This is a genomic window from Aequorivita antarctica, assembly GCF_007997155.1.
Lineage (GTDB): Bacteria > Bacteroidota > Bacteroidia > Flavobacteriales > Flavobacteriaceae > Aequorivita > Aequorivita antarctica.
The window spans coordinates 57,672-173,014 of record NZ_VORT01000007.1 but is presented as its reverse complement, the minus strand read 5'-3'; the positions used below and the strand labels follow the sequence as shown (position 1 = coordinate 173,014).

At 36.0% G+C, this 115,343-nt stretch carries 99 protein-coding genes, 1 other RNA gene and 1 pseudogene (2 of these 101 cut by a window edge); 49 read left to right on the top strand and 52 right to left on the bottom strand.

Going from position 1 to position 115,343, the window contains the following annotated elements:
* From ESU54_RS11225 to ESU54_RS11180, 10 genes are all read right to left on the bottom strand, one after another.
* Window positions 1-1,025, bottom strand: partial view of a glycoside hydrolase family 76 protein gene (locus ESU54_RS11225; protein ID WP_111845796.1) — the 5' portion only. 67 nt of this gene lie to the left of the window's left edge; only the first 1,025 of its 1,092 coding nucleotides appear in the window; the start codon lies at window positions 1,023-1,025; its stop codon lies beyond the left edge, outside the window.
* A gap of 51 nt (window positions 1,026-1,076) precedes the next feature.
* Window positions 1,077-1,958, bottom strand: coding sequence for a glycosyltransferase family 2 protein (locus ESU54_RS11220; RefSeq protein WP_111845797.1), 882 nt, complete (start codon window positions 1,956-1,958; stop codon window positions 1,077-1,079).
* A complete protein-coding gene (locus tag ESU54_RS11215; RefSeq protein WP_111845798.1) occupies window positions 1,930-3,837 on the bottom strand; it encodes a glycosyltransferase in 1,908 nt (635 codons plus the stop codon). The genes ESU54_RS11220 and ESU54_RS11215 overlap by 29 nt, the downstream gene beginning before the upstream one ends.
* A gap of 2 nt (window positions 3,838-3,839) precedes the next feature.
* Window positions 3,840-5,576: a glycosyltransferase gene (locus ESU54_RS11210; RefSeq protein ID WP_160113308.1), complete on the bottom strand. Its 1,737-nt coding sequence runs from the start codon at window positions 5,574-5,576 to the stop codon at window positions 3,840-3,842.
* Window positions 5,577-5,635: 59 nt separating this feature from the next.
* Complete coding sequence (locus tag ESU54_RS11205) at window positions 5,636-6,460, bottom strand: glycosyltransferase family 2 protein (RefSeq protein ID WP_160113309.1); 825 nt, start codon at window positions 6,458-6,460, stop codon at window positions 5,636-5,638.
* Window positions 6,453-7,208, bottom strand: coding sequence for a hypothetical protein (locus ESU54_RS11200; RefSeq protein ID WP_111845801.1), 756 nt, complete (start codon window positions 7,206-7,208; stop codon window positions 6,453-6,455). The genes ESU54_RS11205 and ESU54_RS11200 overlap by 8 nt, the downstream gene beginning before the upstream one ends.
* The gene (locus ESU54_RS11195; protein WP_146744048.1) at window positions 7,205-8,023 is read right to left on the bottom strand and encodes a collagen-like domain-containing protein; all 819 of its coding nucleotides are present in this window, start codon (window positions 8,021-8,023) and stop codon (window positions 7,205-7,207) included. The genes ESU54_RS11200 and ESU54_RS11195 overlap by 4 nt, the downstream gene beginning before the upstream one ends.
* 53 nt (window positions 8,024-8,076) lie before the next feature.
* Window positions 8,077-20,772, bottom strand: coding sequence for a LysM peptidoglycan-binding domain-containing protein (locus ESU54_RS11190; RefSeq protein ID WP_111845802.1), 12,696 nt, complete (start codon window positions 20,770-20,772; stop codon window positions 8,077-8,079).
* A gap of 73 nt (window positions 20,773-20,845) precedes the next feature.
* Window positions 20,846-22,000 (bottom strand): ComEC/Rec2 family competence protein, encoded by a 1,155-nt coding sequence (locus tag ESU54_RS11185; protein ID WP_111845803.1) that lies wholly within the window; start codon window positions 21,998-22,000, stop codon window positions 20,846-20,848.
* Complete coding sequence (locus tag ESU54_RS11180; protein WP_111845804.1) at window positions 21,997-25,539, bottom strand: hypothetical protein; 3,543 nt, start codon at window positions 25,537-25,539, stop codon at window positions 21,997-21,999. Before ESU54_RS11180 ends, ESU54_RS11185 begins: the two co-directional genes overlap by 4 nt.
* 1,125 nt (window positions 25,540-26,664) lie before the next feature.
* Here ESU54_RS11180 and ESU54_RS11175 point away from each other — a divergent pair.
* Complete coding sequence (locus ESU54_RS11175; RefSeq protein WP_111845805.1) at window positions 26,665-27,654, top strand: IS110 family RNA-guided transposase; 990 nt, start codon at window positions 26,665-26,667, stop codon at window positions 27,652-27,654.
* Window positions 27,655-27,779: 125 nt separating this feature from the next.
* Here ESU54_RS11175 and ESU54_RS11170 read toward each other — a convergent pair whose 3' ends face one another.
* Complete coding sequence (locus tag ESU54_RS11170) at window positions 27,780-27,986, bottom strand: hypothetical protein (RefSeq protein WP_111845806.1); 207 nt, start codon at window positions 27,984-27,986, stop codon at window positions 27,780-27,782.
* Between the two features lie 241 nt (window positions 27,987-28,227).
* Here ESU54_RS11170 and ESU54_RS11165 point away from each other — a divergent pair, with 241 nt between their 5' ends.
* The 14 genes and pseudogenes from ESU54_RS11165 (at window position 28,228) to ESU54_RS11100 (ending at window position 37,783) form a co-directional block, all read left to right on the top strand.
* On the top strand, window positions 28,228-28,380 hold the full coding sequence (locus ESU54_RS11165; protein ID WP_249041327.1) for a hypothetical protein: 153 nt from the start codon (window positions 28,228-28,230) through the stop codon (window positions 28,378-28,380).
* An 11-nt stretch (window positions 28,381-28,391) separates the two neighbouring features.
* Complete coding sequence (locus ESU54_RS11160) at window positions 28,392-28,745, top strand: single-stranded DNA-binding protein (protein ID WP_111846089.1); 354 nt, start codon at window positions 28,392-28,394, stop codon at window positions 28,743-28,745.
* An 80-nt stretch (window positions 28,746-28,825) separates the two neighbouring features.
* On the top strand, window positions 28,826-29,206 hold the full coding sequence (locus ESU54_RS11155) for a DUF6876 family protein (protein ID WP_111846090.1): 381 nt from the start codon (window positions 28,826-28,828) through the stop codon (window positions 29,204-29,206).
* 20 nt (window positions 29,207-29,226) lie between these two features.
* Complete coding sequence (locus ESU54_RS11150) at window positions 29,227-29,424, top strand: hypothetical protein (protein ID WP_111846091.1); 198 nt, start codon at window positions 29,227-29,229, stop codon at window positions 29,422-29,424.
* 321 nt (window positions 29,425-29,745) lie between these two features.
* Window positions 29,746-30,204 (top strand): BfmA/BtgA family mobilization protein, encoded by a 459-nt coding sequence (locus ESU54_RS11145; protein ID WP_317046632.1) that lies wholly within the window; start codon window positions 29,746-29,748, stop codon window positions 30,202-30,204.
* Window positions 30,205-30,215: 11 nt separating this feature from the next.
* Window positions 30,216-31,243, top strand: a pseudogene (gene mobB / locus ESU54_RS11140) (MobB family relaxase).
* 10 nt (window positions 31,244-31,253) lie between these two features.
* Window positions 31,254-32,840, top strand: coding sequence for a type IV secretory system conjugative DNA transfer family protein (locus ESU54_RS11135; RefSeq protein ID WP_111845966.1), 1,587 nt, complete (start codon window positions 31,254-31,256; stop codon window positions 32,838-32,840).
* 95 nt (window positions 32,841-32,935) lie between these two features.
* Window positions 32,936-33,127, top strand: a complete 192-nt coding sequence (locus ESU54_RS11130) for a helix-turn-helix transcriptional regulator (RefSeq protein ID WP_111845965.1) — start codon at window positions 32,936-32,938, stop codon at window positions 33,125-33,127.
* 28 nt (window positions 33,128-33,155) lie between these two features.
* The gene (locus ESU54_RS11125) at window positions 33,156-33,950 is read left to right on the top strand and encodes an 8-oxoguanine DNA glycosylase (protein ID WP_111845964.1); all 795 of its coding nucleotides are present in this window, start codon (window positions 33,156-33,158) and stop codon (window positions 33,948-33,950) included.
* Between the two features lie 5 nt (window positions 33,951-33,955).
* Complete coding sequence (locus tag ESU54_RS11120) at window positions 33,956-34,285, top strand: hypothetical protein (RefSeq protein ID WP_111845963.1); 330 nt, start codon at window positions 33,956-33,958, stop codon at window positions 34,283-34,285.
* Between the two features lie 83 nt (window positions 34,286-34,368).
* Window positions 34,369-35,493 (top strand): PfkB family carbohydrate kinase, encoded by a 1,125-nt coding sequence (locus tag ESU54_RS11115; protein WP_160113317.1) that lies wholly within the window; start codon window positions 34,369-34,371, stop codon window positions 35,491-35,493.
* A complete protein-coding gene (locus ESU54_RS11110; RefSeq protein WP_200830123.1) occupies window positions 35,480-36,079 on the top strand; it encodes a 7-cyano-7-deazaguanine synthase in 600 nt (199 codons plus the stop codon). Before ESU54_RS11115 ends, ESU54_RS11110 begins: the two co-directional genes overlap by 14 nt.
* Complete coding sequence (locus ESU54_RS11105; RefSeq protein WP_111845961.1) at window positions 36,079-36,738, top strand: nitroreductase family protein; 660 nt, start codon at window positions 36,079-36,081, stop codon at window positions 36,736-36,738. Before ESU54_RS11110 ends, ESU54_RS11105 begins: the two co-directional genes overlap by 1 nt.
* Before the next feature lie 10 nt (window positions 36,739-36,748).
* Window positions 36,749-37,783: a restriction endonuclease gene (locus tag ESU54_RS11100; protein ID WP_160113316.1), complete on the top strand. Its 1,035-nt coding sequence runs from the start codon at window positions 36,749-36,751 to the stop codon at window positions 37,781-37,783.
* Window positions 37,784-37,856: 73 nt separating this feature from the next.
* Here ESU54_RS11100 and ESU54_RS11095 read toward each other — a convergent pair whose 3' ends face one another.
* The 8 genes from ESU54_RS11095 to ESU54_RS11060 are packed head-to-tail and all read right to left on the bottom strand — an operon-like array spanning window position 37,857 to window position 44,609.
* Window positions 37,857-38,690, bottom strand: a complete 834-nt coding sequence (locus tag ESU54_RS11095) for a DUF4138 domain-containing protein (RefSeq protein WP_111845959.1) — start codon at window positions 38,688-38,690, stop codon at window positions 37,857-37,859.
* A complete protein-coding gene (traM, locus tag ESU54_RS11090; RefSeq protein WP_111845958.1) occupies window positions 38,687-39,610 on the bottom strand; it encodes a conjugative transposon protein TraM in 924 nt (307 codons plus the stop codon). The genes ESU54_RS11095 and traM overlap by 4 nt, the downstream gene beginning before the upstream one ends.
* Window positions 39,600-40,214, bottom strand: a complete 615-nt coding sequence (locus tag ESU54_RS11085) for a conjugal transfer protein TraK (protein ID WP_111845957.1) — start codon at window positions 40,212-40,214, stop codon at window positions 39,600-39,602. Before ESU54_RS11085 ends, traM begins: the two co-directional genes overlap by 11 nt.
* Before the next feature lie 15 nt (window positions 40,215-40,229).
* On the bottom strand, window positions 40,230-41,072 hold the full coding sequence (locus ESU54_RS11080) for a hypothetical protein (protein ID WP_111845956.1): 843 nt from the start codon (window positions 41,070-41,072) through the stop codon (window positions 40,230-40,232).
* Window position 41,073: 1 nt separating this feature from the next.
* Window positions 41,074-41,643 (bottom strand): conjugal transfer protein, encoded by a 570-nt coding sequence (locus ESU54_RS11075; protein ID WP_111845955.1) that lies wholly within the window; start codon window positions 41,641-41,643, stop codon window positions 41,074-41,076.
* An 11-nt stretch (window positions 41,644-41,654) separates the two neighbouring features.
* Window positions 41,655-44,051 carry a TraG family conjugative transposon ATPase gene (locus ESU54_RS11070; protein ID WP_111845954.1) on the bottom strand — a complete coding sequence of 799 codons (2,397 nt, stop codon included), beginning with the start codon at window positions 44,049-44,051 and terminating at the stop codon, window positions 41,655-41,657.
* The gene (locus ESU54_RS11065) at window positions 44,038-44,322 is read right to left on the bottom strand and encodes a hypothetical protein (RefSeq protein ID WP_111845953.1); all 285 of its coding nucleotides are present in this window, start codon (window positions 44,320-44,322) and stop codon (window positions 44,038-44,040) included. Before ESU54_RS11065 ends, ESU54_RS11070 begins: the two co-directional genes overlap by 14 nt.
* Window positions 44,322-44,609 (bottom strand): hypothetical protein, encoded by a 288-nt coding sequence (locus tag ESU54_RS11060; protein WP_111845952.1) that lies wholly within the window; start codon window positions 44,607-44,609, stop codon window positions 44,322-44,324. Before ESU54_RS11060 ends, ESU54_RS11065 begins: the two co-directional genes overlap by 1 nt.
* Before the next feature lie 177 nt (window positions 44,610-44,786).
* Here ESU54_RS11060 and ESU54_RS11055 point away from each other — a divergent pair, with 177 nt between their 5' ends.
* Window positions 44,787-45,434, top strand: coding sequence for an N-acetylmuramoyl-L-alanine amidase family protein (locus ESU54_RS11055; protein ID WP_111845951.1), 648 nt, complete (start codon window positions 44,787-44,789; stop codon window positions 45,432-45,434).
* 110 nt (window positions 45,435-45,544) lie between these two features.
* Here ESU54_RS11055 and ESU54_RS11050 read toward each other — a convergent pair whose 3' ends face one another.
* From ESU54_RS11050 to ESU54_RS11040, 3 genes are read right to left on the bottom strand one after another with little or no spacing between them, the layout of a single operon-like run.
* The gene (locus tag ESU54_RS11050; protein ID WP_111845950.1) at window positions 45,545-46,345 is read right to left on the bottom strand and encodes an ImmA/IrrE family metallo-endopeptidase; all 801 of its coding nucleotides are present in this window, start codon (window positions 46,343-46,345) and stop codon (window positions 45,545-45,547) included.
* Window positions 46,320-46,727 (bottom strand): hypothetical protein, encoded by a 408-nt coding sequence (locus ESU54_RS11045; protein WP_111845949.1) that lies wholly within the window; start codon window positions 46,725-46,727, stop codon window positions 46,320-46,322. The genes ESU54_RS11050 and ESU54_RS11045 overlap by 26 nt, the downstream gene beginning before the upstream one ends.
* On the bottom strand, window positions 46,703-47,329 hold the full coding sequence (locus ESU54_RS11040) for a hypothetical protein (protein WP_111845948.1): 627 nt from the start codon (window positions 47,327-47,329) through the stop codon (window positions 46,703-46,705). Before ESU54_RS11040 ends, ESU54_RS11045 begins: the two co-directional genes overlap by 25 nt.
* Window positions 47,330-47,429: 100 nt before the next feature.
* Between ESU54_RS11040 and ESU54_RS17840 the strand changes: the two genes are divergently transcribed.
* From ESU54_RS17840 to ESU54_RS11020, 5 genes are read left to right on the top strand one after another with little or no spacing between them, the layout of a single operon-like run.
* Complete coding sequence (locus ESU54_RS17840) at window positions 47,430-47,603, top strand: hypothetical protein (RefSeq protein ID WP_170253275.1); 174 nt, start codon at window positions 47,430-47,432, stop codon at window positions 47,601-47,603.
* A gap of 4 nt (window positions 47,604-47,607) precedes the next feature.
* Window positions 47,608-48,024 carry a lecithin retinol acyltransferase family protein gene (locus ESU54_RS17980; RefSeq protein ID WP_200830122.1) on the top strand — a complete coding sequence of 139 codons (417 nt, stop codon included), beginning with the start codon at window positions 47,608-47,610 and terminating at the stop codon, window positions 48,022-48,024.
* A complete protein-coding gene (locus ESU54_RS11030; protein WP_111845947.1) occupies window positions 48,017-48,523 on the top strand; it encodes a hypothetical protein in 507 nt (168 codons plus the stop codon). The genes ESU54_RS17980 and ESU54_RS11030 overlap by 8 nt, the downstream gene beginning before the upstream one ends.
* Window positions 48,523-49,509 (top strand): hypothetical protein, encoded by a 987-nt coding sequence (locus ESU54_RS11025; protein WP_111845946.1) that lies wholly within the window; start codon window positions 48,523-48,525, stop codon window positions 49,507-49,509. The genes ESU54_RS11030 and ESU54_RS11025 overlap by 1 nt, the downstream gene beginning before the upstream one ends.
* 11 nt (window positions 49,510-49,520) lie before the next feature.
* Entirely contained in the window at window positions 49,521-50,159 is a 639-nt protein-coding gene (locus ESU54_RS11020; protein WP_170253274.1) for a hypothetical protein, read from the top strand.
* A 1-nt stretch (window position 50,160) separates the two neighbouring features.
* On the opposite strand, the gene ESU54_RS11015 is transcribed toward ESU54_RS11020, so the two are convergent.
* The 6 genes from ESU54_RS11015 to ESU54_RS10990 all read right to left on the bottom strand — a co-directional run bounded on the left by ESU54_RS11015 (window position 50,161) and on the right by ESU54_RS10990 (window position 56,418).
* The gene (locus ESU54_RS11015) at window positions 50,161-51,273 is read right to left on the bottom strand and encodes an exonuclease/endonuclease/phosphatase family protein (RefSeq protein WP_146848120.1); all 1,113 of its coding nucleotides are present in this window, start codon (window positions 51,271-51,273) and stop codon (window positions 50,161-50,163) included.
* 11 nt (window positions 51,274-51,284) lie between these two features.
* Window positions 51,285-51,941, bottom strand: a complete 657-nt coding sequence (locus ESU54_RS11010) for a P-loop NTPase family protein (RefSeq protein WP_111845943.1) — start codon at window positions 51,939-51,941, stop codon at window positions 51,285-51,287.
* Window positions 51,925-52,587 (bottom strand): hypothetical protein, encoded by a 663-nt coding sequence (locus ESU54_RS11005; protein WP_111845942.1) that lies wholly within the window; start codon window positions 52,585-52,587, stop codon window positions 51,925-51,927. Before ESU54_RS11005 ends, ESU54_RS11010 begins: the two co-directional genes overlap by 17 nt.
* 6 nt (window positions 52,588-52,593) lie before the next feature.
* Window positions 52,594-52,875: a helix-turn-helix domain-containing protein gene (locus ESU54_RS11000; protein ID WP_111845941.1), complete on the bottom strand. Its 282-nt coding sequence runs from the start codon at window positions 52,873-52,875 to the stop codon at window positions 52,594-52,596.
* A gap of 265 nt (window positions 52,876-53,140) precedes the next feature.
* Entirely contained in the window at window positions 53,141-53,980 is an 840-nt protein-coding gene (locus ESU54_RS10995; protein ID WP_111845940.1) for an RteC domain-containing protein, read from the bottom strand.
* A gap of 26 nt (window positions 53,981-54,006) precedes the next feature.
* Window positions 54,007-56,418 (bottom strand): aminotransferase class I/II-fold pyridoxal phosphate-dependent enzyme, encoded by a 2,412-nt coding sequence (locus ESU54_RS10990; protein ID WP_111845939.1) that lies wholly within the window; start codon window positions 56,416-56,418, stop codon window positions 54,007-54,009.
* Between the two features lie 194 nt (window positions 56,419-56,612).
* Between ESU54_RS10990 and ESU54_RS10985 the strand changes: the two genes are divergently transcribed.
* The 4 genes from ESU54_RS10985 (at window position 56,613) to ESU54_RS10970 (ending at window position 59,946) form a co-directional block, all read left to right on the top strand.
* A complete protein-coding gene (locus ESU54_RS10985) occupies window positions 56,613-56,987 on the top strand; it encodes a DUF7793 family protein (RefSeq protein ID WP_111845938.1) in 375 nt (124 codons plus the stop codon).
* A 67-nt stretch (window positions 56,988-57,054) separates the two neighbouring features.
* The gene (locus ESU54_RS10980) at window positions 57,055-58,029 is read left to right on the top strand and encodes a helix-turn-helix domain-containing protein (protein ID WP_111845937.1); all 975 of its coding nucleotides are present in this window, start codon (window positions 57,055-57,057) and stop codon (window positions 58,027-58,029) included.
* Between the two features lie 95 nt (window positions 58,030-58,124).
* Entirely contained in the window at window positions 58,125-59,618 is a 1,494-nt protein-coding gene (locus ESU54_RS10975; protein ID WP_111844354.1) for a DoxX family protein, read from the top strand.
* A 70-nt stretch (window positions 59,619-59,688) separates the two neighbouring features.
* On the top strand, window positions 59,689-59,946 hold the full coding sequence (locus ESU54_RS10970; RefSeq protein ID WP_111844355.1) for a DUF6520 family protein: 258 nt from the start codon (window positions 59,689-59,691) through the stop codon (window positions 59,944-59,946).
* A 293-nt stretch (window positions 59,947-60,239) separates the two neighbouring features.
* Here the strand turns inward: ESU54_RS10970 and ESU54_RS10965 are convergent, their stop codons facing one another.
* Entirely contained in the window at window positions 60,240-63,197 is a 2,958-nt protein-coding gene (locus ESU54_RS10965) for a S8 family serine peptidase (RefSeq protein WP_111844356.1), read from the bottom strand.
* A 327-nt stretch (window positions 63,198-63,524) separates the two neighbouring features.
* Between ESU54_RS10965 and ESU54_RS10960 the strand changes: the two genes are divergently transcribed.
* From ESU54_RS10960 to ESU54_RS10950, 4 genes are all read left to right on the top strand, one after another.
* Complete coding sequence (locus ESU54_RS10960; RefSeq protein ID WP_111844357.1) at window positions 63,525-64,265, top strand: LytR/AlgR family response regulator transcription factor; 741 nt, start codon at window positions 63,525-63,527, stop codon at window positions 64,263-64,265.
* Window positions 64,266-64,468: 203 nt separating this feature from the next.
* The gene (locus ESU54_RS17835; RefSeq protein ID WP_160113272.1) at window positions 64,469-64,642 is read left to right on the top strand and encodes a hypothetical protein; all 174 of its coding nucleotides are present in this window, start codon (window positions 64,469-64,471) and stop codon (window positions 64,640-64,642) included.
* Between the two features lie 396 nt (window positions 64,643-65,038).
* Entirely contained in the window at window positions 65,039-66,760 is a 1,722-nt protein-coding gene (locus ESU54_RS10955; RefSeq protein ID WP_160113274.1) for a tetratricopeptide repeat-containing sensor histidine kinase, read from the top strand.
* A gap of 2 nt (window positions 66,761-66,762) precedes the next feature.
* Window positions 66,763-67,446 (top strand): response regulator, encoded by a 684-nt coding sequence (locus tag ESU54_RS10950; RefSeq protein ID WP_111844359.1) that lies wholly within the window; start codon window positions 66,763-66,765, stop codon window positions 67,444-67,446.
* A gap of 6 nt (window positions 67,447-67,452) precedes the next feature.
* On the opposite strand, the gene ESU54_RS10945 is transcribed toward ESU54_RS10950, so the two are convergent.
* The 3 genes from ESU54_RS10945 to ESU54_RS10935 are packed head-to-tail and all read right to left on the bottom strand — an operon-like array spanning window position 67,453 to window position 74,463.
* Complete coding sequence (locus ESU54_RS10945; RefSeq protein ID WP_111844360.1) at window positions 67,453-70,032, bottom strand: S9 family peptidase; 2,580 nt, start codon at window positions 70,030-70,032, stop codon at window positions 67,453-67,455.
* A gap of 1 nt (window position 70,033) precedes the next feature.
* On the bottom strand, window positions 70,034-71,449 hold the full coding sequence (locus ESU54_RS10940) for a RagB/SusD family nutrient uptake outer membrane protein (protein ID WP_111844361.1): 1,416 nt from the start codon (window positions 71,447-71,449) through the stop codon (window positions 70,034-70,036).
* 17 nt (window positions 71,450-71,466) lie between these two features.
* Window positions 71,467-74,463 (bottom strand): SusC/RagA family TonB-linked outer membrane protein, encoded by a 2,997-nt coding sequence (locus tag ESU54_RS10935; protein ID WP_111844362.1) that lies wholly within the window; start codon window positions 74,461-74,463, stop codon window positions 71,467-71,469.
* A 569-nt stretch (window positions 74,464-75,032) separates the two neighbouring features.
* Between ESU54_RS10935 and ESU54_RS10930 the strand changes: the two genes are divergently transcribed.
* Entirely contained in the window at window positions 75,033-75,311 is a 279-nt protein-coding gene (locus ESU54_RS10930) for a helix-turn-helix transcriptional regulator (RefSeq protein ID WP_111844363.1), read from the top strand.
* A 4-nt stretch (window positions 75,312-75,315) separates the two neighbouring features.
* Here ESU54_RS10930 and ESU54_RS10925 read toward each other — a convergent pair whose 3' ends face one another.
* Window positions 75,316-75,564, bottom strand: a complete 249-nt coding sequence (locus tag ESU54_RS10925) for a hypothetical protein (RefSeq protein WP_111844364.1) — start codon at window positions 75,562-75,564, stop codon at window positions 75,316-75,318.
* 638 nt (window positions 75,565-76,202) lie between these two features.
* Here ESU54_RS10925 and ESU54_RS10915 point away from each other — a divergent pair.
* From ESU54_RS10915 to ESU54_RS10895, 5 genes are all read left to right on the top strand, one after another.
* Window positions 76,203-77,417, top strand: a complete 1,215-nt coding sequence (locus ESU54_RS10915) for a hypothetical protein (RefSeq protein ID WP_111844366.1) — start codon at window positions 76,203-76,205, stop codon at window positions 77,415-77,417.
* Between the two features lie 371 nt (window positions 77,418-77,788).
* Complete coding sequence (locus tag ESU54_RS10910) at window positions 77,789-78,415, top strand: hypothetical protein (protein ID WP_111844367.1); 627 nt, start codon at window positions 77,789-77,791, stop codon at window positions 78,413-78,415.
* 793 nt (window positions 78,416-79,208) lie between these two features.
* Window positions 79,209-79,838 carry a V-type ATP synthase subunit I domain-containing protein gene (locus ESU54_RS10905; protein WP_111844368.1) on the top strand — a complete coding sequence of 210 codons (630 nt, stop codon included), beginning with the start codon at window positions 79,209-79,211 and terminating at the stop codon, window positions 79,836-79,838.
* Window positions 79,835-80,224: a hypothetical protein gene (locus tag ESU54_RS10900; protein WP_111844369.1), complete on the top strand. Its 390-nt coding sequence runs from the start codon at window positions 79,835-79,837 to the stop codon at window positions 80,222-80,224. Before ESU54_RS10905 ends, ESU54_RS10900 begins: the two co-directional genes overlap by 4 nt.
* Window positions 80,221-80,862: a hypothetical protein gene (locus ESU54_RS10895; RefSeq protein WP_111844370.1), complete on the top strand. Its 642-nt coding sequence runs from the start codon at window positions 80,221-80,223 to the stop codon at window positions 80,860-80,862. The genes ESU54_RS10900 and ESU54_RS10895 overlap by 4 nt, the downstream gene beginning before the upstream one ends.
* A gap of 368 nt (window positions 80,863-81,230) precedes the next feature.
* Here the strand turns inward: ESU54_RS10895 and ESU54_RS10890 are convergent, their stop codons facing one another.
* On the bottom strand, window positions 81,231-81,416 hold the full coding sequence (locus tag ESU54_RS10890; RefSeq protein ID WP_111844371.1) for a hypothetical protein: 186 nt from the start codon (window positions 81,414-81,416) through the stop codon (window positions 81,231-81,233).
* Between the two features lie 141 nt (window positions 81,417-81,557).
* On the opposite strand from ESU54_RS10890, the gene ESU54_RS10885 reads away from it, so the two are divergent.
* Complete coding sequence (locus ESU54_RS10885; RefSeq protein ID WP_111844372.1) at window positions 81,558-83,264, top strand: hypothetical protein; 1,707 nt, start codon at window positions 81,558-81,560, stop codon at window positions 83,262-83,264.
* Here the strand turns inward: ESU54_RS10885 and ESU54_RS10880 are convergent.
* A complete protein-coding gene (locus ESU54_RS10880) occupies window positions 83,261-83,596 on the bottom strand; it encodes a hypothetical protein (RefSeq protein WP_111844373.1) in 336 nt (111 codons plus the stop codon). The genes ESU54_RS10885 and ESU54_RS10880 overlap by 4 nt on opposite strands.
* A gap of 367 nt (window positions 83,597-83,963) precedes the next feature.
* Between ESU54_RS10880 and ESU54_RS10875 the strand changes: the two genes are divergently transcribed.
* The 6 genes from ESU54_RS10875 (at window position 83,964) to ESU54_RS10850 (ending at window position 90,031) form a co-directional block, all read left to right on the top strand.
* Window positions 83,964-84,680: a hypothetical protein gene (locus ESU54_RS10875; protein ID WP_111844374.1), complete on the top strand. Its 717-nt coding sequence runs from the start codon at window positions 83,964-83,966 to the stop codon at window positions 84,678-84,680.
* Between the two features lie 323 nt (window positions 84,681-85,003).
* Window positions 85,004-85,636 (top strand): polymorphic toxin type 44 domain-containing protein, encoded by a 633-nt coding sequence (locus ESU54_RS10870; protein ID WP_111844375.1) that lies wholly within the window; start codon window positions 85,004-85,006, stop codon window positions 85,634-85,636.
* Window positions 85,637-85,983: 347 nt separating this feature from the next.
* Window positions 85,984-86,640, top strand: coding sequence for a hypothetical protein (locus ESU54_RS10865; RefSeq protein ID WP_111844376.1), 657 nt, complete (start codon window positions 85,984-85,986; stop codon window positions 86,638-86,640).
* A 15-nt stretch (window positions 86,641-86,655) separates the two neighbouring features.
* Window positions 86,656-87,021 (top strand): hypothetical protein, encoded by a 366-nt coding sequence (locus ESU54_RS10860; RefSeq protein WP_111844377.1) that lies wholly within the window; start codon window positions 86,656-86,658, stop codon window positions 87,019-87,021.
* A 536-nt stretch (window positions 87,022-87,557) separates the two neighbouring features.
* Window positions 87,558-88,787, top strand: coding sequence for a toll/interleukin-1 receptor domain-containing protein (locus ESU54_RS10855; RefSeq protein ID WP_111844378.1), 1,230 nt, complete (start codon window positions 87,558-87,560; stop codon window positions 88,785-88,787).
* A gap of 359 nt (window positions 88,788-89,146) precedes the next feature.
* Window positions 89,147-90,031 carry a hypothetical protein gene (locus ESU54_RS10850; protein ID WP_111844379.1) on the top strand — a complete coding sequence of 295 codons (885 nt, stop codon included), beginning with the start codon at window positions 89,147-89,149 and terminating at the stop codon, window positions 90,029-90,031.
* 269 nt (window positions 90,032-90,300) lie between these two features.
* On the opposite strand, the gene ESU54_RS10845 is transcribed toward ESU54_RS10850, so the two are convergent.
* The 8 genes from ESU54_RS10845 to ssrA form a co-directional block, all read right to left on the bottom strand.
* A complete protein-coding gene (locus ESU54_RS10845; RefSeq protein ID WP_394348870.1) occupies window positions 90,301-90,729 on the bottom strand; it encodes a DUF6527 family protein in 429 nt (142 codons plus the stop codon).
* Window positions 90,719-91,906 carry a ThiF family adenylyltransferase gene (locus ESU54_RS10840; protein WP_111844381.1) on the bottom strand — a complete coding sequence of 396 codons (1,188 nt, stop codon included), beginning with the start codon at window positions 91,904-91,906 and terminating at the stop codon, window positions 90,719-90,721. The genes ESU54_RS10845 and ESU54_RS10840 overlap by 11 nt, the downstream gene beginning before the upstream one ends.
* The gene (locus tag ESU54_RS10835) at window positions 91,881-92,171 is read right to left on the bottom strand and encodes a multiubiquitin domain-containing protein (RefSeq protein ID WP_111844382.1); all 291 of its coding nucleotides are present in this window, start codon (window positions 92,169-92,171) and stop codon (window positions 91,881-91,883) included. Before ESU54_RS10835 ends, ESU54_RS10840 begins: the two co-directional genes overlap by 26 nt.
* 11 nt (window positions 92,172-92,182) lie before the next feature.
* Complete coding sequence (locus tag ESU54_RS10830; RefSeq protein WP_111844383.1) at window positions 92,183-93,208, bottom strand: type II toxin-antitoxin system antitoxin SocA domain-containing protein; 1,026 nt, start codon at window positions 93,206-93,208, stop codon at window positions 92,183-92,185.
* The gene (locus ESU54_RS10825; RefSeq protein ID WP_111844384.1) at window positions 93,205-93,564 is read right to left on the bottom strand and encodes a type II toxin-antitoxin system MqsR family toxin; all 360 of its coding nucleotides are present in this window, start codon (window positions 93,562-93,564) and stop codon (window positions 93,205-93,207) included. Before ESU54_RS10825 ends, ESU54_RS10830 begins: the two co-directional genes overlap by 4 nt.
* 816 nt (window positions 93,565-94,380) lie before the next feature.
* Window positions 94,381-94,980: a hypothetical protein gene (locus ESU54_RS10820; RefSeq protein ID WP_111844385.1), complete on the bottom strand. Its 600-nt coding sequence runs from the start codon at window positions 94,978-94,980 to the stop codon at window positions 94,381-94,383.
* Window positions 94,981-95,139: 159 nt separating this feature from the next.
* Window positions 95,140-96,411, bottom strand: coding sequence for a site-specific integrase (locus ESU54_RS10815; RefSeq protein WP_111844386.1), 1,272 nt, complete (start codon window positions 96,409-96,411; stop codon window positions 95,140-95,142).
* 234 nt (window positions 96,412-96,645) lie between these two features.
* Window positions 96,646-97,044: a transfer-messenger RNA gene (gene ssrA, locus ESU54_RS10810) on the bottom strand.
* A gap of 201 nt (window positions 97,045-97,245) precedes the next feature.
* Here ssrA and ESU54_RS10805 point away from each other — a divergent pair.
* Window positions 97,246-98,454, top strand: coding sequence for an NAD(P)-dependent oxidoreductase (locus ESU54_RS10805; RefSeq protein WP_111844457.1), 1,209 nt, complete (start codon window positions 97,246-97,248; stop codon window positions 98,452-98,454).
* Between the two features lie 30 nt (window positions 98,455-98,484).
* Window positions 98,485-99,291: an SDR family NAD(P)-dependent oxidoreductase gene (locus ESU54_RS10800; protein ID WP_235004574.1), complete on the top strand. Its 807-nt coding sequence runs from the start codon at window positions 98,485-98,487 to the stop codon at window positions 99,289-99,291.
* Between the two features lie 34 nt (window positions 99,292-99,325).
* On the opposite strand, the gene ESU54_RS10795 is transcribed toward ESU54_RS10800, so the two are convergent.
* The 9 genes from ESU54_RS10795 to ESU54_RS10755 all read right to left on the bottom strand — a co-directional run bounded on the left by ESU54_RS10795 (window position 99,326) and on the right by ESU54_RS10755 (window position 109,878).
* On the bottom strand, window positions 99,326-101,293 hold the full coding sequence (locus ESU54_RS10795) for a DUF3857 domain-containing protein (RefSeq protein ID WP_111844388.1): 1,968 nt from the start codon (window positions 101,291-101,293) through the stop codon (window positions 99,326-99,328).
* 1 nt (window position 101,294) lies between these two features.
* Window positions 101,295-103,268, bottom strand: a complete 1,974-nt coding sequence (locus ESU54_RS10790; RefSeq protein WP_111844389.1) for a DUF3857 domain-containing protein — start codon at window positions 103,266-103,268, stop codon at window positions 101,295-101,297.
* A 43-nt stretch (window positions 103,269-103,311) separates the two neighbouring features.
* Entirely contained in the window at window positions 103,312-103,707 is a 396-nt protein-coding gene (locus ESU54_RS10785; protein ID WP_111844390.1) for a ribosomal maturation YjgA family protein, read from the bottom strand.
* The gene (locus tag ESU54_RS10780) at window positions 103,704-104,363 is read right to left on the bottom strand and encodes a SanA/YdcF family protein (protein WP_200830104.1); all 660 of its coding nucleotides are present in this window, start codon (window positions 104,361-104,363) and stop codon (window positions 103,704-103,706) included. Before ESU54_RS10780 ends, ESU54_RS10785 begins: the two co-directional genes overlap by 4 nt.
* Window positions 104,364-104,534: 171 nt before the next feature.
* Window positions 104,535-105,881 carry a cell envelope integrity protein CreD gene (creD, locus tag ESU54_RS10775; RefSeq protein ID WP_111844391.1) on the bottom strand — a complete coding sequence of 449 codons (1,347 nt, stop codon included), beginning with the start codon at window positions 105,879-105,881 and terminating at the stop codon, window positions 104,535-104,537.
* A gap of 99 nt (window positions 105,882-105,980) precedes the next feature.
* Window positions 105,981-106,280: a winged helix-turn-helix domain-containing protein gene (locus ESU54_RS10770; RefSeq protein WP_111844392.1), complete on the bottom strand. Its 300-nt coding sequence runs from the start codon at window positions 106,278-106,280 to the stop codon at window positions 105,981-105,983.
* Between the two features lie 2 nt (window positions 106,281-106,282).
* Window positions 106,283-106,891 (bottom strand): hypothetical protein, encoded by a 609-nt coding sequence (locus ESU54_RS10765; RefSeq protein WP_111844393.1) that lies wholly within the window; start codon window positions 106,889-106,891, stop codon window positions 106,283-106,285.
* Between the two features lie 692 nt (window positions 106,892-107,583).
* Window positions 107,584-108,402, bottom strand: coding sequence for a 3-deoxy-8-phosphooctulonate synthase (kdsA, locus tag ESU54_RS10760; protein WP_111844394.1), 819 nt, complete (start codon window positions 108,400-108,402; stop codon window positions 107,584-107,586).
* An 81-nt stretch (window positions 108,403-108,483) separates the two neighbouring features.
* Window positions 108,484-109,878, bottom strand: coding sequence for a T9SS type A sorting domain-containing protein (locus ESU54_RS10755; protein WP_111844395.1), 1,395 nt, complete (start codon window positions 109,876-109,878; stop codon window positions 108,484-108,486).
* Window positions 109,879-110,016: 138 nt separating this feature from the next.
* On the opposite strand from ESU54_RS10755, the gene typA reads away from it, so the two are divergent.
* From typA to ESU54_RS10730, 5 genes are all read left to right on the top strand, one after another.
* The gene (typA, locus tag ESU54_RS10750) at window positions 110,017-111,810 is read left to right on the top strand and encodes a translational GTPase TypA (protein WP_111844396.1); all 1,794 of its coding nucleotides are present in this window, start codon (window positions 110,017-110,019) and stop codon (window positions 111,808-111,810) included.
* 116 nt (window positions 111,811-111,926) lie between these two features.
* Window positions 111,927-112,130: a hypothetical protein gene (locus tag ESU54_RS10745; RefSeq protein ID WP_111844397.1), complete on the top strand. Its 204-nt coding sequence runs from the start codon at window positions 111,927-111,929 to the stop codon at window positions 112,128-112,130.
* Window positions 112,114-113,508, top strand: coding sequence for a class I SAM-dependent methyltransferase (locus ESU54_RS10740; RefSeq protein WP_111844398.1), 1,395 nt, complete (start codon window positions 112,114-112,116; stop codon window positions 113,506-113,508). The genes ESU54_RS10745 and ESU54_RS10740 overlap by 17 nt, the downstream gene beginning before the upstream one ends.
* Window positions 113,498-114,985, top strand: a complete 1,488-nt coding sequence (locus ESU54_RS10735; RefSeq protein WP_146743988.1) for a sulfatase-like hydrolase/transferase — start codon at window positions 113,498-113,500, stop codon at window positions 114,983-114,985. Before ESU54_RS10740 ends, ESU54_RS10735 begins: the two co-directional genes overlap by 11 nt.
* On the top strand, window positions 114,982-115,343 hold the 5' end (the start) of the coding sequence (locus tag ESU54_RS10730) for a hypothetical protein (protein ID WP_111844400.1). It continues 1,129 nt past the right edge of the window; only the first 362 of its 1,491 coding nucleotides appear in the window; its start codon is at window positions 114,982-114,984; its stop codon lies off the right edge, out of view. Before ESU54_RS10735 ends, ESU54_RS10730 begins: the two co-directional genes overlap by 4 nt.

Sequence of the window (115,343 nt, the reverse complement as noted above, 5' to 3'; positions counted from 1 at the left end):
ATTTGTACAACTGGACCAAAAACAGTACTACCCCCGTTCCAATCCAATCCAAATGTGGCATTTTTATAGTTTGTTAAAAGACTTGTAGCATTTTTTATGATAAATATCTTATACCTTTCTGTTGTATCTTTATAATTAGTACCTAAAGTTATTAGCTCCAAATACAGAAATTGCAAGTACCTCATAAAAATCCCCTTGAACAACTTTGCATTATTATCACACGATTCCGGATTTGAGAGTTCGCATTTTTCCCTCAAAATACCTGAAGGCCAAATTAATTGTTCACATACCGCATCAGCTACCTTTATTGCTTGTTCTAAATATGACCGATCTCCTGTTGCCTTAAATAATTCTATTGCTCCTCCTAATAAAACGCCTTGGGTGTATGTCCAAGGTTTTTCAGGAATTGGAAGGCAATCTGGACCAAGCTGATCAATAACAAATTGGGATCCTATCAAACCCAATTTGTTCATCCAAGTCCAAGTTTTTTCCGCCCATTGGAGGTATTCTTTGTTATTTTCTATTGAGGAATCATTATATAAGCGGCCTGCAAGGACCATCATCAGTTCGTTTGCGATATCTCCTTTAAAATTATCAGGATAACTCTTGGGGTTGCGCTTAAACCAAATACCTCCCCCGCATTTAGTATCCCACCCCCCCTGAAGATCAACATATATTTTTTGAGCTAATGAGAGCCATTTTTTATTATTTGAAATCTGATAGGCTTTTAGACAGCTAATTCCCCACCAACTTTCGTCGTCATAATAACCAAACCAACCAGGCCAAAAGGCTTGGTCAAATGCGTTATATACCCCATCAACTGTATTGGAAAATGTTAGAGTATCACCTGTTACTTTTTGATAGTCAAGTATTGTTTCTAATGCATTGGCTGACTGCCATAAATAGCTTCCCATTATCCAATAGGCACTACCATATTCACTTGGTGGATTTGCATTATACCATTTCGTAGTTAATACCGTAAGAGCTTCTTTTGCCTCTTTTTGGAAATCAATTGTAGTTGCCATAATATATTATTTTAAAGTTCGAAAATGATTCATTGAAATCGCGCAAAATTCTTATAGTGTAAAAGCGTTTCCTTCTCCAGTTATAATTTTACAAGGTCTTAGTAAATTGTAAGACACTATATGTTTTAACAAATGATGATAATATTCACGCACAAAAGCCAAAGGAAAGCTTGTGCCTTTCTGGCCTTCATGGTGTTCATTGGAAAATGTATTTCGTCCATGGCAGGTATATAGGTATAAGACTCCTGCTCCACTTAATCGAGCAATATCCTTATCATTATATAAGGATCGCAAAAACAAGGAATCTTCTCCCTTCAGTGCATTCTCTCCAACTTCTGGGTATGAATATTTTTGGTCTTTGTACATCATTAATGTCCCGGGAATGAGCTGCCATTCACCTTGGGTATGACCACCATAAGTCCAGTCCTCCCATACAATTACACGATTGTAAGTAAAATAATGTAATTGATCTGTCAAATAGCAGACATCTGCTTTTTGCTGCATCATATAAATAGACTGACAGAGTAATCGATCTGGATGATATTGATCATCATCATCCCATTGGCATATAATATCCCCTGTAGCCCGGTCAATCGCAATATTCCTTACTTCTCCTAGCGTATAATTACGGTCGGTTAGAAATTCTATAAAGATATCAGTTCGCCCCAATTCATTTATATAACGTGCTACAGAAGCTTTATAGATGGGGGTTCCTTCAGCTATGATAATAAGCTCTTTGTTGGGGTACGATTGTTTGCAAAAACACAGAATGGCTTGCTTCAATTGCGTAAGTCGGTTATAAGTTGCTGTAAGGCAACTAATTTTTGGTGCCCCACCTGTTTGTAATAAATAAGATGATTCAATCAGTAGTTCCTGAGTGGCCTTAATATCTGGTAGTTTCCAATTATCCATAAGTATATATGTGTTCACCATTCAAGTCCTTTAATTTAATTGGCTTGGGCAATGGATAATGTGTTAGTATATCTTTCAATAATTTATTTTTATTATGAAGAAATTGCGCAGAACTATCACCCCAGGAAGTTACATTGCGATGATGCTCATTGGACCAAGCATTACCACCGTGAAATCGATATACATATAAAAACCCGTGACCATTGAGAGCAGCAACCCTATGTTCTGCACTTGAAACTACTAGATCTCTATAGGAAATATCTTCACCCAAATGTTGGCTTTCTGGGTACATAAATTTTGAACTAATTTCTGCCATCATGGATCCCGGAAGCCATTGTTCCTCTGAGCGCTTATAATGCATCCTTGTCCAATCTACCCAATGTATGTCCCTTTCATATTGAAAGAAATGCAGGTGATCTGTCATGAAACAAACATTTGCTTGTTCATCTTTCAGACAGCGATATTGCATTTCGATACGAAGCGGATGATATAGGTCATCATCATCCCAAAGGCAAAATAATTCCCCTTTTGCTTGCTGAAGACTAAAATTACGCAGAGCGCCAAGGAGATTTGGAATGTTGGCTGGTGTATCAAAAATAAAAATATCAGAACGTTTTAAGCTTTGAACATATCTATTAATAGCGTCATAATATCGCCTTGTGCCTGTATTAACTATAATCAATTCAAGATTTGGATATGTTTGTTTGCAAAAACAATCGATTGATTGTTTTAAGAATCCCAACCTATTTTTCGTGAGAGTCAAACAACTGATTAAAGGTAACTCGCCTTTCATTTTATGATTTGTGTCAGCAATAATTGTAATATCCTCAATTAAATTAGTTGGTTCTAAATGCTTCAACGCTTCCGCTACAAAATGAGCTGCTACACGATCCCAAGTATATGTTTGAACAAACAAAAGTCCTTGTCTTTCGGGCTCAACTCGATTCGATTTATTATAAATAAGTTTTTTGGTTTCAGAATAAAATTTTTCGTAGTCATCCTGTGGAATTTTTTTATTGCTCAGAGTCTCTTTAAGTGCGAAAGCATCTGTGGCTAACATAATAGTTCCGCACGCTTGCGCTTCGATTGCTGATATGCAAAAAATTTCCGGAAAATCTGTTGGATATAAAACCAGTTTTGACGAAGCAATTTTTTGGTAAAGGACCTCTTTAGTAAAACAGCCTCTTGTTATAAGAAACCCTCTATTTTGTAGCGATTTAATTTTAATATTGCAATTATATTCTATTCTGTCAACATGAGGATCTTCCAAAGAATTATAACTGCAAATAAGTAATTCTAGAGATGTATCATTAAGTCGTTCGTATATTTCAAGTGTACGCATTAAACCGCGTTCTGGTCTTGAAGTAAACATAATTCTATGCTCCTTATTTTTTACAGATGCTCTAGCCTCATTTGCAAGCTCTAGGTCAATTCCATTAATCGATTTTTGTAAAAATGGTGCAATTTTAGGAAGAACACGCTTTGTAAGAGCACAGTGAAAATCAGATAAACAAAAAACGGCATCAAGTGATGACGAAACTTTAGTTAGTTCCAAAGCCATTTCTGGCATTAGGATATCGTGCATCCATAAAAGCCGAACTTTTGCCTGTATTGGTTGAGAAAAGATAAAGAAGTACCTAGAACAAATAAAAATATCACAACTATGTGTATGCCAAAATTTAATTTCTTTAAGATTATTATATATTACACCGTTATATGTGCCAGGTTCTGAACAATGACAATATGCATAGACTTTATGTCCTAAGTTAGCTAGCTCTCTTGCCACATAAATAAATGCAGTCTCGGAACCACCTAGGGCCTGTTTTTCTATTGTATTCCCTGTAAAATCTAATCCTTCGGTATACAAAACAATAATCAATGAATTAGAACTTTTCATCATCTTTAGGCTATTTGGTCTAAAGTGTCCTTTGCTATTGAATGCTCCATTTTATTTATATTGAAATATAATTGTACATCTGTATTTATAACAACCAAAGGCTCGTCATTAAAATGTAAATCTTCGAATGGACAATGCGTTAAAACTTGGTGCATCAGAGATGTATATGAATTAAAAGCTTCGAACATCGTTGTTGTGGGTTTTTTAAATGCCATAGGGAAAATCTGTTCATACTCCAATTCAGTGGAGTCATTATACTGTGAGGAAAACGGAATTGCCATCCCAAGATGCCCAGAAGACTCTCTATATTGTCCATAAACAATTTCAGAAGTATAATCACAAAACATTTGGGCTAGCTTAGTCAGAGATTCTGGAGAGGCAAGCCACATATGATCACAAAGGGGAAGTACAACGGCCTCATCATAGGTGTTCAAGAAATCATACATGCACATTCCCCAACCTTGCGTCCTTTTTCTCCTTGTTATACGAAATCGTTCATCTTCAAGTGCTATTCGCGACGTAGGATCGTCAATACTACCATCATCGATAAAATAAAAAGTACAATTCTGGTATTTTTGATATAAAAGGGTTTCGACCAAATTATCTAAGTCAGGAGTTGGGTTTTTAAATGGAATAACAACACAGATATGAGGGAGTGTTTTACACGGAATATTTTTTTTCGGTTGTAAAACCTCAAGACTATACCTTCTATTTGATATTACTCTTTCAATAAGTTCTGGAGGTAATGATTTTGATTTCAAAAGGTCATTATTGGTTTGGATAGCTTCTTGTTGTCGACCCACATAATAGGCGCATACTGCAAACTCTACAGGAATAAGATAGTCGTATAACATTTTCTCAATAAATAACCTATCATTTTTAGGGTATTTAATTTCCATTGCTTGACGAAGAAAAAGAAAAGCGTTGTGAAAATCTCTTCTCGCCTGATAGTAAATACCTATTTGGTACAAAGGGCCAGCACGATCTGGTTTGAATTGATGGGCCTTTAAGTAGGCATCTAGCACTTCAGGCCATGGTCTTGCCAATTGCTTTTTTAATTGGGCTATTTGATACATCGAATACCAAACCTCTTCATTCCAACCTCCGGCATCTACTCTTTGTTGGTAATTTACTATTGCAAGTTCAAATTCTTTAGCGTCTCTATAACTTTGCGCTAGATAAAAACGATATCTACTATTTTCTGGTTCATCCTTAAGAGCTTCCTCTAAAATAGCGGCATCTTTTTTATAAGTTTCTGGATCTCTAGCCCGTGCACCATCTGGAAATCGCAATGTTTTTACATTTTCCAGTACGGATTCTGAAACCTGTCCTTCACATTGGATATATTCATGGATTACATTCTTAAAGGACCATTTTAAACTATTATCAACAAGTTGGGTTTTAAAATAGGAACATCCTCCAGATTCAATCACAAAATGATATGAGCCATAGGTCAATTTTGGGATGGTAAAGTTTTTATCAAATTCTAAGACTTCATCTGCATCTATAATTAATACGAAATCTCCTTTTCCTTTGGCAAATTCAATTGCTTCAGACCGATTATGTGCAAAGTTTACCCAAGGTTTTTCTATTAATTCCCCTGGCAACTCCTTTAAATGCTCTTTTATTATTTTTTGCGTGCCATCGGTACTTCCTGTATCTACAATTACCCAAGTATCAATAAAACCTTTCAATGAATCTAAGCAACGTCTAATTACATGGGCCTCATTTTTAACTATCATATTAAGGCAAATTGTTTGCTTGCTTCCTGTCTTTTTTTTAGTAAACGTCATAAGCCTTTTTAATTGAATGTATATACAGTAATTTCATTTGGCCCTTTCATTAATAATGGCATTGGCAGTTTTAAGTAAGTGAGGACCTCTTTTAATTGCTCCCATTTATTTTCTATGAAGGATAACTCCACACAACCTTTTTTAACTATCAATTTGTGATGGTTATTGGGGCATTGATTTGCCCCATGTACACGATAGATATATAGATACCCGTAATCGCTAAGTCCATAGACGGTATAATTTTTAAATACTAAACTTCGAAAGATGTTATCTTCTCCTGCATGATCATATTCAGGGTATCTTATTTTTAACGGTCGCTTCATAAATAGCGTACCTGGAACCATACAATCCATACTCTGTTGTGTTGAAAAACGCTTCCAATTAACCCAATATAGCGAACGATCCTTATCAAACCAATGTAGATGGTCTGTTAGATAACATGCGTCTACTTGATGGTTAACAGTAGTTGAATATTGAATATTAATACGATCTTTATGATACAAATCATCATCATCCCAAATACAAATGTATTTCCCTTTAGCTTGATCTAGGCTAATATTTCGCATGGTACCTATGGGTATATGTTCCTTCGGAAGTAATACCAAATTGATATCAACTCTTTCTAATGTGTCAATGTGATTTTTAAGGGCTGTTTGATACCGTTTTGTGCCTGCGGAAATAATAACCAATTCCTTGTTCTGATAGGATTGTAAACAAAAACATTCGATAGCTTGTTTAACTAATAACAATCTATTTTTAGTTAAGGTTAAACAACTTACTAACGGGAGCCTTTTGCTTTTATCCTCTGGTTTTCGTTTTATTCGTTCATCCATAAGGTTGAAGGGTATAACCATTATTTGCATCTTGGGTCAGTACAAATCTATTTCCAGTAAATGTTAGCCCATTGCGTTTTGAATCGAATGGTCTTAGTGGATCCGATTTTCCTTCAAATAAATCTTTAACCGCATTATTTAAATTATTTGATTCCTGCTGTCTATTTATTAAAGCTTTAAAAATAAAAGCCCCAGAAAGTTGGCCTGACATAGGAACCATCAAAGCCATACAAGATGGCGACATTGAGGCAGGTTGTCCTCCTTTTACGGGGATATTTGGGTAGGTGAAATTAAATTCAGTTATAGCTCCATCACCATTTACTTTAGTTAATACAGGACTTTCGGCAGCAAATAATATTGCCGCAGTTCCATTGACAGGTTGAAAAATGACATCATGCTTTATTGTAGGGGGATTCCGTTCATTGTCTTCCAAAATAACAATTTTTGCATTATCAATTTTGATTGATTCACCAATATCAAGTAGTATCCATGCAAAACTAGTATGAGAAGGGTGGGGGACAGGAAGTATCTTTTTTAGAGCTAATTCTAATGTGCTAAAATCAGAATCAGGTATTTTATTAAAAAAAAGATAATACCCTTTCGGATTATTCGCCCAAGAATTATCTAGCGTTATCAATTCTTGGATTGATGTTTCAAAAGGGAAAAATAACAATGCCTCAGATGTTGAAGGTATTTGAGGTTTGTATAATTGCGTTCCCGTAATTTGTTTAAATGTGATTTGGTTCATAGTGTTTCGAGCATATTAGAAAGGCCCCAAGGTCCAGTTAATCCAGTCATTCCGGTAGGACCAGAACCTGTTGCGCCAGTTAATCCAGTCATCCCAGACCAAGGTCCAGTAGGACCTTGTGGTGGATGTCCTGTAATATAATGGCTAAGTACTTCCACTAATGAATAGGCGGGTCCGTTGCTTCCTTTTTTTATGGCTATTACTAAATCCTTTATTATCTGCTCCAAAAGGGTTTCTTCCTCAGAAGGTAAAACGAGATTAGACATAAACAATTCAAACTTTTCAGGGATATAGGGAGAGTACCCTCTAGGACCTGTAGCTCCTTGTGGACCAGTAGCACCAGTAATCCCTTGAATGCCTTGTACACCAGTTACACCTTGAATTCCTTGAGCTCCGGTCACCCCTTGTGTACCAATACCATCAATTCCTCGTCCACCAGTTACCCCCGGAATTCCTTGGGCTCCAGTAACTCCTTGTATACCTTGTGCCCCTGTCACGCCTTGAATACCTACACCGTCAATTCCTCGTTCACCGGTAACCCCTTGAATACCTTGTGCCCCTGTCACGCCTTGAATACCTACACCGTCAATTCCTCGCTCACCTGTCACACCTTGAATACCTTGCGGCCCTGTAACGCCTTGAATGCCTTGTTCCCCAGTCACACCTTGAATACCTTGCGGCCCCGTAACCCCTTGAATTCCTTGTTCTCCAGTTACCCCTATTGGACCTTGCGGCCCCGTGAGGCTATTTAGAACAATATAATTCCAATCAACTGGGTCATTCTCGAAAAGTCTAGATTTAGATTTTTTTGCCATGGTATTTAATTTACTTTAATTATTTTTTTGCTGAGACTGAAGAGATATTTTATCTAGGGTTCGTCCCAATTTTTCTCCCCTATCATTACTCCTGTTGCTCCAATTGGAAGCTGTAAATTATTCAGTTGGAGAATTGGTAACTGCTCTACTGGACCAGTAAGCCCCATACTTTGTGCCTGTTCAAATACGGTAACATCAAAAATATAATTACCACCTTCAATACTTATCGAATGGGTTTCTTTCCATTTCTTTATATACACTTCAATCTCATTTGAAAACTCTTGCCCAGTATTCCCTTGGTATGTATAATTTGGGATCAGGAAAATTGGTGTCTTCGATATTAATGGCTCTTGATCTGGTTTATCAACAAGGAAATAACCATAACTGCAAGCAATCTTCAACTTAAATGCTCTTGTACCTGATGCTGTTGTCTCCAATAATTCATTTAGTGTTTTAAATAGCACTGTTGCAATGTCACCAGGGCCAATGGCAAATACATTCTGATTATTGATAAATGGTGTTGTGCGATTAATAAAATGGACAATTGGTGTTTTGTATACAAATGCATTATTTGTAGAATTTGGTCCCATTGTACCTGTTACCCCTAATGGATTACCATCATATAAACCAAGATTACGTGTAAGATACACACCACTTAATGCATTCTGATTTTCTATTACATCTCGCTTGTCAAACCCATAACGCTGCACTATGGGTTTTCCCGCAAGAATATCCGCCTCAGCAGGTATTATATAAACTCCTCGTTTTGTGTCATGTGATTTTAAAGAAAGTGGATACCACACAGCCGATCCTTTGGAGTCAATCGATTTTTGTTGCAGTGCAATATTTGGCCACCCACCGTTCTCACCGTCCCCAGATGGGGCCCCACCAGTAGGGCCTGTGTATTTTTCAAGGTATAATGTTAGATTCTCTAAATAAGTACCCGCAGCTCCTGTTGACTTCTCTACACGAAATTCGTATTTCATTTCTGGGGCTATATCTGCTCCAGAAAAATCAGGAACAAGACTTAAACTCGAGGCGATAGATTTGGCAATATCTGCAAACACACTAACAGCAACTTGAGCTCTAGTATTTTGTTGACCATTACTAAGGGTAGGCAAAAGAGCAAGATCATTTCGCAACTGACCTTGTATAGATGCGAACTGAGCAAGATTGTTAAACAAGTTTGGATGCACTACAGCATCAACGTTAATTTTCCCGGTTGGGTTGTTAAAGCTTATTTCCAGAAAATCCGTATCCTGTGCTGCATTCTGACTTTGATAAATCATATTATAATCCCAAAGTTTTGCTTCGGAAATATTTTTTGCTTCAGGAACGCTTGCAACACCACTTTGGGATAAAAGTGAAGGAGGAGTAGGGTACGCCCTTAAAGGTAAAGGAATTTCAACCTGTCCTAAGTCCGTATTGATCCCTACATCTGTACCTGCAGATTGTCCAATTGGTAAAATAAATGTAAGCCATGATGAAGCTTGGTAATCGGAAGCTTTACTAATATTAGCAATGTTATATTCCATTTCATTAATGACATAGTCTAAGTTAAGAAAGACTTTCTTATAACGAGCCTCATTTTTAATATTCAAAATAAAGGTCATTACCGAATCTGGGGTTTCCCCAGAAAGTGGACCCAGTGATACCTTGGACGTTGAGAGGGTATTCTCAGGGAATCTCTGTAAACCAAAGACAAGGGCGTCGGGCGTTAGCAAGGGATTTTTAGTGCTAATACTAATTGCCAAATCATCTAAGGTATAAGTACTCTTGGTAACTTTAATCCTTTCAAGAAGTTCATTGAGTGATTCATCATCTTTAGTTACAATCTTTTTTCCTACTGACCATTCTATCTCTAGACCATTTATAAAGATGCCTTTTAAAGAAGCGTTCGATCGCGCAAAAAACTGAACTGCTATGTTAAAATACCGAGCTAGGTTTTCCATTGTATCAGCAGATGATACTTGACGTCGAATTGTTACGTCCATAAAACTTGCATTAGGTGCGATAAGATCAATCGTCTCGATCGTTCTTATAAAAGGTACCCATTGCTCCCAATAATTCTTTAATTGTGGGTTTGGATTAACGTCAACCTCTGTTGCTACATCAGCTAGCGTATCGTTTTCATTAATTTCATGTGTTTTTCCTTTGTAGGTTACAGACACTCCGGTCTTGAGGACAAGGTTCTGTTCCGAAATTATCTGGGCCAGATATGCTGTGTCAATCAAATAGCCCGTGCCTCCAATTTTACCGGCAAGATTAACAAGAGAAGTTAGCTGCGTTACACGATAAACTTTTGGGTTAATTGGACCCGAAAAACGAGGACAAATGGGTTGACCATTAAATGTTGACTTCACCTTAACTGCATACTGAATAAGAGCATCAATAGAATATGCATTTGTAAGTCTTACCAGCATCTGTTCTTTTAGTGTTTGTTGAGCCTCTAAAACAAAATCACTAGACACCGGAATGGATGGGTTAATAATTAGGTCGGTTCTATTCATCAACTGATTGGCAACATTATCTTTTGCTTCAACAATTTCTTCGTAAGCTTGGAATCCAAGAAGTATGGATCCTGTAGCACCAATTAAATTTGTAAAGTAATCATCCAAACCAGTCTGGTCTTCCGAATAAATTGATGGCATAACAAGCCCAATTGGTCCCTCTGCTATTTTCTTGGACTCTGCAATTGGTTTTCTACGTTGTACCATTGATGCTGAGCCTCCTAATCTAAAGGCTGGAATGCTGTATTCTGGTGATAACATTAAATCCACTATGGACAAAAAGTCATTCATCCAAAGATCAATATCAACAGATTGGAATGTCTTGGTTTGACCTTCCAGTGATAATCCTTCACCTGGTGCGTACTTTTTAATATCTGGAACCTGTTGTGAAATTAACGAGGTGGATAATGGGCTTAATGCATAGAAATTCGACTTATCGGTTTGTACGTCGAATGTATTTATTCCTCCCTCTCCAAAATGAACCGCCCAAAGGGATTTTCCGCTTGTTGTTGTTAATACACCCTGCTTTTTACCCGTTGCCAGTTTTAATTTTTGATCGACAAATGCAAATTCAAAATCAATAGCAAATTGGCGGTAGGACACACCAATTCCTTGGTCCTTAGAAGTAGTTTCTGGCAAAGCACTTATGTCTGACGACGCTTTCTCTACAATCGCTTCCCCCTTGAATTCTGGATGAACATAGGATGTCTTTCTCAAAATATCTATTTCAACCGTTACGGCAAATACAGTATCTGGAATCTGTGGATTTATTTGGGTTGTAGACTTAGCTTGATTTAATGGGAGTATGAACTGTGTTTCTTCAGTTATCAAATTCGCATTGTCAAGATTATATTCAACTATTTGGTCTATTGTTAGATCGAGTTTATGGGTCGCCATAAATCGATATGGCAATGTATTAAAGGTGTCATACGGTCCCACTGTAACAGTTAGCGGCTCACCATCTTCTGCTAAGGGACCTAGAACCTCTGCTCCATTATTCAGGAATCCAAGGAGAGCCCTATTAGCAGTGACCAGCATATTGGCGTCATATCCATTAACTTTGAGTGCATCTTGAATATTAAAGTCATCAATAATTGTAGATAATGAATGAGCTATTCCTGAATTCAGTTTTGGCAATACTGCCATGCATAAACTATCTTTTCTATAAATAGACCCAATACTCAAAATGGCTTGAACGAACTCTTCGAAAGTCTTCTCAGGTACCAATTCAATATAGGCAGCAAATACAGATGCGTAGGAACTCTCAATATTAACTTCTATAGGTGCTGCGCCCTCTATTGCGATTTGCCCATCCTTGAAAATTCCTTGAAATTCAATATTCAATTGAGCTAATTCAAGTGGAGTCATACTAAACAAGGTTGCGAGACTTTCCAATGTTTCGCTTCCCTTAAAGGTATACGGTGCAAAACTAGAGGTAGATGCCTCTGGAAGCATGACCAGATTAGGAATCAAAATATCCTGTTCAACGGCTATAGAAGTATTTCCATTTACCGTAAGGAGTTGCTCAACTGTAAGACTATTGTGCCCAGCGATTGAAGCTAAAGTATCACCGGCTATAGGCTCATAAGGTTTTGAATATAGGAATATAGCAGTGCCGGTAGTATAAATATTTGCTACTTCCCTATTTAACATTGCTAACTCAGCAATAGTCCCCAATGAAGGAGTGCATTTTTCAAGGGAGGCGAATGTATTTGTTTCCTGAATAATATAATCCTGAAGATTAAACATCCCAGTGGTTGCAAATATTCCTTGAACATTCTTGATAGCATCCGCAAAATCTGACTGTGTAAGATCTTTTAATGATTTCACAAACTCATTATAAAGTGCCTCAAAAGTTTTGAAATCTGTAGTGTTTAGAATAGTGCCTTCTATCGCTATATCCAAGCCAGGCTCAAGTAAGTTTTCAATCTTCCAATTTACTTGAATGAATCCAATACCTTCTATTGATTTTGAAGGTGTTATAAAATCATAGAAAACATTAGAGGCATTTGCTGCTGCTACCAACGCAAGTGTATTTTTTTCTTTGCTAATGTTAACAAAAGGAATATTTTCTCGAAGGTTTGTTAAAAGCGTAGTACCGGTATAGAGAAGAGCTCCCTTATTATTATTTGCAATTTTTTCTACATTTGTTGGTGGGGCGTCTAAACCTGTAATAGTAGTTGTACAACTGCTTGTACCCGTGGATGCAAGAATATCGCAAAGTGAATCCATTTGCCTAACGGTATATAAGTTAGGTACTTGTACCTCACCTTCAAACAATAAATTAGCAGGTTTATCTTGATTGGTAGTTCCTAGGTCTAACATGGCTATACCAAACATGTTTGAGAGCAAATCAAGACCTGTTTTACTAACCGTCTTGAACTGGTATTGATCCAGATATTGAATTTGGTTCAAGAAAACATAAGCTCCAGCTACATAATTCCGAAAGGAAAGTCTTGAAAGTGGATATGGAGTTTGAATGTTCCCTACTTGGTCTAGTGATGTATGTAATACTAAACTAATGTCCTCTTGAAATAGTTGATAGAATATCTCTTTGTATCGTTGAACATCTGTTGTTGCGCTATAAGCCGACTTATCAAACCCATAACTTGGGCTTGGTAAATACTTGCTAGTTTGTAAGCTTATCCCAATGCTGATCACAGGAGAAGTATTCTTGCCAATTCGATATGTTGCTGCAGTACTTGGCCATGCTGAAACACCAATTACTGGATCAGTATATCCAACAAAGAGGTCAAGATCTGGTAAGGGTGTTGTAGATATAGTTCGGTTTCCGTAAAGGTCTTGAAATTGTAGTGAAACCTTTGCTTGACTTAATCCAGTTGGTCCTCCTTCTGCTGGGCCAGTAATACCTTGGTAAGGGTTCTTACTTGCTTTGGGAAGCGCCAATCCTTTAGGAATGTCATTGTATAAGCCAAATTTGGAAATTGGAATTACGCAATGATAATCCCATAAAGATTCATCAGTATTAGCAAAGTTAGGCAATGCTTCCATATTCTTATCTGGAACATCATATTCAATTGGACCAACCGGCATTCCTTCCTTACTCGCTTTGAAAAAGCTATTACCTTGTACCTGATAACCCAATAAATTATAAAGACTTTTAGTCAAAAATTCTGGACCCGTTGCTCCGCTAAAATCTGGATTCCTACGAGTAACTTGTAGCGCAATATCGCCTGGGCCTACATTTGCAGTTTTAATTTTATCGGCTGGGGTAGGATCTGTGACTTGCATGAATAAATGAGCAGCACTGCCATCAACATTGTCGGCAATTATAGCACAATTATTAAAAGGATAAAGTAATTTTTCTTCAGACATAGCAGCCTGAAGTTGAGATTTTAATAAAACTACAAGCCAAATTTTAGCCTCAGTATCATTTGCAAAAAGTTCTGGAGGCAATCCTTTCCCCGCCTTATCACTATAGTTCAAGTAGAATCCACCAGTACCAATAATACTGGCCTCCCACAAATATTGTAAAAATGGACGTCCAGATGAAATTCGGGCATAATAATCGCCTGAGTTAGGTTCCTCTATAGTTCCAGTAGTCAATCCTTGAGGGCCGTTATGTGTTACACTTGAGAGGTTTGTCTTTAAAATAAACGTTCCATCGTTATTCAATACGTTCGAAACAAAACCGGAAGGATTACCAGATACAAACCCTGGAGAATAAAGCAGATGTAGCTCTACTTCTTCACCAGAACTCTGCAAATGCATCCAAGATTCTTGTAAATATTTACGACTAGACTCTGGTGTGCCTAACACCAGATACGAATTTGGCAAAGTGCCCTCACCTTGGGTATTTGCGACTTGTCTTATAGAAAGTTCAATAGCCGTACCCCATGAGAAGTAATCTAAATTGCGTTTTGATGTTCCGTTAGTGCCTTGACTTCTACTTTCTATTAATTCATATGGACGACCTACAGCGGTTGCTCCAATAAGACCAGTAGGTCTTCCTATTTGGGCAAGTTTCTCAAGAAGGGTATCTGGGAATGGCCAAATTGAAGGCTCACCTGGTCCTTTTACAACTTGTCCGGTTACTCCAGCTAAGCCAGTAAGCCCTGCGAAAATTTCGGAAGCACTTTGCCAATGCATGCTTTTCTCTAATCCGAATTGCTGTGCCGAGTTTTGAGCGAGAGGAAGTCCAGTAGGGCCAAGTGTAACTTCTGGATTGAAAATAGTACTAGGAGAATTTTCACGAATAAGTTGATCAGTAAGAGAAACTTTAAGTTTGTCTTCCTCAACTGAATCCGGAAAAGTGATCCAACTGGCAGTTGGACCTTTTTCGAAAGTAATATCATACATAGCCGTTGCTCCCACAGGCCCTGTTGCCGATGGTGCCTGAAACTGTTGACCTGCTATTTCATAAAGTCCCCATGTTTTAATAGAATTTCCATCTAAAGCTTCCAATTTGGATGGTGTAAGTCCTGCTAGTATATCATCTGCAGGATCAGGAACACGTAATCCATGTAACATAAAACGGGTTAGCATTGCCGAGATATTATTGAAAGATCCATTGGATACCAAATCAGTCAATAGCTTATCGAACATCTGTTTTGGCACATCGGGAATAATAATCTCCTGTTGAAGTATAAATATATTTGGCTCTGTACTAATTTTCCAAGCCAAATCTTTAACACTCAAATTGAACAAATTGCTCAATGAAGCCAATGTATCTCCATCTTTAATTCCATAATGGAGGGTTGGTAAAATCATCAATGCCAGAGGAGTGAAAATCGTATTGCTTCTACGGTTAGCATTTAGTGCCGCCTGGAGTGTAACCCCAAACAATTCTAATATTTCTGCTAATGTCTCATCTGCCTGAATTGTATACTCAAATGTTGGAATAACCAATTCCTGATTTGTAGTAATTGGCGGAACGCCAGGGTTAAGGCCTTTGATAAGGCTTTCAAACTCTGTTAACAACTCGAATTGTAATTGAGATAGTGTATAATAACCCGCGATTAATTCTAAAGTATCTGCTTCCCGTACCGTATAAACTTTCCAATCGCATGGTTTTGTGCCGACAAATTCAAGTGTTTTATCCTTATTGAGAATAATCTCAGGAATTTTTATTGACTCACCAACAGTCAAATTATTTAAATCTTTATAAGCGTTCTCATCGCCATTATTACATTTTATAATTGCCTGTGAATACGCGCTTAGCAATGCTTCATCAATGCCAGTTCCCATTAATTTCCCACGCATCACCCAATAAGCCGTAACTTCTAGCAGTGTTTGACCCTCGGATACTTTATAGGAAGTCTGAGGAATCAAAATTTTACCATTAGTTAAAAGTAAATCTGGATTGATACTATTTTTTGCTGCCTCTCCAATAAATAAATCCTCGGGACTCGTTATCCCAAATTGAATCATGATATTATCTAAAGTACTTTGATCTTTAAGTTGGAATACCAGTCCAGGAACACTTATAATAGTTGGATTTTCAACAGATGCATTTAATTGTATACCGCCATTTGCATTTGCAATTGTGGCGGGGGTAACCCCTTTTTCTATTGTTACCATCTCTAAATGAAGAATCAACTTATCGAAGGATTCTAAACTTGTGAGAAGATCATTACTTAATTTAATACTTTCTATTTGTACCCCATATTGGGTGCTAATGGTTCCAAGGGTATCATGGGGACGCACTTGATGTACGAAAGAAACAGTAGGAAATGTGCTTGCAATTGACTCTAAACTATCGCTTTCCTTAACGGAATAGGGATAACGGCTAAATAAACTAATCGCACTAGCAACCGCTTGCTTTGTCAACATAGCGAAATAATCGCGAAATATAAAAGTTGACATCGATTCTTCAGGAGCATCAACTCGCGAATTGCTTCTAGACTGTGGTGCATTGGGTTGTTCTGGATTACGGGCCACATTTTGTTCAAACTCAACCAGTAAATCTTGGAAATAACTACTCAACATTTCCTCGTATTCATGATCAATCATTTGATGTTTACTGAAATCAATAACAGGTCGATCCTCAGGAGACATTATAAGGTCAGGTATCATTGGGAAGTATGCGGCACTAATCTCTCCTACAGGTCCTGTAAGTCCAGTAATACCAAGTGATCCAATTTCTTGACCTGAGGTCTCTGAGCACGAGTCGTGTACAAGTCCAAGTGGTCCATCTTCAAGTCCTGTAGTGTTTAATTCTTCGGAAATCTTTTCCGAAGAAACAGAAGAAATTTTCAGTAGATAATTTAATTCAATAAAACTTCTTATAAGGTCATATGAAAAAATATCTCCCGCAGACTGTTCTTTATTTATTTGTTTTTGAACATCCTCCAAATCGACAATTGTCACAGGATTTGCTAAATCTAATCCAAATGACACTAGTGCCCATTTAAGAAAACCTCCTACAAGTTGATTAAATGGTTTTTCTGTAGCGTTTGCGTGAAAGATTTGTTTAACCTCTTCATGGGTTTTGGCATTTGCAGTAATACTATTTGGAACAAAAAGTGCCATCACGGTTTGAACTTGTGGATCGTCGTTTTCTATTACCAAATTCACATTAGCATTGAGTGTTGTTGGCACCGCTACCGTAAAGTTAGGCATCATTAAAAGTTGGATATCTTTTATATCGCCTTCGAAAACATTAATTGGGTTCCAACTAAAAGGATGTTGCAAGTCTAGAGCTATATCCTGAATTCGTTGTGCCCGAAGAATATCGCGTGCGCTAATTTCCCGATATGCATATCTTGATCTTTGTTGGCGTAACAGGAACGTATCTGGATTAGACGACGAGCCATCTAAAATCCAAGGTGTTGGACTTGCATTTCCAACCGTAAATGATAGCTCCAGAATCATTTTGAAAGAAAAATGAATTCGGATAAACAAAATTTTCACAGATGCAGAAACCGATACCCCAAGTTCAAGCTCAACTAAGATAGGCTGGAAAGCTTCAATAGTAAGGGTAAGTGATGCATAGGCGATCACCTCAACCTTGGCAGATATAATAAAGAAATTTACCTCACCGTAGAGTTTACCAGTCAATGCGACAGTTCCTTTTATTAAATAGAACATATCACTTGGCAACGATTTATCATCTGGATGGAACCAGCCTAACACGCCTTCAACAATGCCCACAATCGTTACAGACAAGCCAGCTTTCAGTATACCTTTGTCTATTGTTTTTCCCAATCCTATAGAAAGAGCCAGTCCAAACTCAATTACCGGCGCGAAATTTCCATTTGTGATTTTTGGTACTTTGGAAGAGGTTTGCCCATTTAATATTGCAAAGTAAAACCCGCCATACCCAATAAACGGCCAAAATTGTATACAAAATGATCTTGTAAAATTAAGGCCAACAGGGAATCCCATATCAATTCTAAAATTCCCATTTGTATAAATATCCAGATTAATAATAGGCACGGTTACAGAACCTGCCCCAAACTGGAATTGTCGCATTGAATCAGGAAGTTTTAATTCAAGCTGATAAACACCTATGGTTTCTGTTACTTTTTTATAAAGGATATCAAAAGAAAGCCCTTTAAGTTGTTTTGCTTTTTCGCCAGCTAGTGCTAAATGCACTCCATACAATTCTGGGTCATTAAAAACCGCGGCAATAGTAATGGTATCTATAAGTGTAAAATCTGTTCCTATTAACCAGCGTCCATCTCCCGCAAATTTAAGATTGGGAAGTTGCTCTAGTGGGTTGCTGTCTGAATCTGTATCTATTGGTGCAAAGTCTTTTTTGAGCGCATTGATAACATCCTCAACTTTTTTGAAGTCTTTTGTTTCTCTAAAGGTGATATTCTGTCCAAATCCAAGATATTTTAAATCAAGTGTCTTGTTCCCTTTTCCAGGAACCGCTGGTGGAGATTCGTTCAAAGCATCCCATGTTAAAGGTTTGGCATCGGTATAGGGCTTTTCAAGCATTCTACCGGTAATAATGACATTTACCGAATTTTTACCTGGTTGTTTTATATACTGAAGACCAATTTCATCTAAATAGAAGAAACCGAAATCCTTTTTAACGGCGTAAGTAATACCTACAGTTTTCTTTGTAAGATTTATAACAAGGCTCAGATTCTTCAGATTAATTTCGTTAAGAACGTTCCAAGGAGGGCCGAGTTTAAAATTGATATTTGGATCAATAAGATGTACAAGAAATTCTAAAATATCTCCAAAGCTAGTATTTCCAAAGCCAACCTTTAAAATCCAATCTCCTTTTACAGTAGGAGTGGCCTTATCTGCCACTTGCATTAAGATAGCAATTAACTCAAAAGATTTGTACCCAATTTCGAAGGTAAATACCTTGCTGTTTTTAGCAAATGCATAGGTAACCGCTGCCTTGAGGTCAACAAATTCTAGGCTTCCCTTTACATATCCAGAGTAGCTATTTTCGGTGTCTGATGCTTTTTCGCTTTTTAGGAAAAACTCAGCAGCAATTTTGAAATCTTTATCTGCAATTTTTGGGATCCATTCTACACCAATTTCCAATGAGAAAGCCTTGCTTTTTGTATCAAAGCTGGTCATTAGGCCGGTAAGTTGAATAATCTTAATCGACTCAGGTACCCCGCCAAACCAGTTGCTATCGAGGTTGTCAAGAAATTCACCAAGATTAGGGATTTTATCACCGTTTGGGGGAATACCACCTTTAAGCAACCATCCTGCGTCTTTACCGCGATAACTGGCATAGCCGACTAGTGGAATTTTTGCCACACTAATATTTGCGGACACATTTCCCGAAAATTGATTTGGAGAATACCGTACTCCAAATGCGGCTTCTTTGAATTCTACTCCCGGAATTTTAAACGGTAAATCCCCAACCAACGAAGTATAGAAGAAAAAAGTTCGATCTCCGGTATTTGCTTCAAAACTCAATTTTGCAACTTCCAAACCAATATTTGGGTTGAATCCAGTAAAATGTTCAACAATAGCATCTATTGAAGCTGTTTGCCCCTCTTCTTCAGTGAATAAATCTCCGGTAATATTAACAGAAGGTGTACCTCCTTTTTCAAGGCCAGTAATATCACAGATAATGGATATTGCTACTATATTCTTATTAGATAATGTCTTGTCGTTATCACCTAGGGCTATAACACCTGAAATAGAGCCAATGAGCATAGGAGAGCCACTAAAGGGATTTGCAATTTCCCAATGGATCTTTATATCTCCAATGGTAACACCTGTCATTGGAATTACCCAGTCCTTTGCATATTTCACAGATGCACCTATCATAGATATGGTTCGAAGACCAGTAGATTTTGGCTGAAATCCAAGGGATAGTGAGTCTAGATACATAGAAGTAAATGCCTCAATACCCGATGGGAGAGTCACTTCGCCACCACCAAAACTCAATAAAGAGTTAATTCCGTTTGACAAGGTATACTTTGTTGGGTCTTCAATCCCAATGTCCAGAACCCAAATTGTATTCCCCTGTAATATGGAACCTTCTATTGTAAATTTTAAATCTATTACCTCGGCAGAAGCACTTAAATCTGCATTAGATGAGTTTTTTGAACTTTCATCACCTGCGTCTTTATCGGCTGTAGAAAGTTCCAATTTAAAAGAAGTTATATCTTTTATCTCAGGAAAATCAAAGTCAGCTAGATCAGCAGCTAAATTAAGCAAAGGAAAAGTGTCTTTGCGTAACTCGATAGTACCTCCTAGATCAACAGTTTCGGGGATGAACTTCGATATAAACCTTCCAAGTGTTCCCACAGTGGTGTTAAGTACTGCTTCTAGATTAATTCCTGAAGGCATCCCATTTGAATGAGTGTTCACATAAAAAGCTACATTGCTCAGGGGGAAATGATTGTAAAATGAGGCCTGCCATTCAAGCTCTGCTGTCTTTTCCTTTTTTCCAAGAAATTCAGGTAAAGGTGGAAAACAGTCTGAGAATTCCCAACTACTTTCGCTAGGTTCTGCTTTCATGCGTAACTCAACATCTTCAGACGGAGGCGCTGTTCCAGTAATATTAATATGACAGGCGACACTTGTTAAGTTACCTCCAGTATCAACATCAAATAAATTTCCTTTCCCTACGATATTAACCTTATACTTGGGTTTATCAGGTTGAATTAAATCGGTGCCAGAGATTTGATCAATACGTAATTGATCATTGGTCAATTGTAGATAATCTACCAATGCTCCAGCTGCAGGAAAAAGAGCATCATCAAGAATAATATACTGTGAGCCTTGAGGTCCCTTTACGGCATCCTCAAGAATCTTAACAAGCTCATCGATACCTATAACAGGTTGACTCATAAAACAAGATGAATTAATAATGTTAAAGTTAAAAACCTTCCTAAATAACCTATTTGATATCTTAAGCTAAAACTCATAAGATTGTAATTGGTTTGTTTTGTCCAGGCCATACATTATCAAAAGGAGAAAAAGCAAAGGAGTCGTCATTGGGATCGTCAAACCATTGCATTAAATACGTAACTCCTACAAACATGCCGTATGATTTTTTTTTAATTTTTCCCGCATTATTTTCGGCAGACACCTCTCTATCAGTAACCACGTACCAGAGGTTGGAAAAAATATTCTCCTGTGTATTCTGTTGGCCATAAGGATGATTTAACCCATCACTACATGTTAACCAATGATAAAAAGCATTCTTAATAGTACCCGCACTCCTAATTGCCCGTATCGCCACACAATATGGATGACTATATCCATAGCCGGAACTTACAAATGCGGCTTCCGGCTTAGTCGCAGTAGCCCATGCATCTGTAGTCCCACTTCTACTTCCATGATGTCCAAGCTTTACTGCCGTACAGTTTAGAAAATTTGAATCCTCAGGATACCAACCTTCTAAATAATTTTCATAGAATTTTCCTGCTTCACCATCCCCCAGTAAAATTAATTTACGTCCTTTAAATTCAATGAGCAACATCACACTTTTCAGATTGGGATCCCTCGATGCTCTGGTTGGAATGTTAGCTCCAATTAAATAAATTTTTAATTCACCATTTAAATATGGCCACGATGGAGTTACAGTTTCATCTATTAACATTTCGTCATGAGCCGCAGGCCCGAGAGGCAAAACAGGAGTTCTACAGGCATTTTTAATTGTATCCCAGCCATATCCTTTATTGCGGTATTCACTTTCTTCCCCGCCATAAGTAATTTTTCCAATTTCAAGGGTTGTATCATCAGGCCATTTTGCTTCCCAAAGGTTATCGCCATTTTCGTCCGTACCTGTTACTAAATTGGCAAGCATATTCCAATGGTCTCCATCTGAATGCGTAATAAATAGATGATCTAGATAAGGTTTATTTTTTCCTCTTTCTATAGAGATTTCAGTTATTCGATCCACAAGTACTATCAATGTGGATTGAGAAGGTGATTCGCCAGGGTAATCACCAGGTTTAAAACCAAAATCTATTAAAAATATTTGCCAATTATCAGTACTAGGCTCTCCTGCTTCAATGTGAGTGCAATCCCCTTGCCCTACATCATGAAAAAATGTGTCCATTTGTGTACTCATGAGTCTTTACTTTGATTAATTAATCGACTTAATTCTTCTTGTTTATCATCGCCTGATTCTTTCTTCTTTTCTTCATCTTTTTTATAGGCCGCATACCAACCAAGCATGGTGTTAGTTTGTGCTGCAGGATCACCAAATAGCAGTACATTCGTACGTCCGCCAGGAGGAAATTTCACTCCCAAAAAGCTGAGTGCGATATTGAAAAATTTCATCATATAGGCCTCATCTTGTGTAGGCATTAAGGTGATTCGATCCATTTTTAGCTTCAAAGGGCCCATAATGGTAATTTCTGTATTTCCTCCTGAAGACCCAGGTAATTTTAATCCTGAAAAAATTTGATAATTATCTTTAGACGGTGACCATGCAGCAATTAGAGAAGCCTTAAAATTAAGTTTGGCCGCAAGTCCTCCAGGGCTACCAAAATTAACATCGAACACAAGTCCAAACCACGGCGATGATATCTTGGATTGCTTTAGTGGAGTGAGCATACTCATATACCCCAAATCTGTAGGCGATTCTGAAGTATTTTCTGGACTAGCTTCTATATTCCCCAGCGTGTATCCTGAATACAAAAAGTGCTGAAGCTCTTCATGAGAACGGACCAATCGTACATCAAAATCATTATTAGACGCATCATCAGTAGGCGATCCCTGAACAAGCCCGCTAATGCTTAGTGGAAATTTATTAAACAAGCTTTTCGGACGCGCACTACTTTGCGAAATATCAAAGGCCATTTGGCCGGCATTGAAAATAAACTGGGGGTCTTCCGTGGAAATCTTATTAAAGGACATATCAATAGCCAGGTTTGAGAATGCAAGCTGACCTATAAATTCCGATGCCGATTCTGGTCCGAATGAAAACATATCAAACCCCTCTAGTTCTTTAAATTGCATCGACCCCCACAACATAAATTTGGTTTCAACTCTTTCAGAAGAACCATTAGACTGAGAGTCAAGAACAGTAATAAATTGTGCCTTGGTGATCTCTACTACCTCTAAAACTTGGCTTTCAACAATAAAGGCATTATCACTTTCCTCAATAAAGAGATAGGACTCTTCTGAGCCGTGTTTTTGATAAGAACCATTAAGAATAATATTATTTCCGTGTAAGCCATTTGGCAATGTCACCAACTCATCAAAGAGCTCCCCTACCAACAATTCAATCTGGCTAGAAAAATTAGTGACTTGTGAATTAAAAAATAACACTTTCAACGATAGTACTTTATATGCGTATGGATCGCCTTGGTAAATCAAGTCTCCTGGATCTTCATAGAAAATTAATCCAAATAAAGACGAATCGGCTGTTTTTATTTGATCGTTAATAATTGCATCAATAGAAGATACCGTGGCGCCCATATGATGAGCAAAGAACTTATCTTTCTTTATCCCAGCTGCCAATCCTTGGAGTTGTGGGGGAAGTTGGTTTAAAGGAACAGTTACATTGAAAAATAAAGAGCCGTTCCATAATTGGGTCCCCCCATCGGGACCCGATTGATCATTGACGATAGTATAGCTAAAATGCTTAAAATCAGGCTCGGTGTTAACCTTCTCTTCCGCCTCTTTAATAATTTTTTGTAGTTGTGCTTGAGTATTTTTCACACTATCATTAAAAACGCTACCTAAAGTCCACAATCCAGTGTCTGCTACAAGTTCTTTTAATGAAAGGTTAGAAAACTTGATAACCATAACAGCATCGTGATCAGACCAATAGTAAGGGGCCAATTCAAAAACCCAATCGCCAAGAATAAGTATGGCTGCCGCCCCATATTTAAATATGCTATCACCATATTCCTCTAGTGGGTCTCGACCAAGTACTGCAAGCAGTGCATCTTTAAAGTATTTTTTGCTGAAATAGCGAATGTTCTGGATATTACGCAAAGGCTGTAATACACAACTAGGAACATCATTTGCAGCTAATTCCTCAAAACTATTTTGGGTAAGCCTGAATTCTACCGAAAACCATTCGTGTTGCTCAAATTTCTCATAGCTACTTATTACCAAAAATAGTTGGTTGGTTAATAATGCCACCCGCATTTCTTCCCGAACATCGGTTAAGACTAAAGTTTGTTCAATATCACTAGAATGAGCTAATGTCAAAGTTTCCAAAGATTCTAAATCTTCATCGAATTTGGCGAGCAGTCCCTGCGGTGTAACAGCCGAAATAAATGGTCCCGTTGGACCTGGCATTCCCGTCATACCGTTAAATGGACCTGTTGGGCAAACTGGAATACTACCTGTCATTCCTCCCGTAGCCGATAAAGAAACCGGAATTTGCATGCTCAAACTCTCTGGCCCCTTTAATGCATCTAAATCAAGACCATTCTTTAATATTATATCTCTTCGGCAGGGCGTAAGGACTACCTGCTCTATACGTTCGCACTGAGCGAGTTCCCCTTGTTGAACACCGTGATATGGCATTAATGGAAATATGGGAGTTTCACCTTCCGAAGAAAGGGCTATTGTGCGGATTTCTAAAAACTTAAGAAATCTACCTTGTTCGTTGTCAATGCCATACAAAGGTGAAGGCTCTGGTTGGGCATAATAATTAGCTGACATATTCGGAAAAGAGACCCAAGCCGTTGTCACAGGATAGGGGGCATCTGGCATAGTAGCTGTTAAAAATTCTCCATCTGTTAGTTGATATGGCCCATATGCTCCACGATCTGAATGAAAGCTAATGTGATCGTCTGTAGGTTGCTGAATGAACTCAATCCCAGAAATTCCACATATAATTCGAACAGGTTCCCTTGTTTCCTCCTCGGTCTCAACTAAACCCCAAGTTCCTTGAAGTGTAAAATAACTTTCTTTTTTTTTTGGATCATAAACAGGACTATATCCAGACGAACCACCAATCATTTTTAGATACAATGGTGAGCCCAAAGGGGTTAGAAAATTAGTTTTTATAGCGGTTTTTGTAACCCCTGATAAAATTGATACTGTGCCTCGTTCTAGACTAGGTAAAAATATTACAAAAGGATTTTCTAATGGGGGAGGCATATCAACAAATACCTCAGCCTCCATAGCTATAACATTCTTATCTTTATTTTCTGTAAAAAAACGGATGTATGGAATAATTCCAGAACTAGATTGTATTTCATATTGCAAATGACCATTTGAATGAAGTACTATATCCCCAGATATTTTTAATGGTGCTTTGGATGAATATGTTGAAAAAGAATTGGAGGTTGCTTTTGCGCTTTTCAGAATTATTTTTGATCCATCTTGAACTACTATTGTATTTTTAGAGATGTTTAACGAATTTGACCCCGCAGTTAATGTTATGTCTTCTTCAATTTGATTTTTGGTATTATACCAAATAGCATTGTAATTATCTAAAGAGTCAAGGTGCCATATTGCGCCCCCTTTTATTGTCTTTTGTGATTTCCATTCATTATAAAAAACATCAATTTCGTGTTGTAATATTTGTTTGGTTGCTATGTGGAATATTGTTAAGCTAGCTAATAAATCGTTAGGTTGGGATTCTGAAGCGAAGCCAAATGTTGATTCTTTTGAAAGAATATATAAGGATTTTATTTGCATCTATTTATCGCTAGTGGAGCATTAATAACTATTCGAATATTTAATATGGTTTTTAAATAAATTGGCGCTTCCCAGTTATATAAAAATGAATGGAAAATATATTCAAGGGGAAGGTTATTATTGGCCAAATTCACGAATCAATCCATAATAATTTGAATACTAGCAGTATGCAAGTTACAATATTTTACAAAACAAACATTACGGTAAACACGTAAACTTTATAAGGGAAAACAGTAAAGTTGATATGGGGATTCACTAGAGGCTTTTTTTTATAAAAATCTTTAAAGAATTTTTTTGGGTAAAGGGTTTAAATTTTCGTAAGAATGTTTTACAATTTCAATAACTCATTCAGCACTTTCCCCTACATTCCGTGAAAAACTCTATTTCGGGAAAAGAGCTTCACTACAATAATCTTGGACACCATCCCCAATTTCATCTTTCCATTCCGTTTGCCCTTCCCGTCCCGAAACCTTGGGACTGGGAAGCGCACTTCATTCCAATCCTAAATTGTGAACGGAGTCCGCCCGTTCTGAATTGACATTTCTGCATTTGTTTCCACTTCCCTTGATTTAGTATTTCACAAAGACATTTAAACCTACTCCCGCATCGTCGCTGTCCCAATCATTTTTTTGTAAGCAAAATACCAACATTTGGAAGTTAAACGGACTGCATAACCGGTCGCACACTCCCTTTTATAAGTCCTTATTAATTCCAAATATTGAAAATGTATCAGCAACAAAAAAAAGGTAACAGCGACGGCCTTTAGATTTGTTCTATAGATGAAATCTATTATGATGATGGTGTTGAAAAGAGGGGGTCCGGGGGAGACTCATAACTCACGGAATTGTTGATAAATCGAATATCGGGTAGGTGAACTTTTGCGACGGCCAGGGAAGAGACCTATATAGTGTAACGGTACCTACCCTTTTTTTAGAAGGATCGTAATATTAAATTTATAGTTGAACAGGAAAAGGACGGGGTGAACTTCCGCGACGGCCAGGTTTATGACCTATATAGCGTAACAGTCCCCGTCCTTTATAACCAGATTGCCAGAACCATATAGGATATTAGCCCTTGTTTTTAAAGGTCTTAGTTTAAGCAATCTATTAAAAGCAAAGTAAAAATATGGAAATTATTGATGTTATCGGTATTGATGTCAGCAAACTGACATTGGATTGTTGCGTCCATAGCAATGGATTGCAAAGAAGGTTCGCAAACCATTCGAAAGGGATAGCGAAGATGATCAAGTGGGGCTTGACCAAAAGTAACGGGGACAGGGAAAACCTGCTGTTCATACTTGAACACACAGGACTCTATTCAGACAGGCTTGTCCAAATGCTCGCAGCAGATGATTGCGTGATGAAAGTAGTATCCGGTCTAGAGATCAAGCGTTCGCTGGGAATAACCCGTGGCAAGGATGACAGGGCGGATGCCCGGCGTATTGCGTTGTACGGGTATCGTACCAGGGAAGAGGGCAGGCCGAGCACGTTACCAAGTGCGACATTGGTAAGGTTGAAACGGTTGATGTCCCTGCGGCGAAAGCTCGTCGCTCAAAGGGCTGGCCACATGGCGACGCTACGGGAGCAGAAAAAGGTGCTGGACCAGGATGCACTATTGTTTTGGGTACAGGAGGACATCATCAACCTTTTGACCTGGAGGATAAATGACCTCGAACGTGAGATGGACAATCTCATGCAGGAAGACCCAGAGTTACGGGAAATGCTAAGATTGTTGATGGGGATCAAGGGAATAGGCAAGGTCACCGCCCGTTTTTTAATTGTATATACCTCAGGGTTCACATCGTTCGGTTCTTGGAGAAAATTTGCCTCCTATTGCGGTATAGCCCCTTTTCCACACACTTCGGGAACCAGTGTGAGAGGAAGGACAAGGATAAGCCGTCTTGCAAACCTGGAAGGGAAATCGCTGCTGCACCAATGTGCCCTGAGCGCGGTGAAATCGAGTCCAGAGATGAAGGCCTACTATGAAAGAAGGCTCGAGATGGGCAAGAGCAAGATGAGCACGCTCAATATCATTAGAAATAAATTGGTCGCAAGGGCATTTGCAGTAGTCAACAGGGGCACACCTTATGTAAATACGATGAAATATGCCTCTTGATATAGATAGTTCCGCTTAGTCTCTGGGCTAACAACCCAGAATATTGCCAACTTTTATCCATTGGTCAGTATCATTGGTCCCATGGACAGGGACAGTATTGTCCCTTGTTGAACATTAGATCACGTCTATATGGATTGTCTTTCCATTTTGTCCCCTTGCCCAGTATTCTGGGTCTCTCCATAATGGGCTTTGGCCTCCCGGTCATAGTCCCCCATACCTTTTTGGGAATGCGAAAAAACAACATCCGTTCTTGGACGGCGGCATAAAGCCGTTGCGCGGGCTCCACTTTTTATACGCCTTACCAAGCCCGTATGTTGTGTGGTAATTGGCATCAAAAAAGGTAATGTGAGGGCACTATGGGAAGTAAGTCAAAATCAAATATCATGAAATCGAACAACATACAAAAAGGGCAAGGGGACAAAAAAATCAAAAAAAGGAAAATGCTCAGGATATAATAAGTAAGTCGGTTGGACTGCGTGGCAGAAAAAAAGCAGAGCAATAAAGAAAATTTATGATAGAAAATTAGGAATTACCATAGGATACACTATGGGAAGTAAATCTAAAACGAAAATTATGAAATCTTACGAAATCAATAAAAGGGAAGTGGAAACAAAGTTAAAAAAACAAAAAAAGGAAAACGCTTTGGATATAATAAGTAAATCACTTCAAAAAAATATGAACGTAAACTATCCGAAGGGTTCGGGTGGTATTTTAATTAATCTTTAAATTTTTCAATCATGAGTACACTAAAAAACAAAGTACAGTTGATCGGTAACGTGGGCAATGCCCCCGAAACCAAGACCCTAGAGAGCGGCAAGAAAGTCGCAAACTTTTCACTTGCAACAAACGAATTTTATAAAAATTCAGATGGCGAAAAAGTGCAAAACACCCAATGGCACAATATTGTTGCCTGGGGCAAGATTGCCGAAATCGTAGAGAAATACGTGGGCAAGGGCAAGGAAGTTGCCATAGAGGGCAAATTGACCTCCCGTTCCTATGAAACCGAAGCAGGGGAGAAACGATACGTTACCGAAGTGGTAGCCGATGAAATCCTGTTACTTGGAACCAAGGACAACGGAAACGCTGAATAACAGCGGTAAAATTTAAGAGGGCGTTTCAGTCGAAAGTAGCGCCCTCTTATTAACTATTAACACTTTAAATAAATGTAATAATGAAAGCACAAGTTAACGAAATAAAACAGGGATTGCAACATTTTAGTGGAACTGATATGTTTTATCAAATCCCATTATTAAGAACACGTTTTACGGATGGACTAAAATATCTAGCCAATGTGGCGGATTGCTTTTGGCTAATTACAGATACTTCAGTAATTGCTAAAAGTCTGATGAACCGAAGTGAATTTATAACCATAGACTTTAAAAGATTGTCCGAGGAAAAACAGGATTATACAGGTTATGAAGCCGAAATTACGTATGCAGATGGAAACGATAACATTTTGGAAAAGCACGGCTATCGGGCAACCGATTTTCCATTGGATGAACTGAGGTTATTTTTTGTAAATGACACGCTGATGTTACCGAGCGAATATTAAGAAATCTAAATCCAAATGTTATGATTTATCTTAATTATTCAAACTTGAACGAGGAAACCCAAACACAACTTTTGAATAATTCCAAAAAAGAAATTCAAGAGCGGTTTGGGGATGATATCCGAAACTATGCAGATGAGCATCATATTGATTTTGAAACGATGCTCGAAGAGGAAGCACAGCGAAATCTTTACAGTTATGATTTTGTATTTGTTATTTAAATTTTAAAACAGCAACCAAAAGACCTTTGAAAATATCAAGGGTCTTTTCTTTTTGTAAATAATCTATTGAACAATCCGTAACGGAATGAATGTTTTGTTGAAGAAAATTTTGATTGTTAAAATTGAATTTCATAAAAATTGACAATCAATTCTAAATTTCAAACAAGAGACTTAATTTTCTATAAAAGGTTCTAAAATTTTGTCCGCGCGCGGACAAATTGGAGAAGCAAGAGGGTAACACGCTGCGCGATGTTAGAACTCCTAGTTATTTCGCAAATATTTGAATTTTAGCGTATTATGTTTATATGAGGATTTGATAAAATGGGATTTGCAATTGTTTATCACGAAAAAACTTTTCCGCGCCAACAAAACCAACAAATTTTTCACGAAAAAATGGATAGAGGATATGAAAGGGAACGGTTCGAGAGCATAAGTATCAAACGATCGGTGGCCAAAAAATTTAAGAAGTACTGTAGGACATTATCCAGATCACAGTCCATGACGCTTCTGATAATGTTGGACTTTTTTCGGGACAATGGCATTTCGCCCGTGGAATCCCTGGGCCCAAATCTGATGGCATCGGAAGTTAGGATATTGAAAAGGATCAATGCCGTGATAGCTATTATGAGGGATATGGAAAAAACACAGACCAAACCGACGGCCGCCATGATACTTTCCCTTTTCGAGGAATCCGCGCCAAATGAAAAGCCCCTCATTTTGGAAAAGAAATTGACTGAAGAAAAACCATTGAAATATAGGGAACGACAGGATGAAAATTAAAAATAATAGTAATGTATATAACAATCACACCCCAGAAGTTGGGAGATAACTATTCACAAAGTGCAGCTGATTTTGTGGAATATCTGGAAAAGGAAAATCTAGGTCTGGAAAATGAAAATGAGGAATTTTTTTCAATCAGTACGAGGATAAAATAGGAGCGAAGGAAGTGGTGGAGGAAATTGATGGCAACACCGCGAAACTTAAAAAGATTGAACCAAAATTTTATTCCATTACTGTCAGCCCGTCAAAATATGAATTGAAAAATTTGCAAAATAGCAGCGAGGATTTAAGAAAATATACACGGGAAATTATGAAGGATTATGTGGCCTCCTTCAACCGGGAAATAAACGGCAGGGCCATAACCATAGATGATATAAAATACTTTGCAAAAATTGAACACCAACGCACTTTCAAGGGATCGGATATCCAAATTCGGGAGAATCAACCATTTGCAACCAAAATATTAAGACTTGAAAAGGAAATACGAACAATCCAAAGCGGGGAAAAGGAGGAAATTATCAAAGCTCTGGAAAATGAAATTAGGAAATTGGAAAGGGAAGCTCCCCATCAGCAAAATGGAAAACGTATAGTCCGGGGAATGCAAAAGGAAGGTAACCAAGGCCATATCCACATTATCGTTAGCCGGAAGGATGCCTCAAACTCCGTGAGCCTTTCCCCTGGGAGCAAATATAAATCATCTGAGGTGATGATGAACGGCAAGTTGATAAAACGCGGCTTTGATCGGGATCAGTTTTTCTCCAAAGCGGAGAAAAATTTTGATGGCAACTTTGGCTACAAACGAAATTATGTGGAGACCTATCAAGCGAGAAAGGAATTTATAAAAAATCCAAATTTCTACTTTTCCGTATTGTTGCAATTACCGACAAATGAAAAAGCGATTGCTTTTAAATTGATACGGGAATCTGGAATGCCCGTTCAAAGCATTCCAACAAATTCTGCGCAATTAGCACTGAAAGTTTTCAATAGACTGAGACGGGGAGTGGATATCGCGATCAAATCCAGTTCAATAGGGATTTAATTTTTAAGGTATGGAATTCAATGAGCCAATAACTATAATTGCTATCATCGTTCTGGCGGGTTTTATTTTCTATGGAATATTTCGATTGACAAAATATGGATTTTGGTTCAACCTTATTTTGCTATTATCGTTTCCGTACTTTATGGTGGATTCAATTGGTTGGCCGGGTTTACTTCTATACTTTGTGTGTCCCATATTGCTTATGAACAGCATACTGTATGTGTTCTTTCAAAAAGATGACCATTCACTTAAAGACAATTCGAAATACAAAGTACACTTTAGTTTGAACAGTGGTAGTTTAAAGATCCAAAATATAAGAAGGGGTGTCTCTATAATTGGAGCGGCGGGTAGTGGAAAAACGGAAAGCGTAGTCTATGGATTTCTGAAACATTTCAAAAAATATTCTTTCTGTGGGGTAATCCATGACTATAAGGATTTTGAGATCACCGAAATGGCATATCCGCTGTTCAAGGATTCAGATATTCCTTTTTATATAATATCGTTTGATAAAATAATACATCGTGTAAATCCAATTGCTCCAAGATACCTTGAAAATGAAGAAAGCGTCAACGAGCTCTCTAGGGTTCTTATTGAAAACCTTTTGGAACATAGGGAATCCGGAACAACGGGAAGTACAAAATTCTTTAATGATGCTGCGGAGGGATTGATCGGGGGCCTAATTTGGAAACTCCGCACTTCCTATCCGCAATTCTGTACGTTGCCACATCTTATCACAATCTATCAATTTCTGGACACCGCTAGTCTTGTAGCTTTTTTATGTTCAAATACAACTTCCCGGGCAATGGCCGATGCCTTTATAAGTGGTAAGGATTCTGAGAGGCAAACTGCAGCGGTAAAAAGTACGTTGGCCAATGCCCTGAAACGGATCAGCACCCAACATATCTTTATGGCGCTTTCTGCAGATGAGGTTCCTCTGAATATAAACAATAGGGATAATCCGGCGGTAATATCTGTAGTGAACAATCCAAAATTCGAAACTGCCTATTCACCGGTAATCGCTACAATAATCCATACCATTACCAAACAGATGAGCGTGCGGAATTCCCTCCCGTCATTTTTAATGATGGAAGAAGCACCCACCATTCGCTTATTGAATATGCACCGTATTCCCGCTACATTGCGCAGTTATGATATTGCAACAATTTATGTGATGCAGGACAAGATACAGAACGATATGATGTATGGTGAGAAGGCTAGCAAGGCAATATTGAGCAATCTGTCCTATCAGTTCTTTGGCAAGGTCAATGATCCAGATACTGCGAAATATTATGAGCGTTTCTTCGAGATCATCAAAATGCCGACACATAGTATCAGTAAAAGCAGCGGACTGAGCTTTGAAAGCCGCATTACAAAAGGAGAAAAGGAGGTGTCTAAGCGAAGGGCTGATGTTTTCTTTCGTCTCAAACAGGGGCAATTTGTGGCTTTTGCGGATGGGAAGGATAGGAAGGTGCAGTTTCAATTACAGAAGATTCAGAGAAGCCTACCAATTAGGACAATGGATTATTCTAAGGCAGATTTGGAAGCTAATTTTGAGAGGATTTATAATCAAGCAAGATCAATATTCAATGATCAATAAAATCATTAATCAAATAATTATAACTATAGTTGTCTTTATGACTACTTTAGTTTACATTTGAAAAATAAATTGAATTTCTCAACCATTTTTTAGCAATGGATAACACAATTAGAGTTGAGAGGGCAAAACTTGATATTTCTCAGCAAGATTTAGCGGAAAAGGTAAATGTATCTAGGCAAACAATACATTCAATAGAGCGTGGAAAAAAAATACCTTCTGTAGAACTAGCTATAAAAATGGCTCAATTTTTTAAAGTTTCTGTTGAGGAAATTTTTTTAGTAAAATAATTTGAATTTAATCTAAAAAACACTTGGAATGAATTATCAGTTAAGATTTGAACAGCTTGAAATAATAGAAGAAACTCCGCTTCTCGAAAGGATAAATAAACAAATCTCTAATATTCCAACACCTACTATGGATTTTATGCCAGGAATAAAATGGGGTAATTATGGAAAACTTTTCACTCCAGCTTATTGGAAGGTGCAGTATTTAATGTATAGTGAAAATGAAAAATTTGATATTAATTATCGTTTGGGAGATAATATTCTTGAAGAAGTGGTAGCCTGTCTTCTTGGAGGTTTTGGGCTTAAATCTGAAATAGGGTTAGCAGCTTTTCAAAGATTGAAATTGAAAAATCAAATTAAAGAAGCTATAACTTATGAAGAGATTCTTACAAGTTTGAAAGCACCTTTTATAAATAATGGAAAGAGTATTCATTACAGATTTCCAAACCAAAAAGCTAAATACATTACTGCATTTCTAAATAGAATTGATTTGAAAGAAATTCCCTTGGATAATGATATTGAATTGAGGGATTGGCTATTGTCTATCAATGGCATCGGTCCAAAAACTGCAGCTTGGGTTACACGAAATTATCTTAACAGTGAGAATGTAGCAATTATTGACATCCATATTTATAGAGCTTGTTTAATTATGGGTCTTTATAGTGAATATTATGATATTCAAAAAGATTACGTTAAATTAGAGAAAATATTTTTACAATTTTGCGATGAGTTGGATGTGCAACCTTCTAAGATGGATGCACTTATTTGGCTGCAAATGAAAGAAGCTAATCGAAATGTTTTAAAACTAATTAATGATAAAAATTAACTCTTATGTCGGGAAGTTCAGGTGATGGGAATATACCATCAGTTAATAGACCAAATCAGAATGAAAATTGTGAAGGTTTAGTTATTAATACAAATTTGGCTTCTCCACAAGCAGAAGTTATAAATGCTTTAAATCCGGGGGATCTCTTAGAGATTACAATTGCCTCAGATCAGGGACCTATACAGGCTATAAATCAAGCTGGGAATTTGGCAGGAAATATAATTTCCAGAGAACAAGTCAAGCTGCTTAATTGTATAATATCAGGTACATTGTATGAAGCCGAAGTTCTTTCTATTAATGATGGTCAGTGTAATATCCAGATTCGCTCCATATGATTGTTGTCGGCGGATCTTACACGGAAATCTGTTTTGAGCCCATTTGGGAAAATATATATGGATCTGGTTTTCGTGCTGTTAATTTGTTAATAGAAAATGGATATTTTGAAGTAATTGACTTCTATACCTGTGCCGATGTAGAAATAAAAGCTCATTTAGATTATTACACAAAATTAAATACAAATCTTAATGTTCATATAACAGAAATTAAGAAAAGCCCAGAATTTCATTATGATCATCCGCTAAAAACTCCAAGAATTATACCAAGGCCAGATGTATATAATGCCACTACAAAAACGATATCTGCAGAAGGGAATAATATTTTGGCATATGGATTATTAGAAGCTTCAATTATAGTAAGAGGCAAAAAAGTTGTGTATGACCCTCAATCCCCTGTTAATCCTATTCCATTTTCTGCTACCGGGTCTACTGCAGAAAAACTTATTATTATTGTAAATCTTGGGGAAGCTGAAAAGTTAACTGGAAAAACTGAAATTGAAGATATAAAAACATACTTTTTTGATTCAGAAATGTGTTTTGGTTTGATCCTAAAAATGGGAGCTAAAGGAGCTCTTCTCTTTGAATCGCACAATAATGACCCAGTTAAAATCCCGGTATTTGAAACTAATAAAGTTTGGCCCATTGGCTCCGGAGATGTGTTTTCTGCCTACTTTTCGCAAAATTGGTTTAATGGAACTAGTTTAGAATCCAGTGCGCTTCTGGCAAGTAAGGCAACGGCTATCTATTGTAGCACTAAAGACTTGTCATTACAAAAAGGTCTTGACTCTTTCGACTTCAAAAGTTTGTTAATCGATAAAATTCCTTCTGGGCAAATTTATTTGGCTGGACCTTTTTTCACTTTCAGTGAGCGATGGTTAGTAAATGAGGTATGGAATACCTTTAAATCCATTGGATTAAAAGTGTTTTCACCCTTTCACGATGTAGGCCACGGACAAGCCAAAGATGTAGTTTGTAAAGATTTAGAAGGATTGGATGAATCGAAAATTGTATTTGCTATAATCGATGGATTAGATTCTGGAACCCTATTTGAAGTAGGTTATGCAATATGTCAGAAAAAGAAAGTAGTTGTATTTGTTCAAAAAGAAGGAGAAGAATCACTGAAAATGTTAGAAGGAACCAATTGTATTATTGAAAGAGATTTTACAACGGCTATATATAAATTATACTGGGAACTTGCAAAAGAATAATCTAGCAATATTATTATCAGGAGGTATGGATTCCATTGCTTTGGCATACTGGAAAAAGCCCGCCCATTCAATAACGATTGACTATGGGCAGAAAGCTGCTAATGCTGAAATAAAAGCGGCTGAACAAATTTCAAAGTATTTGAATATAAAACACCACATAATAAAAGTAGATTGTTCAAAGCTAGGTTCAGGAGATATGAATGGGAGCAAATCCTTGAGTATATCACCTATTACCGAATGGTGGCCATATAGAAACCAATTGTTGGTTACTCTAGCTTGTATGAAAGGTGTTAGTTTAGGAATTAAAGAATTGATAGTTGGTTCTGTTTCAACAGATGGTGCGCATAAAGATGGGACTAGAATATTTTATGATTATTTATCTACATTAATCGAATATCAAGAAGGACAAATAAAAATCACGTGTCCTGGTATTGAAATGAGTACTGTGGAACTAATCAAAAGGGCAAAATTACCAATATCACTTTTATATTGGGCTCACTCCTGTCATACCGCAAATGAGCCTTGTATGAATTGTAATGGATGTAAAAAATATCTTTATACACTTCAAATGTTGGGCTTAGATTAATGAAAAATCCAAAACCTAAAAACAGTAATGATGAGTTTCATCCTTTTAAATATCCATTTAGCACAAAAACTAAACTAAATCGAGATTTTAAAGCAAGAGAAGGTGATTTTTTAGATGTTTTATTGACAAGGAGATCTTCACAGAAATTGGGCTATATTGCGCTAGAAGGTATTGCTGAACTGTTATATTTCACTAATAAAATTCATTCCATAAGTATTGATGATTCGAGATTTTTAATTTCTAAGAGAACTGTTCCTTCTGCTGGCGGTCGCCATCCTGTAGATATTTTAGTTTCAATGCCATCAGAAAGCGCACGTTTTTTACAATATTATAACCCAATAGATCATTCTTTGAGTGAACTTTCAATTTCTAAAGATAAGCAAAAGTCATTTTTTATGGAAGTAAATGAGAACCTTCCTATTGCGGATTGTTGTCTAATATGGTTTTCAATTCAAACTAAAAAGACCCAATCAAAGTATGAAAATGCTGAAAGTTTGTACTGGAGGGATGCAGGAGCGTTAATCTATTGTATTCAAATAGTATCAACGTATTTAGGCTTTAAGAGTTGTCCGTTAGGAGGTCTTGCAATTGAAACTTTTAATAGTCTTTTTAAAACAAACAATCTGATTTCAGGTGGCGGCATATTAATCGGGACTTAAACGATCTATTTTGAGTGAAAAAACAATTAGTAACTGGAAAGAATACCAAGAAAAAATTGCAGAAATTTTCCGCTCTATTGGGGCTGTAGCAATAACAGATTATAAAGTAAATGGTGCGAGAGGAAAACATGCAATAGATGTCTGGGTTAGTATTAAAAAATTTGGTGTTTCAGTAAGTTGGGTTTGTGAATGTAAATTATGGAATAGCCCCATACCTAAGGAAAAAGTTTTAACCCTATATGAAATAGCGAAAGACGTAGGAGCCGATAGAGGATTTCTTTTTTCCGAAAGTGGATTTCAATCAGGGGCAATACGTTCAACTAAGAATACTAATATAACATTGATAAGTATAGATGAGTTAGAAGAGCGGATTGCAGAAGAATTTCAAGAATTAACTTTAATAAAATTTTTAAAACTAGTTAATTCTATAAGGACAGATGTTAAAAAGGGGTGGATAGACGACTTGAAAAACCCAAGGTTTATTGAAGATATAGAGTTTGATACCTGCATATTGATTGACGGACAACTTATGTATATGTCTCTCGAAATACAAAAGGCTTTAAATAGTAATTGGCCAATTTATATAAGTAGATTATCAAAACCCACTGTAAAGTGTACGGGAATTACGCAGTTAAATATGATTTTGGAAGAAGAAATTATAGAAATTCAAAATACCATAGTTCCTATTAAAAAGAAAATTAGCGAAAATAACTCCCGTATTTCCAATTTAAGAAATTCATTTATTAAATCAATTGATGACTTAATTGTTGTTGGTGAATTTCAATTGTTTGACAAGCTAGAACCATTAGAAGAAAAAGCTCAAATCACTTTAAAAAAAATGAAAAAAGTTGACAAAACTGCTTCTGAATTAAAGAAGGCATCAGCTGGAAGCTTGAAAACTGGGGTTTACAAAATTATGAACTTTCTAATAGATACTGTTTATTTACATCTTTCATACAATACAATTGACAGGAAAGAATGGGATGAGGCTATTGAAAATGTTAAAAACCAAATAAGAATAATAGAAAATATTAAAAACTTATAGCTTATAATATTTTAGATTCCCTTATATTTTATGAACGAAAAGGGGAAAGTACAATATTATTATTAATAGTTAATCAATTGGGATTATTAATATATTTATTTGATACTTTCAATTTTAAATTTCGCTCTCCATTTGTTTCATTGAGTTTCAAAACGACCATTTTGTCGTTGCCCAAGGAAAACTTAGGGAGAACATAAACCATTCTTTTTATCTCATTCTCAGCAACTTTGACCGGTATATCATATTTAAAATTTGGGAGCAGTGAAATTTGCTGTAATGATTTCTTTTTTCCTTGTTTTCTTGTCTGTGTCGAAATATCCAAGAAATTTAGATCATAGTCCAACGAAGATTTGTTTTCAATTTTGATTACGAAATAAAGTTCCTCCTTATCAAAAACGATGTTTTCCAAACTCAGAACAATACCATTCTTACGCTTCTGAATGTTCCCAATATGTTGTTTCCTTGTCAACAGATAAGAACAAAACCTTTCGTAGTAAAATGTTTTGTCCGTGAACAGATTGGCAACATTAGTAGAATCGTAACTCTCTGTAAATTTTGGTTGTTCAAATCCAATGCTCTCTGATTGTGGAACAAAATAATTCAGCTTTTCCAGATTCTCTTTATAACATATGATGTAGCTAAAAATTGAGCCATTGGAATTGATGATTAGTAGATTGCTTGGCTTTCCTGGCTTTGCCTGTAGCAGCCCAAAGTATTGTTCTTTCTCGCGATTGTAGGTAAATACGAAATTATCGGAACCTACTATTCCCTGCCGAACTGGGTTGGGAAAAAACAAGGAAACGTTCTTTTGATCGTTTGCAAAAATAGTATCCATCGGGGTTATATTTTGAGCTTCTAGCAAAAGGCTGGCAAGAAATAAACTTGCAATTAAAATTGAATTTTTCATAATGTTGGTTTTAGTATTAGTTTGTAATTATTGGTCACTGTGACCTTTACGGTTCTATAGTTTTTCCGAAATATTTTCTGCACTCCGCTTATTTCCGGCACCCCATTAATATTGATATCCCCAACTATATCATCTACCACCTCCCGTGTAGCATCAGCCCGAAAACTGTTTTCCACATATATCCCTTCACTTCCGTCCTGAAGGTCGAATGCCTTTAATTTGATGGGATGGTGATTGATGTTCTCAATCTCAATCATTGCACGGTTGGGTTTGAAGTTTATAAATCCAAAGATGGGCGTGTTTTTGGGGACTTTTACCCCTTTAATTACTGCTGCCTTTAGCAAGCGCATTCGCAAGCGATAATTTATTTTCACCACTTGGTTTCCATCAACTTCCACATAAATTTCAGGATCGGTATTTGCAATGCCCAACTTAGGGTTGGTCATTGGGTCGGAAGCGAAAAACAATTGATGTTCCACTCCAAGTTCTTTTAGGGCAATAGCCTCATCTTTTTCATTCGTTAGGGAATCCTCGTCCACCTTTGGTTTCCTTCGATACCGCTCCGGTACAACATATGTATCTTTTGAATAATTGATCTTGTTATGTTTATAAATGCTATCCACAATTCTTACCTTTTCTTTGTCCATAAAATCGGGGTCATAAAAGCCTAGGGAATCAATATTCTTTTCATCGTAAATACTGGGGGCATTCGTTTCCCTAACTTCCTTCAGGGCATCAATTGCTTCCAGTTTACTTTTGTACTCTTTCTGGTTTTCGTCCAGTTCCGGCACAGTGGTCTGTGTCAGGTTTTCGCTATCGGTTTCGTCATTGGACATAACCGTAATCGAGTATGTAATTATAAAAATCAATACTACCGCAAGGACGGAGCCGAATACTATTTTATTTTTTTCAATTTTCATCGTTCAATTTTTTAAGGGATTTTTCAAAATAATTGGTAATCAAAAGGCCGTGTGTGTTCTTGGGGAAATTCCTGTCAACAACAATCAAATTACCGGTGGAAATCAATTCATATCTGTCCACTACACTTCCACGGTTGATTTCAAATATTGTTGTGGATTGAAATGCGTATGGATTGCTTTGAAGATCCAGTTGCGATTGAATGTTTATTACTTTTTGGACAAGGGAATATTGGAGTAATCTGTTATAGACACCATCGGCCTTCTTTTGTCTGTATAGGTTATCAACAGAACTGTTTCCCAACCATAGCGCCTTTTCCAAGTTCTTCTCATAATTGCTGGCATCTATATTGTAGAAATAGGTGTGAAAAAGGTCAAGGTGCGCCAAGGCCTCTACTTTAAGATTTTCCTTTTGTGCCACCCACTTTAAAGGGATAACTGAGCCATCAGTATTAACGGCAAAGGTGTTGTTCAAGGCTTTGTTATTAATTCTAAAAACCGACCACACGGCGATGCCACTTGAAATAAAGGAGAAGGCCAACACCGCAATTACAATGAAGCGATTGGTTTTAAGGACAGTGTATATATTTTTATAGGGTGTTTTCATAATTTTGAATCCGTATTAAGCGGTAAAAAGTCTTAATGTGAATGATGTGGCCCGCCTATAGAGTTTAAACTTCAGAAATACTATAAAGCCTATGGAGCCCAGTTCCACAACCGGTGCAAAAAATCGATTTCCAACGTCGGTTCCGAAAAGATTTACCCAGAAGTTGGTATTGATTTCCGTGTAGATCGCGTTGATAAAAACATTGACCAGAAAAAAAGCGGGCACCAACATGTAAACCCCGGCATAGAGCTTAAAAAAGTTATAGGCGAGGGTGCGGAATTTTTCAAAGACCGCCAAGCTGATAACAAGTGGAAAGAACGCACGCATTATTCCCAAGAGAAAGAACCGTTCTGCCAAGAACAAGGGATAGATAAACAGATCCAATATCCAAAGAAATAGGCTTATGATAAAGGCAAAAATCTTAAATCCATATAATGGTGTTACCAGAGCATCATACAATAGCGCCATTGCTTTCTGGAACATATCCAGTGCGCCAACCTCCTCTTCCAGTGGCATATCCTGCATTTGGAGCGGGAGCAGGGCTGGAGCTGTGCTTCGATACTGGGATTCAATGGCGACCAATATGCCATCAAAGAATCCCAAGACCTGAGTGGAAAAAATGACTAGGATCACTACAACAAAATTTTTGATCAGCTCCCCAGGACTGAGCCCCCATGTATAACCGTCCTTATCTACCGCGCCCTCATTGTACTTTTTGAGAATATTGATCAAAAAGAATAGCACCGCGAGCGTTTTCATGCCACCAATGGTGTATTGTGAAAACTCGCTGTTCTGTATGGTCTGGTAGATAGTATCGATATATTCCAAACCAATTCCCAATGGGATTGAGGCGATCATTTTAGTATCCTGTTTCTCGGTTATTTACCTTGTCCTGCATTTTTCTGAAGGAAATTATATCCCGATAACGCTCGGTCTTCTTTGTGATTTCGGCCACCATTTCCTTTGTTTGAAGTTCCTTGTCCTTTAAAATAGTGGCTCTTTCAGCATCGGTCATTTTCATATAATCGCTGGAAAGTATTTGGTCTATATAGTCAAGATTGTTGAGAGAGGTATCGATTATGGAATTGAAGGAATTCGAAATACGCGTGATCTCATCCGGTTTAATATATGGGGAATTAAGAATATCCCTTAAATCCTCATTTACAATGTCAATCAAGCGTTGATTGTCTCGATTGATCTCCTGGACGGCCTTTAATTGCTTGATTACATCGTTTACCTTCTCAAAATTTTCCTTCTGGGTCTTTAAAAATTTGACCGTTTTCATAAGATTTGAAGTCTGTTTGCCGGATTCAATGAGTTGTTTTACAAAACTTAGAAAGCTTGTGTTGTCATAAACTGGAATTCCTTGGGCTTTAATATTCAAGCTGAATAGTAATGCCATTGTGAGTAATAAAATTTTTGTCTTCATAATATTTGTTTTTAGGATGTATATTCAATAATTGCTTTTTCCATATTTTGATGCTTTTCGTAAAGATTCATTATTTCTTCATTTTCCGCCCCGTCCGTGAGGTAGGCAGCATAAACTTCTTTAGGTACTTCAAGTCTGAAAATGTTGCTTTCTTTTCCTATTTTGATAAACATCTCGGTGTACTTTCTTGGCCCGGATAGGTTATTCTTGATTGATTTCAGCTGATTTAAATCGTGACTAGAGAGGTTCAACCGTTTTTGAAGCTCCTCATATCCCTTTTCATTGTGTAGGCTGTAAACAACCTGTGTGTTCTCCAAAATGCTTGCGGATGTAGAATTGTTGGGAAGTTGGTTGATGGATTGGAGAATGATCCCAATGGCACCATTTTGTTTTCTTATCGCTTGGTAATAGAATTCCACGCTTTCCAATACATTCTCAAACTTGAGCTGTTTTGCAAATTCATCGAACAAAATGATCCCTTTTTCGGCACGGTTCTTCCAAATGGTTCGTTGGATGGCTGATTTAATAAGCTTCAACATAACGGAAAGGATTTCTTTATTGTCCTTCACTTCATCCAGCTCAAAAACAATCAGTCTTTTGTCCTCAATTTTATAGGTCTGGTCCTCGCTTACCTCAAAAAGGAAACTGTATATGCCGTCCCCGACATATTCGGACATTATATGGAGGAAATTGGTGATGTTGAAATAATCAGTATGGATTTTTAATTTATCGAGAAGTGAATCCTGATTGCTTTCAATGAAGTCATAGAAACTGCTAAGCGAATGATCGGACTTGGTTTGCTTATAATAGTATCTAAGTATTTTCTTGACCGAAACGGATTGAGCCTTCGTCACTTTTAAATCGGACGCGAACAGTTCAAAAAGAAATACGGAAAGATCTTCCAGACGTTCGGGAGTCAAATCTTTAACATCACTTATATAAAAAGGATTTATGCCGAGGTTCTTTCCACTCTCATAACGCAGCACTGTATACTGCTCTGGATAAAGTTTCGCGAATTTGGTATAGGAACCTCCCAAATCAATAATTACAAGTCTAACTCCACTCTCGAAATATTGCCGAAGAATATTGTTTGCTAAAAAGGATTTTCCTTCCCCAGTAGGAGCGAAGATTGCAAAGTTTCTGGCCTTAATACGTTTCTTTTTATCGTCCCAGACATCTTTCAAAACTGGGATATTATGTTCCCTGTCATTGAAAATAACACCCGTGGCATCCGATTTATAATTGGTGTTGTTGACCAATAGACACAAAGCGTGTTTTAAGTCCGTTACGTACAGATCATCATTTGAAAAATTGGAAGAAAAACAGCAATAGCTGTTGAGAATATAATTTTTGCGTTCCTCGCCACGTGGATAATAGGGAATGATATCCAGATCCTTGAATTCAGTCTTTATTTTGGAGCTGATTTTCTCAAGGTTTTTCACTTCCTTATCCCAATAAATAATATTAAGATGACCTCGAATTACACGGGCGTTGTCATCGGAATTTATTTGATCCTGGATATATAGGATTTTCTTTAGGACTACTTTATTCTGCGATCCGAAATTTGAGCTCTTGTTAAGCTCCTCTATTTTCTTGTCGAGGATCTTGCGCCACTTCTGTTTGTCATCCAAATAGATTATTTGATTGACGATATGATTTTCATTGAGCGTTAGGCCAAGTCCATCGATAAAACCTTGGTGGAAAACAAAATCGTCCGATGTAAAATGTTCGTTGGTCTTACTACTCTGAACATTTTCGCCGAAACAGAGTTCACTATTTATTGATAGGACATCAAAATAATTTTCTCCAATATTCAATTCCTTTTTTTCGAGAATAATATCCGTATCAAACCCCTCATTGAAACCGTTAAAATAACCATTTGTCAAACTTTGGATTTCCTTTGAATCCAAGGGTGTGAATTCCATTTTCCGACTATTATTTATAAAGGAAATAGAATCGCTGACGGCCCCAAGAAAACTGTGAATGGTATCGTCCATTTCTGGAACAATTGATTTTGTTACTTTTTTGAAGGGATTTATATATTTTGCATTATTGAGCGCCTTGCTTTTGGTTAGGATGAAAAATAGAAAGCACTTATGCTCCATATATTCCCGACCCTTGAAATGATTATGGGTTGCTTTTTCAAGGAAGGTTTTGTTTGGTAGATTTTCAGAGGTAAAACTTCTTTTTAAATAGACATCCTGTTTGTGGATTATGCAGCCAGTCGGTAAGGATTTAAGGGCTTGGAACCAGGCTCCATGAATATCCTCGAAATCCTTTTCCGATAAGGAATATATCTCAGGAAGATTACCGGAATAACACAGAACCACATTGCCGTTATTTGCAAAGATGACATTCTCTTGAATATCCACGATTGGGTGATATGCCGCTACGTTAATCTTCTTCATAATTGAAAAGTGTTGGTTTCTTGTTGCTGATTATCTGTGGAAATGGTTTTGAGAAATGAAACAATTGCGGATTGTTTGTAATTCTAATGAGTGCTATAAATAGACCTACATTCAAAATGATAACCCCTATGATAATCCCAAAGCTGAATGAGAAAATGATAATTAAAAGTGATGCGATTATTGAAATCATCATTACAGCGAATAGGGAGAGAGGCAGCCCAAAAATGACCGCCCTTTTCCTGATGTTTTTATAGGGTTCGTACTGCTTCATTACACCACAATTCCAATGAGATAGGTAAAGATTCCGACTACTGCTCCCGCTATGAGAACAAATACCAAAACCCGTGTAATTCCTTTTTTTAGGTCTGCATTCTCACCGAAGAAATGCCCGGCGTTGAAAAGAAATCCGACAAGAAAAATGACCCCTAGAATAATAGGAAAGACGGTCCGGATAGTATCGGAAACATCCTGCACGGAATCTTCGATACCGCCAATCTGTGCGAAGCTTTGTGAGACTGGAAAAATTAGGGCTGTTAAAATGAAAATAGACCTTTTCATAGCTGTTCGTTTTTATAAACCTAGAATAGGTTGGTTATTGAAATTTTACGAAATCTATTATGAAAAGAAGTAAGGGGAAGAAATTCCTTAAACTTTAACGTGAACCCGTGTTAAACTTTGGAGGATTGTTAGAAATGGAAATGAATCTTTGAATTTTGTTCAAAATAAGAAGTTATTATGGTTCAGTTCAAAGTTTTATTTGCAATCGTTTTGGCCTTAAAAATAGTTGGTTTTCAAAATCATATACTGGCGCAAACAAACCAGAACAGAAAACAGATAATTGTAATAGATCCTGGCCACGGCGGAACGGATTCTGGCGCAGTGGGCATAAATGGTATTCAGGAAAAGGATGTAGTTCTGAAAATTGCGAAGCAAATTGTAGTATTAAATAATTCTGTCTTTATGAATCAACACGAAATATACCTAACTAGAAATAAGGATACGCTTATTTCGTTGGGTGACCGAACCAAGTTAGCCAAGGCGTTGCAAGCAGATATTTTTATTTCTTTGCATTGCAATCATTCGGACAACCCAAATGTGCGAGGTCTAGAGGTTTATGCTTCTAAGAAACAAGGTAAATACTCACGAAAGTCAATATTGCTCGCTTACGAGCTTCAAAAGGAGTTAAAGGAGAATCTTGGTTTTGAGAGTAGGGGAGTGAAGTTTGGTGATTTTCAGGTTTTGAGGGAGACAACCAATTTATGTCCTACTGTACTTTTGGAAATGGGGTTTTTATCGCAAATGGCAGAAGTTATATATCTATCTAATGAGAAGTCGCAATATTCTGTTTCGTTAGTGATATTGCAATCTACCCTAATATATTAATAGCTATGAGGGAATTGTTTTTAGAAATAGTAAAGAATATTAAAGAAATTTTCTCGGAATTATTAAAAACTATAAAAAAACCGTAATCACTAATATTTAAGATCGCAACTTTATTTTTCCCAGATAAGACTGATAATAGTTTTATATTGTTTTGTAGGTATGCAATATTCGTAAAAATCAACATCATCTTCTCTTTCATTCAGTTTGAACCAAGTAGATTTGTCAATTACTTGTGCCTTTTCAGCGCCAGAATAAATATATTCATAATTTGCATCCAGATATTCTTTAGCAACGGAATTATCTGGAGGTGGTAATTTAGTGATGTCTGGCACCCAGACCTTTAAATCTTCTGATTTACGCCAATAATGAACAACACCATTCGATATAAAAACTACAAAAACGGGGGCTATATCTAGTGTTAATAATCTGAATATAACTGAAGTCAAGCTAGTTTTGAATCGGACACTAATATCCTTGATTAGTTGTGGTCCAAAAGGTTTAGTTTTAATAAAAGACCTAAAAGCTGTTTCGGGCATTAATATCTCACTCGCAAAATCATTGGCTTCATATTCTTGTTGACTTCTTTGGGCTATTTTTTCTAAGTTGAACCAGTTTAATGTGTTTGAATTGTCATAATGTAATTCTAATTTTTTATGTAAAAAGTGATGTCCTAGCTCGTGAGCAGCAACAAACCGCTTTCGCTCATTACTCATAATCGCGCTATTAACTTTTATAAGTGTTCTTGATTTACCTCTTACAATTTTACCATCAGAATTGTTCAATTCCTCTTCCTTGTAGATAATGTCAAAACCAGACATTAGATCTTCCATAGATATATCGCTAATGTCATCAAAACCGATTATATCTAAAATTTGCTTGGCTTTATTACTTCCCTTTTGATTCGTTTTCAATCATTTCAATTATTTCGATCAAATTTTGATCCTTTATTATATCCTTTATTTCCTCTTCATTTAGTTCTTGCAACTTATTAAATTGAAAATCAACCCTATCTTCTCTAATTAAATTATTTAAGTAGGCCACAGGTCTATCCAAACCTTTTATTAACGCTTCCTTAAATCGCTTACTTACGGTTAATAGTAATAATTCCTGCTTTTCTCGGTTGGCTTTGACATTTAGCTTAAATTTTAGCTGCTTAATAAATTTGTCCTGACCAGAATTTCTAGTTTTAAAATCAACTCCAGCTTCAGCGAGAGACTCCCTCACAGTCTTAATCGGATAAGACTGCTCAAAATTTTCAATACTATCTTTTACTGTTTTTTTAAGCTTATCCACTGCGTGTTTAGTTTTATTTTTTTTCTTCTTAATCTTTTGTAAATATTATTGGTTTCCTCCACTGATTTACCACAATAATCCGCAACATCTTTAGGTGTTATTATACCAGCAGTCCAACATTCAAAAATTTCTATTTCTGCTTCATCAGCTCCTTGTTCTTGCAATGATGTTATCCATTGGTTAATAATAGTGGAGTCATCGATGCGATCATAATTCATATCGTTAACACCTAATTCAATATTTTCATTGTAAAAGATATCAGTGATGTAGCTTTCTTGTTGATTTTTATCTTCAAAATCAACATCTTCATCTTCATCATCTGGTCGAACTCCACCTTTCTTAAAAAAATAAGATAGATCACTTCGTAATGTTCCGAACACGAAATTTTCAAACGAGCTTTTGTTCATTTTCCATTTTCTCGTGCCATCACAAGCCTTCCTTAATACCTCTTGACAAAAATCTTCAAATTGTAAGCCATTTTTATTTTGATCTGTCTTATCATAAAATCTGTTCCGCACGTATTCTTCCATTCTATCTAGAAGGGCTTTTAGGTCTATAGATTCTAATTCTTCAAGAATTTGCGCTGTTGTTGCTATTGCCATTCATATTAAATATGCTTAAAGAAAGCGAAATTTTGCCAAATGATGGCAAAAAAAATAAAAAACTGAGCATATAATATTAGAAATATTAAAATTTAAACAGATGGCAACAAATGGTAAGAGCGGTGATAATCGCAGACACGGAGCAGTAAAAGGAAGAACTCAGGTTAAAAACACAAAAACCGGTATATGGATAAAAAGAAATAATGAAAATGGGCAGTTTATGGATGGAAAGACAGCTGGAGGTAAGTTTAAAGGAGTTCGAAAAGAAAAATAGTATTATGATAGACACAATAACAAGTATACCAACATTATCTCCTGGAGATGTAATAATTGCTAAGAAGCGTGAAGGCTTAGGCAGAATTCTTAATCACTACATAGTGAGTGTTGGAGGTAATAGATTTATTGGTAATCTAAAAGGTGGTGTGAAAGAACTCCATTATAATGAATTGATGAATTTACTTACGGAGTATGATCCCATTGGAGTTAGAAGATTAAATGGAACTTTTTTTCAACAACAGCAAGCTATAAATAGAGCGTACTCAAAATTAGGACATCGATATAGCTTACTAAATTTTAATTGTGAGCATTTTGCGAATTGGGTTCAGTTTGGCAAAGTAGAAAGTAGCCAAGTAAATACTGGTTTTGCTATTCTCGTAGGAGTGATTTTTTTAAAATTGGTAACGACAGATGAGTAAGAAAAAAGAAAGAGAGAGAAATCGACTGGAATTAACAATGTCCCGAATTGATCACTATTACGATAGCGTCAATAACAAATCAGCTGTGTATTTGGTGATTAACACCTTCTTGACTGGAGGATTAATTATTTTGATGACACAGACAGACTCTTTAAAACGCATAGGGCTATTAGAGCATTTAAGTTTGGGACTTTGTATGTTGTTAGGATTGATAAGTTTGGTAATTATCGCTATCACAAGCATACCGTTTTTTTCAACTGAGCCAAACTCTTTATATTACTTCGGGACTATCGGTTCCAAAACTAATAATCAGTTTTTGGAAGAATCTAAAAACTATACACGAAAAGAAGATATAAAGGATTTAAGAGATCAAGTACATCTTTTATCAAAAGGCTTAACGAGTAAGTTTAAAAAACTAAAATTCGTTGGGTATTTCTTAGTCGCACAATTTATAGTGCTAATCCCAATAATGTTTTACTTAATAAAAAATATAAGCTAATGAGTGTTTTTAATCCCTACTTAAATGTTATAAAAAAAGCTGTTCAGCAAGACCCAAAACTTAGACAAAGATTGTTTAGTGCTGAGCAGGAAGACAGTGCTTTTGATACTAGTTATATCAAAGCTCTTAGAAATGAATTACCCAATTCAAAAAGTCTTAATGAGTCCGTAAGTTTAATCAAAGGTATGGGAGCTCCAGTCTTTGGTGATTTACCTGAACTTGGTAATCACCCTGATTTTAAACACTTACGATATACAGATGAAACTGAGGATCATTGGATTATTTCGGGTTTTATAGACGTAAAAGATAGTACCAAGTTATTTAATCGTTTCACAAAAGCAACTGTTGCATTAATAACTGAGGGTATTGTGCAGGCTTCGATATTTGCAGTTAACTTATGTGATGGTTATGTTCATAGGATACAAGGAGATGGGTTGATGGTTTATTTTGGAGGTAAGAATAAAGACAAGACTGAGTCAGTGAAAAATGCATTAAAAGCATTTGCAATGATCTCTTACTTTGTTAAAAATGACTTAAAAGATTTCTTTGCGGCAAATTCCGTAACAGAGATATTTACTAGGGCAGGTTTAGATTTAGGGCATAACAGTCAAGTGAGATGGCTTTACTCAGGTAGTGGTAAAGCAGGGGAAGTAACCACTTGTAGTTTACATACTAGCCTTGCGCCTAAGATGCAAAGTAATGCAGTAAGTAATGGAATAGTTGTAGGTCAAAATATGGTAAACCTGATGGCCATTAGAAAATATTTTACAGAAAAAAGAAATCCTATTTGGGAGTATGGAGATGGAAGAACCTACAGCCAATATGATTTTAATTGGGATATGTATATAATGGATAATGGGCTAGGTGTTCAAGATAGATATGGGAATATTGTTTTAACAATGGGTAACAGTGAACCGAAACAATCGCTGGACAAAACCTATTTGGCACCTATTGCAAAACTTAACAAACCATATTTTTGTTTATAGTAGTGACGTTATTGGATAAGCATATCAAGGAGTTTTTAGAACTGTACCATAACTTTCGTTTAGTTGATTCTAACAGGAAGCATATTGCTACTCTCCAGGGTACGATTACTATAGTTGATGAAAATAACCAAATTTGGTCTGATTATGATATTCGTATTGAAATTAGTCATGCCTATCCTTATACTATTCCTTCTATTTATGAAGAGAGTAAATTGATTGAGAGAGATTGGGAATTCCATATTTCAAAGGAGGGAAAATGTTGTTTAGATATCCATCATTCTATGTTGTTAAAAAGGAGAAAAGGTATAAGTTTAATTAATTTCTACCAGAATGTTATATATCCCTTTTTCGCAAATCATCAATACAAAGTAAATGAAGGTAGTTATGCTAATGGGGAATATAAACATTTCGAAAAAGGGATAATACAGTACTATGAAGAAGAATTAGACCTAACCGATCGGGATTACATATTGAAACTAATAGATTCGGCGATTTTGGGTACTAAATATGCAAGAAATAATACTTGTACTATTTGTGGTAGTCCAAAATTCAAAAAGTGTTGTTTGCCTAAAATAAATAAGTTGACACTTTTTGGAAAGGATCAGCTTAAAACAGATTATGGGATATTTGCTTCTCTGAGCATTAATTAGTTCACAATTTCATCGTCCCCCAAACCCCAGGATGCCCACTAGCAGCCTGATTCTTATTATGTATAGTTGAATATATCCCCCAATTAGGCCGCTTCTCCGGCCAAACACCTTTCCTGTTTAGTCCACTGTTTTTTACATTTAAAAAAAGCTCTGGAGATAGCAACAAATAATCTTTCTGCTTAATATTTACACCCATTCGGTAAGCCCCCAATCGAAAGTAGGTGGCATCCTTACCTTTATCAAAATCAACATTAAAAGTTTTGCTCTTGCCAATGTCTTTCAAATCTGTATCCTGTAATAATGGAACTAGGGAGCTGCAGTATGAAGGTGCATTAAAAGTTCCAGCGATGACAATATTCGTTTTACCTTGCATCTGTAACATTTTATATATTACTGAAACCTGATAAGCCTGGTTCTTTCTTATTTCAAAAGCTATATCCTTATCGAATCTATTTTCATAAAGATATGCAGATATCAAATGAATACTTTTTCCTTTTGGAGTTTGAATTTCGTATTCCAATAATTCTTGAGTGACAACTTCAGAATCATCAATTTTATGAATTTTAATTAATTCCAATTGATATCCATTCTTCAATAATAATGCTTGATTACGACCTCTCCCTTCAGAGTTGGGGATCAAAAAACTATCTGGAAAAGATTCGCAATTAAACTTTGGCAAAATAAAATTATTAAACTCGTCCAAAGACATTTTATCCTCAACCTCTTGTAGTACCAAGATATCAGGGTCAATCTCTGAAATTACCATTGCTTTATGGTTTGTGGCTTCTGGATCAATAGGAATAGTTTGAACTTTAATCCAACCGTTCCAATCCGTCAGCTCTCCTGATTTGAGTTCTTTTGAACAGTTCATTCCCTTCAAATAAAGTTCTCCAGCTTTTTTCCGCATTGCAACGTATGGGTTTTGATAGGTTTTATCAAAATCAAGTAAAAATGATAATTCCATTAACCGCTCCGTATTAGAGGCGCATTTTTCTTTTTTTAACAATGTGTCGAATTCGATGATCCAATCAGAGATACATTTCCCGAGGGTTTTTTGAATCAAACGTCTATCTCTATGAAATAGGTTCTGAACATTAAAGGTTGCTATTTTCATAATTTCAGTTTTTATTTTCTTTTGTCCTTCGCATTTTTATCAAAGGCAATCAGGTTAAACATTTCGCGCATTCTACTACGAACCCGGTTCCCATAGCGTTCTTCCAGTTCTTCTGCATTTAGGTTTGTGGTAGCGTGTGTTTTCAGTTTGCTTTTCAGAAAAAGCTCATAACGCGAAAGCAGAATTTCGCCCATTACATTACAATCTTGTCCGTAGTGTCTTCCAATAGGTTCAACTCCCAAATCATCGAAGCAAAAGAAACTGCCATTTCCATAGTCTTCAATGACTTTAAACCCAATATGGTTGAACCCAAAAACAATGTTCCGACAGGGAATTACGGAATATGGACGCTGAAGGGGAACAATGAATTGTAATAATTTCATCAATGAGGTTTTGCCACAGCCCACGGGTCCGGATATTAAAAGACCCTTTTCGGGATCTATTTCCGCTTTTTCACATTTTTCAAAATCCTTTATAAAATAATTACTGAGCTTGTAGATGATATCCCTGTCATCCTCATAGATTTTAAAATCTTTTCCAAACAACAATTTTCCTTTGGCATCCAGATAGATCAAGATCTTTGCAAAATCATAGAACATCTCGAAACCATTGAACCTTCCTATCGAATATTCAATGCCGCCTTCGGTTATTTTAGAGGGGTTGACCATAGTTCTTGATTTTACTGGTTTTAAGGTTGTCCCGTTTTTGGGACACTGCTTTGCCCGTTTCAATTTCTTTGAATTTTAGCATCCAATTTTCGGCTGTGGAATGCCAATCAGTGATTTTAATTTTCCCGCCAATCTTCCAACCGATACCGTTGTAATGATTGAAGAATTTTTCTGCTTCCAGCTCTGGCCATTTTCTTTTTTCAAAAAAAATCAAAACTTCATTTTTATTTTTTGGTAGCTTAACTTTATTAGTGTTTGTTATATGTTTATTAATGTTTTTATAAGATACCAATGCTTGTCCCACTAATTGTTCAGTTGTTGGCTCCGTAGTTGTCCCATCACTCGGTTCAATACTTGTATCTAATTTGGGCAACCTAATTTTGCTTCCTTTGTACGGATTGTGCGAAGGGAGATATCTAATATATTTCCAGCTATGTAGATTTTTTAGACACCTATGGTAAGTAGCCTTTGAGCCTATTTTGGACATCTTCATAATTTCCTCACGATTTATATAAAACTCCTCCGGAAATCGATTGATATTCCAATACTGGAACAAGGCCATATACAAACTTATATGGGTTGGGTTCAATCGGGAATCGAGGGAAAACTGCTGAAACACAGCATTGAGATGTTTTATATAGTTCATACATAATTATTCTGTGATATGGTGAACACGGTTTTTACGCATTACTTTTTGAATATCCTCAATATCATAGTAAATGATCCCACCCATCTTACTGAAAGGCAAGGTGCCATTAATTCGAAGATTTTGAAGTGTTCCCGGACTTATCTGGAGCATTTCCATTACCTCCGATGATTTCAGATATTTTTTTAAGGAACCCGTGGCTTGTTTTGCTAAAATCTTTTTGATATCATCGAGCAATTCCATCTTGAAATCCCGAAGATCGTCTGTGGTTATAATACTTGTTGGCATAATAAAACGGTTTTAAAAGAAAGGGACCATCATATTGCTGTCATCTAATTTGATAGTCCCTAACTTGATTTGACTTTCGTTCTACAAATTTGGAGGTCTCTGATGGATATTTTTCAATAGTCAATCCAGAGGTGGGAAAGATTTTTTTGAAATAAAATTTGGTTGATTTTGATATGGAAGGAGAGAATTCAATTTGAAAAAAAAACATCAAATCAATTAAATTTTTCCGAGTAAGGGATTTTCCCAACTTTGGGATAGGTTGGGATTAGGCATCGGATTCCTCAAAACGGTTTAATAGGGTTTCCTGAAGTCTATCCAAAAACTTGGTCCTACTGCCTTTGCGCGCCCTGATCTCAATAAACGTATGATAGTAATTACCTAAATCTACATTAAATACCTGTTCAAAGAGTAATGCCATTTCCTTAATATCGGCTGTTCCACTGTTTATGGCCCCACTGCTCTGTAGGGCGTAGATTAATTCTATTAGTTCAGTTTTGCTTCCTGTCCAGAAAAGTTTTGATGAATGCTTCATTAAGTCTATTTTTTGGTTATCGGTATGGTTTTCAAGTTTTTCAATTTCCTGTTGCAAATAAACAATCAGCATGTCATAGGCCATAATAGTGGCCACCGTGCCATCCTGACTGGAGGAGAAGTTTTCATCAATGGAAAGATGAAAGGTTTCGGTAGTTGCCCGAAGATCAGATTTTCCGCGAACAAAGTATTGCTCGTCAAGCGTGGTTGCGCCTCTTCGATAGTAATGGTAGAACTCCAGGTTGTCATTGAAAAAAACCTGTAGTCTGTTGATCTGCCTATTGAGGTATTTAACTTGGAATTTGGAACTGCTCCTTGGCCGTTTGCTTTCAATATTGAACAGTTTAGCGTAGTAGATTAGCTTACTCAGGATTTGGGGCTTGATATGTTTGAAGAAGGATATTTCTTCCTCAATTGAATCGAATCCATTTTTTATCACTTCCTTTCGAAGTGAATTGATACATTTTTTGGTATAGGCAATACCAGTTTCTGCCTTGTATAAAATATCATCAGTACAAGTTTCCAAAGCTTCCAACTGTGCTTCGAATTCCGATATTAAATCCTGATATTTCATACATATGGGGCAGGTATTTAAAGGGATTAACTGGATTCCAGGATCCCCATGAGTTCTAGGGTGTAATTATCAGCCGTCTGTATATAAGCGTAGGTAGTATGTACAGTAGCTCCCAATTTGCGTTTTTCAAATGGTGCCGTCAGACCAAGGGCAATATGATTATATTTTAATCCAATGGCGCGCTTTATGGTTTGAAATAAAAGTTGGCGATAAATATGATATTTTTCAAGATAGCGATAATCCATACCTACAAAAGCGGGGATATAGGTTTTATGGATATTTTTATAACAGAGCATAACCCCGATCATTTTTTCAGGATCTGCCTTTGGGCTGATGGTAATAAATTCCCAATTGGGATGTGCTGCCATATTCCCAAACAGCTTTGAAGGAAAAGAAAAGGTATTCAAACCCAAATTGTTGTGGTGTACATTGGTATAAAGTTCCTCGATTTTCTCCAATTGCTCGCTTGTGGGATTAGCCAGAATCTCTATTTCCAATAAATCCTCAGTTTTCAAGACTTCCTTTCTTAAATGTTTTCTGTTTCGGGCTGAAAGCCGGGAAATGTACGTTTCCAGGTCTTCATTTTGATTGAGGTCAATTGTACAGGAATCCGGCATTTGGACCCGTACAAATCCCTGGCCCTGAAAATAGGTATGGATGTCTTGCTCTTCTGCAAAATCGCGTAGGACGATCATTTTTGCCTTTAGGGAGTATTCAATTTTTTCTAAGGTTTGAACCAAAAGATTCAGAGCTTGCTGTTTTTGGAGATGGTCGTTATTTATATATAAATGCTCGCCTTCCGTAAATAGGGAGCCGAGACTCAGTACTTTTGAGGTTAAATAGTACGGATCGGTCTTACGTTCTTCCTCAATGGTTTGTGAGGCTCCAACAGCGGCCAACATATCGTCTTTCCAAAGTCCTACCGTCATAAATGTAGCCAATATCGGTTGTTGCTCTTTATCGAATATTATTAAATACCGGAACTCCCAATTGTGCTCCTTTAGGGTATTGCCGGTAAAGGATTCTTCCAGAAACTTTAGACCCTCCCAATCAAATACACCTTTTTTTCCAAGCAGGTTATTCCAAAGCTGCTTGTCAATTTTTAAAATTGAATCCTCTAATTGTACTTTTAAATCCGCGTTTATTTTTGATTTAGAAAAGTCTTCTTTTTGTTTCTGCTCCAATTTAAATGCCTGAAAAACCCGTTGGCTGTTGGTATGGGTATCTTCCAGAGCCTTCGGGAAGTGATATTCCATCGCTTCCACAAGACCTTTGATTTCCTCTTTTTGGTTGTGCCTTGATATTGTAATCCGTACACCAGTATTCTTTACCGGAACCGCAGGGAAAATTCCAAGGTTTACATAAAAGCCCTCCTTCATCAACCGGTTCACAAAATTGTAGCCTGTTTTTGGCATACCCGTCCCTATATAAAAAACTGGGGATATATTCTGGTCAATAAGGGGCAGGTCGGTTTGATGCAGTAGTTCATTAAAGTAGGCCACTCTTTCCCGTAACTCCTGTTGCAGGGTATATATTTCCGGGGATAGATGTATATCCGCAGAGGCAGTCGCAGCGGCAACGGATGCAGGTTCCAGTTGGGCAGAGAAGGTGAGGGGGCCGCCAAAGGTCTTTATGCGATTGTACATTTTATTATTTGAGCAGACCAAAACTGCGCCACTGGCCCCAAAGGTTTTGCTGAGGGTGCCAAAGAGCAGCACGTTTTCCGATAGTTCTCCGAGTTCGCTCAAGACATAGCCCGTGCCGTTCTTGCCTATCCAACTCATGCCATGCACATCGTCAAAATAGAAGTTGAGTTGCGAATACTTTTGGCTCAATGACATCAGATCGGAAATAGGGGCAAAGTCGCCGTACATAGAATAAATACCATCGGCCATATACCAGATTTTCTTTCGGGTGTCTGAGTAGCGCTTGATCTTATCCTCCAGCATATTCAGATCGTTATGGCGTACCATATCTATAGGAACGCTACGGTTCTTTAAAATTTTGGCCGCGCTCTGGACGCTCCAATGTACTTGATGGTCAAGAATAATGGCATCCTGATCCTGGACCGCACTTGGGATTACCCCGATGTGGCCTAAGGTGCTGTTTTTGGTTATAATTATGGGATGGCCGTACATTTCGGTAACCTTTTCTTCCAGTCTCCTATAGAGAGGATTGGATATATACGACTTCGACAAAGGGAATTGGGTCCCGTATTTTCGTATCGCATCGATAGCTGCTTCCTTCAGTCTTACATCCTGTTCGAGTCCTAAATATCCGGTAGTGCCAAAGTGAAAAAGGCTCCTGTTTTTAACTCCAATAGTACGTCCGTTAAATGTTTCTCCTTCAGCATAAAGGTGAAGCACGCCTTCCTCTTTTGCATCAGTAAATACTTCATTTACGGTATCCAAAAAATTATTGTGTTTAATTTTTGCCATAATTCTTGATTTTAGAAATAGAATTTACTGGCATTTGGTGGAAAATAAAAGCCCGTCTAAAAAATAATGCTTCTGGGATAAGTTTTTTTTCATTTTGGATAAGAAAAAAGTCCAAAATCTCGCTCTGGAGAAAAGAGTAAAGTTTAATACGTCTATATTTTCGTAAATTTATATTGAATTACCAGTTTTCTTGTATGTTAAATTATATCGAAAATAATTATGCCACCTACCAAATTGTCGAGGGTATCTTAAATATTAGATATCATATTGGTATATCGATTAACCTCCCCGCGGCAGTAAAGATTGTTGAGGATCGTTTAGCCCTGCAGCAGGGTCAATCTTATCCTGCCCTTTGTGATATGCGCGGCGTTAGGGAAGTAAATAAGGAAGCACGGGATTATTTGGCGATGGAAGGTTCGGTGCTTTTAAAAGCAGTTGCCTTTGTGGTCGAACAACCTATATCGGAGGCAATATCCAGATTCTATCAATTTGCAAACAAACCTCCTATACCTACAGAGGCCTTTTATACAACAGAGAACGCCAAAAAATTCTTGACGGATTATTGTTGATTCTTATTTTGAAACCTATCTTATAACTTCCCAATTATCGATAGAACTAATAATAAATGATTTCGTTATGTCAAAAAAGAAACGTCTTAAAAAAGTAAGGAACTTATTAATTGAAATGGGTTCGGGTAAGTTTTTCTACCGTATTGAAAGATCAAATAAAAATGATAATGTCGAGGCTCTTGTATCGCTAATCAATATGATGGCGGAGGAAATTGAAGAGGCTTTGATACACCAGGGATATGCTAATGCGAATGAGACCATTAAGCATATTGTGATAATGAACTTTATACTTGATTCAATGGGAAGAATTGTAGCAGTTAATCCCCAAACCTGTACCATTCTCTATTATTTATGCGAGGATATGGTAGGCAAATCATTAACCCATTTCCTGAATGAAAAAACTGCTAAAACCTGGGAAGAGTATTGGAAAAGTATACAGGTGAAAAACACGGCAGATAAGGCAGTTGAACTCACCTTTCAAACCAAGGGAGGACTGTTAATTCCGAGCGCCTGCTATTTAAGTTTTCTTAAAGGTTATAAAGGCGAAGAGGATGGAACCATACTTACAATAGTTAAGCATTCGAAAAAACCGGTGGAATTGGAAGAGGAGATCAAGCAAAATATAATGCGCTTGAACGGGAACCGCACGGAAAAAGGAACTGTTACAGTTCAACATAAATGGGAAAAGGTTCGATTAACTTATGAGGATATCCGAAAAATAAGAGAGGCAAGGGACTTTTTAAGCAACAACTTGGAAAGGGAGTTGCCTCCACTAAAGGAATTTGCCCGTGAAATAGGTACTAATACCTTCAAGCTGAAATATGGGTTTAAGGAATTGTATGGTACAAGCGTATTTCGTTTTTTAAGAAACGAACGTCTTAGAAAAGCAAAAATGCTGGTACAATATGGAGATAGACCCTTTAAAACAATTGCCCATGTATGCGGTTTTAAAAGTGTTCCTTCCTTTTCCGCCACTTTTAAGAGTGAATTTGGCCATACGCCCACTGAGCTTCGAAAGAAATATTCATCAGAAAATTCGTGATTTTCTCTATTATTGAAAATAATACCTCTGGGATAAGTATATTTTCATAATCCATAAATTTTAATGCGGAATTTTATCATATCAAATTAAAGGATATGGTATTCGTTACTAAACATAGAAAACTTGTAATAAATATAGTTAGCCTATTATTTATAACTCTGTTTGTGTACGCCGCCATTAGTAAGCTAATCGATTTTGAAACTTTTGCCGTCCAGTTGGCGCAATCACCACTTTTGAGCGCCTATGCTGGATTTATTGCTTGGCTTGTGCCCGGTATAGAGATCATCATTGCATTCTTCTTAATGTTCGGAAAATATAGAACCCTTGCCCTCTATGCCTCCTTTACCTTAATGGTTATGTTCACGAACTATATCTGGATCATCCTTAATTACTCCGACTTCATTCCTTGCTCATGTGGTGGCGTGCTGGAAAAGATGAGTTGGATGCAGCATCTAATATTTAATTTGGTGTTTATTCTGTTAGCTGCTTTGGGAATATTTATAGGGCAAAAAAAAATACGACAACGAAAACTTTTATTGCTTTCACTTCTAGCTGTTTTTGGAATTGGTATTGTCGTATTGTTCTTTGTCTTTTCAGAGAAAAAAATGCATCAGAACAATGCTTTCATTCGCAGACATCTTCCGCACTTCGCAAATAAGATTAAAAGTCATGATTTAGGCTACAGCTCATACTATTTTGCAGGGATCGAGAGTGATATTGTCTATCTCGGAAATAGTACAGCACCACTATTACTGACTGCCATGGACACGGCCTTAACAGGAACATCAGTGATGAAAGTTCAGATTGACAATATGGGTTTACCTTTTAGAAGGGTAAGAATTGAGGTGTCAAGAAATCAATTTTTTGTATTTGATGGAATTGTGCCAATTATTTTTAAGGGAAGTATTCACAATTGGAAGGCGAATACTTTTATTTATAAACCCTACTACTTCTCCCAAGCAATCATACTTGACGGAAATTCTCTTGCCGTCTGCTCTCAAAGCAGTGAAGATAAAAAGAATATGTTGGGGATTCTTTCCAGAGATTCAGTATTTCGGCCTATTTATAATCCATTATTGTTGAGGTCTGAAAACGATGGTGTGTTTGATACCGATGGTCAATTATTATGGAACAATAGTCTGAAGAAACTAATTTATATGTACTACTACAGAAATAAGTTTTTGGTGGTGGATGAGAATTTGGAACTAATCTATCAAGGAAAGACAATCGATACGGTAAATCAAGTTTCTTTGGATATTACCAATCTTAAAAGATCAGGAAAAAAGAAACTTAATCCCAATACAATAACTATCAACAATAATGCAGCTACCGATAAAAACCTTCTATTCATTCAGACTGATAGGTTGGGAAAGTTTGAGTCAAATAGAATACTTGAGGAGGCGGAGATAATCGATGTTTATGATATAGACAAAAAGACCTATGTGTTTAGTTTTTATCTATATAGACCTTCCAACTTACATATGAGGTCTTTTATGGTTAGAGATTTAAAATTATATGCCTTAATGGGATCGAAATTGATTTCCTATAAGTTAGATACCAAAATGCTGGAATATAATTCTAACGAATGATACTATATAGTGACAGGGGTAACCGAAAACCTGATAGAATAGAGTAGGTGTCAATTTAAATATAAATATTATGAAAAAGCTTAAAACTAAGTTTTTGTTACCGGTGATGGCATTTCTTCTTGCCATTACCGCAGCCTTTGCTTCGCAAGCAAAACCGGATGTAGTTGATACTTTGGTACCTGGCTACATCTTTGTGAATGGTGTTTGCGAGCCAGCACGTAGCTGTAATTTGGAAGATGGGCCAACCTGCACTTATAGCAGTAGGCCTGTTTTTGCAAAGACAAGCCCTACAATGTGCCCAATACCCTTGCATTTTCCTTCTAAATAGGTAAATGTCAATGCCCGGAATAGAAAGGATAAACTATTCCGGGTTTTTTTTGGATCTTAACTAATACATTAATCCTTATCTATGGCTTTCGAAAAATAAAGCGCCTTTCTTTGAAGAGTAGCACTATAACAGAGTTCCAAAAATAATTTCAGCCAAATGCTATTCCATCAGATTCATAGTAAATAATGATTTAAAAATTACTTTTAATACTCTTAGTTTGCATTTTCCTTCAGAATAGATAAATAAAAAAAGCCATCTAAAATTTAGACGGCTTTTTAATAGAATTAGGGTTATTATTTTTTAAGTAATGTCTTGATGCTGTTGAATTCATTGGAAACCACCTTGACATAATATAGTCCTGTAGGTGCTGTACCCATGTTAATAGATATTTGCTCCGCATCCTTAATATCTCCCGAATGTAAAATATTTCCGTAAATATCAATAACACTATAGGTACCATTGATTTTTTTATCAAGAACAATATTAAACATTCCCTGGGTTGGGTTTGGTACAATATTAAACGTTGGGGATGGTATGACCGAAACTTTCGCGTCCTTACTTGCCTGTTTTTTATCATTTATAATGACAAAGCGTTCACCTCCTTCATAATGGCCTTTATTAGCATTTTCCTGAACCACATCAAGAAGCAATTGCTTGCCAGGTTCAATCGCCTCGTTGACTCTAAATTGGTTATGTAAGGTAAATGTTTCTTCATATCTTAATGGAACATTTTTAAAGACTGCCTCAGAGGAAGTAATCATAACTTTGTTTTCTCCAATTATTTCAATGCCGCGTCCATCAAGACACCCATTATCCATCATGCGTCTAAACAATTCTTCATCCATTTCAATCTCCATCACGCCAAGTTCAAAGAAGTCTTTCTCAACTCTGTCAAAATCATCCATTCCATTTCCAATAAAACGGATATTAACCATTTCATTTTCCATGTCAATACCCCGAATATATACATTGTGAATAGGTAAGTCAGTTAATATAGCATTATAGACATTTACATTCTTCCAAATAATATTATTGTTATTATATGCATTTTGTCCAATATTGACGTAGTTAACCTCATTATACATTGGATCGTTTGCAGAAACTATCCGGGAAGTCAAACAAAAGTGATGATCTCCACTGCTTCCGTAGTCAGCTGGGTTTGGAGGATACCAGGGTATTTCAATTATGGCAGTTCCATTTGGAGGAATGGATGGTATTGCAGCCGTACCAATAATATCACCATTTAATAATGGTCCTGCATAATTATTGATGAAATGGGTTGGCCAAGTAAGTCCGGTTGAGGCTCTTGCAAAATATACTTTTAGAGTAGCACAATCCGAAGTGGTAGTTCCTTTGTTTCTAACTTTTACATAAATTCCATTAGGTGAATACATTTTAAATTCAGGGTTTTGATGTGCTAGACCGCCATCAAGGTTTTGTCTAACCCACATGTCTTCACTGCCCCAAAACCATGTGGAAATAGTATTTGGCTCTAATCCAGTGTCATCAGGTCTATCCTGTGAATATAAATCAAAGGCAGTGCTTCCTGGAGGAGCCGTTATTTGCGCCAAATTAACTGCGGCTTCAGCGTCAACAAGACCATAACCCATCTGGTTGTTCCATGTTCCATTAGGTCTTCCTCCCGTTGTACTGTATGTATATAAATCAGTACGTACCTTTTGGCTTGTTTGCTCTATTATATCTTGAACTTGAGTATGACTTAAGCAAGGATTTTCCGCCAAGATAAGTGCTGCTACACCAGAAACCATTGGGCAGGCTGAGGAGGTGCCATTAAAATTTTGGACATAATCCGTTGTGGAATATCCAGCAGTACCTTGCCTGTCAGTAGTTGCTATTTTGACTCCAGGGGCAACTACGTCTAAAATATTTCCATAATTACTGCCCCACCAATTTTCCCCATCACAAGAGCTTGGATTTTTTCGTTCACCACACATGCTCATGGCTCCGACTGAAATTATATTTGAATTACTATTAATGGGGTAAGGTATGGAAGAACTGTTGCTATTTCCAGAAGAAAAAACTATGACAGTTCCAAGTCCATCTCTTCCATTAGTAAATGCATTAGTTATGGCGTTATCAAATAATGCGGAAGGACTTCCTCCGCCCCATGAGTTACTAATAATATCTGCCCCATTTTGCCATGACCAATTTATACCATTTGCCAATTTCATATAATTAGTAGTGCTAAACCTTATACTGACAGACATTAAATTTGTGCGGGGGGCAACACCAGTAACTCCAAGATTGTTGTCCTGTTGCGCCCCAATAATTCCAGCACAAGCAGTTGCATGGGAACCCCATACCACAGAGGGTGTAGTTCCAGAATCTGAATCATATCCTGTTCCATAATTATTGTGTAGTAAGTCTGGATGGTTTTGTTCATACCCTTCGTCAAAAACAGCAACTTTTATGGCCGGGGAACCTTTTGTATCCAACCAAGCACTTTCAGCATTTATATCAATGCCTGATGTACCACCATATTGCCCCGTATTTTTTAGCCCCCATTGATTGTTAAAAAAAGTATCCATTGAAGGCAGGGCTAAATCCTCAATAAGTGATTCTGCTGAACCAAATTGGGTCAGTTCTATCATAAAATTAGGTTCGGCATTCTCAAATAAGTTAGACTCGTAAAATCTATTTGCCATAGACATGGCATTTACTTTACTCGACGGAGTTATGCCCACAGTATACCACAAAGGCATAAATGAATTTTGCCCTATAATTTCAGTGTTAGTTTTAGACGTATAATCCATTAACACATCAATATCCCCTTCATTTTTAAGTTTTACATTAAAATATTGGGTTAGAGCCATTTTCTTGCCAGCAGTATCATAATAATAGGGGGCTGTAAATACCACACTTCTATTGTTTTTTATACTTTCAACGGTGGTTTGATATAGGCTTTTGTCAAGCGGTTGATTTCCCAATTCAACTTCTGCTGAATAATTTTCAGGATTTGCGCTAATTCCAAAAGAAACCTTGTTTAAGGATTGAAGTACATCATCCCTTTTGAACTTAGAGACCTTATTTATAAGATCGAGGTTTTTTTCTAATGCAGCTTGAGTTTTTAGAGAACTGTTGGTCACCACATATAGATATTGGGTGTTTTTTTCCAGGAAAATTTTATTTCCATTATAGTAGTAAAAATCACTCTCTTTTTCCTGGGAAATCCCAGATAAACTAAAAAAGAGAATGCATAGAACCGAAAAAAGTAGTTTTAATTTCTTCATGATCAAAAATTTAGGGTTAAACTTATTTTTTGTTAGTTGAATAAATTTATGGATTAACAGAGAGACATCGGTAAGGTAAATTATCCGAATTTATAAGGTTTTTCCATCTAATTTTTACGAGTCTAATTTCCGCCTGTAGTTTGGTTGCCTATATGGAATTTTATAAAACAGTATATTTTATTAAATCGAAGAACAGAGAATTTCCCCTGAATATTTGTGGTTCTATTTTAATGTAAAAAGTAAGAGATAACCTTATTTATTATAACACAAAACCCTACCATAGTCTTTTCATTTTCTTATAAATTTATTCAGAATTATGAACATATTTTGATAGGTTATATAATCATAGAAAAGGAAAGCGAAACACTTGAGAGAATCCAAGATCTTCTTGAAGGTTTTGATCAATTCCATTTTTTAGGAAACTATCAGGAATATGATAGGGCACTCAACGCAATTTTAAAAGAATCTCCCCAACTGGTCTTTTTGAATATTGATTATATGTTTGATGATATATTCACGTTTGTAGCTGAAATTTATAAGTATTGTGAAATCCCACCCGCGTTGATTGGCCTGTCGTACACAAAAGAAAGAGCCTACGATCTAATCAAGAATAATTTTTTTGATTTATTACTGAAACCTATAGCTGAACTCGATTTAAGGAAATGTGTTTTGAGCTATAACAAAAGATACTCCCAGCAACATCTTGAGAAGCTTTGTTTAAAATCATATGGCGACTTCCAATACCTCGATATCAAAAATATCCTTTATTTAAAAGCCGATAATAATACTACCGATTTTCATATGGTCGATGGTTCTATTGTCGGTGCTTTCAAAACGCTTAAAAATTACGAGGATGTGCTGCCAAAAAACTTTATTAGAATCCACAGGAGTTATATAGTAAATAGTAAATACGTTTCTAGAATCCACTATGGCAAGTGTATTTGTTCCATATCAAGAAAGGATGTCAAACTACCTTTCACAAAAGCATTCCTTAAAAATATTGATTTAATAAATGATAGGCTGTCAATGACATCCTATTCGCTTTTGGACGAGGCTTCCCTCTCATGATTACCAATCTCACTAACAGACTGCTATAACTCACTAAATACCGTCAGAATCATTGGGGGAAATTCAGTAGTGATAGTAAATTAGTTCAAATGCCCAGTCGGGAAAGGCCTTTCCAGATTTATAAATATTGTGATTATGTTCAAAATTTTGATTTTGAAATATGTGACAATGAACTTTTTTTAATAACCCTAAAACTCTAAACTATGAAAACTTCGCTAACATTTGTAATTTTTCTAATCTTAGGAAGCTCGTTTTTATCTTGTACTCCTCAAGAAATTTCTTACACCAATCAAAACAACAATTCTTCACAGATTGTCAGTACTGGTGATGATGATGATATTGGTCCAGACAATGATAAGGACGAAGATGAGAACTAATTCTTAAGGGTCGATCGATTTCCAAAGCCTTTGATTATTAATCAAAGGCTTTTATTTAGATTTGTTATTATGGGATTTCAAATAAAAGCTAAAGCTGTCTCCAAATCAATCGTTGTGATTGCCCTAACTTTTTTTATTTGTTTTTGCCAACAAAAAGAAATAGGGGATAAAACTTCCAAGATTTCAAATACAAAAACCTTAAGTATAGAAAACGGGGACTCCGTTCAAATTAACAGAGACCATCAAGCCAAAGCTTTGGCAATACTGGATACTCTTGAAAAGTTAAAAAGTAGCACAATTCAAGATTCTTTAAAAATCCGTAAGTTAAGTTCTCTTGCCTGCAGGGCAAATCGTATTAAGGATTCAGCCTTGTTTAAAAGCTTAAACAAACAAGTTATGAGTCTTTCCACTAAGGCAGCAGATACATTCGGACTTGCAGACGCTAGCTGGAACTATGGAACTTACTATATTGAAAAGGAAGTGTATGACAGTGCTTATTATTACTATAGAAATGCGCAATTGTATTTCAAAAGTATTGATAAAAGATATTATACGGCAAAAATGCTTTATAATATGGCATTTATAAGGGGGAGATTAAAGGATTATACAGGGAGCGAAATATTGAATATTGAGGCAATCTCAATATTGAAGCCACTCAATAAGCCGGATCTTCTATTTGAATGTTATAAGCATTTGGCGGTTATCTATAAAGAACTGGAGGAGTTTGACAGAGCGTTATTTTATAATGAAAAAGCCTTGGAACAACTTGAGTTTGTAAATGATAAAGGGACAAACTATGAGGGCTGTTTAAATAATATTGGCTTGGTCTACGTCAAGCAAAAGGAATATGCCAAGGCAAACGAATATTTTAATAAGGCGCTTGCAAATAAAGATTTGTTAGCTGGGAACATTCAGTTATATGCCCGTATAATAGACAATAGGGCGTATTGTAACCTCAAGATGAACCATCTAAACGGAGTACTCCAGGAACTTCAGGGGTCGTTGCGGATACGCGACAGCTTGAATAATTCTTCAGGTATTACAATAAATAAAATCCATTTGGCAGAATATTATTCAGCTATTGCCGATACAGCACAAGCTATACATTATGCAGAAGGCGCAGCAGATATAGCATTGGACCTCAATAATCATAGGGATTATATGTCCTCACTACAATTGCTATCAAAATTGGATCAAGAAAATGCTCCGGAATATTTAAAAAAACTATTATATCTTAATGATAGCCTTCAGACAGAAGAAAGAAAAATAAGAAATAAATTCACGAGAATTGATTTTGAAACGGATGAATATATCTATGACACGTTACGGCTAAAACAACAGAAAATCTGGATATTGGCCATTAGCATTGGAATTATCTCTATCCTTACCCTACTATATTTTTTATTGCGCCAATATTCAAAGAATAAAGTCTTACATTATGAAACCCAGCAACAAATTAGCAATGAAGAAATTTATTTTTTAAATTTAAGTCAGCAGGCAAAATTGGAAGAGGGAAAGATGGAAGAAAGGACCAGAATTTCAGAAGAGCTTCATGATGGTATCCTGAATAGATTGCTGGGAACTCGCCTCAATCTTGGTTTTTTTAAGTTTTCCAACAGCAACGATGAAGAGGGTGATTATAAGACGCATTTAAGTGAATTGAAAGCAATTGAAAAAGAAATTAGAACAATTTCACACGACCTAAAAAATCATTTGTTGAACAGTTCAAGCGGTTATGAGAGCCTATTGGAAAAGCTTCTAAAAGAAAACGCAAAGGTGGGTAAATTTGATTATGAATTTAAATATTGTGAAATTTTAGATAAAAAAGAGATAGCGGGTAGCTTAAAAATAAACCTTTACAGAATTGTGCAGGAATCTTTACAAAACATATTGAAATATGCAAATGCATCTTTTGTAAAATTGGAATTAACGAATGAGAATGGGCTCATTCATTTATATATCGAGGATAATGGAAAAGGCTTTAATTTAAACAAAATAAAGAAGGGGATTGGATTAAAAAATATCCAGTCAAGAACTAAAAGGCTAAATGGGGCTTTAAAAATAAAAAGTGTTTTAAACAAAGGAACAATCATCCAAATAGCAATCCCAATACACTAAATATGGAAACAAAAATGTTTAATATCCTCATAATAGATGACCACCCACTTATTGCACAGGCATACATGTTGGCGCTCAATGAACTGAAAAAAAGTAAAGAAGACATTGATTTTATAATTGACATCTGCCATAACTGTACAGATGGGTATGAAACCATAAAGGAGACAGTTTCCAATAAAAAATCGATCGATTTGGTTTTTTTAGATATCAGTTTGCCGCCTACCAAAGATGGTAAAATTTTGTCTGGAGAGGACCTGGGTATAAAATTTCGGGAATTGCTCCCGGAAACAAAAATTATTGTTTCCACAACTTATAGTGATAATTATAGAATCCATAACATCATAAAGAGTGTCAATCCAGAAGGCTTTTTAATAAAAAATGATTTGGATCCCGACGAATTGATAAAAGCTATTGAGGCAGTGCTGGATGGTAAGTTGTATTTTACCGAATCCGTGCTGGAGGTACTAAGGAACAATGTGTCGAGCGATCATATGTTGGACAGTATGGATAGAAGAATTCTATACGAATTAAGCATCGGTACTAAAATGAAGGACATTCCAAATGTACTCCCATTATCTATTGCAGGAATAGAAAAGAGAAAACGTAACCTTAAGGTGATTTTTAATATTAAAAAAAACAGTGACAAAGATTTAATTCAACTAGCCAAAAAAAAGGGTTTTATTTAAATTGCCCTATAAATACTCATCAAACCATTTTTTGATTCTTTCCGTTAGGTCCCTTTGATTGCTCTTGGTCCAAAGTGCATGTCCCTCTTCGGGATATACCAATAGTTCCACATTTTTCCCAAGCCCCTTCAGGGCCAGGTACATTTCTACACTTTGACCGTAATCTATCCTCACATCCCGTTGGCCAGTCCATAATAACAAGGGTGTATTGACAGAGGCCGCATTGTGGAGAGGACAGTTTTTTAAATAGGAATCCCTGATCTCAAAATATGGTTTTCCAAAGCGTAACTGATAGGTTTCATACATCCATTTATTCTGTATAAAAGTGAGTGGGTCTATAGAAAAGTAATCCCTTCGCAAATCGTGGATGCCAGCTCCAGAAACTGCAGCAGCAAACATCTGGGACTGGGTAACGATAAAAGAGGTCTCATAACCGCCAAAAGAATGCCCTATAAGCCCCAATCTATTCCTATCGATGCTCTTATTCAAAAGGACCTTTTCTACACCGTTCGTTACACATTCCAAGGCAGAATAACCAGGATTGCCAATTTCATAATCAATATCTGGCAAGAGTACAAAATAACCAGCATTTGTATAAACTTTTGGATTAAAGCCCTGTCCAGAATAAAGGGAAGGATTTATATATTCATTTGAATGTCCTGATTGTCTTTCATAAATATGGACAATCATGGGGTGTTTTTTGCCATCCACATAATTCTGGGGGTAGAACAGTAACCCCTTAAGGGAATCATTGATGCCTTTATACTTTATAACCTCCATTTTTTCGATCCCATAGTAGGCTGCCTGTGGATTCGTTTGGTTTATCGTCTTTAGTTTTTTTCCCTCCACAACCTCTAGACGGGGCGGAGTAGCAAAGGTCTCCGTGGTAAAGCTGAACAAATCTTTATCCCGTGCTTTGCGTACTTCTGAAATATGCCTTGTATCCTCATACATTGTCCTTAATGGAAACTTCTCTTTCCAAAAATAAAGTCCTTCGGTATTGTTTTTACCCCGGCCAATAAAAATAAGACCTTCCGTTCCATCTATTGCCATACTCTCAAACTGGGGAGTCCTCATTTTGGGATAGCTTCCATACATATCCTCCACGACCTCAAACCGCATTCCTTTTTCTATGCCGAAGGTTATTCTTTCCGATTTTCCAGTATCGGGACGCAATAACCAATAGTCGTAAAAGGAATCGCGCACTATAAAGCTGCTGTCATCGTTAAGCCATCCACCAAACCCAAAATGGCTGCTTTCCCCATCAAAATGCTCATCCTGTTTGTCAAAAGGAACTTTTAGACTTTCGGTAAGATTTACTTTTGTGTCGGTTCCAATAGTGTAACTCCACCAATTTCCATCCCTGAAATAGGCTGTATAATTACCAGAAGGAGAAACCACAAAACTTCTATAATAGCTCTCCTGTGCTTTCAGGAGTGGTTTTCTTTCTCCCTTTTCCAAATTGACCAGATATAGATCAATATTCCCCGACCGCTTTTCTTGGGGTTCATAGGCCCACGGATTGTAAACTATCGCATTTTTATGGTCACCTGTTAGAACGACCTCTGGAAAATCTCCCGTGCCTATCTCCAAAATTTTATCCTTCGCTGGATCCCATTGATTTAAAAGAAAAGGGTTAGCAAGCCAATCGGCATTTTTACGGGGATAGATTACCGCATCGGTAGCCGACCATACTTCCACATCGGTTTTCGATGCAATGGGTGGGCTGTTACTATAAAAAAACACCTTTGTCCCATCCCTAGAAAAAAAAGGCTCTATAGGGGCAAATTTCTGATCTTTGGGAAAGTTGGCATGTTTTGTATTCAGCGAGGTGGAAACCTGAGAGCAATTAAAGTTAAAATAATGTAATAATGCGTTTGCACTGTTCTCATTGTTAGGGTCTTCCATAAAAAGGATGCCGTTGCCTTGCGGGTTCCAGACCAAATCCTTAAAATTACTTTGGCTGGAAAAGAGGGTGTGGATTTTGAAATCCTTGGTATTCATGATATTGACAGAGCCCTTTTCAACGGTATTGGTTATAAAGGCCAGTGAATCTCCGTTTTTATTGAATGCATATTCCGCAACCGCTGCCATTTCAACCTCCCGATTGTTTTCCAAATTTTTGACAATGAGCGATTTTTCCTCCCCGCTCACTTTATAGAGTGCAATAAATTTTCCATTTTCTGTAAAATGAAAACTGTGAATATTGATGTACCGAAATATGCTACCTTTTTGCAGATCCAAAAGTATGGCGGTATTTTCTGCCCCCATTGCAGCGAACCATTTACCTGCATTGCCAAATGTTCCATTCTCTCCATTTGGGAACGCAAATTCCTTTTTGGTATTTGTTGACAGCAACTTCAGAGTATCCGCATCAATCTCATAATCCTCAATCCAACTAATCCAATCGCCCTTTGGGGAAAGGCTATAGCTATGCTGCGAGCTCCACTGATCAAAATCCTCTGGCATTAATGATTTTTTGGATACTGTCTGCCCAAAAATAGGGCAGACAGTTAGGATACACATTGCTATAATTAAGTGCACCTTGCCAATCCAAGAGATTGCTTTCATTTCATTGTTTTTCATCTTAATATCCCGGGTTTTGGGGCTGCAGATTGGGATTTAGGCTTAATTCATTTTCAGGGATGGGTAGTAGAATGTCCGTAGCTTTCCAACCTGGTTTTATTGGTCCCAAAACGGTTGTGGCACTATTTGTTCGCTTAAGGTCAAACCATCGCTGGCCTTGTTCGGTAAAAAGTTCATGCTTTCGTTCCTCAAGTACGGCATCCAAAAGCGCCTCCTTGGAATCTGCAGTGGTTCCCGAAAGTCCGGCACGGCTCCTTATTTTATTTAGGTCTTGCACAGCTCCCAAAATAGAACTCTGCTGTGCTCTTGCCTCTGCACGGATCAGGTATAGCTCGGCAAGACGAAACACTACTGCATATTCTAGGGTCTCTCCCGTAAAGTCCACTTCTTTGTACTTATTGGGAAAATATACGGTCTCAATTCCATCACTTAATTCCCCGATCCATTTTTCCCTCCGTAGATCATTTGGTTCAAAACTACCCACAAAACCATTACTCAGTGCAACATTTGAAGGTGGGAGTGAGAGCACTACAAAACTCTGTGCCTCCAAGGTATTGCTTCCTGCGGTGGAAGGTTTCAATTGCCAAATTGCAGTGCTGCTCTCCTTTTGGAACACGAGATCAAGATTTTCTTCCCATACATAAATACCAGAACCATCAAGGATGGTTGAACTTTCTGTCTCGGCTTTTCCCCACTCCTCGGCATATAGATATACTTTTGAAAGAAGGGTAGCTGCCACGTATCGATTGGGGCGGATGCGTTCTCCATACGGATAACTGTCTGGCAAGAAATTCTTTGCATTACTTAGATCATCCAGAAGTAGGGAATAAACCCTATCCCAATCCATTCGGTGCACCGCACTGTTCACTTTATAATCTGTAGTGGTTATATAGGGTATATCCCCAAATAGCGTATAGAGATGAAAGTGCACCATCGCTCTAAGGAAAAGAGCCTCTCCCAAAAGAGGTTCTTTTTGCTCTTGCGTCAACTCCTTGCTCTTTTCAAGACCTTCTATTATGGCATTGGCACTGTATATTACATTATAACTATCATTCCAAAGTGATGCCACGGCGCTATTGGAGGGAATGACCGTATGGTTATAAAAATTGTAGGCCGCATTCCCAGGAGAGCCATAATAATCCAGTTCATCGGAATAAAGCCCCATAAGCACACTTAGACCCTGATTGGTTCCCGTTAAAAGTGTATTGTCCCGCAGCTTGTTATAGATATCTGCTAGGGCAGCATTAGCCGTGGCTTCATTGTTGAATACCACGGTACCTGTCAATCGGTCTTCTGGAAATTCTACTTCCAAAAAATCCTCACATCCGCCGAGTAAAACTAGGAGGATAACGAATCCCACAAATTGAATCTTGGGGGTGTTTAGTAACCTGTTTCTTATTAGTTGTAATCTTTTCATCTTTTTTATTTTTAGGTTTATAGGGAAAGCTCCACGCCCATGGCCACTTGGCGCAATGGGGGCAGGAAACCGCTTACCCGTTCAGGGTCACCGCCATTAAATTTAGTTATGGTAAATACATTCTGTCCCTGCATGTAAACACGGCAGTCCATGCCTTTTAATACCGATTCTGGAAGGGTATAGGTCAGGGCCACATTCTTCAGCCGAACAAAGGGGGCATCGCTGATACTTCCATCACTTTCTCCATAGTGTGAAAATGCCAGTACGGCTTCGGGATTGTCCCCAGAGGTGAACATTTGCATTGTGGCCTCGTCCCCGGGTTGTTGCCATCGGTCCAGTACTTCGGTGGTCTGGTTGGCCATAGTCCCTGGCGTATTACCATAAAAAAAGTTGTTTGATGCCTTTTGTTTGTTGAACTGAAAGAAAATATCCAGCCTAAGGTTCTTGTAGCTAAGTACATTTTCAAGTCCACCATAATATTTTGGAGCCATATCTACTACCATCTGTTTGTCATCGGGCGCAGAAATAACCCCATCGTTATTATAGTCCTCAAACTCAAAGATTCCCGTTTCAGGGTTTACGCCAAGTACATGGTACACCTTCCTGATAGTGATGGGCTCTCCAATAACATAACTGTTTCGGTATGTGGATTGTTCCAAATTAGGAAACTCCAAAAGTTTGTTTTTCGGAAGACTTATATTAAACGAAGTTGTCCATTTGAATACCTCTGAATTTAAATTGTTGGAAACCAGGGAGAATTCCCATCCGTAATTTTGGACCGTAGCGTTGAGATTTGCCTGTATATTCCCAAAGCCTGTTGTGCCGGGAAGTGGGATTCCCGTTAGTTGGTTCGAGGAGCGGTTGTCATAATAATTTGCATTGAGCTGTAGTCTGTTTTTAAAAAAGGCAGTTTCAAGCCCTATCTCGAATTTCTCGTTTATCTCCCAGCCATAATTGGGGTTGTAGAGTTGGGTGGGCGATATCCCAATATTTCCATTATAGGGAACACCGGTAGTGCTATAGGTATCCAAATAACCATAATCACCAATTTGGTCGTTGCCGCTGCTTCCATAGCTTCCGCGTAGCTTTCCAAAGCTTAAAAAAGGCAAGTTGTTTTTTACAAAAGGTTCATCTGAATACAACCACGCTACACCTACGGCTGCAAAATTCGCAAAGCGATTGTCGGGTCCAAAGCGGCTGGAACCATCATGCCTTCCAGTTAAGTTCAGGATATATTTTTCTTTCCAATTATAATTTACTCTACCATATATAGCTTCATATCGATAATCGGTATGCCTATCCGCGAACGCAAGAATATAGGAGGCTGCTCCAAGATTATGGATGAGGTTATTGCTGGGAAAGCCCGACCCAAATTTGGTAAGTATATCCGCAGTTTGTTGCTGAAAGGTAGCCCCAGCAAGGATTTTCAAAAGACCCTGCCCAAGTGGTTGCTCCCAATTTATCTGAGGTTCCACTATCCAAGAACTACGGTGTGCACTGTTGAGGTATATACTGGAGAAACCACTGTCCAATCCCCAATCGGGATTATAGATGGTATTGGGGCTAGTCCTGTCTTCCTCTAAGCGGTTGTCGGTATAGCCCAAACTGGTCTGTAATTGTAGCCTTTCAAAGAGTTTGTAGGATAGTACCGTATTTGCGATCAAGCTGTTCGTGCTATTGGTGTACTCCCCATTAAGTATAGCCAGGGGATTCTCCCAAGTTCCATTTTCCCAATTTAAATTACCCTCACTATCGTATAATGCGGGAGCATTGGGCGGAAGGTTTTTTGCTTGTAAAGAAAGGTCCGCACCGGGCAGCTCGTTCTTGTCAGCTGCATAGTTTGCAGAAAAGGATACCTTGAGTTTTTCGTTAGGGGAGCTATGGTCCATCTTAGCGTGTACGGTCCCCTTCCCATATTTAAAGTCTCCTGGAAAAACAGTTGTTTCTTTGTAGTACCCACCCGATAACAAAAAAGAGGTCTGCGCATTTCCTCCAGTTAGGGTCGCCTGAACATTATTGGTATAGGCAGTGCCCCCAATAAGTTCTTCCTGCCAATCCGTATATCGGTTTGTTTGCCAAGTACCGTTTAGATCGTATGCGGTCACGGGGTATTCCGTATAGCCGTCATTGGCAAAGGCTTCCCTGCGCATCGCCAAGTATTGTTCGGTATTCAGTAAATCCAGTTTTCGGGTAATGCTTGCAAGTCCGCTAAGCGCTCTTACCGTAAGCTTGGTGTCCCCATTCTTGCCACTTTTGGTAGTGATAAGTACCACTCCATTGGCACCACGGGAACCATAGATGGCCGTAGCATCTGCATCTTTTAATACCTCAATGCTCTCAATATTGTTTGGGTCAAGGCTGTTCAAGGGGTTAATGTCAGAAAGCGCAATAATAGAACTCGCCACGGTGGTTGCCCCTAGGGTATTAATAGTATATGGTACGCCATCCACCACATACAGTGGGTTATTCCCAGCGGCAATACTGTTTTTTCCACGGATGCGTACCTCAAAGCCGCTCCCTGGCACACCACTGTTTTGGGTAATGTGTATACCGGGCATGCGTCCCTGCATGGCTGCAAGCGGATTTTGTACGGGTTGGTTCTCAATTTCCTTGGCGGTTATCCGCGAAATACTCCCCGTCTTTTCCTTATCGGAAACTTTATAGTAGCCCGCATTAATAACCACCGCGTCCAATGCAGTAGCGTCAGGCTGCATAGTAATGTTCAGTATACTGCCACGACCAACTGCAATTTCTTGCGTCTTATAACCGAGATAGCTAAACACAACAGTATCCGACCTTTGGGCAGCTATTTCATAATGCCCATCTAGATCGCTTTGGGTGCCACGGGCGCTGTTTTTTACAATAATATTTACGCCCCCAAGCGGTCCTTTGGCATCGCTAACAATGCCCGACAGAGGAGGGGAGCCATTTTGTGAGGTTAGGGGAGTACTTAGTGCCCAGAATAGAGCAAAAGATAAGGGTAGGACATAGTAGCCCCTGTACTTATTTTTCATAATTTCGCATCAGTTAAGTTTATACTATTTTAACTACTGGCCTGCTCCAACGGTCGTCGAAAACTAGGAGCGGGTCATTTTTTGTTTAAAGCTGTAGGCATTAGGCCGTAAGCTTTAAGCACTAAGTAATGAATGTCAGGTCAAGCTAGCCTGTCCTGAGCGCAGTCGAGACCTCATTATGAATGATAGACTCTCAATACTAACTACTCAATACTCAATACTACATACAATTGCAAAATTTCATAAACAAAACTAAAACTGATGCTTTAAAAGAAAGTTGAGAAGAAAAAACCGACCAAGCCCCATACAAAAGGGCGCGGAACTCAACTTACCGAACAGAGGTACTGGTATACCCACACACGAATAAGAGAGCCCACGCCCGGGTCGTGAGCAATCTGCTTATCCTCTCGTGTGTAAAAAATTACCAGTTTTCTGTCCGAGATTCAAAGCGAAAGCTTCTAATATTTTGCTCTTAGAAGAATCGCAAATTTAATAATCTAAAACAAATATATAAAAATTATTACAAATATGTCATTGTGCTCAATAAATTTTCTATGTCATTTTGAAAAATGAAACATTTTAAAAATATCATTTTACTTGAAGCTATTGCTTTAACTTTAAAACAATTAAGAAGCGCAACGGGCAAGACTCAGGAAGAAGTTAATGATGAAGTATCTATATTTATAAAGCAACAATCATTTCATATTGGCAGATTAGAAACCGCTCAAATAAACAGTAGTGTAAGTATTATCTATGAACTTTGTAAATATTATAAAATATCATCTGAGGATTTTTTTAAAGAAGTAGAAAAAAACAAAGCAATCTTATCCAAAAAAGCAAGTAAATAATATTTTAGTTTAAGTCTGTAGTAATCCAATATTTATCTAATAAAAGACCTTCTTCGAAAGCTCTTAAATTTAAAATTCTATTCCTAGAAACATTAAATTCTACTTCAACAAAAGACTTGCATAGTGAGTAAAGAGCATAACGTACTTCACCTTTTAAATAATAATTCACAAAATCACCTTTTGAGAAAACAAGATCATACTGTTCGTGTTGATTAAGTTTATTAAAATCAATTATTGAAAAATTACTATTCATAATTAAAACTCAATTACTCTGAAAAACCACGAAAAGAAAACAATAATTCCAACTATTACAGAAAGCAATAATGAAAATTTAAATTGTCTAGATAGTATTTATTGTAGTTATTCATTCTACTAATAATTTAATACACCTTCTTAAGTTAATCTTCCCACCCACAGAGCGAACGCCCTAAATTTTTAGCATCACTCAACGGAACTGAATAAATATCAGTTGAACAATTTTTTAGACCTCTACAATCCTTTTTATAATGATATTTCTTGCTTTGGGGTCCTTTGCAGATGTAGACCTCGGAAACATCTAGAGAAAATGACGTAAGAAATAAAAATAGCAATCCACCGAGAAATAAAATTTTACTTTTTTTCATTGTTTAAATTTTAAAAATTGGGGAGAATATTCAAATATAATAAATTGTTTATTAGCATACTACAAATTAGATATCAAAAGAATTGTATAAAATAAAATTGTATATTTGGACTTCTCCCCGATTAAAAATGCTTGTCTTTACGGTTTCCCGTAATTGAGTATTACTGCATTGACTTATATTTGATATTATAAAAAAGTTGCGCATATGGGCTGTACATACTAAATTCACAGATTGTACATACACAAGTTGGCAATAATTTAAATAAACTATGGCAGAACAAGAAAACGATGGACTTATTACATCTGCAAACGAAGAATTAATAGAAGCTTCAGGTGCAAATGCATTATTACTACAAATAAGACCACATTGGCAAGCCAAAAACTTAATACAACGCGTTCAAAATTTGTTACGAGTTGACCCAAGTAGTGCGTGTCAAAGAATATTTAATGCATCAATCTATGACCTTCGGGAAAAAATAATAATTGCCGGACTTGATATTGCTGGCGAAGCTGCTAAACTACATAAGTTACCTTCTATATCAAAACAAGAAGATGTTGAATCACTTTCTGCATCGCGAGTTCTTGACTTATCCTATCGAATGGGACTTTTAACAAGACCAGAATATCGAAAATTATTAAGAGTTTATGATATACGAAAAGATTTAGAGCACGAAGATGATGAATATGAAGCTGGAATTGAGGACTGTGTTTATGTCTTTAAAACTACAATTGATGTTGTCTTATCAAAAGACCCTATTCATTTAATAAAAATTACTGATTTTAAAGACATTGTTGAACAACCAGAACCTGCTCAAATAAGTGATGCTGTATTAGCTGATTATAAATCAGCACCTAAACAACGACAACTAGAGATTTATAAATTTCTATTTTACTCAATATTAAATGAAGACCATCCTGAAATTATTAGACAAAATTGTTACAATTCTATCAGCGCAATTAAAAATGACACAAATAATCAAGTCATACTGGATTTAGCCAACGAATTTAATGACAAACTAGGAAGAAACACCCCAAAGCTAAAAGAAGCAAGAGCTGCACACGCAGCTGGAATTCTTCCATATTTTAAAATAACTCTTTTAGCTGATTTGTATAAAAGTTATTACCATAAAATGAAAGCCACTGGGTATTCTTTTCAATCAAACAATCAACACGGAGAGTTATTGAGAAATTTAAAAGAAATTGGTGGATTGGATTATGTAAAAGAACCTACTTTAACAAATATTGTCAGATGGTTAGTAGAGTGTTACATTGGAGAAAAAAGTTTCGGAAGATATAGTCATACAAGAAAAGTTTTTTATAGTAATAGCGGAGCAAATTTAAGTTTGGAGATTTTGGAAAATACTTCTCAAGATATATTACCTATTGTCCACAAATTAGGAAAAAGAGATAGGGATATAATGACTTCTAATTTGAATAAAAATATAGAAAATCGCTTTCAAAATATAATTGACCAAATACAATAAAAACTATTGGCATCACCGATAACCGTTGCAGAACCCCATAATTTTATAAAAACTGAACCGATATAAGCCGCTTTAATGGGTTTTTTGCGGTAACTTTTAAAAACTAAATAGATAGCGGTTCTATTTAGCAAAAAACTTTATATTTGGTATTCTCCCCCTTTGGCCACCGAAGCTTTATGCGTAGGTGGGCCATTTAAAATGCTCACGTTACGGTTTTCCGTAATGGGTGGGTTTGAGTTTGTTTTATATTTAAACTAGATATTGACCATAAGCAGGATAAAAGACAGTTTAAAGAACTGGATCTTTGCAAGCCCATAAGTATATAAAAAAATCAAGTAACGCATATAAACAAGTTAGCACCAATTAAAAAAATGAACGATAAAGAAAAAATACCGTTTCAAGATACAGAATTGGACGAAGATTTGAGTTTTGAATTGCCTGAATCTACAAGGTTAATAATTACAATACCTGCAATATTAGTGTCATTACTCATAATTGGAATTTATGTATACTTAATATTTTGTGACCCAGAATATATTGACCCTGAAAAGTTTGGATTTCCAGCAATACTTATTGCTCTGGTTTTAACTATAATAATTATCAACTTGCCTTGGAATAAGTTGGGATTTAGGATTAAAAAAATTGGAATGATAGAACTTGAAAATGTTGTTAAAGGACAAGCCCAAAACAATTCGAAAGAATTAGCTGATTTACAAAAACAAATAGATGGACTAAGATCAAAATTATCTGCAAATCCAATTGGATTAATTGAAGATAATAGCCCTGATGAATTAGTAATAAAATTTCTTGAGCAATATAACCAATGGGCGTTTTCTGCTTTACGAATTAGAAAATGGGGAGCAAGACAAAGCGGATTTGAAAATTTATCAAATTACCAAACTGAAGAAATTAGAGAAAGCTTGAGAAGATTGCTTTCAAAAAAGAAAGTTGAAACAAGAGTAAGTAAAAAAGGTAACACATTGTATATCGCAAAGTAACTGGTGCTGACAAAGAACTGAGGAAAAAAACAATACTTTTCTTTATTATCCCGATAACTATCGGGATTTGACAATACTATTTTAGCATTAAAGATTAAGAAAATAGCTTTGTAAGCTAATTTTTTGGATCTCAATTATCTTACCGCAATACCCTCTGGCGCGCTGGCGCCTGTAAAGAGCGAAGTCGAAGTGGAAAGCGTGTCTATTCTATTCGCATACAGGGTCTTTATAACTAGGAATATTAAGTATCATTACATTTTCTCTTCCATGTCCTAATCCAAAAAATAGTTTGCCTACAGACTCCTGTTCGTTTACTTTTATGATTCCCTATAAAGGGTCTTCTAAAACTTGACATAATGATAAATTTTAAGATTAATAATGGTGTAAATGTATTAAAAAAATCTTGTTAAAATAATAATCAATTGATTATCAGTTGAATTAAGTGGTTAAACTAAAAAGAATAATTAACAAACTATTAGTAATATGAACAGAACAAACGGATAAAATGCACTATTCACAACAAAGTTAACCGTTGCACAACCCCATAATTTTTAAATAAACCGAATCCATATAAGTCGCTTAAAGCGGTTTTGTTTTTTTGGGCATAGGTGAATTAAAATAGATAGCTTAAACCTTCAGTAAAAATCTTTATATTTGGTATTCTCCCCGGTTAAAATGCACGCTGTTATGGTTTTCCGTAATGGGTTGGTTTGAGTTTGTTTTATGTTTAAAAATAATTAATTGCAATTAATTTATGAATGCGAATTTTTTGAAATAAATTAAAGTAGTTTATTTGATAAAATTGGCGGTTAGCTTTCCAATATTAGAATATAAAGGAAGTAATGTAGCCGATATAAACAAGTTAGCAACAAGCTTAACGACATTGATGAGAAAAAAAATAAATAGATTCAAAATGAAAAAAAGACTTGATTCTTTGATTAGTTTAATTTCAAAAGAAACTAAAACTGACAAGTCTATAATTTATCATTTTATTATAACTGATTTAAAAGGTATTTATCAAGATAAGATTGATATACACAAAACAAAATTAAAAACTCTTAAAAATGAATTTGAGCAATTAAATTCTTTGGAAAAGAAATACGCAAATGAAATTACTCAATTAGTAAACGATAATGAAAAAATTAGAAATGAGAGCAACAGGAAACTAAATGAAATTGAGAGCAAAAAGAATGAATTAACTAACATAAACGAAAAGCTAAAAGAAATAAGCCAAAAGTTATCAGAAGTAAAAAAAGAAAATGAATTGGCAGAAAAAGATTATAAAAAAAAGGAGTATGACTTTATGATGAGCAAACATAAAAGTCAGAAAAAGACTTCAAAGTATAAATTCAATTCATTGTTTCTTATTGCTTGCACAATTATAGGTATAATTATAGTTCTAATCATAATATTAAACAAATGAACAGGTCATTACTAATTATTTTACTCGGAGTAGTTACAATTTGGGATACAGTAACTACAGTATATGGGACATACACGATTTTTGGCGAAGGAACAATCCAGTTGGTTGTCTCAATAGGATTTGCATTGCTTCTTGCTGGATTTCTTATAAGAACTATTCCAATCATAAAAAATCCCTCTGAAGAGTTGATTCCAGTCGGCACAAAAGTCCTATGGTTTTTAGCTATTTTATATGACTTATTTACCTCATTTACTGGAAATATGGATTTAATTTTAGGAAATGCCACAGGAACTCAAAAAGTCGTTTTAGCCATTGGATTAACGCTATTCGTTTGTAGCGCGCCTATAGGTTTATCAAAGCTATTTTTTGACCCAGACAGCGAATGACAAAAAATAAAGGAATATTAGAACAACCATTTTTTTGGTACATTTTTATTGCCTTGGTTGTGTCAGGTCTCTTTTTTTATGGAATAAAAATAGATGAAGATAGAACTCTATTGAATGCTTTAAAAATTGACCTAAAAAATTCCAGCGACGAACTTAAAAGATATAAAACTTTAGAAAAGCAATTAAACGGAAGTAATGATAGTTTAGAATTAATCGTATCTGCGAAAGAAGAAAACATTACCGAATTGAGAAAAGACATTAAAATTCTATCGGACTCTATCGAATATTTACATTCTTTACCACCAAAAATAAAAAAGGAGTACGTTGATAGAGTTCATTACAGGGATAATTATGTTGAGAAAACCAACATTTATGGGAAAAACAAAGGCAAAATATCAATTTACAATTCTTGCTCGAGCAGCGGTAGACTAAATGTGTACATAAACGACAGTTATCAAGGTTCATTAAATAGATATTATCCTAATTCGGTTAATTGTCCTACTAATTCGGCAATAACTAAAATATTGCCAGTAGGATGGCATAAAATTTACATAACCAATGGTCGAAATACATCAATGAGCTACAATGTTTATATAAATGAAAATAATTGTCAAACAGAAAAAATAAGATGTTTTTGAAAGAAAGCCATTTGCCAACAAAGATGGCTATAAGTAATTTCTTGTTCTCGCTTACTTCTGAAAATCTTCACGGATTTTCAGTTTGGTGTGTACTTGCAAAGTTGTGCTAACCCACACAACTATGAGCCGAGACCCACTGGCGCGCTTTTGGAAAGCGTGCCTATTTGGTGTTGCATTTGTAATGCCCTTCACTTTATTTCTACAATACCCAAATCAGTATCTTTGATATTCTCCCCAATTTAAAAGCCCACTCTTATGGTTTTCCGTAATGGGTGGGTTTATGTTTGTTTTATATTTGGAAACTACCTAACAAAGGGAAAACTACCACAATTGGATTGGTTTATGACTTAGTCATTATAGGAAAGATATTACACAGAAAATTTACGCTTCAAAACAGATTCCTCAACGATAGAAAAAGAAATAGACCTCTTCTTAGCTTCAGAAACAGAACGTTTGTAGATAGGATTTACAGTATTTTGCTTTTTCAAACCTGCATACTCAAGACTAACAACATGCCCTTTCGAATCTCGAGTTAAATTTAATTTCGCTTTCATAAATAAAAAATTATACCTTGATTTGCTATAATTAACTAACTATTTAGATATAACATGTTTTTAAAACTTGACAAATATACTATATTAATTGTAAATACAAAATCAACTAAGTATCTCTAAATATATTATAATCTTAATCTTATGAACAATTTAACTGATAATTGTTATATATGTCAATTTAATAAAGAAAATTTAAAGCGAGTTCTTAAAAACGACTTTATCACTTTAGATGATATTGAAAAAAAGAAACGTCATTTTCTATACTTATTAGAGTATTTAGGTTCTGGAGATAAATCATCTAGTCCAGGACTGAATGCTGGAATGATCCTGGTAGAGGAAAAGTATACTAGCCGCTCATATCTAGAAGATTATAGAGACCATTATTTTATGTCATATAGTTCATATAAGAGACATTGCCAACGGATACATTTTTTTCAACATAAGGTATCAGCAAATATTCAAAATAATAAAGAAGAACAAATAAAATTCTTTGAATTACTATTATCAAAAAATAAAGATTCAGAAGCGATTTGGAAAGGTTATTTAGGTCATATCGTAAAAAGGCCCATTCCAAATGGAATAATTGGAGCGACATTACTCAAAACTTATCAAACAAAAAAACCTGTTAATGGTTATTTTAGAAAATACACTGTTCGTAAAAATTACAAGGTTAATCTTTTTGGACACGAAGAAATTATAAAAACACTAATATATGTAGAGCAAGATAGAATTGTTGGTGCATGTGCCACATCTGCACTTTATGTTGCATTTCATCGACTATCTCATTTATTTGAAACGAGCCGTCCTAATCAAAAAAAAATATCCGATGCGGCAGGAATTTCAGTCAGAACACCAAACAGAAAGTTGAAAAACAAAGAAGGATTAACACCATTTCAAATTTGTAGAGTTATAGAGACTTTTGGTTTAGACCCTGAGATATACAGTCTTAAGAAACTATCTTCAGAGGAAATTAAGGCTATGCTATATGCTTATCTTAAAATGGGAATACCCGTGATTTTAGGCTTTCAGTTTGATCCTGAGGGCAAAAAAAAGAAAAATAGCAAAGAAGAGAATCATCATGCCATAACTTTAACTGGTTATTCAGAAACCTTGGAAGAAAACACCAAATATGAAAGTTATAAAAATAAGAGCTGGTGGGAATCAGCTACAAAATCAAAGCAAAAACTCCCCCTAAACCTAAAATCAAAATACATTCAGCAATTTTATGCCCACGATGATCAAATTGGGCCTTTTGCGCGAATTCGATTTGATTCAGAAGATAATAAGCTAACGACATCTTGGTGGGATAGTGAAAAGGGAATAAAGACAAAATTATTAGCAACACCATTCGTTTCAATTATGCCCTTAAGTGACAGAATAAGACTACCGTATGAAGCAACAAGAGAAAACGTTGAAATCATAAATGTATGGTTGGATTTAATTATTGACGGTCTTGATTATATTAATTGGGATATATATTTGAGTAGATCAAATAAAGAAAAAAAATATATACTTGAATCTAAAGATTACCAACATAATCTACATGCCGATGCACTCTCAGAGACTTATCCAAAATATGTTTGGGTTGCAGATTGTTATTTAGCAAATTCTAAACTTTTTAAAATTATGTTTGATGCCTCAGATATAAACTACAAGCATTTTGGATGGGATATAGTTTACTTCAATACTGATTTCAAAAGTTTACTTGAAAATTACTTTAAGGATGCGATGAAAACAAGCAATGATGTCAAGAATAATGAATACTTAATGGATGTCATAAAAACTACAGGGATTGAAACTACTAATTTATTCCGTAAATCTCTAAAATTCGACCCAATAGAAATTTAATTTTTATCTCCATAAGTAACATCTCTTTCGTCCTGATTTTCAGTAGTCCTGACAATGCCAGCAATTGAAGCCGCTAATGCAAAAGCTGCTCCGTATATTATAATACTTAAAATTATTACTTTTGATATGTTTGAAAAATCCCAAGGTAGGTTAGCCATTTGTAAATGAAAAAGAGAAACACTTAAAGAAACAATTATGCCTACATAGACTGGTTTCCATTTTCGTTTGGTAATTCTATAAATGATAGAAGTCAAGAGTAAAGTTAAATATACTCCAAGTCCTATAAGGTATAATGATTTATACGATAATATATAATCTGCAAAAACATCCATAATTTAAATACAATTAAGTTAATATTTTAAAAGTACTAATTTATATATTATACGCAGGAATAAAATATTGCTTGTTTTAATCCCTTCCACTGGCGCGCTTTTTAAAAGCGTGTCACTTTATCGTTGCATTTGTAATGCTCTTCAATGACTTTTAAAACCGCCAAAATAGTTATATTTGATATTCTCCTCGGTTAAAATGCACGTTGTTACGGTTTTTCGTAATGGGTGGGTTTGAGTTTGTTTTATATTTGAAACTACACAAAGATAAATTTTTATTAACTTGTGGTTAGCCAAACCAATGAATGGGATAAAGCTAATAAAGCTGGGGATATAGATAAATTAGCAGCAAATTAAAGACAGACAAACGATGGACAAACCTATATTAAAAATAAGCTATGACGCTTTTGCTTCAAACTTTGAAATCGAAGACTTTACTCATATTGAAGACTTCAAAACTGATTTATCAAAAGAGTATAGTTATTTCATTAGACCAAGACCCGTTGGAAGAGGTGGTGGGGCATATGAACTAGTTGTTGAGTTTTTACTAAATATTGATTTGAGAACATATCTTGCTGCGATTGGAGGCTATCTCACGGGCAAGGTAATAGACAGAGTTGTTGATCCTAAACTTGACCAATATTTGTTTAAACCATTTTTTAACTTTTTCAAAAGCTTCAGTGAAAAACACAGTGGCGTTGAAATATGTGAATTTAAAATCGAGCTCTATAATTCAAAAATAGTGATATATAAAATTGAAGAACTTTCATTAGTTGAGACGTTTGAAAAAATATTAGCAACAATTTATCAAAACTTAGAAAAGATAGTTATCGAGGACGAATTTCCCTCAGAGTTTACTATTCCTGTGTTTGCTGACATTGTAGGGGAAAAGGTTATTTATCGACCGCCATTAGGAATAGATGAATCTAAGGAAAATATAACAAGAGACGATTATTTTAAATTGTGGAAATTAGACTACGAATTTATACACGGACAAAGAATATATGATTTTGCGAATGAAACATTTATTGAGGATGCAGAATTTTTGACAGAAGACGAATACTATAAAAAACTGAATGAAGAATAATCTGCTACTAACTTAAAATCGTTGCCAAATCCATAATTTTTTAAAACGGAACAATATAAGTAGCTCTGAGCGGATTTGTTTTTTTATCTTCTAAAAATGAAATAGATAGCGGTTCTATTAGTAAAAAACTTTATATTTGGTATTCTCCCCAGTTAAAATACTCGCTATTGCGGTTTTCCGTAATGGGTGGGTTTGCGTTTGTTTTATAATTGATCTAAACAATTTCAGTAATCTTAATTTTCGCGTAATATCTAAATGCGAAATTTTTGTAATAAATAAAATAGCCGATATAAACAAGTTGTACAACCTAAAAACCAAACAAAATGAAAAAAGTATTTTTATTACTAGTAGCTACAATTTTAATTTCTTTTTCTCCAACAAAAATAGAAGCTTCTGACGAAGCAATTCCCGATGTTACTTCTGAATTTAATTCGATTGCCAAAAAAACAAAATCAACTTTTAAAGATTTAAAAAATAAATGGAAAGTTGATAGAGAAATGATATTAAATGACATTACAAAATATTCAAAGAATAATAATATTGATAAGGTGATTGCTATATATTATAAAGATTTTGATAGTTATAGAAATGTTGAAACACAAATTCAATTTCTCTATGGTTATTTCAAGACAGGCGGAAAAGGCGACTTAAAAAACACTGACCTTAAAAAATACAATAAAAATGGTGGTAAAGTGATTTATAACGGCAAGGAATTTACAGTCGAACAGCTGGGAAATATAAATTACGGTATTGCCTTAAACGCTTTTGGATATCCACGTGAAGGTTCAGTTTGTGCAGGGGGTGTTTATCAGTTCATATCAGACAAATGCCTAAAAAGCAGTACATACTCGGAATATAAATCTGCTATTGATAAATGTTTTACTTCTAAAAAAGGAAAATGCTTTGATTATGCAGGAGATAGCAAAATGATACGTGAAGGATATAATAATTTTTAATTAAGTTGCAAAACAATGCTAAAAAGGGCTCAACCCCATAATTTTTAAAAACCCAACCAATATAAGCCGTTTTGAGCGGCTTTGTTTTTTGGGCATCTACTAAAAATGAAGTAGATAGCGGTTCAATTTAGCAAAAAAGTTTATATTTGGTATTCTCCCCGATTTAAAAATCTTCTCTTATTGTTTTACCTAATGTGTGGGTTTATGTTTGTTTTACATTTGGAAACTGTACAAAGAAATTTTTAAATAACTTGGGCATAGCCAACTCCCTTGTAGAGATAAAACTAATAAAGTTGGGAGTATAAACAAGTTATCTGTAACCATAAGAAATACAAAGCATAATTGATATGACACCAAAGAAATATATAGGAGTTTATTACCCAAATTGTTATATTGAAAATCAAGTTTCATTAGCTACATTTTCTTTATTTTTTGATGAACTTCATCTTGTGACTGTTTCTGATATGGCAACAGACCCTACAGGATATTTGAAAAGACTGCCTACTTCGATTAATATCAATGTTATTGGTAAACCATCAAAAGAAGAGCTTGAACGGACAAAGAATTTTTATCAGTTTGCCTTAAATAACCAAGAACTTCTTGGGGAAATTTTGTTTTATCATCCACATCTATTAGATTCATCGGTTAAATCCATTTCACACAAACTCCTTTCCGGAGAACTGACTCAGGACGAGTTATTAGATTTTGTTTCTGGAAACACAACGGAACAAAAACTATTTAAAGAATTCACTGAAAAATACCCAGAAATTCAAGATGATTTTGTATTACGTTCATCACCAACCGCAATGAAATTAGCAGATGAAAATGACTGGATATTGATAGGAGACAATCCTGAAATGCCTGTACCATATTTATCGAATACCCATTCTGTAAGAGTTTTGACGTCGATTTTAGCTGAGGAGTGTATCAAAATTAATCTGCCTAAAACTATTAGTTTAAATGCAAATGATATATTGACAGCTAGAGAAAAATTGAAAGACTAGTTAATCCCATTTAGAATGGCAATGCAAAAATTATCATCTAGTTTAAAAATTGCAATAAAAGATGAGAAAGATATTAATAAGATAAAAGCTGAAGCAAAATTTATTGCAGAAAGCCAAGTAGAGCCAGCAATCTATGAGCTAAAAAGAAAAATAGAAATCGAAAAAGATAAATTATGGATTAATATATTTGGTAAAGTTGTCAGTTGGATACCATTTATTGCCAAAGGTTTTGCTAATCCTACCCCTGATAATATTTTTAAATCACTCGAGAAAGTTTATGGTGATGTAGGAGCTATTGCAAAAGGAATTAATGAAATAGATATTGCTAAGGAACCAGGAATTTGTTTCCTCTTAAAGCTAGATAAAATTGTAGATAAATAAAGCAAGAAAAAGAAAGACAGCCGATAACACGCGGTTTAAGTTATTGGATTTAAGAGATTATTTAAACATTTCGCCAAGCATCAAGTTCAGTGTAACTTCACAAGAAAGTAGTCCGGACTCCTGGAAAAATGGAAGTCCATAGAATTAATAGAATTTCTTTCAAACCTTTTGGAGTGGAATAATAGCTTCACGCATTATTCATTTGTTTGGAACTAATTTGATGTAGATTATGCTTAATTAATGAAAGACAAATCCACGCTGGGACGCTTTGGGAAAGCGTGTCTATTTATAGTTGCATTTGTAATGCCCTTCACTTTAATTTTTTAATTACCAAAATCATTATATTTGGTATACTCCTCAATTTAAAAACCCAATCTTATGGTTTTCCGTAAAGGGTGGGTTTGCGTTTGTTTTATATTTGTAAACTAGGCGAAAGAAAAGTTGTTAAAACTTGCGCATAGCCAAACCTATTGAAATGACCATCCCAATGCAGTTGAGGGGTATAAAGAAGTTGCCAGTAATTTGAGAAAAATCGAATGACAGATAAAAAAACCTTATTTATTTCATACTCTTGGCAAACAAAAGACATTGCTGATAAAATCGCATCTGATTTAGATATGGTCGGAATTACTGTTGTAAAAGACAATCAAGAATTAGGTTATACAGAGAGTATTCCTGACTTTATGAATCGAATTAGGTCTTGCGATTTTGCTCTTCTACTTATTTCTGATTTCTATTTAAAATCTAAAAATTGTCTTTACGAAGTATTGCAACTTTTAAAAGACGAAAATCATTGGAAGAAAGTTTTGCCTTTAGTTTATGAAGGAACAAAAATATATTCTCCTTTAGACAGATTACAATATGTAAAATATTGGGAAGAAAAAACGAATGAACTACAATCTGCATTATCCAATGTAAGCCCAATAAACTCAACGGAACTGTACAAAGAGCTGAAATTATTTCAAGATATAAGTTTCAATATTGACGGATTTATTAAAAAAGTTTGTGATTCTATTCATCTTTCACCTACAGATGTAATTGAGCAGAAGTATGAACCAATAATTAACAGCCTTGGTTTAGAAGTCAATACAGAACCATTAGTTGCTCTATTGTATACATACTTAATTTCTGATTTAGAGAAAAGAGAAATTGCGCTCGATAAATATTTAGATACATACAAGGAAAGTTCATATTACTATTCTGTAAAAGGTTCTACTGCAAGAGATTTAGGAAGATTTGAACAAGCAATTCACTTTTACGAAAAAGGACTAAAAATTGACCCAACTAATTTTGCTATACTTAATAATTATGGACAAGTGGTTGAACATTACAAGAAAAACTATAAAAAAGCGAAAAAACTTTACGAAAATGCGGTTAAATCAAATCCCAATTCAGAAATAGCACGTCTAAATTTAGGAGTATTATTAAGACAACATTTTAATAATCCTTCTAGTGCTAAAAAGCAATACGAGAAAATATTAGAATTTAACCCTGATAGTTTCAAAGCACATAACAATTTATCGAACATTTACAAGGTTACTAAGCCAACAGAAGGTGAATTACAAAAAGTCGAGTATCATTTAAAGAAAGCGATAGAATTAAATCCAGAATACATAGAAGCATTAATTAATTATGGGAATTTTCTAAAAGTTTATCGCAAGAAAATTAAAGAAGGAAATGAATATTATAAAAAAGTTCGATTATTAGATAAAGAAGGGAATTTAAGTATGTTATTGGATGTACTTGAAAAATCAGATAAAGGATAAAAATTACTGGCAACATCGGAAACCGTTGCACAACCCCATAATTTTTAAAGACCGTGCCAATATAAGCCGCCTTGAGCGGCTTTGTGTTTTGAGTATCTTCTAAAATTGAAATAGATAGCGACTTTATTTAACAAAAAACTTTATATTTGGTATTCTCCCTGATTAAAAGTTTCGCTGCTACGGTTTTCCGTAATTGTTGAATATAGCATTGATTTATATTTGAAATTATAAAAATACTTGTGCACCCGTGTAAGATAAAAACAATAGCACATATGTTAGCAAACATTAAATACCCTTTTGTGGTATATTTTCATATTCGGAATTTAAATATTTTACTAACTAAATAAAACCAACCAATTATGAAAAATTCGATTTATTTTTTGAGCATATTTTTAGCAGCTATTTTTTCTTCAACAGTTAATGCGCAAGAAACTGTTGCAGAAAGTACTGAGATAACAACATCTGAAAAAATTGATCACCCTTTAGGGCTTAGGGTAAAAAAAGATGGGGTTGATTATTTAATTTACTCTGACCAAAACTTAGCTCCAAATTTTGAGGACTACAGAAAAATAAATTACCAAGTGTATTTTAGGAAAATACAGCATCCAGTTAAAGAAATTGATGGAAAAAAGTATCAATTAATTACAATTCCGGGTTCAAGTAAAACTCAAGACCAAACTCCCAAAAGCGAAAGTCTACAATATCCAAATAGTGGAACAACAGTTAGTAGTAAGGATTATGATAAAAATTTCTGGATTGAAGAAAGTGTTATAGAAAAAAATACGAACACCGAATATTATAAGTTTGCAAATCAAGTTTTTTCTGGTTTACTAACTGCACCATTTAAATATCGCTTAAAATTAGGTAATGCTCCAGAATCATTAATCGATGGAGATTTTAATGTAGCTCCGTTTATTGGGTGGAAATGGCGTTTATCAAATCAAAACCCATATTATGTTGCGCCATTTATATTTGCTGGTGTTACCACTTTAAATTACAATTCTGCTAATAACTCGGGCATAACTGATGAAAGTGTTATTGAAAATGGAACAGGTATAACTTACGGGGCGGGAATTAGTTTTAGAATTGGTAGCGTGTCACCTGGAATAATTCTTGGTTTTGACCATTCTTTAGGAAATTTAGGAAGTACGTTTACATATAAAGATAAGGCGTGGTTAAGTTTTAGTGTTAACTATGATTTTTTCAAACCCAAAAAAGAAACAAAAACAGAAGACGGACAATAAAGTTTGCTAAAAAAGGTAACCGTCCCACAACCCCATAATTTTTAAAACCGAACTTATATAAGCCGCTTTGAGCGGCTTTGTTTTTAAGGTATCTTCTAAAAATTAAATAGATAGCGGGACTATTTAGCAAAAACTCTATATTTGGTATTCTCCCCGGTTAAAAAGCAGGCTGTTACGGTTTTCCGTAATGGTCACCCATTCATTAAAATGAATTTTTTATGCCAAAATTCTGTAAAGTTAATCATTTTAAGCGTTTATTTAATTTATTTTTATTTAGAAGAAAAAAAGTTGTTCCCCCATGATTTTATATGCTTCCATAAAGATTCTCTTTCCTTTCTTTTGTTTTCTAATTCTTTAGGTTTAGAATTTGTTTTTTCAAAATGATCCTTTTTAGCTTCTAAATCAGATTTCTTGACTTTTTCTATTGCCTCAACGCTATATTTATATGACCACTTTACCCTATTGTTTGTTATCCAATAATGTGATTTACAATCTAAGCTCCAACTTCCAATCGATGGTTCAAGGGAAATGGTCTCACCATTAAATGTTATACTCCATTCTGCAGGCGAAAGTGGTGTCACAATTTCATTTCCGCATCCGCAAGCACATTTATGAATTACAGTTTCATATTCCATAGAAACGTATAAAACTTTTTCCTCTAATATATCAGGTATTTTATCAACAAATTTATGTTTCAAAATCATCATTTAATATTGTATTATCATCAATTGAAAAAAGACTATGCTTTTCTTGTTCCGCATCATGATAAAAACCACATAGTTTTTTCCATTTTATTACGGCTAAAGATGCATTTAGTGCATTCAATTCTGCAATTTGAATATTTTGACCATATTCATCATCTTCATTTCCATCTGCAAGAGAAATACGTCCATTAGGGTATATATGGTCTATATTGCCATTTTTGCTTGTTGTTGTTCTAATCATTCCTATTAAAGAATTATTTGGCGCCAATTCTATTCCCATTCCAACATCTATAAAGCTAATCTTATTTGCTGACAAATAATCAATGATTATTTGTTTTATGCTTCCTTTATCAATACAAATAAAAACGAAATTTAAATCTTGTAACTCACTTAAGTTGGATTCAATAATATACTTATCTCTTATAACTATATTACTATGCATTCTTGAGTAAATCCTTTGAAAATAATGAGTTTTCTTTGGTGTCTCTTTAAGAAATTCTTCTTCAGGTGCGCCAGGAGCTCTAAAAGCATTATGAAGTAAGAATTCATCGTTATCAAAAATTCTTATTTCTTTTACTGGGCACTTTGAAATAAAATCTAATAAATACGAACCTGTTCCACCTACACCAATAATTCCAACTTTTTGCGCTTTTAATTTATCAGTAATAAAAGATATTCCAGCTCTACTCGAATTTGTATCAGGATATTTTAATTCTGAATCATCATCAATACTCTCCACCAGTCTAAAGGTTTTCGGAGTTACGGAGTTATCCATAGATTGTGCAGGCCCACTTATAATATTTATGTATGTAGTCATTTTATGATAATAATCTACATAACCACCTTGTGGTTTATTAGAAAAGGATCTGTCAACCTGAATTTCACCAGCTAAAACCGTTTTATTTTGGCCATGAACTAGGGAGGAAATTATCGAGCCATCTTTATTGCATGGTTGTTCGCCTATAAAGTAAGCTACATGATTATCTGGTTTACCTGATTTATTTCCCGCTATGGTAAGTACAGCTACTAGTGTTCCTAATTTAATTTGCCTACTAGAATTAATATATGGAACGCTACTTATAAGAATATGATTATTCTCAAGTTTAATTTCATATCCTTCGTCCCTTAATTTCTTAAGGTCTGGACTATGATCTATTAGTTTGTGTAACATTGAATCTCATTCCATCTTTAACTTTTACTTCATCTCCTTTTACCATAATTCCCTCAGGCTTATTATTATCACCTTTCTTAAAGGTAACTGTATAAGAAACATTTGGGTCAGAGGAAATAACTCCAAAAGCTAATATTACAACTTCATCAAAAGTTATCTTTTTTTCTGTCCAAATTTTCTCTCTTGCGTTTACTAAAATTTTGAACTCTTTGTTTTGTCCTGGAGCATTTTCATTTCCTCCTTCATTTTTTTTGCTATTTTCCATAATTATATTTTTTAGATAGTATGAAGATTAAATGCATAATCTTTATAACTAATTATATTTTGCTCGTTTATATTATCTTTCCAGGCATTTTCTTTATGACTAATTTCGGCGATTTCAGATGGTCTAGTATATTTAAACTTATTTGACACAATGTTCATTATATCAATTTCATGTTCTTCAAATAATGAGGCATTAAAAGTCAAACAAGGTTTAAAATAAGAGCCATAATTTCCTCTTTCAAATTCTATATATTCTCTATGGACAAATTCTCCCTCACTAATCAATTGATATAATTTTTCAAATTCAGAAGGGACAGGCCCTAATTTAATAGCTCTATAGTCTAATCCAGAAATACCATATCCGTAATTTTTAAATGACAAAAAATCACAATAGAATAAAAGTTTATTCAATTTAGTTTTCCATGTTTGGGTTCTTTCTGAAAAGAACAAAACAATATTTGATATTTTATCAAAATCTGGCAAGCGATAACCTGTATATTGGTCTGGAACTATTTTGTCAAACAATTCCATAATACTTAAGTTATAAAATTGTTCTGACTCTTGCTCTTTCAATATGATTAACTCACCCACTCTTTTATTTATCTTTTGAAAATCTTTAGAATCAATCAATTCTTCACTAGCAATCAAAAAACGTTTAAATTCCCTAGGGTCTTCTGCCGCTAAAATTAATCTTCCATTACCGACACTTGGAACCTCTCCTTGTTCATAAAGACGATAACTATTAACTCCTAGTCCTAGAATTTCAGACATTTTAACTGCCGAGACATCATACCTTTCTCTTATTCTTTTGATTTGATCAGGAAAAGGCAAACCAAACTTATCCCTATATTGATTGTAGACTTGATTTATATTTATCTCATCTAATTCACTAGTAGTAAATTCCTCGTTGGTATTTTCACAAACATAAAAATGTTCAGTTATCTCAAATTCATTCTTACGAAAGTTTAAGACATTCACTTTCTTTAGCAAATTCGCTTTACCTGTCGAAAAAGGGCTTTCTATTTGTTCGTAAATCATTTGAATGGGTATTTAATTGTTCTTACTGGATAATGAAAACTGATGCAAATCGTGGGCTTGTTTATGTATCCCATAGTAATTTTTATATAGACTTCTTTGCCTTTTATTTCTTTACCAAATTCCCACAAGCCTGGACCACCATCGCTATCTTCCGTAGGTCCTCTGTAGAAATCTTTATACGTTAACTTTTTTAAATGCTGTCTGACAGTAATATTTGTCAATTCTAAATCTAAAATTGTCTGAAGATTGGCTGCACGCTCTCTTTTTATTATAATGCCAACTCCACCTATATTAGCATTTATTTTTGCAAAAAATTCCTGTAAAAATATTTTAACCTCTTCTTCTGTTGCTTGCATTTTTATTTTAGGAATTTTACATATTACCACTTTATAGTTGCAAATATAATATATTAGCCACAATTTTACAACTTTATAGTATATGGTTATTTCGCCTAATCGTATATTACCAATTATCTATCCTATATCCTGCAGCCAAAAGTCCCTGGCGCTAGCGTCTCCCCTCTATCCTCCACAATGCTTTGCATCCCCAATTTTAATCTCAAAACTTTCACTGCAAGATCCAGTCATACTCATTAGCGACATTGTCTTATGTTTGGATATATTGATTATTTATCGTTGTTACCCGATAATTGTTATATTTGGTATTCTCCCCAATTTAAAAGCCCACTCTTATGGTCTTCCAAATGGTTGGGTTTGTGTTCGTTTTATATTTGATTTTTTTATCTAATTGCTGTCAGAGATCAAAAATCTAAATTTTGTACTATCTAATAGTACCATACTAAAACTAAACATTATGAATTGCTATAATTGCGGAAGGGATGTCTTGTCCTAAAATAGCTATACACCCCTCTGCTGGTATAGGGGTCTCTCGCATGAATACTAAACTGGTACATTCATAAAGTTTAAATTTCAAATTGGCTGCTAGGGCTACAGTCATAGTGACCTAAGGCTACAGTTAACTTCGCTTAATGGTAGGTTCAGGTGGAGTTAATGTATGGTTCAAGGGGGGCGAGTGCTACTCGAATGCTACACTTTCCCTACATTTAAGCAAGGCAAAGGCTACTATTATCTGCTTTCACATTATTTTATACCATGATCTAGGGGTAGATCTAGTATTAATTAAAGCTAATAGAAGTGGAGCCCACCCAAATATTAATCTTTTTCATTATCGGGAGAATGGGAATGCTCTGCGTCCCGTGAATAAATCTCCGGTACTTTCCAAACCTGCGGTTTTTCATTAATATATACATCAAACGGTGGTTTTGGGGCGGTTAGGGAAAAATAGAGGGTAAGTATAATCGAGGTAAGGGCCAGAAAAGCTGAGATTCCGACAGACCAATAAGCAATCTTTATGGCCTTGGTTGAAGCTACTTGTGCATCTTTAGCCTGTTCCCGAGCTTCTTTGAGCTCTAAATAGTCAAGGTATTGTTTAACTGTTTCACCTTTCATATAAAAAGGCTTTGCTAATATGCGCTCAAATTCTATAGTGTTAGAATTGGAATCGCCAGGATTTCCTTTTGTATGTTCCTTAATAGCGTATAGAATTTTATCTGTACGTATATCAGATTCATTGTAAGGAACATCCCAGGTTTGGAAATTTTTAAGAAACCACACGACCAAAGTATATTCTCTTACCTTTTCAATTTTGATGTTTAGAGCCTTTTGAAGTTGTTCTTTTAATAGAAAATAATTAATGCCATCATTTGAATGATAGCCTATTTCCATCGCCTTGATATAGATATTTTTCTCCATCTAAAGTTGTTTTAGGAAGTCTAAAATAATCAATATTTTAGAGAGTGTTAAGTAGTCATCCTTCTATAAACATCTTATACTTGAATTCATCACCGATTTCGCACAATATATTTTTTCGTATAATATCAAGGACACTTCTTTAGTGAACAATTATATTCATTAATAAGGGTTTAGGAGTGACTTGGGTTGTTTATTCATCTTGCTTGAAAAATTCTCTTCCTTTGCTAACTTTTCACTCAATACTTTCATATCCTCATTTACTTTTCTATCAATAATTTTCGCATAATGTTGGGTAGTTCGTAAGTTTTTATGTCCCAACATCTTGCCAACTGTCTCAAGAGGCACCCCATTAGTAAGGGTAACAGTGGTCGCAAAGGTATGTCGCGCCAAATGAGTGGTTAAGTTTTTATGGATGCCACAGAGCAATGCTATTTCTTTTAAATAAGCATTGGATTTTTGGTTGCTTAGTACGGGTAGTACACAATCCCCATTCAACACTTTGGGGTGATCCTCATATTTATTCAAAATAGACAAGGCAGGAGATAATAGGGGAATGACTAATTTAGTTTTTGTTTTTGTGCGTTTTGCTTGGATGAATAAATTGCCGTCTATATCCCGAACGATATTATCCGGGGTTAATTTTTGGATATCCACATAGGCAAGTCCAGTATAACAGCAAAACACAAACATGTCTCGCACCACGGCCAATCGCTCCCATTTAATTTCACGCTCCGTAAGAGTCTTAAGTTCCTCCTTTGATAAAAATTCCCGCTCCACTGTTTTAAACTTAATCTTGTAATTGTAAAAGGGATCTTTGGTAATCCATTCGTTGCCTACGGCCATTCGGATTATTTTTTTGAAATTGTTGACATACTTTAAGGACGAATTATGATTGCAACCCTTTTTCTCCTTTAAAAAATATTCAAATCCGCGAATAAACTTAAGATTGACATCCTGCACGGGAATATCCTCTCTGCCATAAGCTTCCTTTACATATTCATAAATATGGTTCCGGGTCGTAAAATATCGCTTGAAAGTGCCAAGGGCGAATTCAATGTCAATAAGCTTTTCCATTTGTTTATTATGAGCATCAAAAACTTCCACGAGCATTTTTGGTTTCTCCTTTTTCCCTGCATAAAGATTCTTTAAATCCTGAGCAGTATAGGGTTCATTTTCCTCAATCAGTTTTTCATGGATCTTATTGACACGGCTACGTATTTTGTCTAAATAAATATTTAGTTCTTTTGATTCTTGGCTGGTTCCACGAGCCTTATTTGCGCGGGCATCCCATTTTTGCGGATCTATTTTCCGGGAAATACTCAATCCGCTTCGTTTACCATTTACAGTAAACCGTAGGTAGATGGGGACTTTTAAACCCTTATCCGTCTTTCTGGATTTCAGGTAAAATAATACTGAAAAAGAAGTGTTCATTTTTGAGGCTTTTTATCATCAATAAAGATACTAAAACCTAAAAAACTAATCGCCTATATTTAACATATAATCAGTAGGTTATGCGTAATTCGGTGCGCACTTTTTAGAAAAAAAATGCGCACCGAATAGGTGACTTTTTTTATACGATTATTTGCAATTGAACGATATCATAAAAAACAAAAAACCCTGTAAATCATAATATTACAGGGTTTTTAAATTGACTTGGTAGTCAAAAAGTGGAGCCGGAGGGATTCGAACCCTCGTCCAAACAAGCAATTATACTGCCTTCTACATGCTTAGTTTTCATTTAGGTTTTCGAGAGATTGCCGGTCGAAAACTACCAACGCACCCCTTATCTTCACTTGAGCTTCACGATACCATCAAAGCACTAGTATCGCTAGGTTTACTTTTACGAAGCCACTATATCAACCGCCGCAAACCAAGGCCGTTGAGTGACTTCCTGCTTACCCACCTTGTGGGCCGAGGCACATCCTACTGTAATTCGGATTATGCAGCTAGGGCGTAGTTATTCTCGCCGTTTAAAAAGTGTGAAATATGATATTAACGAGCTATATCCCAGCGCTCGGCATGCTTACAATACAATTAGACCCGCTGTCAAAACCAGTCGGCCCCTATTTTCAATTAACAATAAGTAATTAGTAGTGAAAAATGATTACTACCAAATAGCATACACTATCAAAGACGCTGCTCTTTCGCTATGCAACTATGCTAAAGCTAGGTTGCTGTTCAAGCTTCGGAGAGCGGTGGCAAAGATACATGAAAAACCCTATCTTTGCCACCGCAATATTCATTCAAAAAACATACCAAATGCCCATAACCTTTGCAATAATCAAAGAACGCAAAAACCCGCCAGATCGTCGGGTGGTTTTTTCACCAAAAGAGTGCCAAGAAGTCATAACAAAGTTTCCCGATGCTAAGATAATCGTGGAGGCTTCAGACGTTCGCATTTTTAATGATGATGCCTATCGCGATGCAGGTTTTGAAGTGATGGAAGATGTTTCAGTGGCAGATGTTATGTTGGGCGTAAAAGAAGTGCCAGTGGATGCACTTATTCAAAATAAAAAGTATTTCTTCTTTAGCCATACCATAAAAAAGCAACCTTACAACCGCAAACTGTTAAAGGCAATGCTCAATAAAAATATTGAAATGTTTGACCACGAAACCATCGTGAATGCTGATAAACACCGCTTGATTGGTTTTGGGTATTACGCTGGACTCGTAGGGGCTTACAATGGCTTTAGAGGCTTGGGCTTACGCGATAAGTTATTTACACTTCCCAAAGTAGAAACACTGCCAGATCTCAACGCGACAAAAGCAGAATTGGATAAAATCAGTCTTCCAAATTTAAAAATCATTCTTTCAGGAACAGGCAAAGTGGCAAGAGGAGCGAAGGAAATATTGGACCACTTGAAAATACGTGAAGTAACTGATGCGGAATACCTTTCCAAGGAATTCACTGAACCTGTTTATTGCCAGATAGATGTTTCAGAATACAACAAACGCAAAGATGGTGGCGAATTTGATAAGCGGGAATTTTATGAAGATCCTAAAGATTACGAAAGTGATTTTATGAAATACGCTAAAGTGAGCGATGTCTTTTTTACAGGCCATTTTTATGGAAATGGGGCGCCTTATCTTTTTACAAAGGAAGATGCCAAACGCCCTGACTTCAAAATAAACTTAGTAGCAGATATTTCCTGTGATGTGGACGGCCCCATACCTTGTACATTCCGCGCTTCCACTATTGCCGATCCTTTTTATGGATACGATCCAAAAACTGAAAGCGAAACCGCCTTTAATGCTCCTGGTGCCATTACGGTAATGGCAGTAGATAATCTACCATGTGAGTTGCCAAAAGATGCAAGCGAAGGATTTGGCTATATGTTTATAGAAAACGTAATCCCCGCATTCTTTAATGGCGATTTGGATGGCATTTTACAACGTGCCAGAATCACTACTGAAGATGGAAAACTTACTCCAAGATTTGCATATTTAAAGGATTATGTGGAAATTGCCGACTAACAAATTAACTTTTTGTTAACAAACTTGCAATTGAAACATACTGAACAAATAAAACAAACAGCTCTTGTTACCGGAGCTGCTTCGGGGCTTGGATTTGAATTGGCCTTGCTTTTAGCAAAAGATGGGTACGACTTGGTGTTGGTGGATATCAACATCGAAAAACTACAGGAGGTGAAAGAGGAAATAGCAGCTCTTTATCCTTCGGATATACAATTGATAAATAAAGACTTGAGCCAACAAAATGTGTCGGAAGAAATATTCCAAGCCCTTGAAGGTAAAAGCATAAATGTACTAATCAATAACGCTGGCTTCGGTATCTTCGGAAGCTTCAATGATACCGATTGGGAACGGGATGCAGCTATGTTAAACCTGCATGTGTTAACTACCACTCACTTAACCAAACTGATTTTAAAAGGGATGGTGGCTCGTGGCAGCGGAAAAATAATGAACATGTCTTCATTGGCAGCCTTTCAGCCAGGTCCGTTAATGTCTTTATATTATGCTTCTAAAGCATATATTCTTTCCTTTTCTGAAGCTATTGCAAATGAACTGAAGGGTACCGGTGTTACCGTTACGGTACTTTGCCCAGGGCAAACCAAAACCTGTTTTCAGGAAGTAGTTTCCAATGGGACGAATGCTTCAGAGAATAAAATAAAATTCAATATTGCCTGCCCAACGGAAGTTGCCGAATATGGCTACAAAGCAATGCAAAAAGGAAAAGTTGTTGCTATTCCCGGAACCTTCAACAAATTTCTTTCCAGGCTACCGCGTTTTGTTCCAAGACGTACCGTCACGGCCATTATACGTAAGATTCAAGAGAAGAACAGGGGAAATTAGTAATCAGTGTTCAGTTTCAGTGACGAGTTACTTATCAAATCCTTTTCAGCTCAATAGGTTCATTGGATTGGATTTTTATGAGCTCGGTAAAAAATTCCTGTAACGATTTATAGGCTTCTGGGGCAAAGCTTTGATTGTTCAGTTTTACACTTAGCCGAATGTTTACCATATTTTCTGAAACATCATACACCACCGATAGCTCTCCGTCATTCTTGGGAAGTTTTAAAAATTTGTTGGCAGGTACTTTTACGATTTCGTATTGGTCGTTCATAGCAATGGAAACGAGATAGTTGTTCATCACCGGGAAACCAAAATCTATGGGGTACAGCCGTGTGTTCGCGGTGAATGGATTTTCGGAAAAATAAGTCTGCATCAAAAAAGGATAGAGAAATAGTTTGTCGCCAACGGGTTGTTCGTGCAGTGAAATATCGTAGCTTTCCTTGTAAGGCTGCTCCAAATCTTTTTCATTTTCCATTACAAGGTTTGTAATGTCCAAGCCTTCGTTTTTACTTTGCTTCTTTTTGATGATTTCATCTTTTCTGAAATCGTTGCTTTCCTTTCTTTTGTCAACTGAAATATAGCCCGTGGAAATCTCGCTCACCTTTCCCGAAAACAGTCCAGATTCATCGGCGGAGAGTTGCATGTTCTCGTAGTGCATGTTTTTGGCGATGGGCGCAATGGGTTCCCAATAACTTCCTTTCTTAAAGTCCAGCACACGTCCTTCCATATTCAAAACGCGAAAAGGAAGTACGCCGAAAGGTGTTTCTTTTTCCGTGGCGTCGAGTAAATACTTTTCATTGTTGATGGTAAGAAATACAATGGCGTAATTAAAATCTGTAAGTACAGGATATTGCTTGGTGGGTAAGGCATTGTCGCGGGTGGCGATAAGCATTATTTTAGCGTTAAGACCAGCTGCTTCCAGCGCATTTATAAGCCCCAAGTTGATTTCGGAACTGTTGCCAGTTTTCTTGTCAAAAGCTTCTTTTACGCGAATATCTTGAAGAATACGAGTTTCCTTGTTCCAAGCCATCTGTTCCTGAATAAAATAGTAAACAGCTTTGGCGCGTTCCAGTTCATTTGAAATTGAAGTTACAGAAGTGGGAAGTTGTTCTTTAAAGAAACTGGTATATTTTAATTGACGTCCCAAATCTTTATCGTACTGGAATTCGTGATCCACATCATCCCAAGATTTGGAATATGTTGATTTGCTTTCATCTAAGTGAACAACATCCCTTAATTCAAACTTCATTGATGGAATGTAATTGCTTTTGGAAAGCATATATTTTTCTTCCTTAAACGCAGGAACGTTTTTCATTGCATAGGTTGCAGATTCGCAATCGGCAGCAAGTTTAAAGCCAGGTAGGTGGAAGCAATCTAGTATTATCTCCGCTTTGTTCACATCCAGCTTTTGGTCGCCATAAAGGGCGCGGTTGTATCTATAGTTTCCGGGGATTTCGGTATGAAGTTCGGAATAGAGGGTAGGCAGATCATTCATAAATGCCCAGCCGCCAAAATTGAAAAAGTATGGAGTTTCTATACGATACGTATATTCCAAAATACTACCGTCCTGCACATTGGCAAAAGTAAATCTTTTTCGGGACCAATGCTGTCCTTCCTTTATGTCAAAGACTGCGTTCTCGCCCACAAACACTTTGGACTTGCCGTTATGGGTAACTGCCTTAAAATCTTTAATATTTTCTTCAACCTCGTTCTCCCGATAATATTGAATTTCAAAAGTGGCATAATCAAAGTTTTTGGCGTCGAATACCTTAATTTTTCTGTATACCTCTTTAAAGAGCCTGATATAGCCATCGGCAGCATCCACAGTGTAATTTCCCCTTTCATAAAGCACCACACCTGTAGCTTCTGGATCTAAGGAATAGCTTGTCATTGTAAATTCTTCGTTCAGAGGTTCACCAAAGGTGGGTACTCCTTGTGTTTGCGAATAGCAAATGGATATTACGGAATAACAGCTTAGAAAAAGTAAAGTCTTTAGACGCATTTTATATTTTTTTTAAAATAATGGATTCTTCTTTCAGCATCGTAATCATGGTACCAAAAAATTCTTTTAAAGACGAGTAGGCATCGGATGGAAAACGATACGCATTCAGTTTCATATTGAAGCGGATATTTATTTTGTTGTCTTCAGAAACATAAGTTACCAAACATTCGCCGTCATCATTTGGAAGTTTAATGGTTCTACTTTTTGGGAGTTGTTCAATTTCATATACATTTCCCAAATCTATTGATATTAAATAGGTATTTGAAAAAGGATAGCCAAAATCCATCGGGTAGCTGCGCTCCTTCATTTTGAAAGGGTTTTCAGAAATATAGGTTTTGTTGAAAAAAGGATATAGAATTACTTTATCGCCAACCGTTTCGGGTTCTATTGCAACACTATAGCTTTCCTTGAGCGGTTTTTCAATTGCGTTGATGTCTTCTACTTGGTAATCTACAATTTCAATACCTGCGTTGTCTTTTTCTTGCGTTTTTATATACTCTTGTAAGGTCTCTTCCTCAATGCTATTTCTTTTTCCTAGCGCTATGTAGCCATAACTTGCTTGGCTAACTTTTCCCAAAAAATCTCCATTGGCATCTGCTGTAATTTGTGCGTTTGCGTAATGGATGTTTTGTTTAAAAGGTTCAATAGGCATCCAATAACTTCCTTTTTTAAAATCCATTACGCGGCCTTGCACGTTCAAGGCTCGAAAAGGGATTATGCCAAAAGGGGCTTGTTTGTTGGTGGCGTCTAGTAAAATTTTCTCGTTGTTTATCATTAATACTGCGAGTACATAATTAAAATTTGAAAGTACTGGATACAGTTCAGTTGGCAACCCGTTATTTCGGGTGGAAAGAATTACGGACTTTGAATCTAGTTTTGCTGCTTCAAGCGCATTGACCAGGGAAATGTTTATGGCTGTTACACTACCCAATTTATCATCGAAAGCATCTTTCACATTAATACCATAATTGAAATATCTTCCGTTCCAAGTATAACTATCTTGAATAAAACTATATACGGCTTTTGCACGCTCCAAATCGTCCTTGATATCAAGAATGTCATTAGGTAGCTTCCTTTTAAAATAGCCTTTGTTTGTCAGTTGTTCCCCAAAATCACTGCGTATTTCAAAACGATAGTCCACATCTTCCCAATTGCGTGTAAAAACTTGGTCGAAACCGTAAAAGGCTTTAAAAGCAAGTGGTTCATATACAATTCTGGAGATATAGTTTTTTTTGGAAAGCATATAGCTTTCTTCCGTAAACGAGGGTACATCTTTCATTGCATAGACGTCCAATTCGGTATCAATATGGCCAGAGTTTGAAGGTAGCAGAAACCCATTTTTCTTGACACTTGCTTTTTCAATGGCTAACTTTTTAGGGCCGTAGAGAATACGATTGTATCTAAAATGGGCAGGTAAATCGGTTTGGAATAAACTATAAATAGTGGGAAGCTCGTGCTGAAATTCCCAACCATCCAAATCATAAAAATAAGGACTCACAATGGTATATTTATATTCTAAAATACTCCCATCTTGTACATTTGGGAAAGTAAACTTCAAAACATTTCCAACCCCTGATTTTTGGGTTTTATAAAAGGCATTGTCAGGGATAAAATTCTGTACAGATCCATTGTGGGTTATGGCTTTGTAGTCCTTTATTTCCTCGCCATAATACTCATCTCCTTCATAATATGGTATTTCTACTGTGGCGTAGTCAAATTTTTTGGCATCAAAAACTTTTACCTTCCTGTGTATTTCTTTTACAAGCCTTACCGAAGTTCTTTTAACAATAGGAATTGCATAATAATTTGCGGATTCATAAAGTATTACACCAGTAGCGTCTGGTTCAGATTCGTAACTTTTAAGTTCAAACTCCTTTTGAGTAGGTTTTCCAAATTCATCAATACGCCCAGACTGGGAATGGGATAGGAAGAAAGTAAATAAAAAAAATAGGAATGTAAATTTTTTGGAAAGCATATCTTGGAGCTGAAGCTTATGATGTTGCAAATTAGAATAAATATTAAAATATTGAAAAATACTGATGTGTATTTTTATGAAAAAGTTTTTCCAGCACTAAAATTATAAGAAAGCCAATAAAATAAGCAACAAGATCCCAAACATCAAATACTGCCCCGAGGACAATCAGCAATACTTCCGATTGGATATTCAATATTTTCGCAAGCTTGAAATATTGCAAAAATTCCACGAAAAAGGCAAAAGACAAAACCGAAACCGCAATTTTGACAACATTGTTTCTAATGAAAATTTTCAGGAATGAATACAGTAGCAATACAACCAGAACATCTCCTAAAAACCCTCTTATGAAAGGGTTGAAGTGTAGAATGGCGATGGCTATTTCTATTAAGAATAGAATTATTGAAACCATTAAATACTTCAAATTAAAATGTGTGCTCATTTTATTTTTATGGGCTCGCCCAGATATTTGGGTTCAACGTTGAAGATGATATCCAAAACAGCTTTGACCTTTGCAAAAGACCCACGGATTCGGGTTCTGATGGAATTTTTACCATAAACATTTTGGGCATTAAAACCCACCGCTTCTATATTAAAATGTTTGGCCAAAAACAAGGCGCGTTCATTGTGTGATTTTTGCGATATGATTGTAAGCTTGTTAATTCCAAAAACTTTTTTTGCCCTCACCACTGATGCCAATGTTCTAAAACCGGCGTAATCCAAATAGATTTTATTTTCGGGAATCCCTTCTTTCATTAAGTCTTCTTTAAACTTTAAAGGTTCGTTGTATGTTTTTAAACTATTGTCACCGCTAACCAATATAAATTCAATTTTTCCAGCTTTGTAGAGTTCCACAGCGGCATCTACACGAAATTGATAATATGGGTTTAAAGCATTGTTATTCATGTGTTTGGCAGTTCCCAAAAGCAATCCCACTTTATTATATGGAATTGAGGCGGTGTCATCATATAATTTATCGCTCGTTGATACTGAAATATAAACATTCACTACGCTTAAAACGATCAATATACTGCCGATGAACAGTGAAACAATTTTAAATAAGAAGTTACGATTTAGCCGAATTTTGAAATTCTTCATTTTCATATTTTTTGAAATGTTTTCGTTTCTGAAAAATAAAAGGCCGGCCCAGTTTTGAGAGAATACATATATCAATTGTATTATAAATATACCTTCTCCATTTAATATTTCATTCATAGTGAATGCAATAAATATGGACCGTAACCTTAAATTAATTTTACTGAGTTAATATTATTCGTTATTCCAATCAATCCGCCGTGAGGCAAACATTATGATTGCTAAAATCAAGAATAGACCAATACTGCCAACTAATAGCGCATAGTTTTCCAACTGAATAATTACGTATATAAAACCGTATAAGGAAGCCAACGAGCCGCAGATGAGCAAGGGAAATTTAAACCCTTTTAAAATGGCACGGGAGTAAACCGTTATAAGTGCGAGTACCGAGAACGCAGCAATGGCATAAGCTTTAAAAAAGTTGCTGTGTTCTGAAATTGAAATCAGCAGGGTATAAAACATCACTAACGCCAAACCAATCATGACATATTGAAATGGGTGGATGTAAATTTTACTAACTAATTGAATCAATAAAAATACAAGTAGCGTTAGCCCAATAACCATAAAACCGTATTTGGCCGTGCGTTCGCTTTTTTGATACTCGTCCACAGGAATGATAAGTTTGGTGCCAAAAGAGGAAGAAGAAAGATCAGGAAGGTGCCCAAAAAATGATTGCTCAAACTGTCGGTTTATTTGCAATATACGCCAGTTTGCTGTAAAACCGTCTTCGCTGATTTCCTTGTTGGTATCTTCCGGCAAAAAATTGCCGTCAAAACTAGGGGAGTGCCAGTTGGATTTCATAGTGGCGTCGGTTTCTTTCCCAATGGGTAAAAACTTCAGGCTCTCGCTGCCGTTAATCTTTAAGTCGAATGAAAAAGCTAGTGGTTCCACAAACATTTCTTTAGCGTTTGCAATATAATTGCTTTGAATGGTGTTCAAATATTCCGTGGAATACTGTGGCGTCATTAAAAGTGATTCGGAAGCAAGGTTCACGATAGGAGTGGTTTTTATACCTTTTAAATTGGAAGTTTTCAGAAGAACGATAGCTTTTTCCCACAGTATATTTTCATCAGCAATATCAGTGTCTGAAAAATCAATTTTCGGAAAATTTCCTTTTACGTCGATGGCTGCTGAATAAACGACTGATTCGTAAATGCTTCGGTTCAACGGTTTTGTATCAACTTGTGAAACGATATTGAGTTTGTCTGGAAAGAAGTAAGCGTTCTCTACTGTTTCCTTCGTTTTTGTGTAATAGGAATTGCTTTTTTCATTGAAGATTTTTTCTTCAGAAATTACTTTGTAGGGAATTTTCACAATAGGGCCAGATAGCAATACTTCATTTCCCCATTTTTCATTTATCTCTTTTACAACCTCTTCTTGCCTGTAAGCTCTTTCGTTTATGAGCGATTTTACAAACTCCAAAGGAATCAAGAGTACTAATAATAAAAACCCAACCACCAACATTCTTGCGGTAATAGAGTTGCGCATCCAGTTGCTGAATCTACTTTTTTTCTGTTCCATAATTTTTGTGTTTATAGTTTGTTTTTAAAAGTTTATAGTTAATTATTTATTTATAAAGTACTTTGATTTTCAAAGTAAATTGATAAAAAAATATAAATGTTATTTTTTGGGTTTTTGAATTAGTTTTTCCAAAGCTTCAATATGTTTTCTAAATGCTGCTCGCCCAAGCTTCGAAGCGCTGTAACGGGTATTAGGCTTTCTTCCCACAAAACTTTTTTCGACCAAAATATATTCGGCCTGTTCCAGCGCTTTTAGGTGGCTGGCCAGATTGCCATCGGTAACGTCCAGCAATTCCTTAAGGCGATTGAAATCTGCATCCTCGTTTACCGCAAGTATGCTCATAATTCCCAGCCTGATGCGGTGATCGAACAGTTTGTTTATGTTGTCAATTATCCCCACGCTTAGTTTTTTTGTTCTTTTAAATACATAATGCTTCCGTAAATAACGTGGAAAAGTCCGAATCCCAAGAGCCAGAACCACAGGCCGTAGCCCGGTAGCGCGGCGCAGATGAGTCCGATAATTATTTGAGCGTAGCCTAAATACTTTACGTTGCCAATGGTGTATTTTGAAGCGTTTACGAGTGCAAGTCCGTAAAAGATTAGCATCAACGAAGCGGTAAGCCCGTAATGCTGGCTATTTAACTTTATAATGATATAGATTCCACCAGTAACCAAGGGAATTAAAAAGTTGATCAGTAAACGGCGGGTGGTGGTGTCCCAAATTTTTTCATTGTTTCTTTTTGCTCGTCGTGTAGTCAAAAGATAGGCAGTAATTATACTGAGCACAAGAACAGAAGCCAAGAGGATTAGTAAAAGTTTAAAATTCCAACTATAGAGTGTAAGATATTCTCCAGGTTTTGGGAAGAGGTATATATACGCAAGCGTTGCTCCAATTATAGCATAGATTCCCGCAAAAATACCGGATAGCCCACTGAGCGAAATAAACCGGGAGGAGCGGTCCATTAAATTCTTTATCTCGCTTATGTCTTTTAAATAATCTTTTTCACTCATAATAAAGTACTTTGAAAAACAAAGTAAATCTAAAAATAGTTATCCTGCAAATTAATCATTAAAATAATTTAGGACTGTTATGGCTAATAAATGATGAAAAACAGGAAAAACCCTTAAAAAAAATGGGGGATTTCCCTCTTGACCCGTGTTGTTTTATGCTGCATCTTTGTGCCACTAGACATTAATTGGGGAGTTAATAAATAGTGATTTGTGAAGGTTGTCCGCAATGGGCAACCTTTTTTATTTAAGTGAAAATAATTTCAGGTTTTTATTAAAAGCCAAAAAAGGGGGAAATCCCCCATGAAAAACAGGGTTTTTCCTCTTGACTGGCTTTGTGGTTCTTCGCATCTTTACATCAGCAAATTAATTGGGGAGTTAATGATGCAATAATTGAAAAAGGCTGTTTCGTTTCGGGACAGCTTTTTTCTTTTGTAATCTATTGAAAAACAGGAAAAACCCTTAAGAAAAATGGGGGATTTCCCTCTTGATTGGTAATGGTTTTTAGCCCGATATTTGAATACTTATTTAGTTGGGGAGTTTTATAAGCAATAAGGTTAACTGCTGTTCCCTAAAAGTGAGCAGCTTTTTTATTGAAAATCAACATTTCTTATTTTAAAAAGTTTTGTTTTTAGCCGAAGAGCCCTGCCAGCAAAACGCTGGCAGGGCTCTTGTTTTTAAAATATTATTTTGGATTAAAGTTGGTTAATGGTTTTGCGAATAGCAACAAGATCTGTCAAAAGTTTTTCGAGTAGATTTAAATTGAGCATATTGGCGCCATCGCTTTTGGCGTTTGCAGGGTCAAAGTGGGTTTCTATAAAGATGCCATCTACACCAGTTGCGATTCCTGCACGGGCAATGGTTGATATCATTTCGGGTCTACCACCTGTAACACCAGCACTTTGGTTGGGCTGTTGCAAGCTATGGGTTACGTCCAAAACAACGGGAGCATATTGTTTCATTGTGGGGATTCCACGGAAATCAACAATCATATCTTGGTAACCGAACATGGTCCCGCGGTCCGTAATTAGCACTTGCTCATTGTTGCAATCAGTTACTTTAGTCACGGCGTGTTTCATACTTTCCGGGCTCATGAATTGGCCTTTTTTCAAGTTCACAACTTTTCCGGTATTCGCAGCGGCAACTACCAAATCGGTTTGGCGTACCAAGAATGCGGGTATTTGTAACACATCCACATATTCCGCAGCCATTGCCGCATCGCTCACTTCGTGAATATCGGTAACGGTGGGGATATCGAAAGTTTCGGAAACTTTTCGAAGTATTTTCAAGGCTTTTTCATCGCCAATTCCTGTAAAACTATCAATCCGGCTTCGGTTTGCTTTCTTAAAACTTCCCTTGAAAATATAAGGGATTTCGAGCTTGTCGGTAATTTTCACAATCTTTTCTGCAATCTGCATAGCCATTTCTTCACTTTCAATGGCGCAGGGGCCAGCGAGGAGGAAAAAATTGTTAGAGGTTGTGTGTTTTATTTTTGGGATTTTATTCAGTTGCATCGTAAAAGCTTATTTTAATACAAAGGTAGTTAAAAGCTTCTTTCGCTCAACTTTGAAAACGCAATGGAAGTTTTCTAAGAATTACTCCTTCACAATTTTATGGGTTTGGAAATTTCCATTTCCATCTTCTATCTTTAAAAGGTAAACTCCCGTTTCGGCTTTGGAAAGATCAATTTGTTTTTTATCTATTGTTGTTTCAATCCTTTGACCCAAAAGATTAAAAACAGAAATTTGTGAAATAGGTAGCTTCGATTCTATATATAAAACTCCACTGGTTGGGTTTGGATAAATATGGTAGTTGGCAATTTCATTTTCTGAAATGCCCAAGGTGTTGTTTTTGTACCAAGCTAATTTGTTATTACCGGCAGATGCCGAAACAATATCAAGCCACCCATCGCCATCAATATCTGCAGCTTTTGCGTCACTTGCAAAATCAGCTGCTGCATTTATAATAATAGGTGTTCCGAATGTTCCTTCTCCGTCTTCATTTTTTTTCCAAGAAACATTATCTAAATCTCTATTCCATAATAGCATGTCATTGTCATTATCATTGTCAAGATCATAAAAAAGGTATTGATCATAAAAATCTAATATTATAGATTGAAGGTCTCCAAAATTTCCTTGATTATCTAAGTTTTCAAGCCAATGGGTGCTTACTACGGAATTATCATCTACAGAGGTCATTATTAAATCCTTTTTTCCGTCTGTGTTTATATCTGCATATTCAAATCCGATAATATTAGTTCCTCCGGATTGTACATATAGGAATTGATAAATAATCTGCATTGGTCCAAATGTTGCATTGCCTAAATTTTTATACCAAAAAATCTTACCTTGAACATAAACAAATTCTGTTGCCAAAATATCCAATAGGCCATCGTTATCAATATCTTCAAGTAATATTTTAGCAAACTCATTATCATTTTGAATCAATAAATTTTCTGGTCCAAAGGTGCCTTGTCCGTTCTCGTTTTCATACCACACAATCTTCACGCTAGAACTATTGGCCAATGCCACAATCAAATCTTGATCCCCATCATTGTCCATGTCTAAGGTTTTAACTGAAGAAATAAAATCCTGTTCATTTATAATTTGCTCCGTTCCAAAATTTCCCGCCCCATCAAGATTTTCCAACCAAGCAATGTAACTTGCATTATTGCTGAGATATAAAATATCCATGTCACCATCAGTGTCTATGTCTACAAAGTCAACTGAAAGATAATAAACAGGAGTTTCGTTGATAATAATTTCTGAGCTGAAATTCCCGTTACCATCTAAATTTCGATACCAACTCATTTTATAAGTTTCACCAGAAGCAGTTAAAATATCAACAAACCCATCATTGTCTATATCAAAAGGGATTGATAAATAAGGTTTTTCAGTTTCCGTAGAAATAACCTGTTGTTGGCCAAATTGCTGTGCAAACCCTGAAATAGCCCAAAAGATTAAAAGTGTAAATAGTAGTTTTGTCTTCATAACTAAATATTTAACTTAAAGATATGGCTTTTTTTACTTTAAAATCTTGTTTTTCCAATCAAAATAAAATCACAACTTTTAGTTCTAATCCACTTAGAAACACTACTTTTGCACCCTCTTAAAAAAAGGAGCTAGTTTATGAAAATCAAAAACATCGCCATTATTGCCCACGTTGACCACGGTAAAACCACGCTGGTTGATAAAATTATGCACCACTGTAGTATTTTTCGTGAAAACGAAAATACTGGAGATCTTATCTTGGATAACAATGACTTGGAGCGTGAACGCGGTATTACTATTACCTCAAAAAACGTTTCAGTTATATATAAGGACACTAAAATAAACATTATTGATACTCCTGGTCACGCGGATTTTGGTGGTGAAGTGGAACGTGTTCTAAACATGGCCGATGGTGTTTTACTTTTGGTAGATGCTTTTGAAGGCCCTATGCCACAAACACGTTTTGTGTTGCAAAAGGCTATAGACCTTGGTTTAAAACCTTGCGTTGTTATCAATAAAGTGGATAAAGAAAACTGTACCCCAGATGAAGTACATGAATCTGTATTTGACTTGATGTTTGAATTAGGTGCTGAAGAATGGCAGCTTGATTTCCCGACAGTTTACGGTTCTGCAAAGCACAACTGGATGAGCGATGATTGGAAAAACCAAACCGATAATATTGAACCATTACTCGATATGGTTTTGGAACACATCCCAGAACCAAAAATAGAAGAGGGAAATGTGCAGATGTTGATTACTTCTTTAGACTTTTCATCTTTTACCGGCCGTATCGCTATTGGTCGTTTACAAAGAGGAGTATTAAAAGAAGGAATGCAAATTGCACTTGTTAAACGTGACGGAAAAATAGTAAAATCTAAAATTAAAGAACTTCATACTTTCGAAGGCTTGGGCCGTAAAAAAGTTGCTGAAGTAAAAGCAGGAGATATATGCGCCTTGGTAGGCTTGGAAGGTTTTGAAATTGGTGATACTGTTGCCGATGTTGAAAATCCAGAAGCTTTGAAAACCATTGCTATTGACGAGCCTACAATGAGTATGCTTTTCACTATCAACGATTCGCCTTTCTTTGGAAAAGACGGAAAGTTTGTTACTTCTCGCCACATTAGAGAACGCCTTGAAAAAGAGTTGGAGAAAAACCTTGCATTGCGAATGGAGCCAACGGATAGTGCTGATAAATTTATCGTTTTTGGCCGTGGGGTTTTGCACCTTTCTGTTTTAATCGAAACGATGCGTCGTGAAGGTTATGAAATGCAGATTGGACAGCCACAAGTAATCATCAAGGAAATAGATGGTGTTAAATGTGAGCCTATTGAAGAAATGACCATTGATTTACCTGAAGATGTAAGTGGAACCGCTATCAACATGGTGACCATCCGAAAAGGTGAAATGGTAAGTATGGAAGGAAAAGGAGACAGAATGATATGCAAATTCCTTATCCCTTCTCGTGGAATTATAGGTATGCGTAACCAATTGTTAACAGCAACTGCGGGTGAAGCTATTATGACGCACCGTTTTCTTGAATACCAACCTATGAGAGGAGGAATTCCAGAAAGACAAAACGGAAGTTTGGTTTCTATGGAAACTGGTTCTGCAATTCCATATTCTATTGATAAATTGCAAGACAGAGGTCGTTTCTTTGTAAACCCTAACGAAGATATTTACGAAGGACAGGTTATTGGTGAAAACACACGTCAAGATGATATGGCTGTAAACATCACTAAGACCAAGAAAATGTCAAACGTACGTTCTTCGGGTGCTGATGATAAAGCTAAAATTATTCCTGCCATCAAATTTTCTTTGGAAGAGGCCTTGGAATACATCCAAAAAGACGAATATGTTGAGGTTACGCCACACTACTTAAGACTTCGAAAAATATATTTGAAGGAAACGGACCGTAAACGAAATAAAATTTAGAAAAAGAAAAACGCCGAGCAACTCAATAAACTCGGCGTTTTTTAGTTTATTTGTAGAGGCTGAGCGAAGTCGAAGCCTTGTTGCTTAACGGCAAACGTATTATAAAATAATTAGGTATGAATTTTCTTTATTTCGATCCAGGGCTGGGAGCAATGTTAGTACAAGCGGTAGTGGCAGCGGCAGCTGGAATATTGCTTTTCTCAAAAGGTGTTATGTATAAGGTGAAATCTTTTTTCGGAATGGTAAAAGAGAAAGAAGATACTTACGATTCAATTGACGTTGAAGAGGAAGACACCAATAAAGATGACAAAAAAAACTGACGCACACCAAGCTTCATTTCGTGATCCTTCTGGATACATGTTTTATGATGGAAAAACACTTCGTAGGGCTATCAATCCTATATATTTCGCGCAATACAAAAAACTGAAAGAAACAGGTTTTTTTAAAAGCCTAATTTCGAATGGTTTGCTTATTCCACATGAAGAGACTTCGGTTTCTTCGGAAGAAATAATTATCACTCCGGAAGAAATTCCATTCATCACAAATCCTTACGAATGGAGCTTTGAGCAATACAAACACGCCGCGCTCCACACTCTAAAAATTCAGAAATACGCACTTTCAAAAGGTTTTATTTTGAAAGATGCTTCCGCTTATAACGTTACTTTTCACAAAGGGAAACCTGTTTTTATAGACACACTTTCTTTCGACTTTTATGAAGAAGGTACTCCTTGGCGTGCATATAAACAATTCATCACACACTTTTTTGGACCTTTGGTTTTGGCAAAATATCACGGCACCGAAATTTTCAAAATGATGCAAACGCACATTGACGGGATTCCTGTGAAATTGATTTCCTCCTTACTCCCTTCACGAACCAAGATTAGTTCGGTGGTGTATCCAAACATTCACTTGCTTGCAAAAATGGAAAGCAAGCACAGGGAAGACTACAAAGCTGAAACCAAAATCACGGCCCTTTCCAAAAAATCACAGGAGAATATATTGGAAAGTCTTTACGATTATATAAAAGGCTTAACACTGAAAGAAACAAGTGAATGGGGTGATTATTACGACAAAACCAATTATGACGAAGCCGCTTTTGAGGCAAAAAAAACGTTGATTAAAGAGTGGATAAAACCATTGTCACCACAAAAATTAATTGATGTGGGCGGCAACGATGGCACTTTTGCCCGGTCCGTTATTGATAACGTTCCACATATAATTGTTACCGATATTGACAGCAATGCTGTAGATTTTAATTACAAACAACTTCAGAAAAATAAGGAAACAAATATGCTGCCCTTTGTGTGCGATGTTTTACAACCAGCTCCCGGCATTGGTTTCAATAATACAGAGCGCAATTCCCTAATGGAACGTTTGGCAGAATATGCGCCAGATGTAACGATGGCTTTGGCATTAATTCACCACATTACACTTTCCGGAAATGTTCCTTTTGAAAAATCGGCTTCTTTTTTCGCTTCTTTTTCAAAAAACCTTATCATCGAGTTCCCGACCCGGGAGGATTCTTGGGCACAGTCATTACTGGTTCGCAAGCGAGAATTTATAAACCATTTTGATTTTTACAACGAAACGGAATTTGAGAAAGGTTATCTACAATACTTTACCCTAGAAAAAAAGGAAACGGTAAAAGGGACCAAACGTTTACTGTATCTATTAAAAAATAAAAATTATGGAGCCTAAAAAAAGACAGGGATTCTTCTCGGTTTTTTTTAGAAGAGACAATATATTCCCAATGATTGCTGGGGTTTCGGCGGGATTATATCCGCTTTTATTTTATTATACAAATAACTACAAAATGATAAATTCCTGGGGTCACTTGGGATATTTTGTATCAATATTTATTTTGACTCCGATAGTACTTTTTTTCATTGTCAATAAGGTTTCAAAAATTAATTTTTTTAAAAAACTGCAACCGATTGCACTGCCTTTTTTAAACTTTTTCTTCTTCTTTTCTTACCTTAATGTGGCATTATATGCTGGTTTTAGCTGGATACGGACTTTAATCATATTTGGTGTAGCAGTACTGCTTGCCTTGTTGCTTCGTAAGTTTTTCATAAAAATAATTGGCTTTCAGTTGATACTTGCCGTGATAGGTGTGTTCACTTTAACGCCTGTGGTTATTAAGCAACTGAACTATTCAAAAGAATGGATGACGCAGCCTGATAATATTGAAGCTGCGGTTTTCAAAAAGAAACCAAATATCTATTACATCCAGCCAGATGGTTATGCGAATTTTTCTGAACTGAAAAAAGGGCATTATAATATTGATAATGCTGATTTCGAAACCTATTTGAAGGAAAGTAATTTTAAGAGCTATCCAAACTTCCGAAGTAATTATGCGGCAACCTTGCCCACTAACAGTGCGGTCTTTATGATGAAGCACCACTATTACAACAATGGCTCAGATTTTACCGAAACCATTGATGCACGTAATGTTATTGTTTCAGACAACAGTGTGCTTCGCATTCTTAAAAACAACGGGTATCGCACATTTTTTCTCACGGAGCAGCCTTATTTTTTAACTAACAAACCGAAGTTGGGCTATGATTTCTGTAATTTTTCAACAAAAGAAATCAGTTTTGTCACGACTGGTCTTGGGGATCCTCGAGATGTTATTGAGCCTTTTAAAAATTATATGGAAACCTATTCCGAAGGGCCAAATTTCTTTTTTGTTGAAATTTTCAACCCTGGGCATATAACCAATACAATAGACGATTCAAAAGGTGTGGAAGGGGAGCGCAAACACTATATTGAAAGCTTACAGGAGTCCAATAAAAAGTTGAGACTATTGACAAAAAACATTCTTGAGAACGACCCGGAAGCTTTAATAATAATAATGGCCGACCACGGTGGTTTTGTAGGGATGACCAACACATCTGAAACCTACACAAAAAATACAGATCCTGATTTTGTAAACTCTATTTTCAGTACTATTCTCGCTATTCATTGGCCAAATGGGGAGGTTCCTGAATTTGACAATAAATTAAAAACATCGGTGAACCTTTTTCGAATACTCACTGCTTATTTAAGTGATAAACCTTCGTATATTGATAACTTACAACCTGATGAAAGTTATATAATCATCAACTTCGGTGTACCACAGGGAATCTATAAATATTTGGACAATGAGGGGAAGGTGGTTTTTATTAAGAAATGAGACGGTCTAAAACTACAAAAAAAAGTTCTAAAGGATTTTTAAACAAAGTTTCGGCAAATCCTATTTTTATAGGTATTGCAACTGGCTTGTATCCTTTGGTTTTTTATTATTCCCGCAATTTTGGGATGATTAATTCTTTGGAACAATTGGGTTACTTTTTATTGTTTTTTTTACTTATTCCGATTGTTTTCTTTTCAACTTTAAAATGGTTTTCCAGTCTTTCTTTTACTGGAAAATGGGGAAAATATATAATTCCATTTTTTAATATTTTTCTTTTTTTCTTTTTTATAAAAATCATTTTATACACCGATATTCAAAGGAAAATAATATTGGGAATCTTTATTATTTCAGTTTTGAT

Bases quoted from the DNA above. Each gene is read 5' to 3' on its own strand.
- ESU54_RS10945 (WP_111844360.1), bottom strand. From the start codon at position 70,032: ATGAAAAACAATGAAATGAAAGCAATCTCTTGGATTGGCAAGGTGCAC.
- ESU54_RS11150 (WP_111846091.1), top strand. From the start codon at position 29,227: ATGATTTATCTTAATTATTCAAACTTGAACGAGGAAACCCAAACACAA.
- ESU54_RS10790 (WP_111844389.1), bottom strand. From the start codon at position 103,268: ATGCTTTCCAAAAAATTTACATTCCTATTTTTTTTATTTACTTTCTTC.
- ESU54_RS10995 (WP_111845940.1), bottom strand. From the start codon at position 53,980: ATGAAATATCAGGATTTAATATCGGAATTCGAAGCACAGTTGGAAGCT.
- ESU54_RS10990 (WP_111845939.1), bottom strand. From the start codon at position 56,418: ATGGCAAAAATTAAACACAATAATTTTTTGGATACCGTAAATGAAGTA.
- ESU54_RS10825 (WP_111844384.1), bottom strand. From the start codon at position 93,564: ATGCAAGCAACAGAAGAAGAGGTTAAAATATTTTTACAGGAATTTTTT.
- ESU54_RS11005 (WP_111845942.1), bottom strand. From the start codon at position 52,587: ATGAACTATATAAAACATCTCAATGCTGTGTTTCAGCAGTTTTCCCTC.
- ESU54_RS10940 (WP_111844361.1), bottom strand. From the start codon at position 71,449: ATGAAAAGATTACAACTAATAAGAAACAGGTTACTAAACACCCCCAAG.
- ESU54_RS11080 (WP_111845956.1), bottom strand. From the start codon at position 41,072: ATGATCGCCTCAATCCCATTGGGAATTGGTTTGGAATATATCGATACT.
- ESU54_RS11060 (WP_111845952.1), bottom strand. From the start codon at position 44,609: ATGAAAAGGTCTATTTTCATTTTAACAGCCCTAATTTTTCCAGTCTCA.
- ESU54_RS10855 (WP_111844378.1), top strand. From the start codon at position 87,558: ATGACAGATAAAAAAACCTTATTTATTTCATACTCTTGGCAAACAAAA.
- traM (WP_111845958.1), bottom strand. From the start codon at position 39,610: ATGAAAATTGAAAAAAATAAAATAGTATTCGGCTCCGTCCTTGCGGTA.
- ESU54_RS11055 (WP_111845951.1), top strand. From the start codon at position 44,787: ATGGTTCAGTTCAAAGTTTTATTTGCAATCGTTTTGGCCTTAAAAATA.
- ESU54_RS10875 (WP_111844374.1), top strand. From the start codon at position 83,964: ATGGACAAACCTATATTAAAAATAAGCTATGACGCTTTTGCTTCAAAC.
- ESU54_RS10830 (WP_111844383.1), bottom strand. From the start codon at position 93,208: ATGATTTACGAACAAATAGAAAGCCCTTTTTCGACAGGTAAAGCGAAT.
- ESU54_RS11085 (WP_111845957.1), bottom strand. From the start codon at position 40,214: ATGAAAACACCCTATAAAAATATATACACTGTCCTTAAAACCAATCGC.
- ESU54_RS10785 (WP_111844390.1), bottom strand. From the start codon at position 103,707: ATGAGCACACATTTTAATTTGAAGTATTTAATGGTTTCAATAATTCTA.
- ESU54_RS10740 (WP_111844398.1), top strand. From the start codon at position 112,114: ATGACAAAAAAAACTGACGCACACCAAGCTTCATTTCGTGATCCTTCT.
- ESU54_RS10975 (WP_111844354.1), top strand. From the start codon at position 58,125: ATGGTATTCGTTACTAAACATAGAAAACTTGTAATAAATATAGTTAGC.
- ESU54_RS10815 (WP_111844386.1), bottom strand. From the start codon at position 96,411: ATGAACACTTCTTTTTCAGTATTATTTTACCTGAAATCCAGAAAGACG.
- ESU54_RS10965 (WP_111844356.1), bottom strand. From the start codon at position 63,197: ATGAAGAAATTAAAACTACTTTTTTCGGTTCTATGCATTCTCTTTTTT.
- ESU54_RS17835 (WP_160113272.1), top strand. From the start codon at position 64,469: ATGAAAACTTCGCTAACATTTGTAATTTTTCTAATCTTAGGAAGCTCG.
- ESU54_RS10985 (WP_111845938.1), top strand. From the start codon at position 56,613: ATGTTAAATTATATCGAAAATAATTATGCCACCTACCAAATTGTCGAG.
- ESU54_RS11105 (WP_111845961.1), top strand. From the start codon at position 36,079: ATGAAAAATCCAAAACCTAAAAACAGTAATGATGAGTTTCATCCTTTT.
- ESU54_RS11000 (WP_111845941.1), bottom strand. From the start codon at position 52,875: ATGCCAACAAGTATTATAACCACAGACGATCTTCGGGATTTCAAGATG.
- ESU54_RS10835 (WP_111844382.1), bottom strand. From the start codon at position 92,171: ATGGAAAATAGCAAAAAAAATGAAGGAGGAAATGAAAATGCTCCAGGA.
- ESU54_RS10930 (WP_111844363.1), top strand. From the start codon at position 75,033: ATGAAACATTTTAAAAATATCATTTTACTTGAAGCTATTGCTTTAACT.
- ESU54_RS11025 (WP_111845946.1), top strand. From the start codon at position 48,523: ATGAGTGTTTTTAATCCCTACTTAAATGTTATAAAAAAAGCTGTTCAG.
- ESU54_RS11120 (WP_111845963.1), top strand. From the start codon at position 33,956: ATGTCGGGAAGTTCAGGTGATGGGAATATACCATCAGTTAATAGACCA.
- ESU54_RS11070 (WP_111845954.1), bottom strand. From the start codon at position 44,051: ATGAAGAAGATTAACGTAGCGGCATATCACCCAATCGTGGATATTCAA.
- ESU54_RS10735 (WP_146743988.1), top strand. From the start codon at position 113,498: ATGGAGCCTAAAAAAAGACAGGGATTCTTCTCGGTTTTTTTTAGAAGA.
- ESU54_RS11175 (WP_111845805.1), top strand. From the start codon at position 26,665: ATGGAAATTATTGATGTTATCGGTATTGATGTCAGCAAACTGACATTG.
- ESU54_RS11135 (WP_111845966.1), top strand. From the start codon at position 31,254: ATGGAATTCAATGAGCCAATAACTATAATTGCTATCATCGTTCTGGCG.
- ESU54_RS11210 (WP_160113308.1), bottom strand. From the start codon at position 5,576: ATGATAGTTAAAAATGAGGCCCATGTAATTAGACGTTGCTTAGATTCA.
- ESU54_RS11155 (WP_111846090.1), top strand. From the start codon at position 28,826: ATGAAAGCACAAGTTAACGAAATAAAACAGGGATTGCAACATTTTAGT.
- ESU54_RS11215 (WP_111845798.1), bottom strand. From the start codon at position 3,837: ATGATGAAAAGTTCTAATTCATTGATTATTGTTTTGTATACCGAAGGA.
- ESU54_RS11040 (WP_111845948.1), bottom strand. From the start codon at position 47,329: ATGGCAATAGCAACAACAGCGCAAATTCTTGAAGAATTAGAATCTATA.
- ESU54_RS11220 (WP_111845797.1), bottom strand. From the start codon at position 1,958: ATGGTGAACACATATATACTTATGGATAATTGGAAACTACCAGATATT.
- ESU54_RS11015 (WP_146848120.1), bottom strand. From the start codon at position 51,273: ATGAAAATAGCAACCTTTAATGTTCAGAACCTATTTCATAGAGATAGA.
- ESU54_RS11190 (WP_111845802.1), bottom strand. From the start codon at position 20,772: ATGAGTCAACCTGTTATAGGTATCGATGAGCTTGTTAAGATTCTTGAG.
- ESU54_RS11075 (WP_111845955.1), bottom strand. From the start codon at position 41,643: ATGAAGACAAAAATTTTATTACTCACAATGGCATTACTATTCAGCTTG.
- ESU54_RS11185 (WP_111845803.1), bottom strand. From the start codon at position 22,000: ATGAGTACACAAATGGACACATTTTTTCATGATGTAGGGCAAGGGGAT.
- ESU54_RS10820 (WP_111844385.1), bottom strand. From the start codon at position 94,980: ATGGAGAAAAATATCTATATCAAGGCGATGGAAATAGGCTATCATTCA.
- ESU54_RS11030 (WP_111845947.1), top strand. From the start codon at position 48,017: ATGAGTAAGAAAAAAGAAAGAGAGAGAAATCGACTGGAATTAACAATG.
- ESU54_RS11010 (WP_111845943.1), bottom strand. From the start codon at position 51,941: ATGGTCAACCCCTCTAAAATAACCGAAGGCGGCATTGAATATTCGATA.
- ESU54_RS11065 (WP_111845953.1), bottom strand. From the start codon at position 44,322: ATGAAGCAGTACGAACCCTATAAAAACATCAGGAAAAGGGCGGTCATT.
- ESU54_RS10745 (WP_111844397.1), top strand. From the start codon at position 111,927: ATGAATTTTCTTTATTTCGATCCAGGGCTGGGAGCAATGTTAGTACAA.
- ESU54_RS10890 (WP_111844371.1), bottom strand. From the start codon at position 81,416: ATGAAAGCGAAATTAAATTTAACTCGAGATTCGAAAGGGCATGTTGTT.
- ESU54_RS10950 (WP_111844359.1), top strand. From the start codon at position 66,763: ATGGAAACAAAAATGTTTAATATCCTCATAATAGATGACCACCCACTT.
- ESU54_RS10900 (WP_111844369.1), top strand. From the start codon at position 79,835: ATGAACAGGTCATTACTAATTATTTTACTCGGAGTAGTTACAATTTGG.
- ESU54_RS10795 (WP_111844388.1), bottom strand. From the start codon at position 101,293: ATGCGTCTAAAGACTTTACTTTTTCTAAGCTGTTATTCCGTAATATCC.
- ESU54_RS10870 (WP_111844375.1), top strand. From the start codon at position 85,004: ATGAAAAAAGTATTTTTATTACTAGTAGCTACAATTTTAATTTCTTTT.
- ESU54_RS10840 (WP_111844381.1), bottom strand. From the start codon at position 91,906: ATGTTACACAAACTAATAGATCATAGTCCAGACCTTAAGAAATTAAGG.
- ESU54_RS11095 (WP_111845959.1), bottom strand. From the start codon at position 38,690: ATGAAAAATTCAATTTTAATTGCAAGTTTATTTCTTGCCAGCCTTTTG.
- ESU54_RS17840 (WP_170253275.1), top strand. From the start codon at position 47,430: ATGGCAACAAATGGTAAGAGCGGTGATAATCGCAGACACGGAGCAGTA.
- typA (WP_111844396.1), top strand. From the start codon at position 110,017: ATGAAAATCAAAAACATCGCCATTATTGCCCACGTTGACCACGGTAAA.
- ESU54_RS10895 (WP_111844370.1), top strand. From the start codon at position 80,221: ATGACAAAAAATAAAGGAATATTAGAACAACCATTTTTTTGGTACATT.
- ESU54_RS10780 (WP_200830104.1), bottom strand. From the start codon at position 104,363: ATGAAGAATTTCAAAATTCGGCTAAATCGTAACTTCTTATTTAAAATT.
- ESU54_RS10970 (WP_111844355.1), top strand. From the start codon at position 59,689: ATGAAAAAGCTTAAAACTAAGTTTTTGTTACCGGTGATGGCATTTCTT.
- ESU54_RS10860 (WP_111844377.1), top strand. From the start codon at position 86,656: ATGGCAATGCAAAAATTATCATCTAGTTTAAAAATTGCAATAAAAGAT.
- ESU54_RS11125 (WP_111845964.1), top strand. From the start codon at position 33,156: ATGAATTATCAGTTAAGATTTGAACAGCTTGAAATAATAGAAGAAACT.
- ESU54_RS10865 (WP_111844376.1), top strand. From the start codon at position 85,984: ATGACACCAAAGAAATATATAGGAGTTTATTACCCAAATTGTTATATT.
- ESU54_RS10755 (WP_111844395.1), bottom strand. From the start codon at position 109,878: ATGAAGACAAAACTACTATTTACACTTTTAATCTTTTGGGCTATTTCA.
- ESU54_RS10885 (WP_111844372.1), top strand. From the start codon at position 81,558: ATGAACAATTTAACTGATAATTGTTATATATGTCAATTTAATAAAGAA.
- ESU54_RS10880 (WP_111844373.1), bottom strand. From the start codon at position 83,596: ATGGATGTTTTTGCAGATTATATATTATCGTATAAATCATTATACCTT.
- ESU54_RS11170 (WP_111845806.1), bottom strand. From the start codon at position 27,986: ATGCCAATTACCACACAACATACGGGCTTGGTAAGGCGTATAAAAAGT.
- ESU54_RS10925 (WP_111844364.1), bottom strand. From the start codon at position 75,564: ATGAATAGTAATTTTTCAATAATTGATTTTAATAAACTTAATCAACAC.
- ESU54_RS11145 (WP_317046632.1), top strand. From the start codon at position 29,746: ATGGGATTTGCAATTGTTTATCACGAAAAAACTTTTCCGCGCCAACAA.
- kdsA (WP_111844394.1), bottom strand. From the start codon at position 108,402: ATGCAACTGAATAAAATCCCAAAAATAAAACACACAACCTCTAACAAT.
- ESU54_RS11195 (WP_146744048.1), bottom strand. From the start codon at position 8,023: ATGGCAAAAAAATCTAAATCTAGACTTTTCGAGAATGACCCAGTTGAT.
- ESU54_RS11165 (WP_249041327.1), top strand. From the start codon at position 28,228: ATGAAATCTTACGAAATCAATAAAAGGGAAGTGGAAACAAAGTTAAAA.
- ESU54_RS10955 (WP_160113274.1), top strand. From the start codon at position 65,039: ATGAGTCTTTCCACTAAGGCAGCAGATACATTCGGACTTGCAGACGCT.
- ESU54_RS10910 (WP_111844367.1), top strand. From the start codon at position 77,789: ATGAACGATAAAGAAAAAATACCGTTTCAAGATACAGAATTGGACGAA.
- ESU54_RS11160 (WP_111846089.1), top strand. From the start codon at position 28,392: ATGAGTACACTAAAAAACAAAGTACAGTTGATCGGTAACGTGGGCAAT.
- creD (WP_111844391.1), bottom strand. From the start codon at position 105,881: ATGGAACAGAAAAAAAGTAGATTCAGCAACTGGATGCGCAACTCTATT.
- ESU54_RS11130 (WP_111845965.1), top strand. From the start codon at position 32,936: ATGGATAACACAATTAGAGTTGAGAGGGCAAAACTTGATATTTCTCAG.
- ESU54_RS11180 (WP_111845804.1), bottom strand. From the start codon at position 25,539: ATGCAAATAAAATCCTTATATATTCTTTCAAAAGAATCAACATTTGGC.
- ESU54_RS10935 (WP_111844362.1), bottom strand. From the start codon at position 74,463: ATGAAAAATAAGTACAGGGGCTACTATGTCCTACCCTTATCTTTTGCT.
- ESU54_RS11205 (WP_160113309.1), bottom strand. From the start codon at position 6,460: ATGGATGAACGAATAAAACGAAAACCAGAGGATAAAAGCAAAAGGCTC.
- ESU54_RS10980 (WP_111845937.1), top strand. From the start codon at position 57,055: ATGTCAAAAAAGAAACGTCTTAAAAAAGTAAGGAACTTATTAATTGAA.
- ESU54_RS17980 (WP_200830122.1), top strand. From the start codon at position 47,608: ATGATAGACACAATAACAAGTATACCAACATTATCTCCTGGAGATGTA.
- ESU54_RS11200 (WP_111845801.1), bottom strand. From the start codon at position 7,208: ATGAACCAAATCACATTTAAACAAATTACGGGAACGCAATTATACAAA.
- ESU54_RS10915 (WP_111844366.1), top strand. From the start codon at position 76,203: ATGGCAGAACAAGAAAACGATGGACTTATTACATCTGCAAACGAAGAA.
- ESU54_RS10850 (WP_111844379.1), top strand. From the start codon at position 89,147: ATGAAAAATTCGATTTATTTTTTGAGCATATTTTTAGCAGCTATTTTT.
- ESU54_RS10765 (WP_111844393.1), bottom strand. From the start codon at position 106,891: ATGAGTGAAAAAGATTATTTAAAAGACATAAGCGAGATAAAGAATTTA.